Annotated in this window: 107 protein-coding genes, 1 tRNA gene, 11 pseudogenes and 2 other annotated features (1 of these 121 running past the window's edge); of the genes and pseudogenes, 64 read left to right on the top strand and 55 right to left on the bottom strand. The window is 62.2% G+C overall.

Annotation, left to right across the window (positions count from 1 at the left end; all coding sequences use genetic code 11):
• The 3 genes from ABIB06_RS22090 to ABIB06_RS22080 all read right to left on the bottom strand — a co-directional run.
• Positions 1-154: the 5' portion of a hypothetical protein gene (locus ABIB06_RS22090; RefSeq protein ID WP_354052067.1), read on the bottom strand. Its footprint begins 20 nt before the window's first position; only the first 154 of its 174 coding nucleotides appear in the window; the start codon lies at positions 152-154; its stop codon lies off the left edge, out of view.
• Positions 151-540 (bottom strand): response regulator, encoded by a 390-nt coding sequence (locus tag ABIB06_RS22085; protein WP_354052065.1) that lies wholly within the window; start codon positions 538-540, stop codon positions 151-153. The genes ABIB06_RS22090 and ABIB06_RS22085 overlap by 4 nt, the downstream gene beginning before the upstream one ends.
• Before the next feature lie 91 nt (positions 541-631).
• The gene (locus tag ABIB06_RS22080) at positions 632-1,315 is read right to left on the bottom strand and encodes a response regulator transcription factor (protein ID WP_354069880.1); all 684 of its coding nucleotides are present in this window, start codon (positions 1,313-1,315) and stop codon (positions 632-634) included.
• Positions 1,316-2,449: 1,134 nt separating this feature from the next.
• On the opposite strand from ABIB06_RS22080, the gene phbB reads away from it, so the two are divergent.
• From phbB to ABIB06_RS22065, 3 genes are all read left to right on the top strand, one after another.
• A complete protein-coding gene (phbB, locus tag ABIB06_RS22075; protein ID WP_354069892.1) occupies positions 2,450-3,175 on the top strand; it encodes an acetoacetyl-CoA reductase in 726 nt (241 codons plus the stop codon).
• Positions 3,176-3,272: 97 nt separating this feature from the next.
• Complete coding sequence (locus tag ABIB06_RS22070) at positions 3,273-3,623, top strand: hypothetical protein (protein WP_354052064.1); 351 nt, start codon at positions 3,273-3,275, stop codon at positions 3,621-3,623.
• Positions 3,624-4,147: 524 nt separating this feature from the next.
• The gene (locus ABIB06_RS22065; protein WP_354052062.1) at positions 4,148-4,270 is read left to right on the top strand and encodes a hypothetical protein; all 123 of its coding nucleotides are present in this window, start codon (positions 4,148-4,150) and stop codon (positions 4,268-4,270) included.
• Positions 4,271-4,812: 542 nt separating this feature from the next.
• On the opposite strand, the pseudogene hemN reads toward ABIB06_RS22065, so the two are convergent.
• Together hemN and ABIB06_RS22055 are read right to left on the bottom strand one after the other, a co-directional pair.
• A pseudogene (gene hemN, locus ABIB06_RS22060) lies at positions 4,813-6,153 on the bottom strand (oxygen-independent coproporphyrinogen III oxidase).
• A gap of 84 nt (positions 6,154-6,237) precedes the next feature.
• Positions 6,238-6,417, bottom strand: a pseudogene (locus ABIB06_RS22055) (formylglycine-generating enzyme family protein); the annotation flags it as partial.
• Positions 6,418-6,597: 180 nt separating this feature from the next.
• On the opposite strand from ABIB06_RS22055, the pseudogene ABIB06_RS22050 reads away from it, so the two are divergent.
• The 3 genes and pseudogenes from ABIB06_RS22050 (at position 6,598) to ABIB06_RS22040 (ending at position 9,621) form a co-directional block, all read left to right on the top strand.
• Positions 6,598-7,735 (top strand): annotated as a pseudogene (locus ABIB06_RS22050) (ABC transporter permease).
• A gap of 2 nt (positions 7,736-7,737) precedes the next feature.
• Complete coding sequence (locus ABIB06_RS22045) at positions 7,738-8,505, top strand: ABC transporter ATP-binding protein (protein ID WP_354052059.1); 768 nt, start codon at positions 7,738-7,740, stop codon at positions 8,503-8,505.
• Positions 8,506-8,508: 3 nt separating this feature from the next.
• On the top strand, positions 8,509-9,621 hold the full coding sequence (locus ABIB06_RS22040; RefSeq protein WP_354052058.1) for an ABC-type transport auxiliary lipoprotein family protein: 1,113 nt from the start codon (positions 8,509-8,511) through the stop codon (positions 9,619-9,621).
• A gap of 322 nt (positions 9,622-9,943) precedes the next feature.
• Here the strand turns inward: ABIB06_RS22040 and ABIB06_RS22035 are convergent.
• Both ABIB06_RS22035 and ABIB06_RS22030 read right to left on the bottom strand, forming a co-directional pair.
• A pseudogene (locus ABIB06_RS22035) lies at positions 9,944-10,051 on the bottom strand (carboxymuconolactone decarboxylase family protein); the annotation flags it as partial.
• An 81-nt stretch (positions 10,052-10,132) separates the two neighbouring features.
• Positions 10,133-10,345: a hypothetical protein gene (locus tag ABIB06_RS22030; protein ID WP_354052056.1), complete on the bottom strand. Its 213-nt coding sequence runs from the start codon at positions 10,343-10,345 to the stop codon at positions 10,133-10,135.
• A 157-nt stretch (positions 10,346-10,502) separates the two neighbouring features.
• Between ABIB06_RS22030 and ABIB06_RS22025 the strand changes: the two genes are divergently transcribed.
• Positions 10,503-10,757: a host attachment protein gene (locus tag ABIB06_RS22025; protein ID WP_354052055.1), complete on the top strand. Its 255-nt coding sequence runs from the start codon at positions 10,503-10,505 to the stop codon at positions 10,755-10,757.
• A gap of 309 nt (positions 10,758-11,066) precedes the next feature.
• Positions 11,067-11,573 carry a hypothetical protein gene (locus ABIB06_RS22020; RefSeq protein WP_354069882.1) on the top strand — a complete coding sequence of 169 codons (507 nt, stop codon included), beginning with the start codon at positions 11,067-11,069 and terminating at the stop codon, positions 11,571-11,573.
• Between the two features lie 69 nt (positions 11,574-11,642).
• Here the strand turns inward: ABIB06_RS22020 and ABIB06_RS22015 are convergent, their stop codons facing one another.
• The 4 genes from ABIB06_RS22015 to fixL all read right to left on the bottom strand — a co-directional run bounded on the left by ABIB06_RS22015 (position 11,643) and on the right by fixL (position 15,048).
• A complete protein-coding gene (locus ABIB06_RS22015; RefSeq protein WP_354052051.1) occupies positions 11,643-12,341 on the bottom strand; it encodes a helix-turn-helix domain-containing protein in 699 nt (232 codons plus the stop codon).
• Between the two features lie 103 nt (positions 12,342-12,444).
• Complete coding sequence (locus tag ABIB06_RS22010; protein ID WP_354052049.1) at positions 12,445-12,864, bottom strand: response regulator; 420 nt, start codon at positions 12,862-12,864, stop codon at positions 12,445-12,447.
• Between the two features lie 45 nt (positions 12,865-12,909).
• Positions 12,910-13,527 (bottom strand): response regulator FixJ, encoded by a 618-nt coding sequence (gene fixJ, locus ABIB06_RS22005; protein ID WP_354052047.1) that lies wholly within the window; start codon positions 13,525-13,527, stop codon positions 12,910-12,912.
• A gap of 3 nt (positions 13,528-13,530) precedes the next feature.
• A complete protein-coding gene (gene fixL, locus ABIB06_RS22000; RefSeq protein WP_354052045.1) occupies positions 13,531-15,048 on the bottom strand; it encodes a sensor protein FixL in 1,518 nt (505 codons plus the stop codon).
• Positions 15,049-15,255: 207 nt separating this feature from the next.
• Between fixL and ABIB06_RS21995 the strand changes: the two genes are divergently transcribed.
• The 11 genes from ABIB06_RS21995 to ABIB06_RS21945 all read left to right on the top strand — a co-directional run bounded on the left by ABIB06_RS21995 (position 15,256) and on the right by ABIB06_RS21945 (position 25,966).
• Positions 15,256-16,089 (top strand): universal stress protein, encoded by an 834-nt coding sequence (locus tag ABIB06_RS21995; protein WP_354052043.1) that lies wholly within the window; start codon positions 15,256-15,258, stop codon positions 16,087-16,089.
• Between the two features lie 36 nt (positions 16,090-16,125).
• Entirely contained in the window at positions 16,126-16,551 is a 426-nt protein-coding gene (locus tag ABIB06_RS21990; RefSeq protein ID WP_354052041.1) for a CBS domain-containing protein, read from the top strand.
• A 285-nt stretch (positions 16,552-16,836) separates the two neighbouring features.
• Positions 16,837-18,486 (top strand): cytochrome-c oxidase, cbb3-type subunit I, encoded by a 1,650-nt coding sequence (gene ccoN, locus ABIB06_RS21985; protein ID WP_354052039.1) that lies wholly within the window; start codon positions 16,837-16,839, stop codon positions 18,484-18,486.
• 10 nt (positions 18,487-18,496) lie between these two features.
• A complete protein-coding gene (gene ccoO / locus ABIB06_RS21980; RefSeq protein ID WP_354052038.1) occupies positions 18,497-19,231 on the top strand; it encodes a cytochrome-c oxidase, cbb3-type subunit II in 735 nt (244 codons plus the stop codon).
• Positions 19,232-19,244: 13 nt separating this feature from the next.
• Entirely contained in the window at positions 19,245-19,409 is a 165-nt protein-coding gene (locus ABIB06_RS21975; RefSeq protein ID WP_354052036.1) for a cbb3-type cytochrome oxidase subunit 3, read from the top strand.
• 6 nt (positions 19,410-19,415) lie between these two features.
• Positions 19,416-20,291: a cytochrome-c oxidase, cbb3-type subunit III gene (gene ccoP / locus ABIB06_RS21970; protein WP_354052034.1), complete on the top strand. Its 876-nt coding sequence runs from the start codon at positions 19,416-19,418 to the stop codon at positions 20,289-20,291.
• Between the two features lie 101 nt (positions 20,292-20,392).
• The gene (gene ccoG, locus ABIB06_RS21965; protein ID WP_354052032.1) at positions 20,393-21,859 is read left to right on the top strand and encodes a cytochrome c oxidase accessory protein CcoG; all 1,467 of its coding nucleotides are present in this window, start codon (positions 20,393-20,395) and stop codon (positions 21,857-21,859) included.
• Positions 21,860-21,874: 15 nt separating this feature from the next.
• A complete protein-coding gene (locus tag ABIB06_RS21960) occupies positions 21,875-22,360 on the top strand; it encodes a FixH family protein (RefSeq protein ID WP_354052030.1) in 486 nt (161 codons plus the stop codon).
• A 9-nt stretch (positions 22,361-22,369) separates the two neighbouring features.
• On the top strand, positions 22,370-24,559 hold the full coding sequence (locus tag ABIB06_RS21955; protein WP_354069884.1) for a cation-translocating P-type ATPase: 2,190 nt from the start codon (positions 22,370-22,372) through the stop codon (positions 24,557-24,559).
• Positions 24,559-24,720 carry a cbb3-type cytochrome oxidase assembly protein CcoS gene (gene ccoS / locus ABIB06_RS21950; RefSeq protein ID WP_148752182.1) on the top strand — a complete coding sequence of 54 codons (162 nt, stop codon included), beginning with the start codon at positions 24,559-24,561 and terminating at the stop codon, positions 24,718-24,720. The genes ABIB06_RS21955 and ccoS overlap by 1 nt, the downstream gene beginning before the upstream one ends.
• Entirely contained in the window at positions 24,689-25,966 is a 1,278-nt protein-coding gene (locus ABIB06_RS21945; RefSeq protein WP_354125634.1) for a cyclic nucleotide-gated ion channel, read from the top strand. Before ccoS ends, ABIB06_RS21945 begins: the two co-directional genes overlap by 32 nt.
• A 71-nt stretch (positions 25,967-26,037) precedes the next feature.
• On the opposite strand, the gene ABIB06_RS21940 is transcribed toward ABIB06_RS21945, so the two are convergent.
• Positions 26,038-26,226 carry a hypothetical protein gene (locus ABIB06_RS21940; RefSeq protein WP_354052025.1) on the bottom strand — a complete coding sequence of 63 codons (189 nt, stop codon included), beginning with the start codon at positions 26,224-26,226 and terminating at the stop codon, positions 26,038-26,040.
• A gap of 332 nt (positions 26,227-26,558) precedes the next feature.
• Positions 26,559-26,843 (bottom strand): helix-turn-helix domain-containing protein, encoded by a 285-nt coding sequence (locus tag ABIB06_RS21935; RefSeq protein WP_354052024.1) that lies wholly within the window; start codon positions 26,841-26,843, stop codon positions 26,559-26,561.
• An 82-nt stretch (positions 26,844-26,925) separates the two neighbouring features.
• Between ABIB06_RS21935 and ABIB06_RS21930 the strand changes: the two genes are divergently transcribed.
• Entirely contained in the window at positions 26,926-27,204 is a 279-nt protein-coding gene (locus tag ABIB06_RS21930; RefSeq protein WP_354052023.1) for a hypothetical protein, read from the top strand.
• Between the two features lie 15 nt (positions 27,205-27,219).
• Here the strand turns inward: ABIB06_RS21930 and ABIB06_RS21925 are convergent.
• Together ABIB06_RS21925 and ABIB06_RS21920 are read right to left on the bottom strand one after the other, a co-directional pair.
• Positions 27,220-27,627, bottom strand: a pseudogene (locus ABIB06_RS21925) (GNAT family N-acetyltransferase); the annotation flags it as partial.
• 553 nt (positions 27,628-28,180) lie between these two features.
• Positions 28,181-28,390 carry a GDCCVxC domain-containing (seleno)protein gene (locus ABIB06_RS21920; protein ID WP_354052021.1) on the bottom strand — a complete coding sequence of 70 codons (210 nt, stop codon included), beginning with the start codon at positions 28,388-28,390 and terminating at the stop codon, positions 28,181-28,183.
• A 547-nt stretch (positions 28,391-28,937) separates the two neighbouring features.
• On the opposite strand from ABIB06_RS21920, the gene ABIB06_RS21915 reads away from it, so the two are divergent.
• Together ABIB06_RS21915 and ABIB06_RS21910 are read left to right on the top strand one after the other, a co-directional pair.
• Positions 28,938-29,240 (top strand): hypothetical protein, encoded by a 303-nt coding sequence (locus tag ABIB06_RS21915; RefSeq protein ID WP_354052019.1) that lies wholly within the window; start codon positions 28,938-28,940, stop codon positions 29,238-29,240.
• Positions 29,230-29,463: a hypothetical protein gene (locus ABIB06_RS21910; protein ID WP_354052017.1), complete on the top strand. Its 234-nt coding sequence runs from the start codon at positions 29,230-29,232 to the stop codon at positions 29,461-29,463. The genes ABIB06_RS21915 and ABIB06_RS21910 overlap by 11 nt, the downstream gene beginning before the upstream one ends.
• A gap of 49 nt (positions 29,464-29,512) precedes the next feature.
• Here ABIB06_RS21910 and ABIB06_RS21905 read toward each other — a convergent pair whose 3' ends face one another.
• Complete coding sequence (locus tag ABIB06_RS21905; protein WP_354052015.1) at positions 29,513-29,698, bottom strand: hypothetical protein; 186 nt, start codon at positions 29,696-29,698, stop codon at positions 29,513-29,515.
• 86 nt (positions 29,699-29,784) lie between these two features.
• Here ABIB06_RS21905 and ABIB06_RS21900 point away from each other — a divergent pair, with 86 nt between their 5' ends.
• Positions 29,785-30,099, top strand: a complete 315-nt coding sequence (locus ABIB06_RS21900) for a hypothetical protein (RefSeq protein WP_354052013.1) — start codon at positions 29,785-29,787, stop codon at positions 30,097-30,099.
• Positions 30,100-30,337: 238 nt separating this feature from the next.
• Here the strand turns inward: ABIB06_RS21900 and ABIB06_RS21895 are convergent, their stop codons facing one another.
• Positions 30,338-30,553 carry a hypothetical protein gene (locus ABIB06_RS21895; RefSeq protein WP_354052011.1) on the bottom strand — a complete coding sequence of 72 codons (216 nt, stop codon included), beginning with the start codon at positions 30,551-30,553 and terminating at the stop codon, positions 30,338-30,340.
• 426 nt (positions 30,554-30,979) lie between these two features.
• Here ABIB06_RS21895 and ABIB06_RS21890 point away from each other — a divergent pair, with 426 nt between their 5' ends.
• The gene (locus ABIB06_RS21890) at positions 30,980-31,786 is read left to right on the top strand and encodes an AraC family transcriptional regulator (protein ID WP_354052010.1); all 807 of its coding nucleotides are present in this window, start codon (positions 30,980-30,982) and stop codon (positions 31,784-31,786) included.
• Positions 31,761-31,970: a helix-turn-helix domain-containing protein gene (locus tag ABIB06_RS21885; RefSeq protein WP_354052009.1), complete on the top strand. Its 210-nt coding sequence runs from the start codon at positions 31,761-31,763 to the stop codon at positions 31,968-31,970. Before ABIB06_RS21890 ends, ABIB06_RS21885 begins: the two co-directional genes overlap by 26 nt.
• Before the next feature lie 111 nt (positions 31,971-32,081).
• Here the strand turns inward: ABIB06_RS21885 and ABIB06_RS21880 are convergent, their stop codons facing one another.
• Together ABIB06_RS21880 and ABIB06_RS21875 are read right to left on the bottom strand one after the other, a co-directional pair.
• On the bottom strand, positions 32,082-32,807 hold the full coding sequence (locus tag ABIB06_RS21880) for a TetR-like C-terminal domain-containing protein (RefSeq protein ID WP_354052007.1): 726 nt from the start codon (positions 32,805-32,807) through the stop codon (positions 32,082-32,084).
• Positions 32,808-32,827: 20 nt separating this feature from the next.
• Entirely contained in the window at positions 32,828-32,983 is a 156-nt protein-coding gene (locus ABIB06_RS21875; protein ID WP_291619024.1) for a hypothetical protein, read from the bottom strand.
• Between the two features lie 140 nt (positions 32,984-33,123).
• Between ABIB06_RS21875 and ABIB06_RS21870 the strand changes: the two are divergent.
• Positions 33,124-33,621 (top strand): annotated as a pseudogene (locus tag ABIB06_RS21870) (cytochrome c oxidase subunit 3); the annotation flags it as partial.
• Positions 33,622-34,457: 836 nt separating this feature from the next.
• The gene (locus tag ABIB06_RS21865) at positions 34,458-40,028 is read left to right on the top strand and encodes a trifunctional serine/threonine-protein kinase/ATP-binding protein/sensor histidine kinase (protein ID WP_354069888.1); all 5,571 of its coding nucleotides are present in this window, start codon (positions 34,458-34,460) and stop codon (positions 40,026-40,028) included.
• Positions 40,029-40,537: 509 nt separating this feature from the next.
• On the opposite strand, the pseudogene ABIB06_RS21860 reads toward ABIB06_RS21865, so the two are convergent.
• Positions 40,538-41,929: pseudogene (locus ABIB06_RS21860) on the bottom strand (aspartate aminotransferase family protein); the annotation flags it as partial.
• A 76-nt stretch (positions 41,930-42,005) separates the two neighbouring features.
• On the opposite strand from ABIB06_RS21860, the gene tnpA reads away from it, so the two are divergent.
• The 3 genes and pseudogenes from tnpA to tnpC all read left to right on the top strand — a co-directional run.
• Positions 42,006-42,404, top strand: coding sequence for an IS66-like element accessory protein TnpA (tnpA, locus tag ABIB06_RS21855; RefSeq protein WP_354053413.1), 399 nt, complete (start codon positions 42,006-42,008; stop codon positions 42,402-42,404).
• Positions 42,401-42,748, top strand: a complete 348-nt coding sequence (gene tnpB / locus ABIB06_RS21850; RefSeq protein WP_354053412.1) for an IS66 family insertion sequence element accessory protein TnpB — start codon at positions 42,401-42,403, stop codon at positions 42,746-42,748. The genes tnpA and tnpB overlap by 4 nt, the downstream gene beginning before the upstream one ends.
• Positions 42,749-42,795: 47 nt before the next feature.
• A pseudogene (tnpC, locus tag ABIB06_RS21845) lies at positions 42,796-44,358 on the top strand (IS66 family transposase); the annotation flags it as partial.
• Positions 44,359-44,489: 131 nt separating this feature from the next.
• On the opposite strand, the gene istB reads toward tnpC, so the two are convergent.
• The 3 genes and pseudogenes from istB to ABIB06_RS21830 form a co-directional block, all read right to left on the bottom strand.
• Complete coding sequence (gene istB / locus ABIB06_RS21840; RefSeq protein WP_354053410.1) at positions 44,490-45,302, bottom strand: IS21-like element helper ATPase IstB; 813 nt, start codon at positions 45,300-45,302, stop codon at positions 44,490-44,492.
• Positions 45,299-46,813, bottom strand: coding sequence for an IS21 family transposase (gene istA / locus ABIB06_RS21835; protein ID WP_502916608.1), 1,515 nt, complete (start codon positions 46,811-46,813; stop codon positions 45,299-45,301). The genes istB and istA overlap by 4 nt, the downstream gene beginning before the upstream one ends.
• Before the next feature lie 1,178 nt (positions 46,814-47,991).
• A pseudogene (locus ABIB06_RS21830) lies at positions 47,992-49,056 on the bottom strand (IS3 family transposase); the annotation flags it as partial.
• Positions 48,816-48,932, bottom strand: a sequence feature (AL1L pseudoknot). It overlaps the preceding pseudogene by 117 nt.
• A gap of 15 nt (positions 49,057-49,071) precedes the next feature.
• Here ABIB06_RS21830 and ABIB06_RS21825 point away from each other — a divergent pair.
• Positions 49,072-49,425: a hypothetical protein gene (locus ABIB06_RS21825; RefSeq protein ID WP_354052559.1), complete on the top strand. Its 354-nt coding sequence runs from the start codon at positions 49,072-49,074 to the stop codon at positions 49,423-49,425.
• 629 nt (positions 49,426-50,054) lie between these two features.
• Positions 50,055-50,171, top strand: a sequence feature (AL1L pseudoknot).
• Positions 50,172-50,494: 323 nt separating this feature from the next.
• Here the strand turns inward: ABIB06_RS21825 and ABIB06_RS21815 are convergent.
• A pseudogene (locus ABIB06_RS21815) lies at positions 50,495-51,590 on the bottom strand (IS630 family transposase).
• Positions 51,591-52,856: 1,266 nt separating this feature from the next.
• Here ABIB06_RS21815 and ABIB06_RS21810 point away from each other — a divergent pair.
• Genes ABIB06_RS21810 through ABIB06_RS21790 form a run of 5 tightly spaced genes read left to right on the top strand, consistent with a single transcriptional unit; the run spans position 52,857 to position 57,314 of the window.
• The gene (locus tag ABIB06_RS21810; protein ID WP_354052468.1) at positions 52,857-53,690 is read left to right on the top strand and encodes an ABC transporter permease; all 834 of its coding nucleotides are present in this window, start codon (positions 52,857-52,859) and stop codon (positions 53,688-53,690) included.
• Positions 53,687-54,415, top strand: a complete 729-nt coding sequence (locus tag ABIB06_RS21805; RefSeq protein ID WP_354052469.1) for an ABC transporter ATP-binding protein — start codon at positions 53,687-53,689, stop codon at positions 54,413-54,415. Before ABIB06_RS21810 ends, ABIB06_RS21805 begins: the two co-directional genes overlap by 4 nt.
• 20 nt (positions 54,416-54,435) lie before the next feature.
• Complete coding sequence (locus ABIB06_RS21800; protein ID WP_354052471.1) at positions 54,436-55,518, top strand: ABC transporter substrate-binding protein; 1,083 nt, start codon at positions 54,436-54,438, stop codon at positions 55,516-55,518.
• 35 nt (positions 55,519-55,553) lie between these two features.
• Complete coding sequence (locus ABIB06_RS21795; protein ID WP_354052473.1) at positions 55,554-55,979, top strand: OsmC family protein; 426 nt, start codon at positions 55,554-55,556, stop codon at positions 55,977-55,979.
• 3 nt (positions 55,980-55,982) lie between these two features.
• Positions 55,983-57,314 carry an LLM class flavin-dependent oxidoreductase gene (locus tag ABIB06_RS21790; RefSeq protein WP_354052475.1) on the top strand — a complete coding sequence of 444 codons (1,332 nt, stop codon included), beginning with the start codon at positions 55,983-55,985 and terminating at the stop codon, positions 57,312-57,314.
• Positions 57,315-57,816: 502 nt separating this feature from the next.
• On the opposite strand, the gene ABIB06_RS21785 is transcribed toward ABIB06_RS21790, so the two are convergent.
• On the bottom strand, positions 57,817-59,055 hold the full coding sequence (locus tag ABIB06_RS21785) for a tyrosine-type recombinase/integrase (protein ID WP_354052476.1): 1,239 nt from the start codon (positions 59,053-59,055) through the stop codon (positions 57,817-57,819).
• 351 nt (positions 59,056-59,406) lie between these two features.
• On the opposite strand from ABIB06_RS21785, the gene ABIB06_RS21780 reads away from it, so the two are divergent.
• The 3 genes from ABIB06_RS21780 (at position 59,407) to tenA (ending at position 61,979) form a co-directional block, all read left to right on the top strand.
• A complete protein-coding gene (locus tag ABIB06_RS21780) occupies positions 59,407-60,357 on the top strand; it encodes an Abi-alpha family protein (protein ID WP_354052478.1) in 951 nt (316 codons plus the stop codon).
• 49 nt (positions 60,358-60,406) lie between these two features.
• The gene (locus tag ABIB06_RS21775; RefSeq protein WP_354052480.1) at positions 60,407-61,177 is read left to right on the top strand and encodes a hypothetical protein; all 771 of its coding nucleotides are present in this window, start codon (positions 60,407-60,409) and stop codon (positions 61,175-61,177) included.
• Between the two features lie 127 nt (positions 61,178-61,304).
• Positions 61,305-61,979 (top strand): thiaminase II, encoded by a 675-nt coding sequence (gene tenA / locus ABIB06_RS21770; RefSeq protein ID WP_354052482.1) that lies wholly within the window; start codon positions 61,305-61,307, stop codon positions 61,977-61,979.
• A gap of 499 nt (positions 61,980-62,478) precedes the next feature.
• On the opposite strand, the gene ABIB06_RS21765 is transcribed toward tenA, so the two are convergent.
• The 5 genes from ABIB06_RS21765 to ABIB06_RS21745 form a co-directional block, all read right to left on the bottom strand.
• Positions 62,479-63,078, bottom strand: coding sequence for a mobile mystery protein B (locus ABIB06_RS21765; RefSeq protein ID WP_247339282.1), 600 nt, complete (start codon positions 63,076-63,078; stop codon positions 62,479-62,481).
• The gene (locus ABIB06_RS21760; RefSeq protein ID WP_354052484.1) at positions 63,075-63,542 is read right to left on the bottom strand and encodes a mobile mystery protein A; all 468 of its coding nucleotides are present in this window, start codon (positions 63,540-63,542) and stop codon (positions 63,075-63,077) included. The genes ABIB06_RS21765 and ABIB06_RS21760 overlap by 4 nt, the downstream gene beginning before the upstream one ends.
• Positions 63,543-63,743: 201 nt before the next feature.
• On the bottom strand, positions 63,744-64,688 hold the full coding sequence (locus tag ABIB06_RS21755) for an AEC family transporter (protein WP_354069962.1): 945 nt from the start codon (positions 64,686-64,688) through the stop codon (positions 63,744-63,746).
• A 6-nt stretch (positions 64,689-64,694) separates the two neighbouring features.
• A complete protein-coding gene (locus tag ABIB06_RS21750) occupies positions 64,695-65,618 on the bottom strand; it encodes an HpcH/HpaI aldolase/citrate lyase family protein (RefSeq protein WP_354069960.1) in 924 nt (307 codons plus the stop codon).
• A gap of 2 nt (positions 65,619-65,620) precedes the next feature.
• Entirely contained in the window at positions 65,621-66,787 is a 1,167-nt protein-coding gene (locus ABIB06_RS21745) for a CaiB/BaiF CoA transferase family protein (protein WP_354052489.1), read from the bottom strand.
• A gap of 316 nt (positions 66,788-67,103) precedes the next feature.
• On the opposite strand from ABIB06_RS21745, the gene ABIB06_RS21740 reads away from it, so the two are divergent.
• A complete protein-coding gene (locus tag ABIB06_RS21740; RefSeq protein ID WP_354052491.1) occupies positions 67,104-67,478 on the top strand; it encodes a hypothetical protein in 375 nt (124 codons plus the stop codon).
• A 458-nt stretch (positions 67,479-67,936) separates the two neighbouring features.
• A complete protein-coding gene (locus tag ABIB06_RS21735; protein WP_007596685.1) occupies positions 67,937-68,614 on the top strand; it encodes an AAA family ATPase in 678 nt (225 codons plus the stop codon).
• Between the two features lie 76 nt (positions 68,615-68,690).
• Here the strand turns inward: ABIB06_RS21735 and ABIB06_RS21730 are convergent, their stop codons facing one another.
• From ABIB06_RS21730 to trxB, 5 genes are all read right to left on the bottom strand, one after another.
• Positions 68,691-68,870 carry a hypothetical protein gene (locus ABIB06_RS21730; protein WP_027565323.1) on the bottom strand — a complete coding sequence of 60 codons (180 nt, stop codon included), beginning with the start codon at positions 68,868-68,870 and terminating at the stop codon, positions 68,691-68,693.
• Between the two features lie 97 nt (positions 68,871-68,967).
• Entirely contained in the window at positions 68,968-69,114 is a 147-nt protein-coding gene (locus ABIB06_RS21725; protein WP_247339292.1) for a hypothetical protein, read from the bottom strand.
• A 176-nt stretch (positions 69,115-69,290) separates the two neighbouring features.
• The gene (locus ABIB06_RS21720; protein ID WP_354052493.1) at positions 69,291-70,199 is read right to left on the bottom strand and encodes a 4-hydroxy-tetrahydrodipicolinate synthase family protein; all 909 of its coding nucleotides are present in this window, start codon (positions 70,197-70,199) and stop codon (positions 69,291-69,293) included.
• 460 nt (positions 70,200-70,659) lie between these two features.
• Positions 70,660-71,583 (bottom strand): LysR family transcriptional regulator, encoded by a 924-nt coding sequence (locus ABIB06_RS21715; RefSeq protein ID WP_247320655.1) that lies wholly within the window; start codon positions 71,581-71,583, stop codon positions 70,660-70,662.
• 5 nt (positions 71,584-71,588) lie between these two features.
• Complete coding sequence (gene trxB, locus ABIB06_RS21710) at positions 71,589-72,554, bottom strand: thioredoxin-disulfide reductase (RefSeq protein WP_247339294.1); 966 nt, start codon at positions 72,552-72,554, stop codon at positions 71,589-71,591.
• A gap of 265 nt (positions 72,555-72,819) precedes the next feature.
• On the opposite strand from trxB, the gene ABIB06_RS21705 reads away from it, so the two are divergent.
• Positions 72,820-73,299, top strand: coding sequence for an Lrp/AsnC family transcriptional regulator (locus ABIB06_RS21705; protein WP_247339296.1), 480 nt, complete (start codon positions 72,820-72,822; stop codon positions 73,297-73,299).
• A 167-nt stretch (positions 73,300-73,466) separates the two neighbouring features.
• Here ABIB06_RS21705 and greA read toward each other — a convergent pair whose 3' ends face one another.
• The 3 genes from greA to ABIB06_RS21690 all read right to left on the bottom strand — a co-directional run bounded on the left by greA (position 73,467) and on the right by ABIB06_RS21690 (position 78,915).
• Complete coding sequence (gene greA / locus ABIB06_RS21700; RefSeq protein WP_247339301.1) at positions 73,467-73,940, bottom strand: transcription elongation factor GreA; 474 nt, start codon at positions 73,938-73,940, stop codon at positions 73,467-73,469.
• 198 nt (positions 73,941-74,138) lie between these two features.
• Positions 74,139-77,603: a carbamoyl-phosphate synthase large subunit gene (gene carB, locus ABIB06_RS21695; RefSeq protein ID WP_354052495.1), complete on the bottom strand. Its 3,465-nt coding sequence runs from the start codon at positions 77,601-77,603 to the stop codon at positions 74,139-74,141.
• A 142-nt stretch (positions 77,604-77,745) separates the two neighbouring features.
• Positions 77,746-78,915 carry an MFS transporter gene (locus ABIB06_RS21690; protein ID WP_354052497.1) on the bottom strand — a complete coding sequence of 390 codons (1,170 nt, stop codon included), beginning with the start codon at positions 78,913-78,915 and terminating at the stop codon, positions 77,746-77,748.
• A gap of 110 nt (positions 78,916-79,025) precedes the next feature.
• Here ABIB06_RS21690 and ABIB06_RS21685 point away from each other — a divergent pair, with 110 nt between their 5' ends.
• Complete coding sequence (locus tag ABIB06_RS21685) at positions 79,026-79,397, top strand: ArsR/SmtB family transcription factor (protein ID WP_354052499.1); 372 nt, start codon at positions 79,026-79,028, stop codon at positions 79,395-79,397.
• Positions 79,398-79,628: 231 nt separating this feature from the next.
• Here ABIB06_RS21685 and ABIB06_RS21680 read toward each other — a convergent pair whose 3' ends face one another.
• A complete protein-coding gene (locus tag ABIB06_RS21680) occupies positions 79,629-80,330 on the bottom strand; it encodes a class I SAM-dependent methyltransferase (protein ID WP_354052501.1) in 702 nt (233 codons plus the stop codon).
• A gap of 113 nt (positions 80,331-80,443) precedes the next feature.
• Here ABIB06_RS21680 and ABIB06_RS21675 point away from each other — a divergent pair, with 113 nt between their 5' ends.
• On the top strand, positions 80,444-80,968 hold the full coding sequence (locus ABIB06_RS21675) for a Dps family protein (RefSeq protein ID WP_354052502.1): 525 nt from the start codon (positions 80,444-80,446) through the stop codon (positions 80,966-80,968).
• A gap of 114 nt (positions 80,969-81,082) precedes the next feature.
• On the opposite strand, the gene ABIB06_RS21670 is transcribed toward ABIB06_RS21675, so the two are convergent.
• Complete coding sequence (locus tag ABIB06_RS21670; RefSeq protein WP_354052504.1) at positions 81,083-81,604, bottom strand: cupin domain-containing protein; 522 nt, start codon at positions 81,602-81,604, stop codon at positions 81,083-81,085.
• Between the two features lie 248 nt (positions 81,605-81,852).
• Positions 81,853-83,043: a glutamine-hydrolyzing carbamoyl-phosphate synthase small subunit gene (gene carA, locus ABIB06_RS21665; RefSeq protein WP_354052506.1), complete on the bottom strand. Its 1,191-nt coding sequence runs from the start codon at positions 83,041-83,043 to the stop codon at positions 81,853-81,855.
• Between the two features lie 146 nt (positions 83,044-83,189).
• On the opposite strand from carA, the gene ABIB06_RS21660 reads away from it, so the two are divergent.
• From ABIB06_RS21660 to ABIB06_RS21640, 5 genes and pseudogenes are all read left to right on the top strand, one after another.
• Positions 83,190-83,918, top strand: a complete 729-nt coding sequence (locus tag ABIB06_RS21660; RefSeq protein WP_354052508.1) for an alpha/beta fold hydrolase — start codon at positions 83,190-83,192, stop codon at positions 83,916-83,918.
• A gap of 33 nt (positions 83,919-83,951) precedes the next feature.
• On the top strand, positions 83,952-84,407 hold the full coding sequence (locus tag ABIB06_RS21655) for a GatB/YqeY domain-containing protein (protein WP_354052510.1): 456 nt from the start codon (positions 83,952-83,954) through the stop codon (positions 84,405-84,407).
• A 63-nt stretch (positions 84,408-84,470) separates the two neighbouring features.
• On the top strand, positions 84,471-85,610 hold the full coding sequence (locus tag ABIB06_RS21650) for an epoxide hydrolase family protein (protein WP_247447607.1): 1,140 nt from the start codon (positions 84,471-84,473) through the stop codon (positions 85,608-85,610).
• Between the two features lie 10 nt (positions 85,611-85,620).
• Positions 85,621-87,231, top strand: coding sequence for an acyl-CoA synthetase (locus ABIB06_RS21645; protein WP_354052512.1), 1,611 nt, complete (start codon positions 85,621-85,623; stop codon positions 87,229-87,231).
• Between the two features lie 129 nt (positions 87,232-87,360).
• Positions 87,361-87,570, top strand: a pseudogene (locus ABIB06_RS21640) (hypothetical protein); the annotation flags it as partial.
• Between the two features lie 54 nt (positions 87,571-87,624).
• On the opposite strand, the gene ABIB06_RS21635 reads toward ABIB06_RS21640, so the two are convergent.
• Positions 87,625-88,431 carry a transglutaminase-like domain-containing protein gene (locus ABIB06_RS21635; RefSeq protein WP_354052514.1) on the bottom strand — a complete coding sequence of 269 codons (807 nt, stop codon included), beginning with the start codon at positions 88,429-88,431 and terminating at the stop codon, positions 87,625-87,627.
• Between the two features lie 397 nt (positions 88,432-88,828).
• Between ABIB06_RS21635 and ABIB06_RS21630 the strand changes: the two genes are divergently transcribed.
• The gene (locus ABIB06_RS21630) at positions 88,829-89,008 is read left to right on the top strand and encodes a hypothetical protein (protein ID WP_247339425.1); all 180 of its coding nucleotides are present in this window, start codon (positions 88,829-88,831) and stop codon (positions 89,006-89,008) included.
• An 18-nt stretch (positions 89,009-89,026) separates the two neighbouring features.
• On the opposite strand, the gene ABIB06_RS21625 is transcribed toward ABIB06_RS21630, so the two are convergent.
• The 3 genes from ABIB06_RS21625 to ABIB06_RS21615 are packed head-to-tail and all read right to left on the bottom strand — an operon-like array spanning position 89,027 to position 90,313.
• A complete protein-coding gene (locus ABIB06_RS21625; RefSeq protein WP_354052516.1) occupies positions 89,027-89,539 on the bottom strand; it encodes an SRPBCC family protein in 513 nt (170 codons plus the stop codon).
• Positions 89,536-90,006 carry an SRPBCC family protein gene (locus ABIB06_RS21620; protein WP_354052518.1) on the bottom strand — a complete coding sequence of 157 codons (471 nt, stop codon included), beginning with the start codon at positions 90,004-90,006 and terminating at the stop codon, positions 89,536-89,538. Before ABIB06_RS21620 ends, ABIB06_RS21625 begins: the two co-directional genes overlap by 4 nt.
• Positions 89,999-90,313 (bottom strand): ArsR/SmtB family transcription factor, encoded by a 315-nt coding sequence (locus ABIB06_RS21615; RefSeq protein WP_354052555.1) that lies wholly within the window; start codon positions 90,311-90,313, stop codon positions 89,999-90,001. Before ABIB06_RS21615 ends, ABIB06_RS21620 begins: the two co-directional genes overlap by 8 nt.
• A gap of 116 nt (positions 90,314-90,429) precedes the next feature.
• On the opposite strand from ABIB06_RS21615, the gene ABIB06_RS21610 reads away from it, so the two are divergent.
• The 3 genes from ABIB06_RS21610 to ABIB06_RS21600 are packed head-to-tail and all read left to right on the top strand — an operon-like array spanning position 90,430 to position 93,086.
• Positions 90,430-91,875 (top strand): LVIVD repeat-containing protein, encoded by a 1,446-nt coding sequence (locus ABIB06_RS21610; protein WP_354052520.1) that lies wholly within the window; start codon positions 90,430-90,432, stop codon positions 91,873-91,875.
• Positions 91,876-91,877: 2 nt separating this feature from the next.
• Positions 91,878-92,420: a hypothetical protein gene (locus ABIB06_RS21605; protein ID WP_354052522.1), complete on the top strand. Its 543-nt coding sequence runs from the start codon at positions 91,878-91,880 to the stop codon at positions 92,418-92,420.
• A gap of 45 nt (positions 92,421-92,465) precedes the next feature.
• Positions 92,466-93,086 carry a LysE family translocator gene (locus ABIB06_RS21600; protein ID WP_354052524.1) on the top strand — a complete coding sequence of 207 codons (621 nt, stop codon included), beginning with the start codon at positions 92,466-92,468 and terminating at the stop codon, positions 93,084-93,086.
• Positions 93,087-93,167: 81 nt separating this feature from the next.
• On the opposite strand, the gene ABIB06_RS21595 is transcribed toward ABIB06_RS21600, so the two are convergent.
• Complete coding sequence (locus tag ABIB06_RS21595) at positions 93,168-93,974, bottom strand: N-formylglutamate amidohydrolase (protein ID WP_354052526.1); 807 nt, start codon at positions 93,972-93,974, stop codon at positions 93,168-93,170.
• 92 nt (positions 93,975-94,066) lie between these two features.
• Between ABIB06_RS21595 and ABIB06_RS21590 the strand changes: the two genes are divergently transcribed.
• The gene (locus ABIB06_RS21590; RefSeq protein ID WP_354069957.1) at positions 94,067-94,978 is read left to right on the top strand and encodes a transglutaminase family protein; all 912 of its coding nucleotides are present in this window, start codon (positions 94,067-94,069) and stop codon (positions 94,976-94,978) included.
• A gap of 45 nt (positions 94,979-95,023) precedes the next feature.
• On the top strand, positions 95,024-95,422 hold the full coding sequence (locus ABIB06_RS21585; RefSeq protein ID WP_354052530.1) for a gamma-glutamylcyclotransferase family protein: 399 nt from the start codon (positions 95,024-95,026) through the stop codon (positions 95,420-95,422).
• On the opposite strand, the gene ABIB06_RS21580 is transcribed toward ABIB06_RS21585, so the two are convergent.
• From ABIB06_RS21580 to ABIB06_RS21570, 3 genes are all read right to left on the bottom strand, one after another.
• Complete coding sequence (locus ABIB06_RS21580; RefSeq protein WP_354052532.1) at positions 95,419-95,982, bottom strand: chlorite dismutase family protein; 564 nt, start codon at positions 95,980-95,982, stop codon at positions 95,419-95,421. The two genes, ABIB06_RS21585 and ABIB06_RS21580, sit on opposite strands and share 4 nt — an antisense overlap.
• 84 nt (positions 95,983-96,066) lie before the next feature.
• Complete coding sequence (locus ABIB06_RS21575) at positions 96,067-96,288, bottom strand: BrnA antitoxin family protein (protein WP_456664613.1); 222 nt, start codon at positions 96,286-96,288, stop codon at positions 96,067-96,069.
• 34 nt (positions 96,289-96,322) lie between these two features.
• Positions 96,323-96,649 carry a BrnT family toxin gene (locus ABIB06_RS21570; protein WP_354052534.1) on the bottom strand — a complete coding sequence of 109 codons (327 nt, stop codon included), beginning with the start codon at positions 96,647-96,649 and terminating at the stop codon, positions 96,323-96,325.
• A gap of 332 nt (positions 96,650-96,981) precedes the next feature.
• Here ABIB06_RS21570 and dnaG point away from each other — a divergent pair, with 332 nt between their 5' ends.
• On the top strand, positions 96,982-99,024 hold the full coding sequence (dnaG, locus tag ABIB06_RS21565; protein WP_354052536.1) for a DNA primase: 2,043 nt from the start codon (positions 96,982-96,984) through the stop codon (positions 99,022-99,024).
• A 378-nt stretch (positions 99,025-99,402) separates the two neighbouring features.
• Positions 99,403-101,553, top strand: a complete 2,151-nt coding sequence (gene rpoD / locus ABIB06_RS21560; protein WP_247339343.1) for an RNA polymerase sigma factor RpoD — start codon at positions 99,403-99,405, stop codon at positions 101,551-101,553.
• A gap of 107 nt (positions 101,554-101,660) precedes the next feature.
• On the opposite strand, the gene ABIB06_RS21555 is transcribed toward rpoD, so the two are convergent.
• On the bottom strand, positions 101,661-101,897 hold the full coding sequence (locus ABIB06_RS21555; RefSeq protein WP_007596614.1) for a hypothetical protein: 237 nt from the start codon (positions 101,895-101,897) through the stop codon (positions 101,661-101,663).
• 582 nt (positions 101,898-102,479) lie between these two features.
• On the opposite strand from ABIB06_RS21555, the gene ABIB06_RS21550 reads away from it, so the two are divergent.
• Positions 102,480-103,286, top strand: coding sequence for a lytic murein transglycosylase (locus tag ABIB06_RS21550; protein WP_354052539.1), 807 nt, complete (start codon positions 102,480-102,482; stop codon positions 103,284-103,286).
• Between the two features lie 63 nt (positions 103,287-103,349).
• Here the strand turns inward: ABIB06_RS21550 and ABIB06_RS21545 are convergent, their stop codons facing one another.
• Positions 103,350-104,180, bottom strand: coding sequence for an SDR family NAD(P)-dependent oxidoreductase (locus ABIB06_RS21545; protein ID WP_354052541.1), 831 nt, complete (start codon positions 104,178-104,180; stop codon positions 103,350-103,352).
• Between the two features lie 132 nt (positions 104,181-104,312).
• On the opposite strand from ABIB06_RS21545, the gene ABIB06_RS21540 reads away from it, so the two are divergent.
• The 4 genes from ABIB06_RS21540 (at position 104,313) to ABIB06_RS21525 (ending at position 107,830) form a co-directional block, all read left to right on the top strand.
• Positions 104,313-104,687 carry a response regulator gene (locus tag ABIB06_RS21540; protein ID WP_247441517.1) on the top strand — a complete coding sequence of 125 codons (375 nt, stop codon included), beginning with the start codon at positions 104,313-104,315 and terminating at the stop codon, positions 104,685-104,687.
• A 55-nt stretch (positions 104,688-104,742) separates the two neighbouring features.
• On the top strand, positions 104,743-105,354 hold the full coding sequence (locus tag ABIB06_RS21535) for a LysE family translocator (protein WP_354052542.1): 612 nt from the start codon (positions 104,743-104,745) through the stop codon (positions 105,352-105,354).
• Positions 105,355-105,942: 588 nt separating this feature from the next.
• Positions 105,943-107,154, top strand: a complete 1,212-nt coding sequence (locus ABIB06_RS21530; protein WP_354052543.1) for a GGDEF domain-containing protein — start codon at positions 105,943-105,945, stop codon at positions 107,152-107,154.
• Positions 107,155-107,191: 37 nt separating this feature from the next.
• Positions 107,192-107,830, top strand: coding sequence for a peptidoglycan recognition protein family protein (locus tag ABIB06_RS21525; protein WP_354052545.1), 639 nt, complete (start codon positions 107,192-107,194; stop codon positions 107,828-107,830).
• A gap of 4 nt (positions 107,831-107,834) precedes the next feature.
• Here ABIB06_RS21525 and ABIB06_RS21520 read toward each other — a convergent pair whose 3' ends face one another.
• From ABIB06_RS21520 to ABIB06_RS21510, 3 genes are all read right to left on the bottom strand, one after another.
• Positions 107,835-108,176 (bottom strand): hypothetical protein, encoded by a 342-nt coding sequence (locus ABIB06_RS21520; RefSeq protein ID WP_354052547.1) that lies wholly within the window; start codon positions 108,174-108,176, stop codon positions 107,835-107,837.
• Between the two features lie 187 nt (positions 108,177-108,363).
• Positions 108,364-109,263 carry an RNA polymerase sigma factor RpoH gene (rpoH, locus tag ABIB06_RS21515; RefSeq protein ID WP_247339355.1) on the bottom strand — a complete coding sequence of 300 codons (900 nt, stop codon included), beginning with the start codon at positions 109,261-109,263 and terminating at the stop codon, positions 108,364-108,366.
• Positions 109,264-109,482: 219 nt separating this feature from the next.
• The gene (locus tag ABIB06_RS21510) at positions 109,483-110,490 is read right to left on the bottom strand and encodes an RluA family pseudouridine synthase (RefSeq protein WP_354052549.1); all 1,008 of its coding nucleotides are present in this window, start codon (positions 110,488-110,490) and stop codon (positions 109,483-109,485) included.
• Between ABIB06_RS21510 and ABIB06_RS21505 the strand changes: the two genes are divergently transcribed.
• Together ABIB06_RS21505 and ABIB06_RS21500 are read left to right on the top strand one after the other, a co-directional pair.
• Positions 110,489-110,833, top strand: coding sequence for a hypothetical protein (locus tag ABIB06_RS21505; protein WP_354052551.1), 345 nt, complete (start codon positions 110,489-110,491; stop codon positions 110,831-110,833). The two genes, ABIB06_RS21510 and ABIB06_RS21505, sit on opposite strands and share 2 nt — an antisense overlap.
• 57 nt (positions 110,834-110,890) lie before the next feature.
• Positions 110,891-110,965, top strand: a tRNA-Glu gene (locus tag ABIB06_RS21500).
• Between the two features lie 96 nt (positions 110,966-111,061).
• Here ABIB06_RS21500 and ABIB06_RS21495 read toward each other — a convergent pair.
• A complete protein-coding gene (locus ABIB06_RS21495; RefSeq protein WP_502916581.1) occupies positions 111,062-112,087 on the bottom strand; it encodes an alpha/beta hydrolase in 1,026 nt (341 codons plus the stop codon).
• Positions 112,088-112,349 lie beyond the last annotated feature (262 nt).

Raw genomic sequence — 112,349 nt, 5'->3', positions numbered from 1 at the left:
GTGCTTTAACCAGATGCAACAACAACGACAGGAATGCGGCAAGAAAGGCGATGGTCGCCACTGGCACGCGGTAAGCACGGGCAATCGCGCATTGATCGACATCGTAAGCGCCGCGCGGCTGCGGCTTGGTCCAGACTGCTTCCCCATCTTTCACGCGTTCGTTCCACCCCGATGCTCGCGAAGCGATGCATCGAGGCAGGAGCTCAGCTCCAGGTAGGGAAAGGGTTTGGCAAAAAAACCGGTTACGCCCGCGCTCAACGCGCGGGCTCGCGTGCGATCATCTGCGAAGGCAGTCATCAAGATGAATGGTGCAGCATGGCCCTGGGCTCGCATCTGTTCCAAAAGTTCAAAGCCGCTCATCATGGGCATCTGCACGTCTGCAATGACACAGGACGTGTCGTTCAATTGAGACGACCGCAAGAATTCCTCAGCCGATGCAAACGTATGAACGATGTGGCCCTGCGATTTCAAAAGGTTGTTCAGTGCGGCACGAATCGAAGGATCGTCGTCAACAACGGAAACAGCTGAATACCTAGACAAGACGACCTGTTCTTAGTTGGGCGAAGGCGCTGGCCGAAGCATGACGGCCAGCAGAAGGGTGCGCGTGTACGACGAAATTGTAAAATCATACTTAGGTTTGTACCCTGAAACGGTCGGTCCCAATTCCCAGCCTCTCAGCCATCCTGATCAAATCGGCTAGCGATCGAGCTCCCATCTTCTTCATCACGTGGCCGCGATAGATTTTGATTGTAATCTCGGCGAGCCCGAGTTCCGCGGCTACCTGTTTGTTCAATAGGCCGGCGGCGACCAGTTTCAGCACATCCTGCTCTCGTGGACTTAGTGCCTCAAACAAGGACTGCAGCCTGCTGACCACCTTGTCTACACCTCGTCTCTTCCGATCCTGTTCGATGGCTGCGACTACGCCATCGAGTAGTTCCTGATCGCGAAACGGCTTGCTGAGAAAATCGATTGCTCCACTCTTCATGGCTTTGACGGTCATCGGAATATCGCCATGAGCGGTGATGAAAATGATGGGAATGTGAATCTTCAGTTTGGCTAACTCATTCTGGAACTCAAGGCCGCTCAATCCCGGCAGCCTGATGTCAAGCACAAGGCAGCTAGGAACATCAGGGAGCTCGCTCTGGAGCATTTCCCGGGCGGATCCGTAAGCAACGACATCTAGACCGATCGAACGAAATAGGTTGACCAGCGATTCGCGCATTGAGAGGTCATCGTCGACAACGAAGACGCTCGGCCTCACCTCAGGCCCGACGACATTTGGGGCTTCCTTCCGGGGTTCAGAGCGCTTGGTCACGATAGAGCCTCACTTGTACGATTTACAGTAGACTTACTGCCTCACTACGACCTTTGATTGATCGCATAGGCTTTCGAGGACTTTTGCGCAGTGCAAATCTTTGAAATGTTCCAGGTATGTGACTGGTCAGCCATTCGCGCCAGCGTGACGCATTACAGGAAAGTCTAGCAAAAACCGCCCGACCGGTCGAGACTGCCTTTCGCATCTGTCCGCCGTCGCGTTGGATCGGCCACGCGGCATCGATCAAATCGATCAGCAGCCGATCGAGAAGCACCGAATCCAGAACTTGAGGCGCTCGCTTTAGCGGCGGCGCGTGTCGCCTGGCCTTCACGAGTGAGGCTGCAGCGGACGGCTGAAGGATCAGAATGCCCGTCGCTTTGGTAGTTGAATGCGGGGGGCGAGCTGAGCGAATTGGCGCGATTGTGCCTGTGCATGCGCCGATCTCGCCGGCGTTGAGATCGGCAAGCGGCGTAGACTATCGCACCCGTACTAAGGAAAATAGACATTAGAACGAGTAGCAGCGGCATCAGCCCACGAACTCTTCTTTTTGCGTCGTCAGAGCGCCTGTGAGTTGCTCTTTGCGAGGTTGGGGAAAGCACCTTGCACCGACTTCGCACAACCTGACGCAAGGGTGCGATTCAAGTCCTTTCCGTCATGTTTGTAGGAAAGATGCTCGAATTCGAGCTGCTGGGGGGGCGCTTACGTGCGTTCGTGTCGTTGCTTCCTTCACGACGCTCGCACCCCAACATGAGGCGGCGTAATCTGAAGGAGAGGCGGGAACCGGTTCGCCAAAAGGCAGTTGGTGTTGCATGGTGGCGTGACACGCCTCCGCCGGGGGGCTGCGGCGCATCACGCCACCAGCGGGATGCGAAGTGCAGCGCTAGCCGTCCCAGGCTTCCCGACCGTCTTTGCGCCCCCATTGCCCGCGCGCATCGTCCCAGCGGTGCACTGCGTTGATGTGCCTCAATTGGGCTATCGTGCGCCGCGATTAGCCACGTGAAGGCGGCAACCTCCTCCGACCAGATTTCAGTTGAACGATCGCGACGAGAGCAATTCGCCCGCCATTGCGCTGGATCAATGGCTCTATCGAACTCTCGTGCAGCCTGAGCGTGACGAATAACCGAGGTAGAGATGATGGCACGGATAGCGTTGGTAACGGGAGGAACGCGCGGCATTGGCGCAGCGATCAGCAAGGCCTTGAAGGTTGCTGGCTACAGGGTTGCCGCAAGCTACGCCGGCAACGACACGGCGGCGGAGAAATTCAAGGCCGAGACAGACATTCCCGTCTACAAATGGGACGTCAGCTCGTTCGATGCCTGTGTCGCTGGTGTCAAGAAGGTCGAAGCCGACCTCGGTCCGATCGACGTGCTGATCAATAATGCCGGCATCACCAAGGACGGTGCGTTTCACAAGATGACGATCGATCAGTGGAATGCGGTCATCAACACCAACCTCGGCTCGCTGTTCAACATGACCCGACAGGTGATCGAGGGCATGCGCGCCCGCAAATTCGGCCGGGTCGTCAACATCTCATCGATCAACGGCCAAAAGGGACAGTTCGGCCAGGTCAATTATTCGGCGGCAAAGGCCGGCGATATCGGCTTCACCAAGGCCCTGGCGTTGGAGAACGCCAAGGGCGGCATCACCGTGAATGCGATCTGTCCCGGTTATATCAATACCGAAATGGTGCAGGCGGTGCCCAAGGACGTGCTGGAGAGAAACATCCTGCCGTTGATCCCCGTCAGCCGCCTCGGCGAGCCCGAGGAAATCGCCCGCGCGGTGGTATTCCTCGTTGCCGAGGAAGCCGGCTTCATCACGGGATCCACGATTTCAATCAATGGAGGGCAATTTATGACGTGATTGCCCGCGGGATCATCGGAGCTCCACTTGATACAGCTCAATGTGTGGTTGGGCGCTAGAACGTAGAAATCAGGTGCATCCAAGACCAAAGGTCAACATGTCCAGGCCAGAATTTTCCGAAGCGGCTACTGCGAACCCGAAGCAGGCAACGACGGAGGCCGAAGCGCAAATGGCGAGGGCGAAAGAGCGTGCCGCGAGCTTCCTGTTTGGTGCCCAGAAATTGATGCTCGAGGAGTGTGTTATCCTCGGCAATGAATTCCTCGATCGAACGCAAACCGAAATGCACCTCTTTGCGGAATTTGCCTCGAAATTGGCCGGCGCGCATTCCGTCAGGGACTTGAGAACGATGGCCGCTATAGTGATGACCGTTCTTTTCCGTCCGTGCTTTGGGCCATGGCGGGCGCAGCAAGCGCGGCGGCGGCTACGATGGGAATCAGCGTTCTGGTGATCATGTCCATTCTCCCTGTGAATGTGGCACATCGGAGCAGAGAACCGCAGAGGTAGTATTGACACAGCGCAACGAGTGATCGCAGCCGGGCCGCGAGCGCATCGTTTGCCGGATCGACGTGCATCAAGCGGCCGGAGCGCTCATCCAAGAGTTGGATCCTCAGATCAGGAGCTTGCCAGCGCTTTCACCTTTGCCGCCGCGCTACTCGTCACGACGCTCCGGCACGCCGACTGGGCGCAATCGGCCGCGGAACACGAAGGGCACCACCCGACCAGAAGCAGGAGCAGGCCAAGCCAAAGGCAGACCAGCGGGCACCCTGGCGGCGCGGCTGATGGACCCGGCAAACGCCCGGCCGTCCGCGGAGCCGGCCAGCTGCGTCCGGGTGCTCGCGCCCGCCGCTGGTCTACATCGGCAGCCAGCTGACCTGGAGGTCGTGGCGGATCGGGTCTCGACCGATGCGGTGCAGATCAAGGTCGGAGCGCCCGTCCGGATCGACGGCTGGGGCGGTCAGCCATCAGGGACTGGTGCGAGTAGATCCCGCCGGATTCCTGAAGGTCTCGGCGCTGGGGATCGAGGAGCAGCGGGTGCGAGTGACCATCGACTTCGTGGACCCGTCCGAGACGCTGGACCTGCTTGGCCACGACTAGTGGGTGGTCGTCCACGTCACCATCTGGAGCGCCGCCGACGCGTTGTACGTCCGGATAAGCGCCTTATTCCGGGAAGGGCGACCAGTGGGCCGTTTATGCCCACGACAGCGGGCGCGCCAAAACCGTCCGGTTCAGATCGGCCACCGCAACAATCGGACGGCCGAGGTTCTCTCCGGGCTCGCTGCGGGCCGCAGGGCGGTACTGCACCGAACTGACGGGATCGGCGACGGGAGAACGATCCATCGTGGGCAACATCAAGCGCCTGCCGGCGGCTCCGCCTGCAATATACCGGCACGCAGTAGCATCATGAGAGCCCATGATGGCTTCGCTGGTACTTGGTCGTGACGATGAGCATTCGTGAAGATCTGCAAGCGCTGCGATTGCTGCGGGCGTTCTCGAAGATCCGAGATCCGCACGCGCGCCGGCGGATGGTGGACTGCGGAGGCGCAAGTCCCTCCGGAGAAGCCGTCCGAGACCGATCGAGATCCCGACACCCCTTGAGCTGGCGCAGATCGCGAGCACTCTGGATCCAGTGGACTTGTTCAAACCGCTCGGCTGTGCGTGGCAGTCGATCGCGCCAGGTGGGCATCGAACGCGGAATCGACGCTCCGTACCAGGAATTCGGCGCCGCCGCGGACCGTGATCCGGTCGGTCCTTCATCGTCACGGCGCCGTCCGCGATCAGGCTGAGCAGCCGAGCGCGGTCTATGACGGCCGTCTTGGGGTCCTGGTTGTGCGACCGCGCGATCCGTGAAAGGTCCACCGCCATGTCGCACATCACCCGCTCGATGAGATCCGCACGGAAGCGGTCGTCGCCGGTGAAAGCATAGCCCTTGACGCTGGCGAGTCGGTCTTCGGCGATGCGCGTGAGGTAATCGCGTGTCGGTACGGCATTCTGCACGAGTCCATCAGGCATCCGTCCGATGGCGCTCGCACCCAAGCCGATGAGCGTTTCGGCGGTGTCATCCGTGTAACCCTGGAAGTTCCGGCGCAGCCGACCGTCGCGCTTGGCCGCTGCGAGATTATCATGAGGCAAGGCGAAGTGGTCGAAGCCGATCCGGACGTAGCCCGCATCCATCAGCGCTTGTGCGATGGTCTCCGACTGCAGATGTCGCTCGACACTGTCCGGTAGGGCGTTCTCGTTGATCTTCCGTTGATGCTTCTTGAAGGAGGGGATGTGCGCATACCCGAACACGGAGAACCGGTCGGGGCGGAGTTCGATGCACTTGGCCACCGTATCGAGGCAGGAATCCACCGTCTGCAGCGGCAGACCGTAGAGAAGGTCGAAGTTGAGCTTGCTGACGCCGGCCCGCCGCAGAAGCTCGACGCACCTGGCCGTCTGCTCGAAGCTCTGCAGGCGGTTGATCGCGCGCTGGACCTCGGGATCGAAGCTCTGCACCCCAAGGCTTGCCCGGTTGACGCCGCTGAAGCCGAGCGCCTCCGCCATCGGCTCCGTCAGCGTGCGCGGGTCGATCTCCACGGCGACCTCGGCGTCGGGGAGTAACGCAGCGTCCCGACCAGGTCGGCGAACGTTTCCGGCGTCATGATGGTGGGGGTGCCACCGCCGAAGTGGATATGCGAGATCGGAAGGCGGTGCCCGATGGCCTCGGCGACGAGATGCGCTTCCGTACGTAGTCCGGAGGTGTAGACCGCGATAGGGTCATCCTTCTTCGTCACCGATGTATGGCAACCGCAGTACCAGCACATTGAGCGGCAGAACGGTACATGCAGGTAGATCGAGGCCGGTTGCCGTTGCGAAAGCGATCCGAGCCAGGTCCGGTAGTCGGCCTCGCCGATCGCCGGTGAGAAATGCGGCGCGGTGGGGTAGCTGGTGTAGCGGGGAAGCCTATCCTGTCCGTACGATTGCGCCAGATCCGATCGCATCTTCTGTCTCCTTCTGATCCCGATCGTCTACCGGAGCCGTGAGCGAAAGACGTTGCTCTGGCGCAAGCAGTCGATAGCGAGAGTTCAGCTCCTGCGGAGGAGCCTTGAGACGCTGGTGGCGGTGCCTGCGACGGCGGGCTGCGACGGCTCGATCACAAGTCGGAAGCCCAGATTGCTGGGCGGAACGCCTTGGGCGCAGCCGCCGGTCTTGGGATCGCGGATGAAGTCGGTCATGTAGGTCCGGTGGGCATCCTGACGCTGTCGAGCATCGATTTGATCTCTCCATTGAATGGAGTGAACCTAAGGTCCGCCCGCGCGTCCGCGCTTGATTTGCGTCAAGCAGGCAGCGTCGTCTCGGTCTTGAGGCAGGTCAAACCCGCCGCCACACGCTGGCCTAGAACTGACAGCTGAATGCGGACCCGGTTGTCCCGATGAGGTGGAAGCGTGAACTCCGAACCGCTGTTGCTGGCAACGCTCATCCGGCGATGTGCTGAAATTGCGCCCGGAAGGGCCCTGGACCGCAGCGAATGTGACTACGCTTGAAACGCTCTCGCGTTCGGTCGGCGCCGATGTCGATCGATCCAGGGCAGTGACGTTGGACATGTCGGGCGTCGGCGCGCTCGACACGCTCGGCGCCTGGGTCCTGGAGAAGCTATCGCGCAGGGCGGCATCGTCAGGCAGATCGGCCCGATTCGTCGGTGTCGCCGACAATTTCAGCGGCCTGATGGACGAGGTGCGTCAGGTCAACCGCCATAAGCCGCCGCCGACGCCTGCACCCAACCCGATTTTGCTCAGGCTGAGCGATCTCGGCAAGTCCACGGTCGGGGCGTGCGAAGACATCACGATCTTTCTTCAAATGCTGGGCGCGTTGTTCATCGCCGTGATCGGCGTGCTGCGCCGGCCGCGCTCGCTGCGACTGACATCGCTGATCTACCAGCTCTATCGCATCGGCTGGCAGGCCATCCCCATCGTCGTGCTGATCACCTTCCTGATCGGCGCCATCATCGCCCAGCAGGGATTGTTCCATTTCCGGAGGTTCGGCGCGGAGTCCTACACCGTCGACATGGTCGGCATCCTGGTGCTGCGCGAGTTCGGCGTGCTAATCGTCGCCATCATGGTCGCTGGCCGTTCGGGAAGCGCCTATACCGCCGAGCTTGGCTCCATGAAGATGCGGGAGGAGATTGATGCGCTCTCGACCATGGGGCTCGATCCGGTCGACGTCCTGATCCTGCCGCGCGTCGCGGCCCTGGTCATCGCACTGCCGATCCTTGCTTTCATCGGCTCGATTGCCGCGCTCTACGGTAGCGGCCTGGTCGCTCAGTTCTATGGTGACATGGGGCCGGCGATCTACATCGCGCGGCTGCACGAGGCCGTCTCCGTCACCCATTTCGAGGTGGGCATCCTGAAGGCGCCGTTTATGGCGCTGGTGATCGGGATCGTCGCCTGCAGCGAAGGATTGCGGGTCACGGGCAGCGCAGAGTCGCTGGGACGGCAGACCACGACGTCGGTGGTGAAATCGATCTTTCTGGTGATCGTGCTCGACGGCCTGTTCGCGATCTTCTTTGCCTCGATCGGAATGTGACAATGGGCGAATCGCAAGAAGAGTTGGCGATCCGCGTCCGCGACCTCGTGGTCGGTTTCGGCCGCCAGACCGTGCTCGACCATCTGTCGCTCGATGTTCGCAAGGGCGAGATCCTCGGGCTGGTGGGGGCCTCTGGTGGCGGCAAGTCGGTTCTGATGCGAACCATCATTGGCCTCATCCCGCGCCGAAGCGGCACCATCGAAGTCATGGGCCAGCCGATCGGCGGCCGCACGAAACGCGCGGCCACGACATGGGGCATCCTGTTCCAGCAGGGGGCATTGTTCTCGTCGCTCACGGTCCGACAGAACGTCCAGTTTCCGTTGCGCGAAAATCTCGTGCTGTCGAAAGAGCTGATGGACGAGATCGCGATCGCCAAGCTGGAGATGGTCGGACTGCGGGCGCAGGATGCGGACAAATATCCGGCCGAGCTGTCCGGCGGCATGACCAAGCGCGTGGCGCTGGCCCGCGCGCTCGCGCTCGATCCGCCGATCCTGTTCCTGGATGAGCCGACCTCCGGGCTCGATCCGATCGCCGCCGGCGATTTCGACGAGTTGATCGGGACGCTGCAAAAGACGCTGGGGTTGACCGTGTTCATGGTCACTCATGACCTTGCGAGTCTGACTACGGTCTGCGACCGCGTCGCCGCGCTCGCCGACGGCAAGATCGTGGCGATCGGCCCGATGCGCGAACTGCTGCAATCCGAGCATCCCTGGGTGCGTGCCTATTTCCACGGCAAGCGCTCGCAGATGCTTCAACACGAGATGAGATGAGACATGGAAACCCGCGCTCCCTACGTGCTGATCGGCAGTTTCGTGCTGGCCGCGATCCTCGCCGTGTTCGGCTTCGTCTATTGGCTGAACAACACTGGCGGCATCGGGCCCCGCGCGAGCTATCACGTGCAATTCCACGGTCCGGTGCCCGGGCTTCTGGTCGGCGCCGGGGTTCTGTTCAACGGCATCCGCGTTGGTGAGGTCACCCAGCTCGGGCTTGCATCGGACAATCCGCGCTTCGTTAATGCGACGATATCGGTCGCTTCGACCACACCAGTGCGCGCCGATACCGAGGTCGGCCTCGATTTCCAAGGGCTGACTGGTGTGCCTGTAGTGACGTTGGAGGGCGGCATGATCGTCGGCGAATCCAGTGAGACCTTGACCTTGACGGCCGAAGCCGGCGCAGGCCAGAGCATGACGCAGGCGGCGCGCGATGCGTTGCGGCGCGTCGATTCGGTGCTGCAGGACAATTCCGGTCCGCTGAAAGATACTATCGCCAATTTCAAGACCTTCTCCGACGGCCTCGCGCGCAATACCGGCAAGCTCGACGGTATTCTGGCGGGCCTCGAAAAGATGACCGGTGGCGGCGCGCCGGCACAAAAGATCACCTATGATTTGCATGCGCCACAAAACCTCGGACCGGCCGGCAAGACATTCTCGGCGTCACTGGCCATTCCTGAGCCGACCGCGGTCGCGATGCTCCAGACCCAGCGCATGCTGTTTGCATCAGGCGGCGATAATCCGGGCTTTGCGGACTTCCTGTGGGCCGACAGCATTCCCAAGCTGGTGCAGGCGCGGCTGATCGACAGTTTTGAAAACTACGACATGGCCCATGCCCCGCTGCGTACGGCTGATTTGGGGCAGGCGGATAACCAGCTACTCATTGATATCAGGCGCTTTCGCATTGCAACGGGAGGTGAACCGCGCGTAGAGATCGAATTCTCGGTGAGGATCGTCGATAAGGACAGCAAGGTAATCACTTCAAGGCTGCTGGAAACGAGCGAGAAACTCGACAGGATTGAACCGACAGCCGCGGTTGCGGCTTTCGATGCCGCGTTTGCCCGGATCGCAGAGGAAATGATCAATTGGACAGCCGAGGCGCCGATGCGAAGATAGCTCGGCTTCATTCATTTTGCGTCGATGTCCCGAAGGCAACGTCGTCCAGGCGTATGCATGTCATCAACCACCACAATAGCTGAAGAGCGCGGGGACGGCCGATGCCGCAACGGTCGTCCATGCTCTGCTGCGTACGACCTTGGGCCAAGCCATGCATCAACTGCTGATTGAGATGCAATCTTCTACGGAAGGTGATCCGCGCGTCGACCGTTGCTCCGTCAGGATACCGACGGGAATGCAACGCAATCGCCTTAAGGCCGAGGAGAAACGATCTAATCTTCGACAAAATTAGGTGCCGGCCCGCGTGGGATCTTCGACGCCTGCTTTCCGCGGCATACATCAGCGAGGGCCCGCCGCCCATGTAGATGGCCACGCCATGCGTCTCCTCGACTTCCTGACGCGTCGCGCCGGGCTTGACCAGCGCCTCGGATGCGACGGTCACGACCGCAAGCCGGTGACCGGGGGGTAAAGCCCGAGAGGCGTGCCGCTCTGTTTGCCCATCAGATCGGGTTCAGGACGGAAAGTCGGCCGACTTCACCTCAACGCGGTCCGCATGCAGCGTCCAGTCGCCCACCGCCCGCAACGCGCAGAACTGCTGCTTGGCCAATCGCAAAGCCTCGGCTTCGTCATGTGCGTCGACGTCTGTCGTGTGTTGGCATGCCTCAAAAAGTTGACCTCTGTCGCCAACGATGTTCTTGAGGAAACGAACGATAAATCGGGACATGTCTCCGTCTCGCTTACTTGCCCAGGCCGCTCAATATCCTGTCGCACTGTGGGTGCTCGGACCTTGATTGGGATCAAGCATCTTCCGGGGTGAACGCCAAAGCCGCAAACTATCAGCAACGAGGGCGTGCAATGATCAAAAGCCGCATCTTGTAGTTGTGTTCGGCGACCGCAGGAAAGGTCGCTGTTCCTTTGAAGAGCGGCCTTTCGTGAGCGACGTGGCGGCGGCCGCGGAGCGCGTAGTCCGCAGCGAACGATCGATCGCGCTGATCGTCGTCGCGCCGCCGCGGACGCTGGCTGCACTTTGCTCGGAGCTTCATCCCGGCGTCAAGCGGCGGATCGTGGCGGAGCTGACCGGGGATCTCACGAGGCATCCGGTCGGCGATATCGCAAAGCACCGCATGGAAGCGTAGAGCCGAGCGCGAGGGAAATCCGCTCTCGATCTCGCGCGATGTCTCGGCAGGGAAGAACTGGCTCGCTTGATATGTGTCAAGCCCGGCGCTGGCTGATGCAGGGGTACAGTGCCCTCCTGCCTCAATGCACGGAGGAAGGACATGCATGTTTTCGTCAGCGTCATGGTCTAGCTTGAACCGAAACAGCAGGAAGAAGGGCAGATTGCGATCGCGGAAGGCCTCACGAGCAGCTTTGGGACGTTCATCCTCGCCGCCTCGGCGATCGCCGTAGAGCCCACATTCGCGGTCGAGGGCGTTATCATCGAGCAGATGGCGTCGGAGGACCTCGAACGCTTTCGGGCAGCGCTGCAGCCAAAGAGGCGTGGTTCAGGCAGATTGTCCGTTCGCCGGCCGAGATGGTGGAGTGGCGCTCGGCAATCGAGTTTCCGACGGAGTCTGGTCGAGCAGGCCAGGGCTGCCGATCTCGTCGTCCTCAAGCGCCAGCAGCTCGACGACGCTCATCCCCACAACGTCGATCCTGTCGGCGCGATTCGAATGGAGCGTCCCGCGCTTCTGGTGCCGGACGGCGTGACACGCCGGACAGTCGATCGCATCCTCGTGGGCTGGAAGGACACAAGGGAAGCGCACCTGGCGGCTCGGGAGGCGCTGCCTTTCCTGACCCGAGCATCGCAGGTCCCGATCGTCGAGGTCTGCACGGCGAACGAACAGGATGGGGCGCGTGGCAGGGTCGGGGATGTCGCCGATTTTCTCAGGAAACGCGGTGCGCGCTGCGAGCACGAAGTTCGCGTGCATACGGCGGAAGCCGATGCCGGCTAGGCGTCGCGACAAAAGAAACGGCCGGCTGAACGAATTCAGCCGGCCAAACAGGTGGCGAGAAACAAGAAATCAGGCGTCGAGATTGTGCAGGCGCGCCCGGTTGCGCAGGACGATCTGGCGGGCGCCGGAGAAGCCCAAGATGCCCTGGGCGTGAAGCTGCGACAACGCGCGCGACACGGTCTCCAACGTGAGGCCGAGATAGTCGCCGATGTCGCGGCGGCACATCGGCAGTGCCATCATGCCGGCAACCGCGAGGCGGCGGTCCATTTCAAGCAGGAAGGTCGCAACACGCTCGATCGCGGTCTTGCGGCCCAGCAGCAGCATGTGGTCTTCGGCGTGGCGAAGTTCGCCTGCGGTGATCGCCCAAAGCTTGCGGGCGACCTGCACGTCGGTGCCGGCGGCCTTTTCGAGGCTCGCACGCTTCACGAGGCGGAGGGTGGTGTTGATGATGGCTTCGGCGGCGAGGCGGTGGGTGGGCACCGATTCGAGGCCGAACGCGTCGCCGGGAAGATGAAAGGCGCCGATCTGGCGGCGACCGTCCGAGAGGAGCTTATAGCTGCGGACAGCGCCAGTGACGACCTGATAGACGTATTCGGCCGGCTCGTCCTCCCCGTAGATCTCTTCGTCCTTGCAGTAGGAAAACTCGGTGGCGAGAAGGCCGACGTGGCCGGTGATCGCGCCAAACTGGTCGGTGAGGGAATGGGCAGGAGCAATCTGGCCGCCGATCCGGGTGTTCATCGTCTTGGTGTTGAGTATCTGGGTCAGCATCTGCGTCATCTCCGTTGTGATGACGCATTGCTACGCGGGGTTGCGCAGCCTGAAAATTTCGAGCGATATCTTAGGGAGGTGCCCTTACGTAGAATCCCGTAAGTCAGTTTTCGTGCCGTTCCTGGATAGCGCGGCGGATGCGCTTGACCAGGTTTTCATCTAGAAGCGGCTTCAAAATCACGTCTTTCACGCCCGCCGCTGCCGCCCGGGCCGAGATATTGCGGTCGGGATCGCCGGTCATCAGGATCATCGGGGCGGCGCCGTCGGTTTGGCGCAAGCGGTCGGCGAGCTCGATGCCGTTGATATCGGGCATCTTATAATCGATCACGTAGCAATCCGCGCCGGGCAGGCTCGTCGCGTTAAGCAGCGCGGTGGCGTTCCGGAAGGTCCGCACGGCAAAGCCATCGGCTTCCAGCAGGAAGCGCAGCGATCCCAGCACGGCCTCATCGTCGTCGACTACGTAGACGATAGGCTGTGCGGATGATGCCATTGGCCGCCGTTGGTGCGAGACGATCTCGATCATTCCGATCGCGTAGCACGGACGGGGGGGGAGCCGTTTTGACCTGCCTCAATCCTTTAGCATGCCGGCACGCATCGCCAGCCGGACCAGTTCCGACAGGCTGCCCGCCTGCATCTTGGTCATGACATTGGCGCGGTACACCTCGATGGTGCGCGGGCTGATGTCGTAGTCGCGGGCGATCAGCTTGTTGGAGAGGCCCGCGACCAGGCCTTCCATGACCTGCCGCTCCCTGGGGCTCAGGGAAGCGACGCGAGCAGCGATGTCCTGGGCGATGGCGTCGCTCTTGGCCGCCGGCACGGCCTGACGGATCGCGGTCTCGATCATGGCGGTGAGACGGTCGTCTTCGAACGGCTTTTCGAGGAAGTCGACGGCGCCGAGCTTCATTGCCTCGACCGCGAGCGGCACGTCCCCATGGCCGGTCATGATCAGGATCGGGAAGGGCGAGTACTGTGCCTTCATCCGTTTCAACAGCTCGATGCCGTCGAGGCCCGGCATCCTGATGTCGGAGACGACGCAGCCGAAGGCGAGGCGGGGCAGGGCGTCGACGAAGCTTTGCGCGTTGTCGAACAGCGTGACGCCAAAACCTGCGGAATCCAGCAGGAAGTTGAGCGAGTCCCGCATCGCCTCGTCGTCATCGATAACGTAGACATGTCCCTTGGTCGTCATTGCTCAGGTCTCATCGGCTGCCGGTAAAGTGAAGCGGAATGTCGCGCCGCCCGATGCGTTGCTCTCGGCCACCATGCGGCCGCCGTGAGCTTCGATGATCGAGCGGCTGATCGACAGTCCCACGCCCATGCCGCTCTCCTTGGTGGTGAAGAAGGTCTGAAACAGGTTTGGAATGACGTCTTCCCGGAAGCCGGAGCCGGTGTCCGACACCTCGACCTCGATCATGTCGTCGGTGACGCGCCTGTTGGTGACGATCAGCTCGCGCCGCGGCGACTGCGCCATCGCTTCCAGCGCGTTGCGGTACAGATTGACCAGAACCTGCTGGATCTGCACCCGGTCGGCGAGGACGAGGTCGGCGCCGGGATCGAGATTGAAGCGGAGCTGCACGTTCTGCTCGCGCGCGCCGGCAAGGCCGAGCGCGCCTGCCTCCTCGATCAGCTTCCACAGGCTCTCGACCCGCTTCTCGGATTCGCCGCGGGAGACGAAGTCGCGCAGGCGCCGGATGATCTGGCCGGCGCGCAGCGCCTGTTCCGAGGCGCGGTCCAACGCGGTTTCGATCTTCGCAGTGTTGGGATCGGTGCTGCCGGCGAGCAGCCGCCGCGATCCCTTCATGTAGTTGCTGATCGCCGCCAGCGGCTGGTTGATCTCGTGGGCGAGCGCGGAGGCCATCTCGCCCATCGCGGTCAGTCGCGAGACATGGACGAGCTCCGACTGCAACTCCTGCAGCCTCGCCTGCGTCTTCTGGTGCTCGGTGAGGTCGCGAACGAAGCCGGTGAAATAGGGCTCGCCGCCGGACTGCATCTCGCCGATCGACAGATGCATCGGGAACGTGGTGCCGTCACGGCGCTTGCCGGTCACGATGCGGCCGATGCCGATGATGTGCGGATCCTTCGTCGAGCGATAGCGCGCAATGTAGCCGTCGTGGCGGGTGCGATCCGGCTCCGGCATCAGCATGCTGACGTTCTGGCCGATCGCCTCCTGCTCGGACCAGCCGAACAGGCGTTCGGCCGCCGTGCTGAACAGCTGCATGATGCCGCCTCTGTCGATGACGATCATGGCGTCGGGGATGGTATGAAGGATGGAACGGAGGTGGGTCTCGCGCGTACGCAGGGTTTCCTCGACCTGCTTCTCCGCGTCGACGTCGAGAAAGATGCCGCTGAGATGGCGCGCGACACCGGCATCGTCCCTGATCAGGCCGGCACGGGCCCTGATCCATTTGCCCCGGTCGGACGTCCCGGCAATTCTGAAGGAGACGTCGAAACCGCCGCCGCGTTCGGAGACCTGTTTGATCGCGGTCTCGACGCGCGCGCGGTCGTCGGGTTCGAGACGCGACAGGAATAGATCGTAGGTCGCAGGTCTGCCGCGCTCGATACCGAGCAGCATCCGCGCGGTTTCCGACCATTCCAGCTCGCGCGTCGTGAGGTCGAGATCCCAGGTGCCGACGCCGAATCCTTCGATCCGGACCCGGAAATGCTCGCCGCGATGATCGTGTGGCGGATGCGTTACGCGGGTCGGCGACACGTGGTTGCTCCCTATTCTGCTGTCCGGGGGCGAACCGCCGCGACCTGCCGGCAATTTCGCCCAAGGAAGCCCCGGTGGCAAGTTCCGATGTCTGATTCCGTTGGCGGATTTCCCGCGGCACGGCGAGGGCGATTTGATCTAGCTCATCCTGCCGGATCGCCGCGGGGCTACAATTTTCGTCAAAGCACAGTCCAGCGGAGACGCCCGATGACATACGCGACCGTGATGGTGAGCCTCGCGCTGAATCAGCCCAACAATGCGCGCCTTCAGGTTGCGGGCGAGCTCGCCGAACGATACGAGGCCGCACTCGTCGGGGTCGCCGCAGTGAAGTTCGCGCCGCCGATTTATTTCACCGATGGCGCTGCGGCCCAACGCCTGATCGATCAGGAGGAGGTCTCGGTCAAGAGGTGTCTTGCCGATCTGGAGGCCGAATTCCACGCTGCCACCAGGACCCGCGCCGGGCGCGCGGAATGGCGCAGCTCCGCAGATTTTCCCGCGCGATTCGTCCTGGCGCAGGCGCGCTGCGCCGACATCGTGGTCAGTGGCGGACAGAGCCCGGCCTTCTCCGATGCGTTTTCGCTGGTAAGCCCGAAGGATCTGGTGATGCAGGCCGGCCGACCCCTTCTGGCCGTGGCTGACCGGATCACCTGGCTCGATCTGCGCAATGTTCTCGTAGCCTGGAAGGACACGCCCGAGGCGCGCCGCGCCGTGGCCGATGCGCTGCCGATGCTCCGAAAGGCGAGGGACGTCACCATCGTAGAAATTCCGGAGGACGATGACGACCGTTCGGCCGTGGTGGGGCGGGTCAGCGACGTTGCCGCCTGGCTCGCCCGCCACGGCGTCACCGCGACAGCGCGGGTCTCGGGAGCGGGTGGAGCAGAAACTGCCGCCCAACGATTGGAGAAGGTTGCCGACGACATCGCGGCCGGGCTGATCGTCGCCGGCGCCTACGGCCATTCGCGTTTCCGCGAGCTGATCCTCGGCGGCGTCACGCAATATCTAGTCACGCAAACCGCCCGATGTGTGCTGCTGTCGCACTGACGCTTCGAACTCAAGACGAATCGATGAGGACGCGCCGTGTACAAATTCCTTGAGCAGACCGTCGGCGGCTACATGACGCGTAACGTCAAAACGGTGAAGCGCGACCATGACCTGCTCGCGCTCAGCGAGATGTTCGAGCAGGACGATTTCAACTCCTATCCTGTCGAGGATGACGGTCAGGTGGTCGGCATCGTCACCAAGTTCGACATCCTGAAGTGCTTTGCCTTCACGCCGAGCCAGATGCTGCCGCGCTATCACGACCTGATGAGCCGCAAGGTCGGCGACGTCATGACACCCGAGTTCATTTATGTCAGTCCCGACACGCGCTTGACTCGCGTGCTCCAGATCATGGTCGAGCACCGCATCCGGAGCATCATCGTGCTCGACAGCACTCAAAAGCTGGTCGGAATCGTCGCGCGCGAGGACGTCATCACGGCGCTGAAGGCGACCGCGAGCGCGTGAGTGTCTCAAGCTAAGCGGTAGGGTTGCAGCCTCCGTCATTGCGAGCGAAGCGAAGCAATCCAGACTGCCGCCACGGCGAAATCCTGGTTTGCCTCGTCGCAAGAGCTCCTCGCAATGACGGCGCGGGGGCAGCAGGAGTACTTCATCTGGCTGCGCCCTAAATGGACGGGGCCGTTACCAAAATACCGCTCATACGAAGAACCAAAGACCAATCTTGATCTCAATCAATTCTCGGCGAGGGTGAATGTGGTTTCTGGCGGCGTGTTCTTTCAGAGAGAATCCGCGATGCCCCAGCCCTCCATCTCCAAGTCCATGACGTCAGGTGAAAGCGGCCTGGCGGCGTTGTTCGCGGTCACTGCCTTCCTGTGCCTGATCGCCTCGGCCAAGGCGCTCGACGCGCCGTTCGCCTTTCACGCCGGACTGAGTGCGGCGGCGAGTCTGGCCGCGGTGTTCTTCATCATCAACCGCTATTACGATCGTCCGGCGGCGCTGCCGCCTGCGGAGATCAATGGTCGTCCCAACTGCAACATGGGCCCGATCAAGTTCTCCGCCGTCATGGCGATGGTCTGGGGCATCGCGGGCTTCCTGGTCGGGCTCATCATCGCCTCGCAGCTGGCCTGGCCCGCGCTGAACTTCGACCTGCCGTGGATTCAATTCGGCCGATTGCGGCCGCTGCACACCTCCGCCGTGATCTTCGCCTTCGGCGGCAACGTCCTGATCGCGACATCGTTCTACGTCGTGCAGAAGTCCTGCCGCGCGCGGCTCGTCGGCGATCTCGCGCCCTGGTTCGTCGTGCTCGGCTACAATTATTTCATCCTCATCGCCGGCACGGGCTATCTGCTCGGCGTCACGCAGTCCAAGGAATATGCCGAGCCGGAATGGTATGCCGACCTCTGGCTCACCATCGTCTGGGTCACCTATCTGCTGGTCTTCCTCGGCACCATCCTGAAGCGCAAGGAACCGCACATCTTCGTGGCGAACTGGTTCTATCTTGCCTTCATCGTGACGATCGCGGTTCTGCATCTCGGCAACAACCCCGCGCTGCCGGTGTCGTTCTTCGGCTCCAAATCCTATATCGCCTGGGGCGGCATCCAGGATGCGATGTTCCAGTGGTGGTATGGCCACAACGCGGTCGGCTTCTTCCTGACCGCGGGCTTCCTCGCCATCATGTACTACTTCATTCCGAAGCGCGCGGAGCGGCCGATCTATTCCTATCGGCTCTCGATCATCCACTTTTGGGCGCTGATCTTCCTCTACATCTGGGCAGGTCCGCACCATCTGCACTACACGGCATTGCCGGATTGGACGCAGACGCTCGGCATGACCTTCTCGATCATGCTGTGGATGCCTTCGTGGGGCGGCATGATCAACGGCCTGATGACGCTGTCGGGCGCCTGGGACAAGCTGCGCACCGATCCCGTGCTGCGCATGCTCGTCGTCTCCGTCGCCTTCTACGGCATGTCGACCTTCGAGGGACCGATGATGTCGATCAAGGTGGTCAATTCACTCAGCCACTACACCGACTGGACCATCGGCCACGTGCATTCCGGTGCGCTCGGCTGGGTCGGTTTCGTCTCCTTCGGCGCGCTGTACTGCCTGGTGCCGTGGGTCTGGAATCGCAAGGGCCTCTACAGCCTGAAGCTCGTCAACTGGCATTTCTGGATCGCCACTCTCGGCATCGTTCTCTACATCTCGGCGATGTGGGTGTCCGGCATCCTCCAGGGCCTGATGTGGCGCGCCTACACCTCGCTCGGCTTTCTTGAATATTCCTTCATCGAGACCGTCGAGGCGATGCATCCCTTCTACGTCATCCGTGCCGCCGGCGGCGCGCTGTTCCTGATCGGCGCGCTGATCATGGCCTACAATCTCTGGATGACGGTTCGCACAGGCGAACAGGAAGTCCAGATGCCCGTCGCTCTTCAGGCGGCGGAATGAGGAGCTTCCCATGTCGTTCTGGACACGTCACCAAGTCTTCGAAAAGAACTCGATCATCCTGGTCGTCGGCATTTTGCTGGTGATCGCGATCGGCGGTCTCGTCGAGATCACGCCGCTGTTCTACCTCAAAAGCACGATCGAGGTGGTCGATGGCATCAGGCCGTATACGCCGCTGGAGCTCGCGGGCCGCAACGTCTACGTCCGCGAAGGCTGCTATCTCTGCCATTCCCAGATGATCCGTCCCTTGCGCGACGAGGTCGAACGCTACGGTCATTTCTCGCTCGCGGCCGAGAGCATGTTCGACCATCCGTTCCAATGGGGCTCGAAGCGCACCGGTCCTGACCTTGCTCGTGTCGGAGCAAAGTATTCCGACGACTGGCACGTCACTCATCTGAGCAATCCGCGCGCGATCGTTCCGCAATCGGTCATGCCGGGCTATCCTTTCCTCAGCTCGACAGAAGTCGATCCTGGGACGATAGGCGACCATATGCGCACCCTGCGGACGGTCGGCGTTCCCTATACAGACGACCAGATCGCCAGCGCGGCCGCCGATATGAAGGCCCAGGCCGATCCGGATAATGCCGGCACCGACGCCTTCACCAAACGCTACGCCAAGGCGGTCGTGCGCAATTTTGACGGCAAGGCCGGCACGCCGACCGAGATGGATGCCCTGATCGCATATCTCCAGATGCTCGGCACGCTGGTCGACTTCAAGATCTACAACGAGAAAGCCAATCTTCGCTGAGAAGGCACCACCGATGAAAGCCATTCTGACACTCGACAATCTCGCCTCGGGTCTCGTGACCACGATCTGGACGCCGGTCTTCGTCGCGATCTTTCTCGCGATCATCGCCTACGCACTTTGGCCCCGCAACAAGGCTGAGTTCGACAAAGCGGCACAGCTGCCGCTGCGGGAGGAGTAAGACATCATGACCGAACATCATGGCGAATTCGATTCCGTTTCCGGCAGATCCACGACAGGGCATGAATGGGACGGCATCAAGGAGCTCAACACGCCGCTGCCGCGCTGGTGGGTGATCACCTTCTATCTCACCATCGTCTGGGCGATCGGCTACTGGATCGTCTATCCGGCCTGGCCGCTGATCTCCAGCAATACCACAGGGCTGTTCGGCTACTCGACGCGCGCCGACGTCGCGGTCGAGCTCGCCAATCTCGAGAAGATCAGGGGCGACAAGATGGCGGCGTTGGGCGCGGCCTCGCTCGCCGACATCGAGAAGGATCCGGCCTTGCTGGCGCTCGCGCGCGCCAAGGGCAAGACCGTGTTCGGCGACAATTGCGCGCCGTGCCACGGCTCCGGCGGCGCCGGCGCCACGGGTTATCCGAACCTGAACGACGACGACTGGCTGTGGGGCGGCACGCTCGACCAGATCATGCAGACCATCCAGTTTGGTGCCCGCTCCGGTCATGCCAAGACCCATGAAGGCCAGATGCTCGCCTTCGGCAAGGACGGCGTGCTGAAGAGCGACGAGATCGTTTCGGTCGCCAATTACGTCAGGTCGCTGTCGGGCCTCTCAACCGGAAAGGGCTATGACGCCGCCAGGGGCGAGAAGATCTTTGCGGACAATTGCGTCGCCTGCCATGGCGATGGCGGCAAGGGCAACCCGGAGCTCGGTGCTCCCAATTTGACCGACAAGATCTGGCTCTACGGCTCTGACGAGGCGACCCTGATCGAGACCATTAGCCAGGGCCGCGCCAGCGTCATGCCGGCCTGGGAAGGACGGCTTGATCCTTCCACCATCAAGGCGATGGCGGTCTACGTCCACTCCCTGGGCGGCGGAAAATAGTTGAGGGGCGGGGGCGAACAGAAACGCCTCCGCTTGAGCTGGATCAACTGACGCGGCGTGGTCGGGGCTAGGTTGAATCGCACCTTGAGAAGTCCCAGGCGATGAACAAGACCGTGAACCCGAACGAGCTCACATCGGACGACGATAACGGACCGCTCTATGTGGCCCAGAAGAAGGTGTATCCCCAGAGCATCTCCGGGACCTTCCGCCGGATCAAATGGGGCCTCATGGCATTCTGCCTTGGGGTCTATTACTTCCTGCCCTTCGTGCGCTGGAACCGCGGCGTCGGCGCGCCCAGCCAGGCGGTGCTGGTCGATCTTCCCAACAGCCGCTTCTACTTCTTCTTCATCGAGCTGTGGCCGCAGGAGGTCTATTACTTCACGGGCCTGCTGATCGTCGCCGCGGTGGCGCTGTTTCTGATGAACTCGGTCGGTGGGCGCATCTGGTGCGGCTATCTTTGCCCGCAGACGGTCTGGACCGACCTATTCTACGCCGTCGAGCGCTTCGTCGAAGGCGACCGCCGCGAGCGGATGCGCAAGGACAAGGCGGGCGGTGCGCTGACGCTCAAGCGCGTCTCCGAGATCGCCCTCAAGCATGCGATCTGGCTGATGATCGCCTGGTGGACGGGCGGCGCCTGGGTGCTCTATTTCAACGATGCGCCGACGCTGGTGAAGCAGCTTCTCACGTTGCAGGCGCCAATGATCGCTTATATCTGGATCGGCATCCTGACGGCGACGACGTATGTGCTCGCCGGCTTCATGCGCGAGCAGGTCTGCACGTATATGTGCCCGTGGCCCCGCATCCAGGCCGCGCTCACCGATGAGTGGGCGCTCAACGTCACCTACCGCTACGATCGCGGCGAGAAGCGCACCTCGGTGAAGAAGGCCGCGGAGCTGCGCGCACTCGGCGCGCATGTCGGCGACTGCGTCGACTGCTATCAATGCGTCGCGGTCTGCCCGACCGGCATTGACATCCGCAACGGGCCGCAGCTCGAATGCATCCAGTGCGGGCTCTGCATCGACGCCTGCGACAACGTCATGACCAAGATCGGCCGGCCGAAGCGGCTGATCGGCTATGACAACGACATCAACATCCAGCGCCGCCTGGACGGAAAGGCGCCGATCTATCGCATCGTCCGCGCTCGCACCATCGCCTACAGTGCGATCATCGCGGCCGTCGGCGGCATCATGCTCTACGTGCTGGCGACCCGCACTCTGCTCGACCTCAACGTGCTGCACGACCGCAACCCGGTCGCGGTCAAGCTCAGCGACGGTTCGATTCGAAACGCCTATACGGTACGTCTTCTGAACAAGAGCGGATATGATCGCGTCGTCGCGATCGATGCGGACGGCCCGGCTAATCTGACCATACATGTCGTCGGTGCCGATTCCGTGACGCCGGACCGCCCGATGATCGTGATCCCGCGCGACTCCACCAGCGAGCTGCGGCTGCTCGTCACTGCGCCAGCTGACAGCAATCCGGAGAAATCGATCCCCGTGCGCTTCCACGTCACCGATATCGGGCTCGGCGAGGTTGCCACCACCACCGACAATTTCGTCTCGCCGTAACACCAGGAGACTGCCATGGCCACCAAGCCGCTGACCGGATCCAACGTGTTCCTGATGCTGGTCGCCTTTTTCGGCGTCGTAATCGGCGTCAACGTCACCATGATGAAGCTCGCGATCGCGACGCTGCCCGGCACCGACGTCGACAGCCCCTATGCCGCGGGCCTCACTTACGATCGCGAGATCTCGGCGGCACGGGACCAGGTCGCGCGCAACTGGAAAGTCAGTGCGCATATCGAGCGGCGCGCCGACGGCCACGCCGTGCTCCAGCTCGACGCGCGCGATGCGGCGGGCCAGCCGGTGACCGGATTGAAATTCGAGGGCCGCCTGGAGCGGCCGACCGATAAGCGCGCAGACCTCGCGGTCGAGCTATCCGAGGCGGGCAGCGGCATCTATCGCGGCGATGCCGCATCGGTCGCGCCGGGTCAGTGGGATCTCGTCATCGAGGGCGATGCCAAGGGCGACCGCGTGTTCCTGTCGCGTAACCGCGTGATCCTGAACTGAGATCCCACCATGCAGGTGACACGCGATTTCTCTCACTATGTCCGCGCCGTGGGCGCTGGCCTTCAGCACATCGACCTCGCGGTCGAGGGCGTTCACTGCGCGGGTTGCATGGCCAAGATCGAGCGCGGTCTGTCGGCCATTCCTGATGTCACGCTGGCGCGGGTCAACTTCACCGACCGGCGCGTCGCGCTGGAATGGAAAGAGGGCACGCTCGATCCTGTCCGCTTCATCGATCGGCTCGAGGAACTCGGCTACAAGGCCTATCCCTACGAGACCGAGATCGCGGAAGCGACCGAGATCGCGGAATCGCGCTTCCTGCTGCGCTGCCTCGGCGTTGCGGCGTTCGCCACCATGAACGTGATGATGCTGTCGATCCCGGTATGGTCGGGCAACGTCTCGGACATGCTGCCCGAGCAGCGCGACTTCTTCCACTGGCTCTCGGCGCTGATCGCACTGCCGGCGGTGGCCTATGCCGGCCAGCCGTTCTTCCGCTCGGCCTGGCGCGCGCTGTCCAACAAGACCACCAACATGGACGTGCCGATCTCGATCGGCGTGTGCCTCGCGCTCGGCATGTCCGTGGTCGAGACCGTCCGCCACGCCGAGCACGCCTATTTCGATGCGGCGATCATGCTGCTGACTTTCCTGCTGGTCGGCCGCTTCCTCGACCAGAACATGCGGCGGCGGACTCGCGCGGTCGCGGGCAATCTCGCGGCGCTGAAGGCGGAGACTGCGGCCAAGTTCGTCGGGTCTGATGAGATTTTACAGGTGCCTGTCGCTGCAATCCATCCCGGCGACATCGTGTTGCTGCGGCCAGGCGAGCGCTGCGCCATCGACGGCACCGTAATCGAGGGGCGTTCCGAGATCGATCAAAGCCTGATCACCGGCGAGACGCTCTATGTCACTGCGGAGCAGGGCACGCCGATCTATGCGGGCTCGATGAACATCTCCGGCACGCTGCGGGTGCGGGTCTCGGCGGCGTCGGAAGCGACGCTGCTCGCCGAGATCACGCGGCTGCTCGACAACGCGCTGCAGGCCCGTTCGCGCTACATGCGGCTCGCCGATCGTGCCTCGCGGCTCTACGCACCGGTGGTGCATGCGACCGCGCTCATCACTATTCTCGGCTGGGTCATCGCCGGCGCGAGCTGGCATGATGCGATCATCACCGGCGTTGCGGTCCTCATCATCACCTGTCCTTGTGCACTCGGGCTTGCGATTCCGACGGTGCAGGCGATCGCCTCGGGCGCGATGTTCAAGTCCGGCGTGCTGCTCAATTCCGGCGATGCCATCGAGCGCCTGGCCGAAGTCAACCATGTCATCTTCGACAAGACCGGCACGCTGACGCTGCCGGCTCTCGAAGTCACGAACGCGGCCGACATTCCCGCTGATATCTTCCAACTCGCCGGCCGGCTCGCGTTGTCGAGCCATCATCCTGTCGCGGCTGCCGTCGCGCAGGCCGCGGGTGCCAAATCGCCGATCCTCAATGCGGTCGAAGAGGCCGGGCAGGGCGTGCGTTCCACAGTTGACGACGTTGAGATCCGCCTCGGCCGTCCAACCTTCTGCAGCGCAGAAGCGTTGGTCAGCGGGAACAACCTCGATCCCGAGGCCTCCATCGTGGCCTTCAGCAGGGGAAGCGAAAAATTCATCTTCTCCGTGCGGCAGGGCCTTCGCCCGGACGCCCCAGCCGTGATCGCGGCATTGAAGGCGCACAATATCGGCATCGAGATCCTCTCCGGCGATCGCGAGCCCGCGGTGATTGCGGCAGCCCATGCGCTCGGCATCGCCGAGTGGCGGGCCGGCGTCACGCCGGCCGACAAGATCGCGCGGATCGAGGAATTGAAGCAGCGCGGCGCAAAGGTGCTGATGGTCGGTGACGGCATGAACGACGCGCCGTCGCTCGCGGCGGCCCATGTCTCGATGTCGCCGATCTCGGCCGCGCATCTCAGCCAGGCCACCGCCGATCTCGTCTTCCTCGGCCGGCCGCTGGCGCCGGTCGTCGCCGCCATCGATTCGGCACGCAAGGCGTTGCATCTGATGCGGCAAAATCTCTGGCTTGCGATCGGTTACAATGTGCTGGCGGTGCCGGTTGCGATCAGCGGCGTGGTAACGCCGCTGATCGCGGCTGCGGCGATGAGCGGATCCTCAATTCTGGTGATGCTGAACTCGCTGCGGGCGCGCAGCGGCTCGCGGGAGATCGTGTGATGGAAATCCTGGTCATCCTGGTCCCGCTGGCGCTGGCCCTCGGCGGAGCCGGCCTCGTCGCCTTCCTCTGGTCGCTCCGCAGCGGTCAGTACGACGATCTCGACGGCGCCGCCTGGCGCGCAATTGCTGATGATGATCCGCCGCAGGACCGCTCGGTCTGAAGCCGTCGTCGGCGGAGAGGTAACGGTGTCTCGCCTTCATCAGGGAACGCAATTTCGTCAACGTCTATACGGCATCCTCGATCAGGGCTCCGGCGTCGATAGATTCGGTGCGGTCGTGAACTGGACACTGATCGGGCTCATAGTTGTCACGCTCGCCGCGACCGTGCTGGAATCCGTGCCGAGGCTGGCAGGCCAGTATGCCAAGGCGTTTCAGGCGATCGAGTATGCTGCCCTGCTCACCTTCACGATCGAGTATGCAGCGCGGCTGTGGACGGCGATCGAACATCCGAGGTGGCGACGGTTCGGCGCAATCCGTTCACGCGTGCGTCTGGCGGCAAGTCCAGCCGGGCTGATCGATCTCGCTGCGGTGCTGCCATTCTGGCTGCCCCTGTTCATAGCGGCCGATTTTAAAGCACTTCTGGTCCTGCGCCTGATACGCTTCTTCAAGCTCACCCGCTGTTCTCCCGCGATGCGCTCGTTACTGGAGGCGCTCTATGCCGAGCGTCGGGCGCTGGTCGGCTGCTTTGTGATTCTATGTGGCGCGACGCTGATGGCGGCTGCACTGATGCATCTCGCCGAAGGTGCCGCCCAGCCGGACAGGTTCGGCACCATCCCCGACGCGATGTGGTGGGCGATCGTGACGCTCGGAACGGTAGGGTATGGCGACGCCGTACCGATAACCACGGGTGGCCGGCTGATAGCCGGATTGACGATCTTCGTCGGGCTGCTGATGGTGGCGCTGCCAGTAGGTATCGTGGCGACGGCATTTGCCAACGAAGTGCATCGCAGGGATTTTGTCGTCACCTGGGGGTTGGTGGCGAGGGTTCCCTTGTTCAGCGAATTAACTGCTGCACAGATCGCAGATGTGATGAAGATTCTCCGCGCGCAGAAGGTGGACAAGGGAACGACTATTGCCCGTCGCGGCGAGCCTGCGCATTCGATGTATTTGATATTGGATGGAGAGGTGGAGATCAGGCTGCGCCACAAGCATGTCCATCTCGGCGCTGGTGACTTCTTTGGCGAAATCGCCGCCTTGCGGCAATCGCGCCGTTCGGCAACCGTGATTGCGCTGCAAACGACCCGCCTGCTTGCGCTCGACGCTTCCGACCTGCACAGCCTGATGGACCGGGAGCCGCAGATTGCGGCCCGCATCCGAGACGCGGCGCAGGCGCGACTGGGCGAAGAATTGGAAACAACAGGCGGTGATCTGATACCGGCTGAACTGCCAAATACCAAGATTATCTAGAGCGGACGCCGCTGCATCTGATGCGGCGGTATTTGTGCCTCGCGGTGGCCTGCAAGCGCCGTGGGCCGCGGTCAGCGCGCCAGCAGCAGCAACGCGAACATGATCGCGGTGAATAATATCAGCAGCGTCCAGTTCGGGCGCTTACGCCGAGAACCGAATCGGGATCCCGCAAACCAGACTATGGCTATTCGTTTGATAAACAGCGGTTCTTTCATCAGCAGCAGCTCATCGGCAGCGTGGTTGGCATCCGGTAGCGCCAATGCGTCGCGGTCACGGTTACGGGTCTCAGTGTTTCGGCATCAAGCCAGCCGTTACCGTGGCGCAGGCACGCTCGCTTCAGCGGGGCGACGTGATCGCTGATGACGGCCAGCTCGATCTCGCGATCAAACGGCGCCGTCGCAATTTCCCGCCACCCTAGCGGACTTGGAAGTCGCGACCAAAAGTCTGCAATCCAGTTCATGGCCCGATTTTGCGACGAGGGGGGCATGGCGACGTTGAGCTGCGTCGAAAACGAAAGGTGGGACAACCGATGTTTTCTTGAGACCTGGGCGAATTTCGAACAGTCGGAACTGGTGCCGTCGACACGTCTCTCTTAAGCTCCATTCCGCCGCGCCTTCGGTTGGGTGTGGTGAATCGCCGAGGCAAGTCGGAGTAACAGGACGATGGAGACATTGCCTTTGCCGCCCTCGATCTGTGCAATATACCGCTCGGAGATGCCGGACTTGCGAGCAAGTTCCCGGCGCGACATTTCGCAATGCATACGCGCGCTGCGCACACGGTTTCCGAGTTCGGCCAGAAATTGGGCCTCGGAGTATGGCGGCATTACCTTTGTGCCGGGCAATGCCTCATCTGCAAAAGCGAAGACGTCTTCCAACATTGATCCAATCCCAATTTGTTTTCTAAACCGCAGAATATGGCGAAGTCTGCGCCGCTTCCTTGCGATGGATCAACCCGGAGACGTGACGCACGCCATCGAGCGTTTCGCGGCGGTCCTCTTCGTCATCGCCGGGTGCGCCCCGTCCGGCCGCGACATTGAGCTTGCCAATGAAAATCACGGCGCATCCATCGAAGCCCCTCAGCTTGAGGCGCGCGCGCTTCAGGCTCAAGTGTCAGGCGCGGTTCAGCATCCGCTCAGCATGCTCGTGCCGGTGCTCGTGCCGCTGGTCGCGATCGTCGCCAAGAACTTGCGAATGACGGCGGAGAAGTCCGCCGCAACGTCCGCCGAAGCGGGCTCCTAAAGCGCGCGAGCGCGCTCATAGCTTGAGCCGGACGTCGCAGATGTCAGGCTCGGTCGGATCCGGCCTGACCTCGAAGCCGAGTTGCCGGCACATCTCGACCATCACGGTGGTCTCCTTCAGCACGTCGCCCGATATGGCCTTCAGCCCTTCCGCTCTGGCGTAGTCGATGATCAATTCCATCAGAGCCCATCCAAGCCCTCTGCCCTTGAGGTCGGACCGCAGCAGGATCGCGTATTCGCCGCTCTCGTAGATCGAGTCCGAATGGAGGCGGACCACGCCCACCATCTCGCCGGTCGCCTCGTCGAACGCGATAAAGGCCATCGCACGCGCATAGTCGAGCTGGCTCAGGCGCGCGATAAATTCGTGAGTGAATTCCTTCATCGGTGCAAAGAAGCGCAGGCGGAGGTCGTGCGGTGTCACATGGGGGGCGGTCCATGTGGGCCGCCCTTTGTCGTATGCGATAGCGGCCCGCTTGGTCGGTTGGTCTGATTTCGGGACAAACCGACCTCGGAGGCGGCAGCGTCATAATTAATCGCAAGAACAATAAATTAGCTGGTCGGTTGGTCCGATTTTGCAGTCCGTCGCTTTACGTGTGGTCGGTCGGTCTGAAGAGCGACCGACCGGACTAACCGACTTCACAATTACTTAGCTGATCTCAGACCGACCGCCCTAACTAACCGACCCTCGCAGGTCGGTTGGTCGGTTAGTGCGTATATAGAGATACGCACTGACCGACCGACTGCTTGGCTATCAGCCGTTCAGGCCGTCAGGCGGAAGCGACAGAGGACGGGGAAAACAGGCCGCGCAACAAATCGCAATCTTACGGGGACGATTTCACCCATAGGTGAGGGCCGCGTGTGCGGGCGCGCGGCCCTTGTCCTTCCAGATGGGGCATGCGCCGCGCGGGTCTACCCGGTCCCGGGTCTGCGCGGCGTTCGCGCGACGCTCCACTAGGCCGCGCGGTCGCAACAAGGGCTCAGTTACAGCAGGCGCCTTTCCCGTTCTTCTGAACTGGCGGACAAGGAACTGAACCGAAAGAGCAGAACACGCAGCAATCGCCCTGCTTAGGCTTCAATCGGATGCCGCAGCCCTGGCAGTCATAGAAGAATTGGCAGGCGTCAGTTGGCATTGTCTCAGCCGAGCGGTGATCACACTGCGGACAGGTCAATATAGACTGCAACTGCATTTACCGATGCGTCCTCATGAATTTCAACAGGTGTACCAACAAACAAGGTTGCGATTGCGAGGGCGGCAGCGGTGAGCGCTGCGCTGCGAGCGTAGATGGCCCATGCCACGGCTAGGAGCGCTGCGCTGAACACCTGTCCTAATCAACTTCGCTGTCTTCAAATCCGATTGACCTCGCAAGCTCGTCATACTCGTCCGTCAAAATTTCGAGTCTATGCGGGAATCCGAGTCTCCGGCACCTTCTGCGAGTTGACGCAACCAAATGGCTCTCGAACGCGACCTTTCGGTGTCAGGGCAAGCGGGCGCTTTCGGATGCATTTGATTTTCCTCCTGTGCTGACAGAAAGGCCGCCCCGAGGAGCGGCCTTTCCATCCTTGGGAACTGATTGTGCGCGGCACTTGAAGCCGTCTCTTTGGCAGACGCTGAAGATTACTCACACCTGCGGGCAATTACTATCGTGCAGCGCACAAAACCCGCACTCGCGCGGGCCTATCCGGGCAGCGCCGCGTTCACACTCGCAAACCCGCCCCACTTAGAGAGAACCGCTGATGACCAAACAATCCGACCAAACAATGAGTTTGACCGACCTGCTGGCGCTTTCTGAAGACGCCCGCCTGGGGCGTGCCGCCGAAGCACTTGAAAAGATCGCTGCTGCCGCGCCCCGTATCGGGGATGCTGTGGAAGTGTTGGCGGGCTTACTCGCGAGCTGCGTCGGAGTAGGCTCCGCGCGGTGCTATGGCGAGAACGAGCGCGCCGGGCACGAAGTCCCCCTGAACTACTTGCGAAGCGGAGACGGGTCGAAGCCCTTTGCGTGCGACGCCGACAAATCGGGCGACGACGATGGACAATGAAGCGCTTACGGGCGAGCTAAACGCACTCGCCCATCTCATCAACCAAGCTTCCGAAAAGCTCGATGCCATCAGCCGCATTCCGGGCATCGCGGATACGCTGCGCCATGCCGTGCCGCAAGTCGTGCCGGGCTCTCCGTTCGCGATTCTTATCGAGCAAGCTGAACGGTGGCGCGAGATTATGCCGGAGCCGAGCGAGCCCACCAAGTGGAGCCCACCGAACTGATCGCGTGGGAAGAGTAGCCGCGCCGCATAGCTGCGCAGCTCTCGCCTGATCAGCGCTGGTGACCCAAGCCGATGCCCAATACAAGGGCCTTCTGACGTAGGGAACCGATGGTGCGCTTCATCTCCTTCGAGATTTTCAGAACTGGCGTTCGATCCTTCGAATGCTTCTTGAGACTCCGCAAATCAGCAGGTGTCCACTCGCGTCGCGTTGGCTTCTTCTTGGCAGGACGTTTCAACTGGTGCGTCTCCTTAGTCTTCGATGAGCGGCGCTGTTAGCACAGCGGGCAGAACTTTCAACTAACAAGCAGGTAATAACTGAACCATGTCTACAATCAACGTGAGCGTGGACACGAGCAAGCTTGAGAAGTGGGCGCTTGCGCTCTCTACGCGCGGTCTAGTGAACGCGATCCACCGCGCGGTGGATAGATCAGCAACAGCGGCACGTAAGGTCGCGTTGAAGAAAATCGCCGCTGACATCGGGGTCAGCGAAGTCTACATCAAAGACAGTGTCGGTAAGGTCAACCTGCTTCTCCGCGCGGCAGGACATTATTGCGTAGCGCGAGACCACTGGAGCGCTTTCCGTACCTTTTGCGTATCGCGTCGCTGCGGCATCGGCACAGGCCCGCCATTTTTTTAGCGCGGATTTCGAGTGTTCCTGTGCGATCGCGGCAGAGCAGCAGGAGACGCATACGACGGCAGCCAGGATTAGTCGGTACATTTCGCTGCTCCCGTTGAAGTCAAGGAATGCTGATAGGCGCTTTGTCGGAAAACGGGCGTCGTGATCCCATGCGGAAGATTCCGCCGGGAGCCGGGCCGTAGTGACCATTCGGGATCCGTCGGTTCGGTGTGCTCGTCATTGCGAGATCGGCCCGCGACTAGCGGCAGTAGTCCCAGAAACCCTGGGTGCGCGATGGATCAGTGTAGTACCAGCACATGCCCGGCGCGGGAGCGGCGCCCGCCCAGGCCGCAGCCGTCGCTGCGGTCACCATGGCGATCGCAGCACCGGCCGCGATGGCGCCGCCTCGAGGCCAGCGGTAGTGCGCGGGACGCGCCCAGCGGACTCCGCCGCCATGATACCCAGGTCGGGCCACCGGTCCGCGCACGACGGTGCGGCTGCGATAGTCGACTGCTCCCCCTCGCGGCCCTACCGCAACTCCGCCGCGACGTGCGACCGCTCAGGCTTCGATGATATCGGATTTCGGGATTTTTGCCTGATTTCCATAGCCCGAAGCGGCCCCCAAGTTCAGCGCGGAAGCCGGTGGCGCAGCGGCCAGTAAAAGTGCAATTCCTGCCGCGCAGGTGGCCAACCGGCTCTGCCTCCGTATCCAGATCCGAGATCGAGCATATCAAGCTCCCACATATGGCACCGAAGGGACGATGCCGCTCCTTTCCGGGCTAGATTCGCACCCGGGTGCTGCCGGTTTACGGTACCTTCCTTTCTCCGGGTTGTGATGTCCGGATTGTGCCACCGTCCAATATTAGAAATGATCTAAACTGGTAATCGCTGATCATCGGTGGTGAACTGGGGCGCACAGAGAGGTAACGATATGGGTCGATCCACGGCGCTGCGCCGGGTCCGCGTCGACAGCATCGACCAGCTCAGAGAGATCGTTCCCGGCGTCCGACGCGAGATCGTTCAGATCGGCCGCGGCCGCCTCAAAGGCAATGTGATTCAGACCAGGATCGGAGATCTCCCGCTCGACTTCGCGACGATCAATGTCGGAATCAGAACCCGGGGCTCGTCCGACGCCACCAGGCTGATGGTAGGTATGCTGACCCACGCCACCGACCGCGTGACTCGCTCTTCGTACCAATCACAGCAGAAAGACGTGATGCTGCTGCCCCCAGGTTCGGAGCAGGAGAACAGATTCTACGGCGGCGCCTCGATGTTGGTCATCGCTCCGTCGTTGGCCGACGTGGAGAAGGTCTTCAGCGCCGAGCCCGCCTTGTGCGAAACCGCGTTCGGACAGAGGCAGCAGTTCAAGGCAACGCCGGAGACGGCTCGGACCATCCCCAAGATGCGGTCGTTGATCGCCTGGCTGATCGAACATAATTCCGCGTTGACGGAAGAAGCTGCCGCGTTCTGGAAGCGCGCCATCATCGAAGCGATGATGGCGAACGTTCTCGATGGCCTTCCGCAGCGGCCGGACGGCCCCCTGCTCTCAGCCCTCAAGACCGTGAGACTGGCCGAAGAATATTTGGATGCTCAGGGCCGGCGGCCTGTGCACGTTTCCGAACTGACCGTCCATCTTGGAATCTCGCGCCGGACCTTGCATCGGGCCTTCCACGACGCACTTGGTGTCGGACCGATCGCGTTTTCTTAGTCATCGCCGGCTCTGTTCGATACATAGCGCACTGCGGTCCGGTCGTCCGGACCGCGAGACGATTGCGGACATGGCGGTGCATCATGGCTTCGCAAATGTGGGCCGGTTCGCTCAATATTATCGGCATCTCTTCGGCGAGCGACCGTCCGAGACCCGGGCCCGAGCGGACTCGGGAGAGGTCTAGGCTTTCCGACCCCGATAAGGCGACGAATACAACATTGAGATTGGCAACGACCGGGCAACCCTTGTCGCTGAAGAAGCCAAGCTCGTCTTGGCTCTTATCGCACGCCATACCTCAACGGTGACTGTCGCCGAGGCTTCCGAAGTCCTCGGGAGCGAGAGTCGTGCCCGCGGTTTCCCTCGTCATGGGCATCGAGACCGCATCTACCTCGAATTCTTCCGACCGCTGGCGCGTTCCGGCCGGTGACGGCGGCTCTTGCGTCTCTTTCGTCCGGGAACGACGAGCCCGATCGCCTTCGCGGACCATAGGTGATGCGAATGCCGGAAAACCGGCGACGAAGACCTGGAGAGCCTTGTCGAATGCGTCGTCGTAGGATTGGACGCCGACGACGGTGTGCATCACTTCGTGCAGCACGTAGCCGCGGACGAGACTGCGGAGCATCGTGAGCGCGCCTTCGGCGGCGTCGCCGAAGAGGCCGCACTCCCCGAGAATGCCGATCATGAGAGAGTGAAGCCTTTCGTGCGCGTCGCGCCACTCCGGGCAGTCGGCGGGGGCCGTCCGGAAAGCGGCGGCCGACAGGGCCGGCCGTTCGAGCGCATAGCGGCGGATCTCGTGGGCGACCGCGATCAGCGCGTTCTCGGCGACCGCGCCCTCGCGAGCGGCTTCGAGCCGGGGCCGCAGATCGCGATATCCCTTGACGGCGAGGAAGCGACGCATCTCGCTGAACGTCCCGCGGCGGTCCCCCGTGCCGGATTCGATCTCGATGGCGAGATCCTGCGCGAGCTTGCGGTCCCATGTGCTGGACAGGATGTCGTCGACGTCGAAGTTGAGAGCGTTCATGGCGGAGGACCTTCCCGGGTTTACTGAGTCGTGAACAGGACGACGGCGATCGCGACCGACAGCAGGATCGCCGAGACCGTCGCCACGGTCGACAGCACGCCCATAGCCCGCAGCGCGCCGGCGAAGACGATGATGATGGGCGTGGCCGTGAGAAGGCCTAGCTGCGCTTCGCTCATGAGGCTCCGATCCCGCGGACGATATGCGGCGACCACCGGAGCCTAATTCGGGCGGCCGGTGTCCGTCTTTGTCGCGGGACAAAGAGCGGTGACGAGATCTTGGATACCGGTTCGTAAACGGAATCCGCTTTGGGAAGTCGATGTTGCCTCAGGAGTTAGACGCACAAGAAGGCGGGTGGGGGATACTTGCCGAATTGCCCGGCGACCCGATGATGTGGGTCCTGATCTTCAGCGAGCTCGCCGTCTTCGGCCTCTTCCTCGGGGCCTTCTCGGTCGCTCGAGCCGTGAGCCCGTCGATCTTCGCGGACGGTCAGCGGCTGCTCGATCCCGGTCTGGCCGGCCTGAACACGCTGGTGCTGGTGACGAGCGGCTGGGCGGCCGCGCGGGGCGGCAAGGCGGCCCGCGAGGGGCGGCGCGCCCACTGCCGGCGCTGGCTGTCTCTCGCGATGGCGCTCGGAGCGGCGTTCGTCGCGATCAAGCTAACCGAGTACGCGGCCGAGGTCGCTTCCGGCGCGGGGCTGGAGACCAGCACCTTCTTCACGCTCTACTTCCTCTTGACCGGCTTTCACCTGCTGCACGTGGTCCTGGGGCTGATCATCTTGGCCGTAGTTCTACTGGGTGCGGATGCTCACTCTGTGCTTCCTTAGCTCGGTACGGCGATCTCAGTGTCGCCACGCTGCTCGCTTCGCGGGACAGCATAATCAACATTTCACAGATAATACCGGGACGGACCGGGCGCACGTTAACGCCGTGACAGCGCGCACCGGGACGGCTTCGAAGCTTGTGAAGACACGTTTCTCGGCCCAATGCCATGTTAGTTTGGTGCTGAAGACTGAGCGCGTCAATGGTATGGCCGCTTGCTCGAAAGACATACTCGGACGACGTTGTACGAAGCGAGTTGTGGCGCTCGGGGCTTCAGTTCGCGCCAGGAGATCTCGCAATTGGCTCATAGGATGGCATTGCGCATCGCGCCCCGGACGCTCAGGCCGATGCAGCCGTCAGAAGCCGGCGCCCAATGGCCTCACGCGTTGTGCCGATCATGGGCAAACCGATCAGCTTTCACATGTCATTGTCTGCTTGAGCGGTAGCAGCGATCTGGGCCCTGCTGCACGTTGGGCAGTGGGCCGCTGGTGGTCCCGCAACGGGCCACGAGCCGCTCTATCAAATACAACCCTTCGCCCACACACTGCGCTAGTCGGGAGCGCCCGCCGCCGATGCTGTGCAGGCGGCCGGCGCGCGGGATTGGGCTGGATCGACACGATCGGGCTGTCCCTTCCAACCAAGCCGCGCGACGCGCGCCACAAATAGCGCCGTAGCTAGCGCGGCTTGGTTGGAAGGCAAGTCGCACCTTGGCGTGCCGCGGTCCACTCTTTGGCGGCCTTGATCGGTACTCGCGCCGTTTTGCGAATTCCCTTCACAAGCTCGCCCCATATGTGTCAGGTTTTGGCTCAGTCCTTATTGACCGGGCGGGCAAATGCCGCGGGACCCCCTCAGCCGAACTTTGTTCGGCTCGAATCTCGACAGTGACATCCAGCCCCTGTGGGAGGACGGTGATCGCGCGTTCTGCCGTGCGTGGCGCCGGCAAATCCACGGCAGCAGGGCTGTCGTGCTTGTTGTGCGGCCCATCGCGGAACACCCAGCGACGCTCGACCGCCTCGCCCATGAGTATGAGCTGAGGGAGGAGTTAGACGAGGCATGGGCGGTGCGGCCGTTGGAACTCATCCGCGAAGCTGGTCGGACTATGCTGATCCTGGAGGATCCATGCGGCGAGCCACTGCTAAATTTACTTGGGCTCCGTATGGAGCCCAAGCGCTTCCTGCGCCTTGCTGTTGACATCGCGAGGGCCGTGGGCAAGCTTCACCGGCACGGCTTGGTCCACAAGGACCTAAAACCCGCTCACATTCTGGTCAATTGTCCTGACGAACAGGCGCGACTCACTGGGTTTGGTCTGGCTTCCCGTCTTTCCCGCGAGCGCGTGCCGCCTGAGCCTGCCGAGTTCATCGCCGGCTCGCTGCCCTACATGGCGCCCGAACAGACCGGACGAATGAATCGCTCGGTCGATTGTCGCAGTGATCTCTATTCACTTGGCGTGACATTCTATCAGATGCTGACCGGCGCGCTGCCGTTCACGGGCTCAGATCCCTTGGATTGGATCCATTGTCATATTGCAAGAAAAGCAATACCGCCCGTCGAGAAATCGCAAAACCTCCCCGAGTCGATATCTCAGATTGTGATGAAACTCCTCGCGAAAACCGCCGAGGAACGCTACCAGACTGCCGCTAGCCTTGAGCGCGATCTGCAACACTGTCTTGCAGCATGGGCCAACCACGGTCGCATCGACCCGTTTGAGCTCGGCGCAGACGACACACCTGATCGGTTGCTCATCCCCGAGAAGCTCTATGGCAGAGCCCTTCAGATCGAGACTTTGCTTGCCTCTTTCGATCGCGCTGTGAAGAGCGGCGCGCCGAGGTTGGTGCTCGTCGCCGGTTACTCCGGTGTCGGTAAGTCTTCGCTTGTCCAGGAGCTACACAAAGTACTGGTGCCCTCGCGCGGGCAGTTGGTGTCAGGCAAATTCGACCAACTGAAGCGCGACGTTCCCTATGCGACGCTAGTGCAGACGTTTCAGAGTCTTGTCCGTCCTCTTCTAAGCAAAAGCGAGGGCGAACTCGCCACCTGGCGGCAAGCGTTCCGGGAGGCACTCGGCGCGAATGGACGACTGATGGTCGAATTGATCCCCGATCTGACCCTGATCATTGGTGAGCAGCCCGCGGTTTCCGAGCTTCCAGCCCGGCAAGCGCAAATTCGTTTCCAGCTGGTGCTTCGCCGCTTTATTGGCGTGTTCGCCCGGCGAACCCATCCATTGGTGCTCTTCCTCGACGATTTGCAGTGGCATGATGCCGCAACGCTCGACTTGATCGAGGATCTCCTGACCCAGTCGGATCTGCACCTGCTGCTCATTGGAGCTTACCGCAGCAACGAACTTGATGCAGGCCATCCACTCAAACGCAAGCTCGACTCCATCAGGAGAGCCGACGTAAATTTCGAAGAGATCACGCTCTCGCCGCTCACTGCAGACGATGTCGCGCAGTTGGTCGCGGATACCCTTCGCTGCGGACCAAAACGCGCTGCCTCGCTTGCAAAGTTGGTGCATCAGAAGACGATGGGTAATCCGTTCTTCGCCATTCAATTCCTTTCTGAACTGGCCGAAGAGCAGCTGTTGACGTTCGATCACGAGTCGGCGCGCTGGCGATGGGATCTCGAGCGCATTCACGCCAAAGCGTACACCGAGAACGTCGTGGATCTGATGCTCGGCAAGCTCATCCGCCTGCCCGAGCAAACGCAGAACGCGCTGCAACAGCTGGCCTGTTTCGGCAACATCGCCGGAACGGCGGAGCTTGCGATCGTGCTCGAAATTTCGCAGGAGCAGGTGCATGCCACCCTGTGGCCGGCGATCCGGCAGGAAATGATCGCGCGCCACGGAACAGCCTACCGCTTCCTCCACGATCGCGTTCAAGAGGCGGCCTACTTCCTGGTGCCGGAATCCTCGCGCGCTGCTGCCCATCTGCGGATCGGTCGGATGCTCGCGGCACACATCCCTGCGCACAAACGCGAAGAGGCTATCTTCGACGTCGTCAGTCAACTCAATCGAGGTGTCGCGCTAATTACCTCCGGTCAGGAGCGTGAGCAGCTCGCAGAGCTGAATTTGGTCGCAGGGCAGCGGGCCAGGGCGTCGGCGGCCTACGCCTCGGCACTCACATATTTCACCCTCGGTGCTGCGCTGCTCGCGGAGCACTCTTGGCGAAGGCGCCACGAACTCGCGTTCGCACTGGAGACAAGCAGGGCCGAATGCGAATTCTTGGTAGGCCAACTGGAGGTTGCAGAGAGCCTCCTGTCCGCACTGTCGAAGCGCGCCTTGAACGCGCCCCAACGAGCAACGGTCGCATGTTTGCGGGTCGATCTTTACTTGACGCTCGGTCAGCACGGGCGGGCAGTTCTCACAGGCCTCGAATATCTTCACGATGTCGGGATCGAGTGGTCGCAGCATCCGACGGACCAGGAAACATTAGCCGAATATCAGCGGATGTGGTCACAGCTGCCCGACGCAATCGAGGAACTTGCTAGTTTGCCTGGAATGACAGATCAGACCTCGCTTGGCACGCTTGCCGTCTTGACGCGGATTCTTCCGCCCGCAGGTTTCACGGACGCCAATTTATCCGCTTCGGTCATCTGCAGAGCTGTCACCATCAGCCTCGAATACGGCAATACTGATGCTTCTTGCGCCCACTACGCGTGGCTAGGTCGAATTTTAGCCGGGCGCTTCGGTGACTACCAAACAGCAGAGAAATTAGGTCTTCTTGCTTGCGGCCTGGTTGATCGCGGTGAGTACTCCCGTTTTCGGGCGCCTGTCTATTTGGCCCTCGGAGGCAACGTGATCCCCTGGACGAAGCCGCTAAGAGATGGCCGAGCTTTGATTCGGCTAGCGCTCGCAGCTGCGGTCAGCAGCGGCGATGTCATCTATGAGGCGTACAGCTTGGTTCATCTAACCTCAAATATGATAATGGCCGGAGATCCCCTGAAAGAGGTGCAGAACGAGATAGAGAAAAGCGTTGCTACCGTACGGAATAGAAAGGCCCGGTTTGCGGCTGATGTGATAGCGGCTCAGCTCGCAATCGTTAGAAGCATGCGAGGCCTCACGCGCTCATTCGGTTGCTTAGATGACCAAGAATTTGACGAGCGAGACGTCGAGCAATCGTTGGCACGGAGCACGGAGCTGTCACCTAGCGAACCCGTCTACTGGATCCGCAAACTTCAGGCGCGATTTCTAGCCGGCGATTATGCTGCGGCTGTTGATGCTCGCTCCAAGGCGGAGCCCAAATTATGGACTATACCGACAGAGTCCTTGACCGCGGAGTTTCACTTCTATGGTGCGTTGTCTCACTCATGTTATTGCGACAACCTAGGCGAAAGCGAACAACAGCAACATTGGGATATCATTGATGCCCATTACAGACAGCTGGAGATATGGGCGACGAATTGCCCGGAAAACTTTGAGAATCGGGTTGCCTTGGTCGGCGCTGAAATTGCAAGGCGCCAATACCGCGATGCAGACGCAATGCGACTGTATGAACACTCAATCCAGACGGCAGCACGTAACGGTTTCGCCCACCACGAGGGAATCGCTTGCGAACTTGCAGCGCGCTTTTATGCTGCGCGCGGTTTTGGCAGAATCTCCAGGGTTTACCTGCAGGATGCGCGACGCGGCTACCTTCGTTGGGGAGCAGATGGCAAAGTGCGTCAGCTTGAGGAGCTGAATCCCCATCTCACCCATGAGGAGACCACTCCTGCCGTGAATGGAATGAGGATCGGAGCTCCCGTTGAGCATCTTGATCTCGCGACGGTGACAAAAGTGTCGCAGGCGATTTCCGGCGAGATTGTTCTTCAAAAACTAATCGACACGCTTATGCGGACTGCCATTGAGCAGGCCGGCGCCGAACGAGGTTTGTTAATTCTGCTGCATGGAGGCGAGCCACGGATCGAGGCGGAAGCCACAACGGTAGCGGATGCGCTGCTTGTAAAGGTGAATGAACTGCCCGTAACTCCGATGGCACTTCCCGAGTCCGTCCTGCATTTCGTCCTACGTGTCCGCGAAAACGTCATTCTCGAAGATGCTGCCGCCGAGCCTTCATTTGCGGAAGATCCGTATATCCGCGACCGCAAAGCGCGTTCTATACTTTGCCTGCCACTGATCACGCAGGGCAAGCTGATCGGCGTACTTTATCTGGAGAATAATCTCGCCGCACGCATATTCTCGGCTGCTCGCAACTCGGTGCTGAAAATGCTTGCCTCGCAAGCTGCAACAGCGCTGGAAAACAGCCGGTTGTACAGCGAAGTTCAGCAACGGGAGTCGAAAATCCGGCGCTTACTCGACGCTAACATCATCGGAATATTTATCATTCGCGAAGGAGGCGAGATCATCGAGGCAAATCAAACCTTCCTCACGATGGTTGGATACGACCGAGCGGATCTCGTCGCGGGGCGAGTGAACGGTCTCGACCTGACACCGCCAGAATGGCACGAGCGCACACTGAATGCGGGAACAGAAGCAAAAAGGACCGGAGCTGTTCAACAGTTCGAGAAAGAGTATGTCCGCAAGGATGGCAGCCGCGTGCCGGTGCTAATTGGCCTCGCCGTATTCGATGCGCGGCACGACCAAGGTGTTGGCTTCGTCCTGGACCTGACAGAGCGAAAGAGAGCGGAAACGGAAGCCCGTGAAAGCGAACGACGGTATCGCGAGACTCTGTTGTCGCTTGCACACGCCAATCGGATCACGACAATGGGACAGCTGGCCGCCTCAATCGCCCATGAGGTCAACCAGCCGATTGCCGCGATCAGCAGTAATGCGGGGGCAGGGCTAAATTGGCTCGGTGCCCAACCGCCAAATTTGGAAGAAGTTCGGCAGACCTTCGGTTTGATTATCCGTGACAGTATGCGCGCAGGGAACGTGATCCGCCGGATCCGCGCACTTATGAATAAGGCTCCTGTGCAAACGGAGCTTCTCGCTATTGACGAATTGATCTTAGAGGTGCTGGCTCTAGTTCGCGCGGAACTTGCAAAGAATGATGTATGGGTGCAAACGCGACGACCTGAGGCGTTGCCGCTTGTCCGGGCAGATCGTGTCCAGGTCCGGCAGGTGATTCTCAACCTGATCATGAACGCCATCGAGGCCATGAGCGAGATCAACGAAGGTGACCGCGAGTTACTGATCAGTGCGCGGACAGATGGCTCGAATAACGTATTGGTCACTTTTCGGGATACGGGTCCAGGCCTCGATCCGAACGGCGCTGATCGCGTGTTTGAGGCGTTTTACACCACCAAGTCCGAAGGCATGGGCATGGGGCTGGCCATTTGCCATTCTATCATTGAGGCGCATGGGGGGCGGATGTGGGCGGGCGCCAATGACCCTCGAGGGGCCGTCTTCCAGTTCAGCATGCCGGTTGCGCCGGAGCGCGTGGATCGGTCGGAACAGGTGTCTTCAACGTCTTAGGCTCGAGCTCGATATCGAGCAGCGCGCTCCAGGAGCCCCGATCATCGTGACCGATGCGAGCGGCGGACCTTGAGGGGTTGAGACAATCGAGTTTCTTACTGCCCTAGGAGAGTGTTGGAGCGACCGCTGATTGTCGCGAATTGGCAGAAGATATGCAATCTGGACCGCAGCGTCAGATTCAAGACGCTTTGAGGGCTTCCTGCAAGTCCCTGAGATTGCAGGGCGTCAAGCAGAATCAGACGAAAGCTGCACGCGCACTGTTCGAGAGAATGAGGGCAAAAGCTCTCCAAGGCATTCCGGAGCACGGAAACTGCGTCTCTCGGGTCCCGAGCGGTTTGATCCGTACGTCATCGACCGGGCGGCGCTCGACGGCGCCGCCAACGCATTCTACGAAAAGTGGATGCCGCCGCCATAAGCTGCGATCAAAATAGACGTCAAGCGCCGATGAAAACAGCGCGTAAAGCCATGCTTACGCTCATGCTCTGAAGGCTGCTCGCATCCTTAGGACCTTAGTCTCTATTCAACCGGACCACTGATCGTTTAGCAAATACGGCATTGACTGCCTTCGCGGCGTTCTCGATGATGATATCGGCTTCGTCCCTTGTTAAGCACAGCGGCGGGGCAAGGCCGAGAATATCGCCTTGCGGCAACGCCCGGCCGATGACGCCGCGCTCGAGCAGAGCTGCGGCTACCTGCTGACCAACTTTTTTGGTTGAATCGAAGAAGGCGCGGTCATCCTTGTCTTCAACAAATTCCACCGCAGCCATCAGCCCGTCCCCGCGTACGTCCCCGACGTTTTCGTGGCTGCCGAGCACTTCGGTTAGTGCCGCGCGGAGATAGGCGCCGGTATCGCGAGCATTGGCTACTAAGCCCATCTCTTCGATCACCTAGAGATTTGCAACGCCAGCCGCCGCGCAGATCGGATGGGCGGAATAGGTCCAGCCGTGACCAATCATACCGAGTTGATCGGAGCCTTTCACGAGCATCTGCCAAATCTTGTCAGAAACGATGACGCCCGATAGCGGCGCGTACGCGGAGGTGAGGCCTTTTGAGATGGTGATTAGATCCGGCCGAATGCCGTAGTGTTCGGACCCAAACATGGTCCCAAGACGGCCGAACCCGGTGACGACTTCGTCCGCGATGAGCAGAATGTCATATTTGTCTAGCACCGACTGGACCTTCTTCCAGTAGCCTGTGGGGGGCGGAACGATACCACCTGCGCCTAAGATCGGCTCCCCGATGAATGCAGCGACTGTATCGGGCCCTTCGGCCAGGATCAGGGCTTCGAGCTTGTCCGCGCATGCTTGGGCGAACTGCTCCTCGGTCAAGGTCCGGTCGGCGCGGCGGAAATAGCAAGGTGCCTCAGTGTGCAGAATCGGCGCACGCGGTAGGTCAAAAGCGTTGTGGTACAGTTCAAGCCCCGTCAGAGACCCCGTCATCACGCTTGATCCGTGATACCCGCGCCAGCGAGAGATTATCTTTTTTTTCTCCGGTCGGCCGAGCACGTTGTTATAATACCAGGTCAGTTTGATAGTGGTCTCGTTCGCATCAGAGCCCGAGAGACCAAAATAGACCCGGCTCATGCCAACCGGCGCACGGTCTATGATCATCTTCGATAACCTGATGGAGACTTCCGTGCCGTTGGCAATATAAGCGTGATAGTAGGCGAGTTCCTTCGCTTGTTTCGCAATCGCCTCGGCTATCTTCTGGCGGCCGTATCCGACATTCACGCAAAAAAGGCCTGCGAAGGCGTCGAGGCTAATTCGGCCGGACGTATCAGTGATGTAGACCCCATCCCCCCTAGCGATTATGCGCGTTGAATGTTCACCTCGCGCATGCGCTCCGGCATGCGTCGCTGGGTGAAAGAAGTGATCGCGGTCCCATGCGTTGAGTTCGTTCGTATGCCTCCATTGAAGGCCGCCTTGTTTGACGGACGCGAGCGCTGCAGGTCCTAGGGGTAATCCTAGGAGAAGCGCTATGACGATTTCGCGGACAGAGGTGATCGCATCGGTCGAGAGGCGGCGGCGGTGGTCGCAGGATGAGAAGGAACGGCTGGTTGCAGCATCGCTCGAGCCCGGAGCCAGTGTTTCCGAGGTGGCTCGCATGGCCGGCCTTCATGTGAGCCAGCTGTTCAGGTGGCGCAAAGACCTTTGCAAGCAAAGCCATACGAGTATCGCGCCGTTCATGCCGGTCGAGATTGGGCCGCCCGTACTGCCTCGGGAGGTGGCCGAAGTGCCATTGACGATGACGGCGCGTCGACGGAAGAGCCAGGGCATCATCGAGATTGATCTTGGTGGCGGGCACCGCATCCGGGTCGATGGCGACGTTGATGGAGACGCGCTGCGTCGAGTTCTCGATGCTCTGGTGCGACGATGATCCCGGTTCCGACCGGCGCACGCGTGTGGCTCGCGACCGGCCACACGGATATGCGCAGAGGCTTTCCGTCGTTGGCGCTCCAAGTGCAGGAGGTCCTGCGCAAAGACCCGCTCAGCGGTCATTTGTTCGTCTTTCGCGGTCGGCGCAGCGATCTTGTGAAGATGATCTGGCACGATGGCCAGGGCGCCTGCTTGTTCACCAAAAGACTCGAGAGAGGAAGGTTCATCTGGCCATCGGTAGCCGGTGAATCGGTGACGATCTCGCCGGCGCAGCTCTCCTATCTGCTGTCCGGCATCGACTGGCGCCATCCTCAAGAAACTCAGCGTCCGACGCGAGTGGGATAACCGTTTTTACGGTTTGAATCTGCGGCTCGATCTGATTCAATGGCTTCATGATATCGAAGCCGGACGATCTTCCATCGGACCTTGTCAGTGCTTTGGCGGCGCTGCAAGCCGAGCGTGAGGCGCGGCTGCGAGCCGAAGCGATGGCTGCCAGTGCGCGGGCGGAGTTGTCGGACAACGAGGCGCTGATCGCGCAGCTTGAGCTACGAATCGAGAAGCTCAAACGCGAACTGCACGGGCAGCGATCCGAGCGCTCGGCACGCCTGCTTGAGCAGTTGGAGTTGGAACTCGAAGAACTTGTTACCACAGCGAGCGAGGATGAGCTTGCCGCACAGGCCGTAGCTGCGAAGACGCAGGACGTCCGTCCCTTCGTGCGCAAGCGACCGGTGCGCAAGCCGTGGCCGGACGATATCGAACACGAGCGCCTCGTCATCGAGGCACCAACGACCTGTGCCTGCTGTGGTGGATCGCGGCTGGCGAAGGTCGGCGAAGATGTGACCAAGACGCTGGAGGAGATCCCGCGCCGCTTCAAGGTCATCGAGACGGTACGCGAGAAGTTCACCTGCCGCGATTGCGAGAAGATCAGCCAGCCACCGGCGCCGTTCCATGCCACGCCGCGCGGCTTCATCGGCCCGCAGTTGCTGGCGACCATCCTGTTCGACAACTTCGGCATGCATATCCCGCTCAATCGCCAGAGCGCGCGCTTCAAGTGCGAGGGGATCGAGCTGTCGTTATCGACGCTGGCCGACCAGGTCGGCCACGGGACCTTCGCCGTCATGCCGCTGTTCCACTTGATCGAACGCCATGTGCTCGCCGCCGAGCGCCTTCATGGCGATGACACCACCATCCGTATCCTGGCGAAGGGCAAGTGCAGGACTGGCCGGATCTGGACGTATGTGCGGGATGACCGGCCGTTCGCGGGGCCTGCGCCGCCTGCGGCGGTCTATTACGCCTCAAGCGACCGACGAGGCGAGCATCCGCAGAGACATCTGGCCGCCTTCGCCGGCATCCTGCAGGCCGATTGCTACAGCGGCTTCGAGCCGCTGTTTGACCCGCAGAAGAAGGCGCAGCCGATTACACCGGCATTTTGCCTGGCCCATGCGCGGCGGGGCTTCTTTGAGCTGGCTGATATCGAGAAAAATGCTCGCGAAGGCAAGAAGGGCAAACCGGTCTCTCCGATCGCGCTAGAGGCGGTCAGGCGCCTCGACGCGCTGTTCGAGATCGAGCGCGCCGTCAATGGCCTTAGCGCCGACGAGCGGCGCGCCGTGCGCCAGGAGAAGAGCAAGCCGCTTCTCGACGACATGCATTCCTGGTTGCTCCGCGAGCGCGAAACCCTCTCGCGTTCCTCCGAGGTCCTGAAGCCGATCAACTACATGCTTAGGCGCTGGGACGGATTCGCCGGCTTCCTCGACGATGGCAGGATCTGCTTGACCAATAATTGCGCTGAGCGTGCACTGAGAGGCATCGCTTTGGGAAGGCGGAACTGGACCTTCGCCGGCAGCGAGCGTGGTGCCGACCGTGCTGCCATCATGCTGACGATGATCACGACCTGTCGCCTCAACGACGTCGATCCCAAGGCCTGGCTCGCCGACGTCTTGGCCCGTATCGCCGATCATTATAGCGCGACAATCTGGGTGGGAAGCGCGCGACAATCAGGATGGCGGGTCGGTGTCGCAGCGAGGTGATGATTGCCGCGATGATTGTCGCGCGCAAGAGTTTTGTTGGCTCTGATTGTCGCGGAGCGTCAATCAGCGAGTGTTTTTGGTGTCGCGTGCGAAGGTGGCCGTCCTGGTCCGCGCTTTCGCTCGAGCGCGGTGCGCCTGCGATAGCTCTCGACGTTCATTTCGATGATGGTGGCGTGGTGAACGAGGCGATCGATGGCGGCGAGGGTCATAGCGGGGTCCGGGAAGACCCTGTTCCATTCGCCAAAGGGCTGATTGGCGGTGATCAGCATCGAGCGCCGCTCGTAGCGTGCGCTGATCAACTCGAACAGCACGCTGGTCTCGGCCTGGTCCTTGGTGACGTAGGCAAGATCATCGAGGATGAGAAGATCGAAGCGATCGAGGCGGTTGATGGCGGCCTCGAGGTTGAGCTCGCGGCGAGCCACCTGGAGCTTCTGCACGAGATCAGTCGTCCGGGTGAAAAGGACGCGCCATCCGTTCTCGATGAGGGCCAAGCCGATGGCTGCCGCCAAGTGACTCTTTCCGCCGCCGGGCGGACCAAACAGCAGCAAATTGGCGCCCTTGCCGAGCCAACCATCGCCGGCGGCCAGCGCGGTGACTTGCGCCTTGGAGATCATCGGCACGGCCTCGAAGTCGAAGGTGTCGAAGGTCTTCCCGGCGGGCAGCCGCGCCTCGACAAGGTGGCGCTCGACGCGACGGCGGCCGCGTTCGGCGATCTCATGCTCGGCAATGATGGCGAGGAAGCGGGCGGCCGGCCAACCTTCCTTGTCGGACTGCTCGGCAAATTGCTGCCACAGCACCTTGATGGCGGGTAGCCGCAGCTCGTTGAGCAACAGATTGAGGCGTGCGGTGTCGACGGTGGTGGCCGTGTTCATGTGGCGTCTCCGATCTGGCTGGCGCCGATGAGGCACTCGTAGCTGGCGAGCGGAGCAAGCTGCACCATAACCTGCGGCACGCTGGCAGGATCCGGCGCGAAGTGGGCGCGCAGCCGTCCGAGGTCGGGCAGTTGGCCGGCGTCCAGGTCGGCGGCGAGCTGACCGGCGAGTTCGGCCTCGCAGCCGCGCTCGTGCGCCAGCGCAAGCAGATCGACCATGAGCCGGCAGGCTTTCCTGTCCGGCAGCCGTTCGCGCAAGCGATCGAAGGTCCGGCGATAGGCATCGCGCGGGAACAGCCGATCCCGGTAGACGAGATTGAGCAGCGCCATTGGCTTGCGCCGCAAGGAATGGATCACGTGCCGATAATCGACGACCTGGTCGTGCTTGCCATTGGGATGCGGTCGCCCACGCGGCAGGGTGACGAGATGGGTGCCGCCGACGAACACGTCGAGACGATCGTCGTAAAGGCGCACCCGCAGCTGGTGACCGATCAGGCGTGACGGCACGGTGTAGAACACCTTGCGCAAGGTGAAGCCGCCGCTTGACGTCACGCGGACAATCACCTCCTCGTAGTCTGAAGTACGGCGATCTGGCAACGCCTGCAGGGTGGCGCGCTCGTGGTCGATCCGCTTGGCGTTGCGGGCATTGCGGCGGCTAACGATCTCGTCGATGAAGCCGCGATAGGCGGTGAGATCATCGAAGTCGGCAGTGCCGCGCAACAGCAGCGCATCGGCGATCGTCCGTTTGAGATGGCCATGGGAGCTCTCGATCGCCCCGTTCTCGTGGGCGATGCCGCGATTGTTACGGGAAGGCCGCATGCCGTAATGGGCGCAGAGGTCCTCGTACCGCCGGGTCAGATCGTCTCTCGCATCGCAATCGAGATTGCAGAAGGCGGCCGACAGACTGTCGGTCCGATGCTCCCGCGGTGCGCCACCGAGCGACCACAGGGCATTCTGCAGCCCTTCGGCCAAAGCGACGAAGCTCTCGCCACCGAGCACGACATGGGCGTGCTCAAATCCGCAATAGGCCAACCGGAAGTGATAGAGGCGATGATCGAGCGGCATGCCCGCGACGGTGACCCCAAGCTCGCCCATGTCGGTAAAGTCCGACAGGCCGACCTGGCCCACTTCGTGGGTCTGGCGGAAGATGACCTCCTGCTCCTCACCGTGGATCGCCCGCCAGGCGCGGATCCGGCGCTCCAGCGTGCGGCGGATTCCAGCTCCGAGCTCAGGATGGCGCCGTAACATCTCCTCAAAGATCGCAACAGCCCGCACGCCGGGGGCGGCCTTGAGCATTGCCACCACTTCTGTCTCAAACACACTGGTCAACGGGTCCGGTCGGCGCCGGCCGCGGGCTCCCTTCTTCTGCGATGGAGCGCGAGGATCCTTCTCGATCCGATAAGCGGTCGAGGTGCTGAACGAGGCCTTGGCGGCAGCCACGGGCGGGGTATCGATCTGACGGTACTTCATGTAGAGCCTCATCTGGTGATCTGTGACATGTTGGCCTGGCAAACGAGTGATTCCTCTTGGCGGAAGAACCACTTGCATAACCGGCCAGCCGCGATCACCCGACGGCGCGGTCCCCTATGGATCGCGCCGCCGTTGGGCTCGTAACTCCGGTCGGGCTACGCCCTCCCTGCGTCACGAGCCCAACGACGCTCTCTCATCCTGATTGACGCTCCGCTTCCATCCTGATTGCCGCGCGGCAGATCATCCCGCATCGCGTCTGCACGAGCTGCTGCCCTGGGAATGGAAGCTCCTGCGTCAGGTCGACAAGGCCGCCGATCAGCAGGCTGCCTGACCTCTCGCTGTGTTCGCGCGCACGCGCCAATCAGGCGGCCTTCGTCGTATGCGTACGTTCGTTCGAGCTGTCGAGCATTTGCGCTTACGTCCTATGCTACATGTTCGAGCGCACCGAGTAACGTAAGTTGCTTGGTGCCTGTCGTTCCATTTGTACAGAGAGGTCGGGTTGCTGCCTCGAATGGGACTGGAGCCCTCAAATTGAAGCGAACCGGCCATTCTGTCCCAACTTGCGTCGGCATGCGACCATAGCAAAGCCAGTTATCGCGTGAACCCACCAGGGTTAGTAGTTATGTCGATGAGTGGTCCGACCGTATTCTTGCTGTCCCCATCACATTGTTTGTTCAAGTTGAGCATAGAAAACCACCTCACATTCCCGCCATACGCGTCATTGGCGACTTCGCAGTTCTTGGAGAGGTGAATGATGGTGGCGACAGGTGCTCCCAAATGTAACTAAGCCCTTAAGAGCCGGCTCGGGAAATCTGAACAGGACCCTAAGTGGAGATTCTGCCTGACGGCGGGCAACATCGGCCCGCTAATCAGGAGAGACGATGAGCAGACGAGCACGCCGGAATAACTCACCGGCCTTCAAGGCGAAGGTGGCGCTCGCAGCCATCGAGGGGGACCGACGATAGTCCAAATGGGCGAGCATATACCGGATCGAATGGGTATCGCCAAGCTTGCACGAGATTGCGTGGAAAGCACGGAGCCGCTTGACGGCCCGCTACAGTAAGCTGGCTGCAAGCGATAAACCACGACGGTGGTCCGCAACTGTTTTCGCCCGTGAACTGGTCGGGTTCATGTGGGCGGTCGCTAGGCCGACAGCAGGGAGCCTGATGTTAGGCTCCCTTTTGAACCGCCCCGGGTTGCCGGAGGCCATTTGGTTTAGGTCATGCCGCCGTGGCGGGTTGTTCCAGCATGGCGTAGTAGCGTTGCTCGGCTTCGGCAGGCGGGATGTTGCCGATGGGCTCGAGGAGCCTTCGGTTGTTGAACCAATCCACCCATTCCAGCGTCGCAATCTCGACGGCCTCGAAGCTGCGCCATGGGCCGCGCAGATGGATCACTTCGGCCTTATGGAGACCGTTGATGGTTTCGGCGACAGCATTGTCATAGGAGTCTCCGACGCTACCGACAGAAGGCTCGACACCAGCTTCAGCCAAGCGCTCTGTGTACTTAATGGAAACGTATTGGGCTACCCCTGTCGCTATGATGCACGAGCCGGCCACGATGGACCGGCCGTCGATCATGCAATGCCTGCTCCAGCGCATCGAGCACGAAGCCTGCATGCGCCGTGCGCGAGGCTCGCCAGCCCACGATCCTGCGGGCATAGGCGTCGATCACAAAGGCGACGTAGACAAAGCCCGTGCAGGTCGCGACATAGGTGAAGTCGGAGAGCCAGAGAACGTGCTGTCTTGGCCCCTTGAACTGGCGATTGACGCGATCCAGCGGGCATGGCGCCGCTGATCGTGGTTTTGACGGGCTTGCCGCGGATGACCCCTTGTAGGTCCATGTCCCGCATCAGCCGCGACACTGTGCAACGGGCGGCATCGAAGCCTTCGCGTTTGAGTTGGCGCCAGACCTTGCGCACGCCGTAGACGGAGAAGTTCTCGTCAAAGACGCGTCGAATCGCGATCTTCACAGCAGCATCCTGCCTGGCGCGCGCCGACAACCTGGCGGGATCGCGCCGCTTGGCGACATGGGCATGGTAGGTCGAGGGGGCGATCGGCAAAACCTTGCAGATCGGCGCGACCCCATGCGCCCCACGATGATCGTCGATGAAGGCGATCATGGCTTGGACCGGCGGTCGAGCTCCGCCATCGCAAAATAGGCGCTTGCCTTGCGCAGGATCTCGTTGGCCTGCCGAAGCTCGCGGTTCTCCCGTTCGAGCGCCTTAGCTTCTCGGCCGTGTCGGTCGCAATGCCGGTCCGCTGCCCGCTATCGACCTCGGCCTTCTTGTTCACTCCTTTGACTTGAACATCGACCGTATCCATGAAAACGCAAAACATCCATTCCTCAAATTTCATCAGGTTGACCTTTCACAAGTCGAGACTTTGGACAAAAGGCTGTTGATGCAGTTACCTCATCCTTGGCTCGTGGTCGACGACGCCCACGTTCAAGTATTTTCGATATTTTCTTATCTCAAAGAGTTTTTAGCGTCGGGAGACTATTATGTAATCGAAGATGTTCCCATAGAAGCAAATAAAGAGGTGATCGATGGCTTGCAAATGATGGAGCAATCAGGATTCTTGGTGGATACTTACTACACCGACGCGTTTGGCGTTAATCTTACCTGCGCTCCAAATGCGTGGCTTCGAAAATCGTAAAGGGGAGGTAAAGGGTAGCGCATATCGCCAGTTTCGTTGACCGGCTGGTGGCGCCGACGTCATCTTGCAGCAAAACCGGGAGCCAATTGCCGATCACCGTCCGGCCTTCTTCGTTGTACATCAAGGCTTGAGAACATCGACGAGACCGTTTGATGTGATGTTCTGTACGGGCCTAAACCCTAGCGCGCTGGCCGCGAGGTTTTCGTCCATACTGTGATGGGTAAGGGGAGCGTCAATTTGCGATCGTGCAACGATAAGAAGGCCGGCGAACATCAGCCGTGTCGGTGCTTCGGGTCAATGCCGGCCCGATCGTCGTTCGCGCATCAGCAACCCGTGACCTTGAACCGCCCCAGGTTGCCGGGGCTCCAACTCCTAAGAGAGGGAGCCATGACGAGCAAGACGACGAACAAGTTTTCACCCGAGGTACGGGCCCGTGCGGTTCGGATTGTTCTGGATCGCGCGAGCGAGTCCCGTCGCGCTGGACGGCGGTTACCTCGATTGCGGCCAAGATGGCTGCATGCCGCAGACGCTGCATGACAGGGTCAAGAACGCCGAAGTCGACAGCGGGCAGCGGGCCGGCGTTCCGACTGAGATGGCCGAGAAGCTGAAGGCGCTGGACGGGAGAACCGCGCGGTTGGGCAGGCCAACGAGGTCGACCGCCGGTCCATAGAATAATCACCTTCATCGACGATCATCGTGGGGCGCATGGGGTCGAGCCGATCTGCAAGATCCTGCCGATCGCCCCCCTCGACGTACCGCGCCAATGTCGCCAAGCCGCGCGATCTGGGCAGGATGTCGGCCGCGTGCCCGGCAGGATACCGCGCTGAAGATCGAGGTTCGGCGCGTTTTCGACTTTTCGACCAGAACTTCCGCCTCGTATCGAACTGGATCGACAAGACAGAGAATCGCAAGCTTGGCGAGGTCATTTCGCGGAAGGCCAATGCGTCTTAAGTATCCGCGTCCCATCCCTCCTGCTACCGCCGAAAGTTGCGGGGTAGCAGCTCCTCGGTTAGCAGCAACTCGGTGATGCGGTTTTTTCTGAATGCGATTTGACACTAGTCACGTCAATCTAAAGTTCGCCACATAAGGTTTGCTGGGCTTTGTGGCAGAAGCGTTTGACGGAAGCCAGAATCTGGTCAGCAGGCTTGGTCCATTTGAAGGGCTTGGGATTTTGTTATGCAGGTCGATGAAGGTACGCATGTCGGCCTCGAGCTGCCTGACGGAAATGTGAACACTTCGCTGGATCTACTTTCGGGTGAGCCCAGCGAACCAGCGTTCGACCTGATTGATCCACGCGGAAGTCGGCGTGAAGTGGACATGATACGGCCGACGGGCGAGCCACGCTTTGATCCTGGGTGTCTTGTGGGTGGCGTAGTTGTCCATGACGATATGGACATCGAGGCCTTCAGGACTGAGCATCGATCCTTTTAAAAACTTCAAGAACTCGACTGCCCGCTGGCGCATGTAGCATTTGCCGATGACGAACCCCGAGGCGACATCGAGCGCGGCAAGAGCGTGGTCGTACTATGCCGCACATAGCTGTGCGTACGACGCTCGGTGTGCCCGGGCATCATCGGCAAGACCGGCTGCTCGCGATCGAGTGCCTGAATGTGGCTTTTCTCATCGATGCTGAGGACAAGGGCTCGGTTCGGCGGGGACAGGTAACCCCGACGATGTCCCGTACCTTGTCGACGAACAGCGGATCGCTCGATGGCTTGAATGTCTGGCTAGTGTGCGGCTGCAAACCGAACGCCGCCCACATTGGGCGGATGGTGGTGTGGGAAAAGCCGGTTTCCGCAGCATCGAGCGGATCGACCAGTGCGTCGCACCGGCTGGCGTCGTCCGCAACGTCCGCTCGGTCACCGCGGCAACCTGATCGTCGTTGATGGTTCGAGGGCGGCCAGGGCGTGCCTCGTCAAGCAGGCCATCACAGCGCTTCTCAAAAGTCGGCGACGCCACTTGCCAACGGTGTGTTCGTGGAGGCCGAGTTCGGCAGCCACAGACTTGCTTGGCAATCCTTCCGGGCACCGCAGGATGCGCGCGGCATCACTCAGATAGCGACCGCGCTACACGGTGACGACGGACTTGCCTCTCCAAGTACGCCCGCTCCTGCGCACTCGCACCCACGGCTCGATCGGTCGGCCTCTCATACCTGGATTCGCCACAAGCGCTTTCCCCTAAGGTTTCAAGCGCTAATTTATCATGGACCGAACTTGAGTTCCAGATGACCAGAAAGCCGAGCTGAAATTCGATCGGCATTCCAAGCATTCGGTTTCGGCAAGGATAACGCATTTTGTATCGTCTGAAAGGGCCTCGGGGCCATTCCAGACAGATGCGGTAACGTTGCCGTGATGCGCGACTTCTACCGGCTTCCATACCTGCGGATGACAACGAGAGGTTCGTCGAGTGCTTCATTGACAGCACGTGCGCTGCATCGCCCGTGTTTCGGAAGCTCAATCGGCTGGCTTGATGCGATACCGGGGTTTGGCGCCTTCGCAGGCAAATAGCCGGTGCCGCTAGGCTTGATGGAATGGCCGAAGGTCAGATGAATCCCGAGATCGAACGTGTCGAGATATAGGTGGAGGAAAGCTTGCATGCGCCGTTGAGGCCAGCTTCCTCCGGCTGATTGGCGCGCTTAAGCCACGTAAAGTCGAAAACTGGCGTCACGACTACGATGACCGCGACCTCGCCTATTTCCCGTCGTTGCAACATGTGCGAACCAAGAAGATGCAGGATAGCGTTGTCGCAAGCTTTCCTGAGGGAGAGCGAAGAGAAAGGGCGGCGCGCCTATGGCCGGTACTTCCGACATACTTTCGCGACGAATGTGGGATGGAGCCGTTTTTCGGAGGAACTGGTCGTCGGGAATGCGAGAGCGAAGAGAAGCGCGCGGTGATGGATAGCTCCTGATGATGGGTGGGTCGATCGGGTCACGATTTGCGGATCTAAGAAGATGCACAGGGGAAGCGAAATGAAGAGACGTGGCCATTCCAAATTTCGCGTGAGACGGACAACAAATGCCTCCGGATAGGGCCAGTGAGCGCGACAGTCGGTTTGTTTCTGGTGCAAACGCTCAATTGAGGTTGGTATAAGACTGAACACGCCAACAATTGCCGCCTCGGTCGCGCGTTAGTCTGAGCTCAGCTTCGAGAAATCCTCTCAGCCGCATTATGTCGCGCAGGGCATCGTTAAATTGAAAGGACATTCTGCAGAAGGTCGAGCGCCGTAGAACGGCATTGATGCCGGCGCGCGAAAAATGAATTTTGCTACCATCGAATTGCGCGCCGGAGTTTGCGAAGGTGGCGACGTCTCAGGTGAGACGGAGCAAGTTCGAATTCATGACGGATGCGTCGTTACTTTCCAGACCTGCCGGTGTGACAGCGTCGCCTGCGGCGGGTCGTACGGGATCACTCCCCCATGCCGGCCAATCCGTGATGACGGTGGTGGCCGACGTTGCGCGTCCGTCGGAGATGTCGGGATCGCGCACGCACGGCCTGACGTGGCGCTCTTTCTTTCTACCTTGGCTTCTGCCGTTCGGCCTGCTCCTGGTCTGGCAATTCTTGTCGGCGACGGGGATCGTGTCCACGGCGATCGTGCCGGCTCCATCCGACATCTGGGACGCTGCACGGCAGCTTGCGGAGCGCGGCGAATTGCAGCACGACATCCTTGTCAGCCTTCGTCGGGTCGCGATCGGCTTTAGCATCGGCGCCTTCGGTGGGCTGCTGTTCGGTCTGGCCGTCGGGCTGTTCGAGCCGCTGCACGATCTTTTCGATCGCTCGCTGCAGATGATCCGCACCATTCCGCACCTGGCCTTGGTGCCGCTGATGATCCTCTGGTTTGGAATCGGCGAGGAACCGCGGCTCATTCTCGTTGCGATGGGGTCGCTGTTCCCGGTCTACATCAACACGGTCGGGGGCATCCGCAATGTCGATCCCAAGCTGGTCGAACTCGGAAAATCCTACGGCCTTGGCCGCGCCGAACTGGTCTGGTCGATCATTCTGCCGGCGGCGCTGCAGCCGATCCTGGTCGGCATGCGCTATGCGCTCGGCGTGGCCTGGCTCACTCTGGTCGTGGGTGAAACGATCGCGTCGCGGGACGGCGTTGGATATCTCGTGCAGAACGCCCGTGAGCTGTTGCGCATCGACATCATCGTGCTGGCCATCGTCCTTTACGCCATCGCAGGTTGGCTGTCGGATCTCGTCACGCGCTTGATCGAACGGCGGCTGTTGCGCTGGCACCCGAACTATGCGGATCGGGTGAAGGCATGAACGGAGCCAGCGTCAGCCTGCGTTCGGTCGGTAAGTCATTCGTCGGCCGCACGGTCCTGAACGGCGTCGATCTTGACATCGCCGCCGGCCAGTTCGTCTCGATCATCGGGCCGAGCGGAGCCGGCAAGTCGACGCTGCTGCGCCTCGTCGCAGGGCTGGACGCGCCCTGGCGCGGCCGCATCGAGCTCCGCGCGACGGGCCGCAAGGCGGACGTGCGCCTGATGTTCCAGGAGGATCGTCTGCTGCCGTGGCGGACCGTGCTCGGCAATGTGCTGCTGGGCATCAAGGGCAGGAAGCAGGACGCCGGGCGCATCCTTGACGCGGTCGGGTTGCGGGGGCGCGAAAGCGAATTTCCGATCGGGCTGTCGGGCGGCCAGCGCCAGCGTGTTGCGCTAGCGAGGGCGTTGATCCACGAGCCGGACCTGCTGCTGCTCGACGAGCCGTTCGGTGCGCTCGACGCCATCACCCGGGCCGCGATGCAGTTGCTGCTGGAGCAATTGCTCGCCGCGCGTCCGCGCACCGTCGTGCTGGTGACGCACGACGTCGAGGAAGCGTTGCTGCTCTCCGATCGCGTGCTCTTGGTCAAGGACGGCGGCATCGCGCGCGACCTGATCTTCGATCAGCCGCGTCCCCGGCATCGCGGCGATCCGGCGCTGGCGACCCTCAAGGAAGAGCTGCTCGACGGTCTGCTGACGGCCGAGCGCGACCTGGCTGCCGTTGCGTGAACAGACGAAAGGATGATGATATGAGTTTGAGTGACTCGACAAGCGATCGCGCTGGCATCTCGCGGCGAACGGTGTTGTCGGTCGGCGCGGGACTTGCCGCGGCCTCTGCAGGTTTGGGTGGAATACCGTGCGCGAAGGCGGCCGACCTGGCACCGTCACAACTGACCGTCGCAGTCATCGGAGACAGCCGCACCGGCGTCTGGGCGTCGCTGCGGGCAGGCGTGGGTGGCCGTAATCTCTGGCAGGAGCTCGGAACCAAGATCGTCTGGCAACCCGGCTTCACGGCATCCCTTCCGGTGATGGAGGCGATCAAGGCCGGCTCGGTCGATTTCACGTTCGCAACCGCAACCGCGGTCGTAAACGCCGTTCCGGCGCGCGTTCCGATCGTGCCGCTCGCGGCCTATCCGCTGCCCGTCGACGAAGTCGATTTTCTTGTGCAGGCCAATTCCGCGATCAAGACCGCGGCCGATCTGAAGGGCAAGAAGATCGCCCATCAGAATGGAACAACGGGTACCTACAGCCTGATCAAATATCTGGAGACCGCCGGCCTCCGATTGTCTGACGTCTCGGCCGTCAGCCTGAGCGGGGCAGATGCGTTCACGGCATTCGCGCAGGGCAGCATCGACGGCTGGATTCACTGGCAGCCGGCCACGGCGCTCGCGTTGACAAAGCTCGGCGGCAAGGCGCGTCTGCTGCCCGACGTGAAGACCTATGACTATGCCTTCTACGTCGCACGCAGCGACGTCGCTATGAAGTATCCACAGCTCTTCGCCAAATTCGTGAAAATCATTCGGGAAACTCAGGCCTATATCTTCGCGCATCCCGCTGAATCCGTTGCGCTCTGGGCGTCGCAAGGCGGCTTTCCGCCAAATGGGACTGAACAGGCCGTCTACGAAAAGCTCGTCCGCGATGCCAGGCTGTCCGAGTCGACCGCGGTCGCGCTGAAACCGATCGATGAAGCAGCGGCCGCGTCGACCCAGGATCTCGCCGACAATTTCCGCGCGCTCGGTGTCCTGCCGAACAAGGTCGACGTTCGATCGTTTCTGCTTGGCACGCAGTTCGATGCCGCGAAGAAGGCCGTCGCGCTGGAGCTCGGCGCATAAGCAGCGACGGCCAACCAACAACACAGAGAAGCATGATGAACGCTCAAGTCGGCGAGACGGTGTCGATCACCTCTGCCACCATCGGCCAGTTCGGCCGCTATTTGCTCAGCGCAGGAACGACCCACTTCATCTCCGACCAGCGTGTCGCCGTCGGCGGCCCCGGCGAGGCGATCAACGCCGGTGAATTGCTGCTGTCGTCGGTCGGCTCCTGCTCGCTCGGGCTGATCCAGAAGACGGCGAAAGAACGAGGGATCGTGCTGCGCGAAGCAGGATCGGAAGTCTCGTTCCAGCGCCACGCCACTGATCCGACGCAGTACGAATGGATTCGCATCGCCGTGCGCCTGTCCGGTGTAACGGCAGGCGAAGCCGAGACGCTGGTTGCCGGTTTCACGGCCAACTGCCCGATCTACAACACACTTAAACGTGGCGGGCCCGTCGAGATCTCATGGACTGTGAGCTGACCCATGCCTGACAAGAAACTGCACCTTGCTGCGTTTGTCTCCGCGGGTCCCGTCTCCGGCAGCCACGCCGGATGGCGGCATCCCGAGGCGGACGGCGACTTGCTATCCGCCGCCTACTACCAGAATATCGGCCGGCTGCTGGAGCAGGGGCGGTTCGATCTTCTTTTCATCGCGGACATCCTTGCAATCCCGGACACACTGGGCGGCAGCCTGGACAGCCAGCTCCGCTACGGCGCGCTGGGCGCGCTACGGCTCGATCCGCTGGTGGTGCTCTCGATCATCGCGGGCGCGACCAAGCATCTCGGTCTTGGCGCGACCATTTCGACAACCTACGCCCAGCCCTATGTGCTGGCGCGGGCGCTCGCAACGCTCGATCATCTCAGCGGCGGTCGCGCCGCCTGGAACATCGTCACCTCGTTTCAGGAGGCGGAGGCCCGCAATTTCGGCCTGACCGAGCAGCTCTCGCGCGAGGGGCGCTACGAGCGCGCCGACGAATTTCTCGAGGTCGTGACCAAGCTGTGGAATTCGTGGGAGGATGGTGCGCTGGTCCGTGATCGCCAGACGCCGCTGTTCGCCGATCCTGCCCGGGTGCACCGGATCGACCATTCCGGCAAATGGTTCAACGTGCAAGGCCCGCTCAATGTCAGCCGGTCGCCGCAGGGGCGCCCGGTCTTCATCCAGGCCGGGGCTTCCCATCGCGGCCGTGACTTCGCCGCGCGATGGGCCGAGATCATCTTCGTGACCCCGGGCCTGATCGACGTCGCCGTCGAGTTCCGCAAAGACCTGCGCGCCCGCGCGGTCCGTTTCGGCCGTGACCCGGACACGATCAAGGTGCTACCCGGCATCGTCCCTGTCATTGCCGACACGGACAAGCAGGCGAAGGCGCTGCATGACGAGCTCCACGAATTATCTCATCCCGAGTCCGGTCTCTCGACATTGTCCTATCATCTTGGCGTCGACCTCTCGCGCTTCCCACAGGATCAGGTCCTGCCTGAGAACCTCGACGTTCCCGGCGTCGAAGGGCACTACCGCGAGGTCTCCGAATTGACGCGTCGCTCGGGCTTAAGCATCGCCGAGCTGGGGCAGCGTTACGGTGCGGGGAGAACCACCAGCGGATTTGCCGGCACGCCTGGTTCGGTGGCCGATCGCATGCAGGAGTGGTTCGAGGCGGACGCATGCGACGGCTTCATGTTGCAGGTCCCATATCTTCCAGGTGGTTTGGAGGAGTTGGTCCACGGCCTCGTGCCGGAGCTGCAGCGCCGCAGCCTGTTCCGAAGCGAGTACGACGGTTCGACCCTGCGTGACTTGTTGGGATTGCCGCGCCCGGCGAGCTGAGGTCGCTTTTGGCCACCATCACCGTGCGACGAATGCACATTTTCGGTGGGTCAAGCCCAGGCGCGTGACCGCCAAGTCGTACTCAACTTAATTAGCCGCTTTATCAAGGCGCTTGCATGCATGTTAGCGCGGGCCATGCCTAAGCGAATCTGAAGGGCAGCTGCGTTGCTCAATCGATCGCTAAGCTGCCCCATTCTCATTTCGGAAAGAGTAGCCATAATGCCCTTACTTGAAACTTCGAGATCACCGATTTTGGTACAGCATCCCAAGCGCATTGGCGTGAACGGTGAAGGTCCTCCGTCTCATCTGCCACGCGAATCGCCTGTATCCCTTTGATCCTCAGCAGAATGTTGCTACATGCGGATCGATCGGGCGGGCGCTTCGTCAGCAGTGCGATCATGAGCTGTCTTTGACGCCGTGCTTGTTCTATTTCGCGAGGAAGCCCAATCTGGCGTGGTGCGAGTACTGCTTGGAAAACGCTACCTGCAACAGAATGTCCTCTTTATGGCGGTGTTGCGATGGTGAGAGGCCGCAACGTCCGAGCTAGATGTTCAGCCCAGCTTTCCAGTGCATATCGCATTTCGGCTCGATAACGAGCCCGATTATAAATTCCCGCTACGCCCGCCCGGTGGCCGCTTACGTGGTTCAAGATCGCTTCTACGACATGCGGAAGGACGCCCAACCGATCCGCCATTACGGTTGCAGCCGTCCGACGAAGATCATGCAGGGTCCAATTGGGTAGGGGCTTAGCATGTTCGTCAACCATCTTCCGCGCGGCAAGAATGCGCGTATCAAGCGCGGCCTTCGATTTGGACCAGCCAGAGAACCCACGATGTTTATCGCCCTTTCGGCGAGGACCATCGCCAAAGACGCAGTCGCGATCATCCTGCCGGGGCGGTAACAGGGCCAAGGCGGCTGGGACGAGCGGCAGCTCGTGCTCACGATGATTTTTGGACCTAGCGCTAGGCAGGACCCAGCGCTCGGCCGAGGTATCTAGCTCCGGCCATTGCATTCCACCGACTTCATCGCGCCGCTGAGCCGTGAGGAGCAGCAAGCGCACTATACGCCCATAGTCGTCATCTCTGCAGGCCTGCCAAATCGCCGCTAGCTCTGCGTCGGATAGCACTCGGTTTCGGGATTTCGGCTGTTCGGGACGGTTGGTGCCGAGCACCGGATTTCCAGGAATATCGAGCCCCTCTCGAATAGCCCAATTGAACAGTGTGGACAGGGCCGTCCGAGCACGGGCGGCGGAGACCGCCCCTCGTTGCGCTGCAATCTCCGCGACTCGCGCTGCAACATGACGGCGAGTGATCTTGAATACCGATACTGAGTGCAAGGGCTTCCACGCGATCAACAAGTAGCGTTCGATCTCGGAATACGTCCGGGGCCGTTGCTTCTTCTTGGCAATGCCGAGGTATTCGCCAGTGATCTTGCGGAGTGTGTCCGCTGCTTGGAGGCTCGCTTCCGCTTTGGTGTCAGCCGGGTCTTTCCCCTCCGCGACCATTCCCAGCAATCGCTTGGCTTCCCGGCGCGCCTTCTCTGGCGTCCAGGGTGACCCGTGCGGGCCGATCGTGAAGAACCGTTGGCGGCCGAACAACCGGTACTTGAGGACGTAGGTTGCTCGATCGCGCTGACGCCGCACGCCAAAGCCTCGCACCGCCTCCTTGTGCCCTGCATCCCAGATGGCTTCGCCCTGGGCAAGGCCCTGTACAGCCCTGATCGTAATACTTGCCGATGCCATGCGCGCATTGTTCGTGTTTCTAGCTACCACATAGCTACCACGGTAGCACAAAACGGGGCGAACGACAGCGCAGCTTTAGCGAGCTCTGCAACTGAAATTACTAGATAACTAAAAATTCCGCGTGGAGGGGCGCAAATGCGGAGGCTACAGTTTTCTGTCTGTGGAACAGGAGGTCGGTGGTTCGAGCCCACCCAACTGTACCAGTGGTGCGGATAACTCCACGTTCTGCCGCTTTCCACCTCGACGTACTCAGCTAACACCTGAAGTGCATAGGTAACGACGTTCCCGCTACGCGAGGTATTCTAGTCGAGGGCGAATCGGTGTGCTCAAGCGCGCCCATGCGAGGCTCCGATGGACAATAGTGATCTCAATGGCACCGTTGCGTCAGTGGTGAAGTCGGGCGCGGAGGCCGTTACCGAAGTCGCCAAGGCTGAGCAGGAGACGCAGAAGACCTACCAGCGCGCTCTAGACTTGGTGGGGCGGGCAGGCACCTTTCTCAATGGTGTTTTCAGTCCCGCCGCGCGGGAGCTTGGGCATCTCTTCGGCGAGCAGATGCGTTTTTGGCGGTTCCAGAACGGTGTCCGAATCCTAGAGAAGGCACAGGCTATTGTCGAGGAACGAGGACTAAAGCCTGAGCAAATCAAAGCCCTCGGATTCGGGGAGGGCTTGTTGATGTTGGAGGCGGCTTCGCTGGAAGAGGATGACGTAGTTCAAGATATGTGGGCGCGCCTCATGGCGAACGCTGTTGACCCGGAGACAGCGACCAAACCCGAGAAAGTTTACGTTGAAATTCTAAAGGCCCTATCCAGCAGAGAGGTGCTGTTCTTAGAACTACTATGGAAACTCACTTTGCGCCCACGTGCGAAGACTACGGCAGAGCACAACGCGTATACCAAATCTGTTGAGGCCCTCGCGGATGAGAAATGGCGGCGGTTCTCGGAAGACGAGCGCGGGATAGCGATACAGAACCTCGTTCGTCTACGTTGCGTGACGTTCAAGGCGGAGCCACCAGACCTGAATAGCCTCTGCGGGATTCTTCCCACCGATGGAAGAAATACATTTGGTCCAAAATGGGCAGCTGTTGATCCTGCAAAGTTGGAGAAGGTCATAAAGGACTTGATTCAGCGCCAGCTAGTGGCGGCGGGTGTGACCGATTTCCCCAGGAGCGCCGTTAGCCGCGTATATCCCGGGACGTTCCCGGAAACAGATTTCGTTTTGACGCCTCTTGGTAGAGGATTGATGCGGGCTTGCGAGATCGAGAGAGATATGAGGGCTCCCGCCAACGGTGCTGCTACAGTGTAGCGATTATGCATGTTACGGTCGAATCTCGCCCAATCATCAAGGGCTTCGCGTGATCGAGAGCCATCAACCAACGCGTGCCGTTCTTGACCGAATGATCGGGACAAGCGTGGTGTTCAATGGAGTATTGATCCCAGCATCAATTCTGACTGCGGCTCTCGCGAGGTACGTGGATAACCTTTCCGTCTGGAATGACCATGAGACATACAAGGTCTCACTTGTAGGATCGGCCGTCCCCATCAAATTTGCCGAGCGCTATTTCTTGCTTTGCACCAATCATCAACTGCGAGGGTGCCAGCCGGAGAACGTATCGCTGTTGGGGAGAGATGGGAAAATGCTTATTACCTCCTCCGGCGTGCGTCACTTCAACGACGAGAGAAATCCGTACTATCTCGACCTGGCGGCCTTCGACTTCACCGAGCCTTGCGAAGCCCATCAGTACTTGAAAGAGAGGTTTTTTACACTGCGGGAGGTTCCTCCAGACGCGCCCGCTACAGATATCATGTTTGCGGTTGTCGCGGGCTTTCCATCTAGAGACCAACGATACGAACTTGAAGAAAAGAACCACATTGGCAAAGTGAAACGAATTGTAGTGTGTCAGCTTGACCCGTCTTCCTATGATCCCGCACTCCTCTGCCTACGTACAGATGAGCCGTTGGACTTTGATCCAGATGGCATGAGCGGCGGGTCGGCATTTGTCGTTCAAGTCGTGGCCGGGGAGTTTCGGGCTTACTTTGCGGGTCTGGTCGTAACCGGCGGGAAGGATCGATTTCACATCATCAAGGTCGGACACATTTACCGATTCTTGAAGACGCTGGTTTGACCAGTTCCTATTTCGATGGAGCACGGAATTACGGTTACAAGTGCACAAAACTCCGCCATCGATCCTTCGGGCCGCACTTCCGTTACAGCCAGCACCAAATTTGCACGCAAGCCAGGCGAAAAAGATCGTGAGTTTCTTCGAGCGTCTCAAGACAGCAGCATCGGTTGAGTGGCGGGCCTACACCGAGCATCCCTTCACGAACGGATTGGCGGACGGCTCGCTCCCCGAAGCGGCGTTTCGTCACTACCTCGTTCAGGACTACCTGTTCCTCATCGAGTTTGCGCGCGCCTACGCGCTCGCGGTCTACAAGTCGCCCAGACTTGCCGACATGCGTGAAGCAGCGGCCGGCCTTTCGGCCATCCTTGATGTCGAGATGAACCTGCATGTGAAGCTCTGTGCCGATTGGGGTCTGTCCCCGACCGACCTTGAACAGGCCCCTCCGGCGGCCGAGATGCTGGCCTATACACGCTACGTGCTCGACGCGGGAATGCGCGGCGACCTGCTGGCTCTCAAGGTGGCGCTTGCCCCCTGCGTGATCGGGTACGCGGAGATCGCAACGCGGCTCGCCTCGCGCCCCGATGCGGACGCTGCGACGAACGCCTACCGCGTTTGGATCGCCGAGTACGCCGGCGTGCCGTACCAGGAGGTCGCTACCAAAGCGCGGGCGCATATGGAGCATCTCGCCGATCTCTACGCCACGCCGGCCCGCGAGGCAGAGCTGATTGCGATCTTCAAGGAAGCCACCCGACTCGAGGCAGACTTCTGGGAGATGGCCTGGCGCGCGGGCCAGCGTGTTCAATAGCCCTTTCGGCAGTCATCAGGCTCATCACCTGAAGGTTATACAATGACGATGACAGTGCTGCTCGATTTGTCGGGCCGAGCTTCTGTTACGATTCCTGAAGCCTAGCCGAAACCACGTCTGTCGGCCGTCCCCGCTAGACCGCATTCATCATTTCGCGTAGTTTTTTCACACAGCAACATGTCGGCGGAGGTCCTCCGTGGAACATCGCGGCGTCAGCTTCTCGATCGTTGAAATGCGCTATTTGTCCGGTTGGCAATGGACTGTCGGAAAGGGCAGAACCGTGTCGGTTGGTGTCTGTGCGACGAGGGGGGACGCGATCCGCCAGACCCGGACTTTCATTGACGCGATTGTGGACTGGGCTGCCTAAGCGGATCACTCACCGCCCGACCGGTAACGTCACCGTCGCCAGCAGCGCCACCGCCCCGGACACCGGGTTCACCAGCCGCTGGCATTGAACTGCACAAAGCACGATGACGATTCATCCCAATCACATCGCGCTTTAGAGATCACCTCGCGGACCAACGAACTTCATCAAAGGACCAATGTCATCCTGGTCGGCAGCCTTGAGAGCTGCGATGTAAGCGGTACGCCGCTCATTCATCTTTTGAAGATCATGTCCGCCTGCCCAATCGATTGGTTTTGCCTTGTAGACGCGGTTCAGAACAGCATCCGCCATGATACGGGCGTGCCTGCCGTTACCATTCGGAAACGGATGAATCTTTGCGAGACGATGGTGCAATCGAATTGCAGCTTCGGAAGGCGAGTAGGTTTTGTTGTCAGCCCAAAACTGGGCGTCATCCATGAGGGTTCGAAGCGCTACAGGGATATGGATGGGATCGATGCCGATGTTTTTTCCCGTCTTTCGGAACGTTCCCGCCCAGTCCCAGACGTCGCCGAACAAGCGTTTGTGCAAAATGATGGCGAAGTCGTCGGTCAGAACGTGAGCTCTCTGGCGACCAAGCCAACGCAAGCCAGACTCGATGTTGGCCTGTTCCAATTGATCGAGTTCGCCTTGCGTTGTGATGTGTTTATGCTTCAGCCCGCCAAGCTCGTTTGGGTCGAGCGGCGTCGCTCCCTCGGGATACCAGAGATCGATCATTGATCGCTCCAGAAATTCGAAGGCATTTCCAGCGCGATCTCACGGGTGAGACGTTCGACTTCCTGAGCAATTTTGTCGTCCGGCAGTTTCTGGTTTTCGAGGGCCATGTGCTTGCTGGCCGTGCCGACGATTGCCATGGCCTTTTTTCGAGCCTGAGCCGTAATGAGATCCTCGACATGTCCTGAGGCCGGAATGATCGCGTAGACGAAGCGGCACCCCATCGCCTCTGCTGTGGCTTGCATTGATTTCAGGGTGATGCCGCCCGTGAGTTCGGCACGTTCTGCCGTGGTGACGCGTGCGCGGGTGACGCCCATTTTCTTTGCGACGTCGGCCCCCGACATACCCAGCGCACTGCGGACCGTGCGCAGCCAGCCTTCCGGCGGTGCTTTCAGACCGGCAGCGCTTGCGGCGGCCGTGTCGACGATGTTGCGGTACTGCTGCTGAACGATGGTTTTGACGCTCATTTGGCAAGTCATCCGTATACATAGAGGTTCATTTGGAATACTTATACGTATTCAAATAAGAGAACTACGTATAGTTATATATACTCAAAATGTAAATTTATGAATACATATAAGTATTCGATTGGTGATGATTTCCGACCCCAGAAGGAGGCCTATTTTTCGGGTATCCCGGCTGAAGTCGCCAGGAGGGCCTCGTAAGTGCTACCTCACCCCCGCCATCACCCACACCACCACCGGCAACGTCACCGCCGCCAGCAGCGTGCCCAGCGCCACCGCGCCCGACACCGGGTTCACCAGCCGCTGATACTGGACCGCGAAGATGTACGCGTTGGCGCCGGTCGGCATTGCCGCGAACAGCACGACCACACCGGCCGCGAGCGGCGGCAGGTCGAGCAGTTTTGCCAGAACGAAGGCAGCCGTCGGCATCGCCAGCAGTTTCAGCGCGGACATCACGAGGATGCCGAGCTTCTCGCCCTTGACCTCGAACCGGAACAGATTGATGCCGAGCGCGATCAGCGCGGCCGGCGATCCCGCCTGCGCCAGCAGCTCGATTGTCCTGTTGACGACGGGATGCAGGCCAAGGCCGGTGAGACGCCAGAGCAGGCCGAGGCCGATCGCCAGCATGATCGGGTTGCGGGAGAGATCCAGCAGCACCGGCACGATCAGCGACACCGCCGAGGCGGTCTGCTTGCGGTCGACCAATTCCATCTGCAGCGTGCCGCAGAGCCAGAGCAGCGGCGTGTTCACCGACAGGATCAGCGCCATCGGGCCCGCGGCCTCATTGCCCAGCGCCGACAGCGTCAGGGGAATGCCGAGCATCACGATGTTGCCGTAGACCGAGCCGATCGCGAACACGACCCCGTCCTCGCGATCCTCGCGCCGCTTCCGCAGCAGCGCCGAGAGCGCCAGCGCCGCGATCCAGGTGAGCGCGAGCGCGCCGTAATAGGCGCCCCACATCCGCCACGGGCTGACGCCGGAAAATTCCGACACCACGATGGTGCGGAACAGCAGCGCGGGAATGGCGATGCTGAAGGCGAATTCGGAGATGCCCTTATGCGCGGTCTCGGAGACGAACCGAAACAGCACCGCGGCATAGCCCGCCGCGATCAGCGCAAACACCGGCGCGACGATCAACATCGTGGCCATGCGATCCTACGACCCCAGCCCGATGATCCGGCGCGCCATGCGCACGTTGGCATAGTCGATCATCTTGCCGTCGAGTGTCACGGCTCCCTGGCCCTGCGCCTCGGCCTGCTCCATGGCTTCGACGACCCGCCGCGCGTGCGCCAGTTCGGTGCCGGACGGGACGAACGCCCGCAGCGTCGGTTCGATCTGGTCGGGATGGATCACCTGCTTGCCGTCAAAACCCATCGCCGCGGCCTTGAGCGCGCTGCTTTCAGTCAATCTGGCATCCCGGAACGCGCCGCACGGACCGTCGATGGCGCGCAGGCCGAACGCGCGCGCGGCCACCAGCAGGCGCATCATCGGATAGGCGAACAGGTCGAGCGGGGCGGAGGCATAGCCGCTCTGGGCGGAGCCCACGTGCCGGTAGCCGTCCGGCGACGCGCCGATTTCCGAGGAGCGGGCGCCGATCGAGGCGGCGAAATCGCCGACGCCGAGATGAAGGGCGGCGATGCTTTGGTGCGAGGCGGCGAGCGCGTCGACATTGACGAGACCCAGCGCGGTCTCGATCAGCAGTTCGAGCGCGACGGGAGAAGAGCGACCGGGCGCGGCCGCGCGCAGCTGATCGGCAATGGCGGCGATGTCGCTCGGGCGCTCCGCCTTCGGCACAATCACCGAATCCAGCCGGGACAGCGCAGCGAGGTTGCGGATTTCCTGCGCGATGAAGGGGCTGTCGACGGCGTTGATCCTGACCGCGACGACCTTGTTGCCCCAATCCAGGGAGGACAGCGCCCGCGCAGCTTCCTCCAGTGCAACGCTCTTCTCGGACGGCGGCACGGCGTCCTCGAGGTCCATGAACACCGCATCCGCGGCCGAGGCAGCTGCCTTGGCGACGAGACGGGAGCGATGCGCGGGAACGGCCAGATAGACCCGCGTCGGCCGCTGAGGGGCCATCGTCATGTCTCCTTTGCGAGACCGAGTTCGCTGAGGATGGATTGGTTGTGCTGCCCGACGTCAGGCACCGGATCCATCCGGGGCGACAGGCCCGGAATGGTGAGAGCCGGCAGGAAGCTCATCACCGGTCCGCACGGTGAGCCCACCGTTTGCACCCGGGACCGGGAGCGGAGCTGTTCGTGCTCCAGGAAAGCCTCGACCGAATTCAGATGCGCGTTGGCGATCGAGGCCTCGTCGAGCAGCCGCAGCACCTCGTCACTGGTCATCGCTGCAAAACGCTGCTCGATATGTGTTTGCAGATCGTCCCTGTTCTGCATGCGCAGCGGATTGGTGCGGAAGCGGGGGTGGTCGGCAAATGCCGCATCGCCAAGGACAATGGCGCACAGCGATCGCCATTCCCGGTCGTTTTGGATGCCGAAGAAGATCGTGTTGCCGTCTCCGACGCGGAAAGGGCCATACGGCGCTATCGTTGCATGCTTTGCCCCGGTTCGCGGCAGCGGCCGGCCCGCACTCTGGGTGTAGAAGGCGGGATAGCTCATCCAGTCCGTGATGGAATCGAACAGCGAGGCCTGGAAGGCGGTGCCCTTGCCGGTCCGCTCGCGGCGATACAGCGCCATCAGCACGCCGTTGAGGATGTACATGCCGGTGGCGATGTCGACCACCGAAAGTCCGACCTTCGCAGGCTCCGCCTCGGTGCCGTTGATGGCGAGGACGCCGGCCTCGCACTGGACCAGGAGATCGTAAGCCTTCTTGTTGCTGTAGGGTCCGCCCGCACCATAGCCCGAAACGTCGCAGGCGATGATCCGGGGAAATTTCCGCACGAGCGATGCGGCATCGAGGCCCAGCCGCTCCGCCGCGCCGGGCGCCAGGTTCTGAATGAAGACGTCGGCCTGCGGCAGCAAGGCCTCGAGCACCTTCTGGCCGTCCGGACTTTTGATGTCGATGGCGAGGCTCTCCTTCGACCTGTTGGTCCAGACGAACTGGCTCGACATCCCGTTCATCACGTGATCGTAGTCGCGGCAGAAATCGCCGTCGCCCGGCCGCTCGATCTTGATGACCCGCGCGCCCCAGTCCGCAAGATGCCGGCTGGCCAGAGGAGCCGCAATCGCCTGCTCGAGCGAGACGACCGTCACGCCCGACAGCGGCAGGTCCGCCTCATTTCGCTTCATGTAATCGCCTCCGCTCCTGCTCACGCTTTCGACCAGCGCAGGAGACAAGCCGACCACCCCACGCACATGCTGTGATGATGGCATGATGCCCCTGTTTTGCCCGACAAGTCAAACTGCATTTCGCTAAATCCTAAGATTTGAAATGCCAGCAATCGCCGTGACTTGGCTACTGTGCATGGGGTTGTTTTCGCGTTTTTGTTCGCGAGGCCACCCTGTTGCCGAGACCGCACACGTCCCGGCTTTCGCATCTCCGCTCGGTTGCCAACGAACGCCCATTCACCCACTATTCCGTCCGACTCGACATTTTGGGGGATCAATGCCGGCGTTCCGCTTTAAGACATCCATGATGAAATACATGGCTGCTGCGATCTCGGGGATCGCCCTGGCCGTCCTGATCCACCCGGGTGCAGGCTTTGCCTACTCCCAGGAGGAGCAGCAGGCCTGCACGCCGGATGCGATGCGGCTGTGCGGCGACTTCGTTCCGAACGTCGACGCCATCACCGCCTGCATGATCCAGAAGAAGTCGCAGCTCTCGCCGCAGTGCCGGGCGTTCTTCCGGCCTGGACCGGAGCCCGGCATGGCGGCCGCGCCCCGCGCCGGCAAGCCGACCAGCATCGCGCCCAAAGCCGCGAAGAAGACCACCAAGCCGGCGCCGAAGGTGGCCAAGAAGAAGAAATCCAGCGAAAGCTGAGGGCGCGGCACCGCGTTCCCTTTTTGAAACGGGATCATGCCCGGGCAAAGCGCGCACTGCGTTTGAAGTCCCGGGCATTTGCGTTTCCGGCCCCTCGTTCGACGGCCTTGAGTCAAAATGGCCAGGTCATCAGCCCCACACCAGCCACCGGACTCCTTTTGTTCGCCTCCGCTTGCGGACGCTTGCGATCACGCGGGATGTAAACGAGTCGCGAAACGGTTTGCGCGGCGAGGTTGCATTCCGCATTTTCCCGCCCGCCTGCTCAAAAAACGCACGATTGCTGGGGTGAAGGGCGGTCCGCTGCAGTTGGTCGCTGTCCGTCGCACGCAGCAGTGTGACTCAAAAGCCAACGTGCTTTGTTATTTCATGGCTCCAGCATGACTTACGATAAATTTTTCTTTCCCGAATCACCGCGGTGATTCATTTTCGCTGCCTGGGGTCAATCTGGAGGCAGAGGTATGAACGTTATTGTTTTTGCATCGCGTAAAGGTGGCTCGGGCAAGAGTACCCTGGCCGCGCATCTCGCCGCGCAGATCAAGGCGACCAAGCCGATCCTGCTCGTCGATGCGGATCCGCAAGGCTCGCTCACGCTGTGGCACAAGCTGCGTGGCACCAACGAGCCGCCGATCAAGTCCGCGGTGAACTCGGTCAGCGGCATCGTCTCCGCTGCCAAGCGCGACGGTTATGAATGGGTATTGATCGACACGCCGCCGAACCTGTCGGCCGTCGTCGACGACGCCATCCGCAATGCCACCATGGTCGTGATTCCCGCCCGTCCCGGCGTGTTCGACGTCAACGCGGTGCAGGAAACGATCCAGATGTGCCGTGCGGCCCGCAAGCCCTACGCGGTCGTGCTCAACGGTGCGCCGGCGCGCCGCGACGAGTCCGAAAGCCCGATCGTCACCATCGCCCGCGAGGCGCTGGCAAAATTCCGGGCTCCGGTGTGGGGCGGCCAGATCACCAACCGTTCGGATTTGCTGATGGCGCTGAGCCACGGCGAAGGCGCGCGGGAATATCAGGCCGAGAGCCGTGCGGCGCAGGAAATCGCAAGGCTGTGGGCGGCGATCGAACGTTCGGTGAAGGCTATTCGCGGCACGGCGTCGGCTTCCGGCGCAATGCACAAGCAGGCGGCGTAATTTCCATAAATCATTCCCCGGACGAAAAACGCGCGGATGTCCGCGCGTTTTGCGTTTCTGGAGATCACTATGAAAGCTAGGCCACCATCAGCATGTAGAACACGATCACCGGCGACAGGGTGAGGATCACCGACCAGATGCCGGCGGCCCAGAGAATGTCCTCGGTGGTAAAACCCTGCTGTCCCGCGTCGTAATGCGACGCCACTTCGTTATGACTATTCACAAACGCCCCCGCGATTTCTTCGCTTATGGGCATGAACGATAGGCGGGATGCTTTAAGATTCCGGGTCGCAATCTCGCGCGCATTCGAACACAAGTCTAACCACGGATTAACCATCCGGACGTGCGCTGTGTCAGGCCAGCCAGACCCGAAACACCAGCACCGGCATCAGGCCGAGCATCACCGCCCAGAAGCCGAACGACGACACCACCAGAATTCCGCGCAACAGATCGGCGGACGCGAATATATCTGCCGCCGGCGGGCGGATGCGTTGCCCCATGGTCATTCCCCCATTTGAAAGACTTTGAATGAAGACGATAGGCGCGATTGCGTAAACGAGCCGTGGATGCGTCATGCGGCAGCAGTGAAGGCCGTTGGCGCGTGGTTAACCACGGTGCGTCTTCCCTTCTCCCGCAAGGGAGAAGGGCAGCGGCGTGCGTAGAGAGAGTAAAGCGTCTAAGCCGCGACTTGCATCCGTCGCTCGATCTCGCGGTCGAGCTGGGCAGCGAGTTCGCTGCCGACTTCGACCATCGGCAGGCGCACTTCGGGGCTGTCGATGAGGCCCGTGCGCCACAGCCAGTACTTTGCCGGCGCGGGACTGGGTTCAGTGAACAACAGGCGCGTCAGTTCCGCGACCTCCTGCCAGCGCGCCAGCGCCGCATCGTGGTTGCCGCGCTTCAGCTCGGCATACACAGCCGCAAACGTCGCGGTCTCGAGATGGGCTGACAGCACGATGCCGCCGTCGGCGCCGTCGCTGAGTGCCTCGAAATAGTTCGCGTCCTCGCCGGTCAGCACGCGAAAGTTCTTGGGACGGTCGCGCAGCAGCGCGATGGATTGCTCGCGGCTCGCGCCGCAATCCTTCAGGCCGATGATGTTCGGATGCTCGGCAAGCCGCAGCAGCGTCTGGTTGGTGATGTTGACCGAGGTGCGATAGGGGATGTTGTAGAGCGCGAGCGGCCAGGCGGCGTGATCGGCGAGCGCCTCGAAATGCGCCAGCACGCCGCGCTGCGACGGTCGCACATAATAGGGACTCGCGATCAGATAGCCGTCGATCGGCCAGTCCGCGGTTTCATCGAGGCGGTCCTTCAGCCGCGCCGTATCCGCGCCTGATAGTCCGAGGCAGATCGGAAGCTTGCTGGGGCCGGTGGTCATCTCGTCGCGCACGATGGCGACGAGGCGTTCGAGCTCGGCATCGCGCAGCGTCATGCCTTCGCCGGAGGTCGCCCCCAGGATGAAGCCGTCAACGGCCTGTCCGCTGTAATGCCGTGTCAGCCGCCGCAGCGACCGTTCGTCGAGAGCGCCGTCGCGAAACGGCGTCACCAGCGGCAGCCAGAGCCCGTGCAAATGTTCCTGTAGTCCGGTCATGTTCCATCTCCTTCTCGGGAAAACCTGAGACGAGGGCACATGAAAAAACCCCGTCCAGGCGGCGGGGTTTTCGGGGTTTGGCTCGCGATGACGAAGCTTGTTTAGCGCGCGCAAAAATCCGAGGTCCCCGGATGGGGGCCTTTTTTCGAGACGGCTGCCTCGAACGAAATTGCGCACGACTTCGTGATCATTTGAAAATGATGCGGGGTGCGCGTGGAACTGTCAACACTCGCGGAACGCGAAAGCCGTAGAGGTCAAAAAAAGCCGGGCTCGAACGAGCCCGGCTTAAGGTATTGGCCACGTGAGGCCGACACAATCACCTTCCAAGAGGGATTACTGAACTCCCGCGCCACTGGAGGAGGGGGACAAATGCGCAACGCGAAGGCTCAGCGTGCAAACAGTATGAGCTTGACGAGCGGCCTGCAGCAACAGCCGAGGCCGCATGTCAGTCATGCGGAAATTAGGACGGCCAGCGCTGCGCCTTGCTCACCACGAAGTCGCGGAACACCTGCACACGCGCGACCGTCTTCAGTTCTTCCGGATAGACAAAATACGTATCGAGCTGGATCGAATCCGATTCGCCGAACAGCTGCACGAGGCGGCTCTGTTCTTCGATCAGATAGTCCGGCAACGCCGCGATGCCGAGGCCTTGCTGACATGCGCGGACGAGGCCGAGGATGTTGTTGACCCTGAAATAGGCTTCGCGCGGACCCGAGCCGTTGCGTCCCGCTTCGACCAGCCAGTTGCGGTTCTGAAGATGCGGCGCGAAGGTGCCGTCGGAGAGCGTGATGATGCGGTGGGAATCGAGCTCCTCCAGCGTGCGCGGCGTGCCGAAGCGCTTGATGTAATCAGGCGAGCAATAGGCGTGGAAGCCCATCGCGAAAAGTTTGCGCTGAATGAGATCCGGCTGCGTCGGCTTGCGGGTGCGGATCGCGACGTCGGCCTCGCGCATCGAGAGGTCGAGCTCTTCGTCGGTGACGATCAGCGAGATCCGGATTTCCGGATAGAGCGCGGTGAATTCGCCGAGCCGCGGGATCAGCCAGTTGATGCCGACGCCGGGCGTGGTGGTGATCTTGAGATCACCGCTCGGCCGCTCGCGGCTGTCGGTCAGTTTGGCGCGCGCCGCCTGCAGCTGCATGAACACGTCATGCGCGGTGCGGAACAGGAGGTCGCCCTGTTCGGTGAGGATCAGGCCGCGGGCGTGGCGGTGGAACAGCGAGACCGAGAGCTCCTGCTCCAGCGCCGAGACCTGGCGTGACACCGCCGATTGCGACAGGCCGAGCTGCTCGCCGGCATGGGTGAAGCTTCCCGCTTCCGCCGCCGCGTGAAACACCTTCAGCTTGTCCCAGTCCATATCCGTGAATCCGTCGCGTGTTCGTGCCATGATCTTTATTCCGCTGCCGCGCGCTCGCTGGCGCGCAGGGCCAAGAAACGTTCGGCTTCGAGAGCCGCCATGCAGCCGAGGCCGGCCGCTGTGACCGCTTGACGATAAGTCTCGTCGGCGACGTCGCCGGCGGCGAACAGGCCGGGCACCGAGGTGGCGGTCGAGTTCGGGGCGACCTCGACATAGCCCGATGGCTTGAGCTTGACTTGGTCTTTCACCAGCTCGGTCGCCGGCGCATGCCCGATAGCGATGAAGACACCGTCGGCCTTGTGCTCGGTGAGCGCGCCGGACTTGACGTTCTTGAGACGGACATGAGTGACCTTGCCCGGATTGCCTTCGCCGCAGATCTCGTCGATGGCGTTGTCCCAGACCACCTTGATCTTGGGATGCTTGAATAGGCGGTCCTGCAGGATGCGCTCGGCGCGGAAATGGTCGCGGCGGTGAACCACAGTCACCTGCGAGGCGAAATTGGTCAGGAACAGCGCTTCCTCGACGGCGGTGTTGCCGCCGCCGACCACGACCACTTCCTTGCCGCGGTAGAAGAAGCCGTCGCAGGTGGCGCAGGCCGAGACGCCAAAGCCCTTGAAGTTTTCTTCGGAGGAGATGCCGAGCCAGCGCGCCTGGGCGCCGGTGGCCAGGATCACGGTCTCGGCCAGATAGACGTCGCCGCTATCGCAGGTGAGGCGGAACGGCCGCTGCGTGGTGTCGAGCTTGATCACCAGATCGGTCTTGATCTGGGTGCCCACATGCAGCGCCTGCTTCTCCATCTGCTCCATCAGCCAGGGGCCCTGGATCACGTCGGCGAAGCCCGGATAGTTCTCGACATCGGTCGTGATGGTGAGCTGGCCGCCCGGCTGAATGCCCTGGATCAGAATCGGCTCGAGCATTGCGCGCGCGGCGTAGATCGCCGCCGTGTAGCCGGCGGGGCCGGAGCCGATGATGACGACCTTTGCATGGACAGCGGCGGACATTTCGACAGATGCCTTTCACGGGGGATTGCAGCGCGGGCGCGGAACGTGCCGGGAGGCCTCGCGGAGGCGCTGAAATATCAGAGCTAATCTAAGCCTTCTGGTGAGCTATGCAAGAATTGCATTCCCTGTCGGCGGATTTTTCCAACAAGGAACAAAAGTCGATTGCGCTGCACGCGCAATAAAATTGCGCTGGTCGGGCCGTCTGCGCTATGAGGATTGCGATAAACGCACCAATAGCGCCGCAAAGGCCAGGAGTTCCAATCACGTGTCGCGGAACCTAGACGAGATCGACCTGAAAATTCTCACCGAGATTCAGGCCGACGGTCGAATCACGAATGTCGAGCTGGCCAGGCGCGTCGGCATCTCGCCACCGCCCTGCCTGCGCCGCGTCCGGGCCTTGGAGGAGGAGGGGTATATCCACGGCTATCGCGGGCTCCTGGACGCGCGAAAGCTCGGCTTCGACGTCACGGTGTTTGCCGCAGTGCACCTCTCCAGCCAGGCCGAGGCTGATTTGCGCGCCTTCGAGGAGTTCGTCCGTGCCGAGCCGCTGGTGCGCGAGTGCTGGATGCTGTCGGGCGAAGTCGATTTCATCCTGAAATGCGTCGCACCCGACATGGCCACCTTCCAGGATTTCGTCACCCATTTGACCGCCGCCCCGCACGTCCGCAACGTGCGGACCTCGCTCGTGCTGCATAACTCGAAATACGAGGCGGCCGTGCCGCTCGACGTGAGGGGAAGAAGGTAGCTCGCACGATCTCGTGCCCCGGACGCAGCGCAGCAGCGCAAGAACGCTGCAGCGCGTCCGGGACACGAGAGTGGGGGCGCGAGCCCATCACATTCCCAGCAACATGCAGAAACAAAAAAGGCCGCGCAGTGCGCGGCCTTTTTTAAATCACGCGCAACGGCAAATCGCTACCGCCACTCCACCTTGGTGATCTCATACGCCTTGGAGCCGCCGGGCGCGTTGACCTCGACGGTGGCGCCCTTCTTCTTGCCGATCAGCGCGCGTGCGAGCGGCGAGGTGATGGAGATGCGGCCCTTCTTGGCGTCGGCCTCGACTTCGCCGACGAGCTGCCACACGTTCTTTTTCTCGGTGTCCTCATCGACCAGCGTTACGGTGGCGCCGAATTTGATGGTGTCGCCGGACAGCTTGGAAATGTCGATGATGTCGGCGCGCGCGAGCTTGTCCTCGAGCTCGGCGATGCGGCCTTCATTGTGGGACTGCTCTTCCTTCGCAGCGTGATATTCCGCGTTCTCCGAAAGGTCGCCGTGCGAGCGCGCCTCCGCGATATGCTCGATGATGCGCGGACGGTCCTCCGACTGGCGCTTCTTCAATTCTTCCCCGAGCGCGGCAAAGCCGCTCGCTGTCATCGGTACCTTTTCCATCTCTTCTCTCGTCCTTCGGTCGCGCGCGCCCCGAAATGTCAGCGCGCACGCAACTTGATTCGTCAGTCTATCCGGGCTCGACGCCGGACGTTCATATGGGCTTGGCCGGAACTGAACAACCAAATGGCCGGACAGTTCCTCCGGTCATTGTGGCTTCATCGCCAGTCACTTAGCGGAAAGTGGGCCTTCCGCTCGCGATCAGGTTTCCGAAAAGTAGCTCTGCAGGGTCCGAACCTCAAGGTCCCCGCCCAGATAGGCGTGGATGCCCTGCGCGGCCGCCACGGCCCCGGAAAGAGTGGTGTAATATGGCACTTTATGCAAGAGGGCCGCGCGCCGCAGAGAACGGCTGTCGGCGAGCGCCTGCGGGCCTTCGGTGGTGTTGAAGACGAGCTGGACGTCGCCATTGGTGATGGCGTCGACGATGTGCGGCCGGCCCTCCAGCACTTTGTTCACCCTCTCGGTCGGGATGCCCTGGTCGGTCAGGAAGCGCGCCGTGCCCGATGTCGCCAGCACCTTGAAGCCGAGCGAATGCAGCTCGCGAACGGCCTCGGCGATGCGCGTCTTGTCGCTCTCGCGAACCGAGACGAACACCGTGCCCTTGCGCGGCACCCGCGTGCCGCCGCCGAGCTGACTCTTGGCGAACGCCACCGCGAAGGAGCGGTCGATACCCATGACCTCGCCGGTCGAGCGCATCTCCGGACCCAACACGGTGTCGACGCCGGGGAAGCGGGCGAACGGAAATACCGATTCCTTGACGCCGACATGCTTGAAGTCCGCCTTCTTCAACTTGAAGTCAGCGAGCTTTTCACCGGCCATGACGCGCGCCGCGATCTTCGCAACCGGCGTGCCGACCACCTTGGCGACGAAAGGCACCGTGCGCGAGGCGCGCGGGTTGACTTCGAGCACGTAGATATCGCCGTCCTTGATGGCGTATTGCACGTTCATCAGGCCGACGACGTCGAGGCCCAGCGCGAGCTCGCGGGTCTGCCGCTCCAGTTCCTCGATCATCTTGGCATCGAGCGAATGCGGCGGCAGCGAGCAGGCGCTGTCGCCGGAATGGATGCCGGCTTCCTCGATGTGCTCCATGATGCCGACGATGAAGGTGTCCTTGCCGTCGCAGAGGCAATCGACATCGATCTCGGTTGCGTCGGAGAGATAGCGGTCAAACAGCAGCGGGTTCTTGCCGAGCACAGTGTTGATCTGCCCCGTCTTGTCGTTCGGGTAGCGCGCCTTGACGTCAGACGGCACCAGCTCTGGCAGCGTGCCGAGCAGGTAATCGTTGAGCTGGTTCTCCTCGCGGATGATCTGCATCGCGCGGCCGCCGAGCACGTAGGACGGGCGCACCACCAGCGGCAGTCCGAGATCGGTGCAGACGAGCCTCGCCTGCTCGACCGAATAGGCGATGCCGTTCTTCGGCTGCTTCAGCCGCAGCTTGTCGAGCACCCGCTTGAAGCGGTCGCGGTCCTCAGCCAGGTCGATAGCGTCGGGCGAGGTGCCGAGGATCGGCACTTCGGCGGCTTCCAGCGCGCGCGCTAGCTTGAGCGGGGTCTGGCCGCCGAACTGCACGATCACGCCATGCAGCGTGCCGTTGGTGCGCTCCTTCGCGATGATCTCCAGCACGTCCTCGGCGGTGAGCGACTCGAAATAGAGCCGGTCGGCGGTGTCGTAGTCGGTCGACACCGTCTCCGGGTTGCAATTGACCATGATGGATTCGTAGCCGGCGTCATGCAGCGCGAAGCAGGCATGGCAGCAGCAATAGTCGAACTCGATGCCCTGGCCGATGCGGTTCGGCCCGCCGCCGAGGATGATGACCTTCTTCTTGTCGGACGGCGCGCTCTCGTCCGCAGGCGCACCCGCGAACGGCGCCTCATAGGTCGAGTACATGTAGGCGGTGGGCGAAGCGAACTCGGCCGCGCAGGTGTCGATGCGCTTGTAGACCGGGCGGACGCCGAGCGCGTGACGCTTCGCCGTCACCTCCGCCTCCGTCGTCTCCGCGATCATCGCAAGCCGGGCATCGGAGAAGCCCATGGCCTTGAGCGTGCGCATGCCGAACGCGTTGCCCGGCAGGCCGCTCTTGCGGACCTTCGCTTCCATGTCGACGATGCCGCGCATCTCGCTGAGGAACCACGGATCGATCTTGCAGGAATTGAAGATCTCCTCGTCCGACCAGCCGAGCCGCATCGCCTGGGCGACCTGGAGCAGCCGGTTCGGTGTCGGCGTGCCGAGCGCGGCGCGGATCGCGTTCTTGTCGTCGTCGCGGCCAAGACCTTCGATCTCGATCTCGTCGAGGCCGGTGAGACCGGTCTCGAGCCCGCGCAATGCCTTCTGAAGGCTTTCCTGGAAGGTGCGGCCGATCGCCATGACTTCGCCGACCGACTTCATCGACGTCGTCAGTGTGGTGGAGGCGCCGGGGAATTTCTCGAAGGCGAAACGCGGCACCTTGGTGACGACATAGTCGATCGTCGGCTCGAACGAGGCCGGCGTGGCGCCGCCGGTGATGTCGTTGGAGATTTCGTCGAGCGTGTAGCCGACCGCAAGCTTGGCGGCGACCTTTGCGATCGGAAAGCCGGTGGCTTTCGAAGCCAGAGCGGAGGAACGCGACACGCGCGGGTTCATCTCGATGACGACCATGCGGCCGTCTTCGGGATTGACGCCGAACTGCACGTTGGAGCCGCCGGTCTCGACGCCGATCTCGCGCAGCACCGCCAGCGAGGCGTCGCGCATGATCTGGTATTCCTTGTCGGTCAGCGTCAGCGCCGGCGCCACCGTGATGGAATCGCCGGTGTGCACGCCCATCGGATCGAGGTTCTCGATCGAGCAGACGATGATGCAATTGTCTTTCTTGTCGCGCACCACCTCCATCTCGTACTCTTTCCAGCCGAGCACGGATTCTTCGATCAGCACTTCGTTGGTGGGAGACGCATCCAGGCCGCGCTCGATGATGTCGAGGAACTCTTCCTTGTTGTAGGCAATGCCGCCGCCGGTGCCGCCCATGGTGAAGGAGGGGCGGATGATCGCGGGCAGGCCGATCTCGGACAGCGCCATCAGCGCCTGGCCGAGCGCATGTTCCTGATAGCGCTTGCGGCGGTCGCTTTCGCCGAGGGTCCACTGCTGCTCGAGCTCTGCGAGCGCCGCGCCCGAGGCCTTTGCGCGTTCGGCTTGGTACTTGTCGCGGAAGGACTTCTTCAGGGCGGAGGCGTTGGCGAGCCGCGACTTCGGCGTCTCAAGCCCGATCTTGGTCATGGCCTCCCGGAACAGCTGGCGGTCCTCGGCCTTGTCGATCGCGTCAGCAGTGGCGCCGATCATCTCGACGTCGAACTTTTCGAGCGTGCCCTGCCGGCGCAGCGACAGCGCGCAGTTCAGCGCGGTCTGTCCGCCCATGGTCGGCAGCAGCGCGAAGCCGCCGGGGATGGCGTGACGTTCCTTCTCGATGATCTTTGCGACGATCTCGGGCGTGATCGGCTCGATATAGGTCGCATCCGCCAATTCCGGATCGGTCATGATGGTGGCCGGGTTGGAATTGACGAGGACGATGCGGTAGCCCTCTTCCTTCAGCGTCTTCACCGCCTGCGTGCCCGAATAGTCGAACTCGCAGGCCTGTCCGATCACGATGGGACCGGCGCCGATGATCAGGATGGTGGTGATGTCTGTACGTTTGGGCATCAACTCTCGCCGAAGTGGAATTTGGGCACAAAAAAAGGGCGCGCTTGCTGCGCGTCCCTTTGGCCGAGAGCGCGGTGGTCTCCCTGCGCGCGGGTGGGTCTTAGACCAGTTTTCGGGGCGGCGAAACCCCGAAAAACGCCCATCAACCGGCAATTTTGACCGGTTTTGGTCGGGCCTGCCAGCCACGGGCAAGGTGCACCAGAAGGGCAGCCGAAACGCTCAATCCGCCGACCCAGCCGAGATCAGCCGGGCTCCACGCCGCAAGCACGGCGCCTCCGAAGGCTCCGCCGATCGCGAAGCCGAGATACATGGCCGAGGCGTTGAGGGAGAGCGCAATCATCGAGGCCTTGGGGTCGATCCTGATGATGCTGGCGACCTGGGCCGGATAGAACGCCCAGCCCGAAAGGCCCTGGAGGAAGATCGGGCCCAGGATCGCGTAATGCGCCTGGCCGGGGAGGAATTTCAGCACCAGCGAATGCAGGAAAAGCGCGCTGGCCATGCCGGTCAGGCCGAGCGCCGCGGTGACGATGGTGCCCAGCCGGTCGGCCAACAGGCCGCCGAGCATGTTCCCGATCGCCGCGGCCGCGCCGAACACCAGGAGCGCGAGACTGATGCGCGAGGCATCGAAGCCCAGCGCGCGCAGCGGGACCGCGAAATAGGTGAACATTGTGAAGCCGCCGAGCGCCCATAAAATCGTGATCACGAGCGCGATCAGGACATTGCTGTGACGCGCCACCGCCAGCCGCTCGCTGAGCGAGGCCGTGTTGCGCGGCAGGCCGCGGGGCAGGCCGAGCAGGAGGCCGGCGAGCGCGACGGCGCCGATCAGGGCGACCATGGCAAAGGTCGCACGCCATCCGAAGAGGCTGCCGACGAGATTGCCGAGGGGAACGCCGATGACGGTCGCAACCGTGAGTCCCGACGTGACCAGCGCCACCGCGCGGCCGCGCCGCTCCGGCGAGGCGACGGCCACGGATACGGCCAGTGCGGTCGGCATGCACAGCCCGGAGCCCAGCGCCATCAGCATGCGCAAGGCCAGCAGCAGGCCGTAATTGGACGCCACCATCGCCGCGAGGTTTCCGGCGATGAAGGTCGATAGCGCCAGGGCCAGCACGGTGCGGCGGTCAATATTGTTCAGCGTCACCGCCAGGATTGGCGAGCCCACGGCATAGGTGAGGGCGTAGGCGGTGACCAATTGGCCGGCGGCGGAGACGGAAATTGACAGGTCGGTTGCGATCGCCGGCAAAAGTCCTGCAATGACAAAGCCTTCCGTGCCGATCGCAAAGGCCGCCAGGGCCAACCAGAATACGCTCATCGGAAAATCCCCATGTTCAATGTTTATTGAACTATCAATTGGACCGGTGCATGAGTCAATTGGTTCAAGAACTATTGAACATCGAGACCATTTCGCTATGATCGTGAGCCATGAGCCGCACGCCACCCCACCCCACCCGCGAGCAGATCGAGCTGCCGATGGTTCTGGATTGCCTGAGCGATCCGATCCGATTGGCGATCGTCTACCAGCTCGCCCAGCAGGAAGGTGTCAGTAGCGAATTGTGCTGCGGCGACTTCAATGCGCTCAGCGGCAAGTCGAATCTCGCCTATCATTTCGCGAAGCTGCGGGAATCCGGTCTGATGCAGACGCGCGTGGCGGGCACCAACCGCTTCATGCGGCTGCGCCGCGAGGATCTGGATGCCCGTTTCCCCGGACTGCTCGATGCGGTGGTGAAATCGGCAGCGAAGGATGCCGACCGGCTTCAGCTGCTGTCGGAGTGCGAAGTGCCTGCTGCGGGATGAAGCTGAGACGATTGCGCGCCAACGCCGATTTCGCCCTTCGTCGAGGCAGTCTTCGCTACGAAAGGGCACGCCTGGCCTAAGCTGGCGAAGCCAGCGAAGGCTGGAGACCCGGCCTGGATTTGAACCAGGATGAAGAGCGATGCACTGCTCTCGCGTAGACGCTTCCGCCACCGGGCCGTGGCGATCATTGCCGATCGGGGTGCGACAAGCCACCCCAGGCAATCGTTATGCTTAACGCACCAAAGGCGGCCGCGCGATGAAGGTCATCCGCCAGCGATTGTGGCCGATATTGCCGTCAGCGCGCTGGACCGCGAAGCCGGCGGCCTTGAGCCTGGCGGTGATCTCGTCCTCGCTATAGCGCTGCAGCCCAATGCGCGTACGCAGATGACGGTAATCTGACAGCGCGGTGCTGATCAGCCCGATCAGCGCATCTTTCAAAAAGCCGTGACGCAGGCCGAAGCTGAGCAGCGCTGTGACGTCCCTGAACATGCCGACGTCGGGCTGGAGGATGTCGCCGAGCACCAGCTTGCCGGAGGGCTTCAAAATACGTCGGAAGTTGAGGAGCGCGGCATCGAGCTCGTCCGGCGTCATGTATTGCGCGACCGAGTTCATCACGGCGAGATCGATCGACTGCTCCTGCATGTTGTGGACATCGTCGAGCGAGCGGACGCGGATCTTCGTGTTCGGGGCAAACCGCGCGATCAACCGGCCGCGAACGCCGGGCGCAGGCTCGGCGAGGATCAACTTGCCGCAGGCCGCCGCCACTTGGCTCGCGGACAGCGCCTCGCCGCAGGCATAGTCGAGCACGTTCGCCTCGGGCGAGGAGATATAGCCGATGATGTCCCGTGCGATGATCTGGAAGTGCAAGTCGCGATGCAACTTGCTGACATAGATCGTATGCGTCGAGTCGTAATAATCGATCCAATCGTCCATGGTATCTGAGGGCCCCGGCCAAACGGTTCCGCCAAAGGAACCGGCGCTGCCCGCCTGCGTTAGGGGTGCGACGGCGCGCCGTCAATGTCCGCGTCCTAACAGGAAGGTTTCCCGTGAGCAAAGCCCCTACCAAGGTCTCGCCCGACCTCGATACCCCCACCGATCTGTCGCCTCAGGCGGTCAAGAAGGTTTCGGAGGCGCTCAACGTGCTTCTGGCCGATGCGTTCGCGCTGTATCTGAAGACCAAGAACTTCCACTGGCACATCAGCGGCCGGCATTTCCGCGACTATCATTTGCTGCTCGACGAACAGTCCGACCAGATCTTCGCCACCACCGACCAGCTCGCTGAACGGGTCCGCAAGATCGGCGGCACCACGCTGAAGTCGATCGGCCAGGTCGCGAAACTCCAGACCATCAAGGACAACAACGAGGACTACGTCCCGCCGCGCGAGATGTTGCGTGAATTGATGCAGGACAATAAGCACGTCGCGAGCGCGATGCGAAAGGCGCACGAGGTGTGCGACGAGGTCGGCGACGTCGCCAGCGCCAGCATCCTCGAGAACTTCATCGACGAGACCGAGCGCCGCACCTGGTTCCTGTTCGAAGCCACACGTCAGGAAGGCGCCAACGAGGCGTAGGGCAGGGTGGGCAAAGGCGCACTCTTCGCGCGCCGTGCCCACCATCTATCTGCAGTTCAAGTCGTTTGGTGGGCACGCTTGGCTTTGCCCACCCCTGCGGCACCGTCGTTGCGACTACCGCCACAACCGCATCAACGCGCCATTCTTGCCCGTCACCGGATCGGCCGGCGGCAGCGCGACGTTTGGAATCGTCTTCAGCGCTTTCGCGTGATTCTCCGGCGTCGCCCGGGTGATCTCCATCTTCGCACCCGGCGGATAGGCGCCGATCACGCAGAAACCCTCGCTCGCCTTGATGCATTGATGCCCGGTGCCGGCAGGGAGAATCGCGACGTCCCCGGCCTTGATCTCCAGCTCCTGACCGTGGTCGCCACCGAAGCGGACCCGCGCGCTCCCGCGCGCAACGCCGAGCACCTCATGCACCGTCGCGTGATAGTGCAGATAGTCGAAGACCCCATTGCGCCACGTCCCGCCCCAGCCGTTCGCTTCGAACATATTTTCGATCGTCTCTTCCGGCTGTCTGGAATCGAGCTTCACCGCGCCCTGGTAGACCAGGAACGGGAGGATGTTGTTCGGCACGAGCCCGTCGTCCTCGAACACGATGGCGAGCGGCTCGGCATTATCGCGGACGGCGGGCATGGCGGGGCTCCTGCTGCACGAAGGTGTCGAGACAACATTAAAGCAGGAGGAGGCGTTCCTCTGGAGGTCTCGTGTCCCGGACGCGCTGCAGCGCTCTTGCGTTGCTGCGCAGAGCCGGGACCCAGAGTGCCGCGGGCAGGGGCCCCGGTTCAGCAGCGCATCACGCCGCTAAGAGCGGCGCCTAAGGCGCGTTCACGCGCGTCTCGACGCGCTATGGCACTGCGCCCGGGGCACGGGAGCGGTGGTCCTTACGCGCTCTTGTTCTGCCGCATCAGGTCCGCAAAACGCTGGAACAGATAGTGCGAATCGCGCGGACCCGGTGAGGCCTCGGGGTGGTATTGCACCGAGAACACCGGTTTGCCGTCGAGCTGGATACCGCAATTGGAGCCGTCGAACAGCGAGATGTGAGTCTGGGTCGCGCCCGTCGGCAGGGTGCTCTCGTCCACGGCAAAGCCGTGGTTCATCGAGGTGATCTCGACCTTGCCGGTGGTCTCGTCCTTCACGGGGTGATTGGCGCCGTGATGGCCCTGATGCATCTTCCTCGTCTTGGCGCCGACCGCGAGGCCGAGCATCTGGTGACCGAGACAAATTCCGAACGTCGGCGTGCCCGACTTGATCACGTCCTGGATCACAGGCACGGCATATTTGCCGGTCGCGGCCGGATCGCCCGGACCGTTCGACAGGAACACGCCGTCCGGCTTCATCGCAAGAATATCTTCGGACGAGGTCGTTGCCGGCACCACCGTCACCTTGCAGCCGACGCCGGCGAGCAGGCGCAAAATGTTGCGCTTGATGCCGTAGTCGATGGCGACGACGTTGAACTCAGGCTGGTCCTGGCGGCCAAAGCCCTTCTCCCACAGCCACGGCGTCTCGTCCCAGGTGAAGCGCTGGCCGGAGGTGACCATCGGCACGAGGTCCATGCCTTCGAGGCCCGGCCATTCGCGCGCTTCTTCCTTCAGGCCGTGCAGATCGAACTCGCCGTCCCTGGCGTGCGCGATCACGGCGTTGGGCATGCCCTTGCTGCGGATCAGCGCGGTCAGTGCACGGGTGTCGATGCCGGAGAGGCCGATGATGCCGCGTGCCTTCAGCCACTGATCGAGATGCTTGGTGGCACGATAGTTCGAGGGATCGGTGATCGCGGTGCGCAGGATCACGCCGCGCGCGCCGGGCGTCGCGGCCATGTTCACCGTCTCGATGTCGTCGTCGTTGGTGCCGACGTTGCCGATATGCGGGAAGGTGAAGGTGATGAGCTGGCCGGCATAGGAGGGATCGGTGAGAATCTCCTCGTAGCCGGTCATCGCGGTGTTGAAGCAGACCTCGCCGACGGCTTGGCCTTCGGCCCCGAGACCAAAGCCTTCGAGCACCGTGCCGTCGGCAAGCACCAACAGCGCGGTCGGTTTGTGGTCCGGCCAGGCGGTATCGTTTTCGGATTGTGTCATAAGCCCGGTTCATAGTCCCCGCGGGCGCTGCCGTCAAAGCGGAGAAGCGCGGATTCACATGCGTTTTTGCATATTTGACAGCTCTCCTCGGGCCCTTAAGCTCGGTGGCATAATTTCCGGCAAATTCCGGGGCTTGAGAGGCAATAATGGACCAGACGACCCCGATTGTGCTGGTTCCGGGATTGGCGTCCTCGGCCCGGATCTATGCCCCGGTGATCCCCTCGCTCTGGCGGTTCGGCCCGGTGATGGTCGCCAACCATATCCGTGACGACAGCATGGCCGCGATCGCCCGTCGGGTGCTGAGCGAGGCGCCGCCGCGCTTCGCGCTCGCCGGCCATTCGATGGGCGGCTACGTCGCGCTCGATATCATGCGCCAGGCGCCCGAGCGGGTGGCCAGGCTCGCGCTGATCAACACGCAGGCCCGGCCCGACACGGAGGAGGCGACCACGCGCCGCCGCGGCCTTATGCAGCGTGCCAAGCGCGGCGAGCTGTGTGCGGCTCGCGAGGAGATGTTTCCCGAACTGGTGCATCCCTCGCGCCGCGACGATGCCGCCATTCGCCAGCTCGTGCATGAGCAGGGCGAGGACGTCGGCGTCGAAGGTTATCTGCGGCAGCAGACCGCGATCATCGCGCGGGTGGATTCACGGCCGACGCTTGCCACGATCAAATGCCCGACGCTGGTGCTAACGGGCGATCAGGACAACACCATCCCCAACGCGTTCTCGAAAGAGATGGCGGAGGGCATTGCCGGCGCGAAGCTCGTCGTTTTGGAGAATTGCGGACATCTGCCGCAGCCGGAGCAGCCTGGGGCAACGGTGCGAGCGCTGGTCGAATGGCTGGGAACCCCGGTTGTCTCAGGGCTGCGAACGGCCTAGATCAGGCGTCGGATATTCTAGGGGAGCACGATCATGCTGCGCGACGACATCAACAATGCGGTCAAGGAGGCCATGAAGGCCAAGGAAGAGCGCAAGCTGTCCACGCTGCGCATGGTCAACTCGACCATCAAGAACGCCGACATCGAGGCGCGCGGCAACGGCAAGCCGCCGCTGTCGGATGCCGACCTGCTCGGGGTTTTTCAGAAGATGATCAAGCAGCGCCAGGAATCGGTCGAGCTCTACGAGAAGGGCGGCCGTGCCGAGCTCGCCGCGCAGGAGCGCGAGGAGATCGCGGTGATCTCGGCCTATCTGCCGAAGCAGATGTCGGACGACGACGTGAAGAAAGCGATCTCGGACGCGATCGCCGATACCGGCGCGGCCGGCATGAAGGACATGGGCAAGGTGATCGCCGTGTTGAAGACGAAGTACGCCGGCCAGATGGATTTCGGCAAGGCCAGCGGCATGGTGAAGGCGGCGCTGACGGGCTGAGCCGTCATTCCGGGATCGCGCTTCGCGCGCCCGGAATGACGAAAGAAACTCGGGAGGCAACCGATGACCGGCGCCATAAAACCCTTTCGCATCGCCATCGGCGACGACATCCTCACCGACCTCAAGTCGCGCCTCGCGCGCACGCGCTGGCCGGAGGCGGAGCTGGTCGACGACTGGAGCCAGGGCGCGCCGCTGAAATGGATCCGGGAGATCTGCACCTATTGGGCCAACGACTACGACTGGCGGGCGCGCGAAGCGAAACTTAATCGCTTCGAGCAGTTCACCACCGAGATCGACGGGCTCGACATCCATTTCCTGCATGTGCGCTCGAAGGAGCCGGCGGCGCTGCCGCTGATCATCACCCATGGCTGGCCCGGCTCGATCGTCGAATTCCAGAAGGTGATCGCGCCGCTGGTCGATCCCGCCGCGCATGGCGGCAATCCCGCCGATGCCTTCCATGTTATCTGTCCGTCGCTCCCGGGTTTTGGCTTCTCCGCGAAGCCGAAGGCCACCGGCTGGGGCGTTGATCGCATCGCCGCGACCTGGGCCAAGCTGATGGACCGGCTCGGTTACGCGCGCTATGGCGCGCAAGGCGGCGACTGGGGCTCGGCGGTGACGACCTCGCTTGGCATGCAGGACGGCGACCATTGCGCCGGCATTCACATCACGCTCGCCTTCAACGCAGCGCCGAAGGTCGATGGCGAGCCGACACCGGAGGAGAAGCGGGCGCTCGCCGGCCTCAAGCATTACGTCGATCTCGACTCCGGCTATTCGAAGCAGCAATCGACGCGGCCGCAGACCCTCGGCTACGGCTTGACGGATTCGCCGAGCGGGCAGGCGGGCTGGATTCTGGAAAAATTCTGGGCCTGGACCGATTGCAACGGCCATCCCGAAAACATCTTCACCCGCGACGAGCTGCTCGACAACGTCATGCTCTATTGGGCGACGGAGACGGCGACCTCATCGGCGCGGCTCTATTGGGAAAGTTTTGGCAAGCGCCGCACCACGCCGGTCGTCAAGGTGCCGACCGGTGTCGCTGTCTTCCCCAGGGAGATCATCACGCCGGTGCGGCGCTGGATGGAGCCGAACTTCCACAACATCACGCACTGGAGCGAGATGGAGAAGGGCGGCCATTTCGCCGCGTTCGAGCAGCCGGAGCTGTACGTCGGCGAGGTCCGCAAGTTCTTCGCGACCGTGAGGTAGGATCAAGTTCATGCTCACTGAAGCCGCAACCTACGACGAGCTCTATCGCAACTTCCGCTGGGACGTCCCGGCGCGCTTCAACATGGCGGAGGCCTGCTGCGATCGCCACGCCGACGGCACCGGCCGCCTCGCGCTGGTCTATGTCGACGAGAACGGCGTCACCACGCGCACGTCCTTCGACGAGGTCGCGGAGATGTCGCGTCGCTTCGCCAACGTTCTCAAGGCGGATGGTCTTGCCCGCGGCGACCGCGTCGCGGTGTTCCTGTCGCAATCGCTGGAGCTGCCGATCGCGCACATGGCGGCATTCCGTTCGGCGATGATCTCGATCCCGCTGTTCGCACTGTTCGGCGAGGACGCGCTGGAGTTCCGGCTTTCGAATTCACAGGCCAAGGCGATCGTCACGGACGAGGGCGGCTGGGAGAAGCTTTCGAAGATTCGCGACCGGCTGCCGGACCTGAAGAACGTCTATGTCGTCGGCGAGCGCGCAGCCGCGGGCACGAAATCGTTCTGGGATTCGATCAAGGCCGCATCGCCTGACTTCGCACTGGTGGACACGTCTGCGGATGATCCCGCGCTGATCATCTATACCTCGGGCACGACAGGCAATCCGAAGGGCGCGCTGCATGCGCATCGCGTGGTGCTCGGCCATCTCCCCAATGTCGAGATGTGCCACAACTTCCTGCCGCGCGCCGGCGATCTCATGTGGACGCCGGCGGACTGGGCCTGGATCGGTGGACTCGTGAACGGCCTGTTCGCGTTCTGGTATCACGGCATTCCCCTGGTCGGTCACCGCGCGCGAAAATTCGAGCCGCAGGCGGCGATGCAGATGATGGCCGATCTCGGTGTCCGCAACGTCTTCCTGCCGCCGACTGCGCTAAAACTGATGCGGCAGGCCGGCGTGACGCATTCCGGTGTCAAGCTGCGCAGCATCTTCACCGGCGGTGAATCCCTCGGCGGCGAGCTGCTCGGCTGGGTGCGCGAGACTTTTGGCATCGACGCGCATGAGGTGTTTGGCCAGACAGAATGCAATCTCGTGATCGGCAGCAACGCGAATCTGTTTCCGATCCGCCCCGGTTCGATGGGCAAGGCGACGCCGGGTTTCGATGTTCGCATCGTCAACGACACAGGCGAGGAGCAGCCGAGGGGACAGCGCGGCATCATCGGCGTGCGCCAGCCGTGCCCGTGCACGATGATCGAGTACTGGCGCAATCCGGACGCGACGGCGAAGAAATATGCCGGCGAGTTCCTGCTCACCGGCGATCTCGGCATCCAGGACGAGGACGGTTACTTCTGGTACGTCAGCCGCGAGGACGACGTCATCACGACCGCCGGCTATCGTGTCGGCCCGTCCGAGATCGAGCACACGCTGATGAAGCACCGGGCGGTGGCGATGGCAGCGGTGGTCGGCATTCCCGATCCGATCCGCACCGAATCGATCAAGGCCTGGATCGTGCTGCGCCCGGGCTTTGCCGCCGGCGATGCGCTCGCGCGCGAGATCCAGGAGTTCGTCAAGGTGCAGCTCGCCGCCCACGAATACCCGCGCTTCGTGGAGTTCGCGGAGACACTGCCGATGACGGCGACCGGAAAGGTGCTGCGGCGCGAACTGCGGGCGCTCGGGTAGAGCACGTCGTCATCTCATCGCGACGGCGCCGACAGCGCTGACCGCAGCATCGCTGCGAGGTCTCGTCCCCGGAACGGCTTGGTCAGGATGAGGGCGTTGCCGACTCCGTCGGGCGCCTTGACCGGATTTTGGGCCGCCGTCATCGTGATGCTGCTGATCGTCTCGGCGCTGCCGTATTTCTTGGGCCCGGTGGCGACGCTGCCCGTGCTCGGGCACGCGAACTGGCATCTTTATCGGCGGATCGTGGTGCCAGTGGCGGAACAGGAGCCGGACGCAATGGCAGCGAGCTATTCGCCCGTTGCTAGGCGACGAGCGCCGGATGAGGTCGGTTCGAGTTAATCTCGGCCAATGATGCAAATTCATCGGCGCTGAGGGCGGCGCTGCTGCCGGTCATCAGGCAACCTCGTCGGTCCATACCTTGAAATTGAGCAGGGTATTCGGACCGAACGTCTGGGTGATCGGGACGTCCGCGGCGTCGCGTCCTTGTGCGATCAGCACGCGGCCGATCCGCGGCGTATTGTTGCGCGGATCGAACATGTGCCAGCTTCCACCGAGATAAGCCTCGAACCAGCCGGCGAAATCTCCCACGGCCCAGGGCTTCGGCGTGCCGATGTCGCTGAGATAGCCGGTGCAGTAGCGCGCCGGGATGTTCATGCAGCGGCAGAACGTGATGGCAAGATGCGCATAGTCGCGGCACACACCCTTGCCTTCGTCGTAGGCTTCCCGCGCCGACTTGGTTGCGCGCGCGTGTTCATAGCCGAAAGCGATGTGACGGTGAACGAAATCGCAGATGGCCTGGACCCGCGCCCAGCCAGGCGGCGTGTGCTCGAACAATTTCCATGCGATATCCGACAGGCGATCGGTCTCGCAGTAGCGGCTGCCGAGCAGATAGACCAGCGTGTCGGCCGGCAGCGCTTCGACGGCGTGCTGAGACGCGTTCGGAAACACCGGGTCGGGCAGACCGCTGTCGCTCACGACGCCGTCGCCGGCAAGGCGAAAGGCGCCGGCCGGCGCCACGATGCGGCTGCACCAATTGCCGAAGAGGTCACGATAGGGACTGATCGCCACCGAGGGTCTGGTGGTCAGCAGGTCGGGCACGATGACATCGGAGGCGCGCGTGAAGTGCGTGCCCAACACCATGAGCATAGGCGTGGGCTGCGGGAATTCGTACAGCATCTCAAACCCGACGCGGAGCTTCATACGTTTTCCCTTGGCTAAGCTCCCAACATGGCTACGGAGCGGTCGCACACAAGGCTTTCGACGGCTTATTGGATCGAAAGCGGCATTGGCGCTTCAAAAGCGCGGCGCGGACGAGAAAGCGATAGCTAATTGCAGCGATTGCGCGCACGGTGCGGGAATGTCGGAAAGGCCTGTCTTCTCTGCGCATACGCAGCGCCACGACTATTCGCGCGCGACGTGAAGCGCCTCACTCCCTCGCACCGGTAAAGTCAACTCGTCGCCGACGTCATAACAGCGGTCGTTGCGCATACTGCCCATTCCAGCGGGTGAGCTGGACGCGGCAGGCTCATGCCGCGGACGCCCGAAGGTTCCACCGCGATTCGATCATGAGATCGAACGCCAACCGAAAGCACCCCTGATGCAAACGTTCTCCCCACGGCACGTCAAGACAGAAGAAGCGCTTCGGCTCGGCGTAGAGTCGGGCTGGTACGCGATCAAGGTCAGCGGGACCTTTGTCTCGGGACCGCACGACTCGGAAGCGGATTGCAATCGCAAGATCGACGAGATCAATCCGCCGGCGGTGAAGAAGAAGCGATGAGGGCCCAGAGCCCGCCCGCTACGGTGTCTTGATCCCCATCGCCTTCAACGCTTCCAGCATCTGCACCGGCGGCGCCGTCTTGATCTGCGGCGCCTTGCCCGTTTCCAGCAGGCTCTTCAGCCCCGACAGGATTGCGGGCCAGCCGGTGCGGCCGCCGGAGAGGATGTCGTCGCTGAGCGGACGGTCGTGGCCTTCGCTCATCGTGAGGCGAACGGCTTCGCCGACCGGTTCGATCTCGTAGGTGACCAGGGTCGGTCCGAGCTTTTCGATCAGCTCGGGCCAATTGACGTTGAAGCTGACCGAGAGCTTTCGCGGCGGATCGTATGCGAGCACCTCGCCGCTGATGTGCAGGGCGCCATCGGGCGTGCGAACGATGAACGCGCCGCCAAGTCGCGACTCGACCTCCACGGCATTACCGAAGAAGTACTGCTTGCTGAACTCGGCCGAAGTCAGTGCTTCCCACACCTTTTCCGGCGTCGAGGCAATGTAGATGGTGTAGACGGTGAGCGGCTTGAATTGGTCAAGGTTCATTTTGCATCGAGTCCCTTGTTGAGGGCTGCGCGCGGAATGGCGAGCACTTTGCCTCTTTCCAGCAGGCTCTTGAGCCCGGACAGGATCGCCGGCCAGCCATTGGAGACGGCCCCGAGATACTTCCCGCCTTCGATGAATCCGTCATGCAGCACGGTCAAACGGACGAGCGAGCCGAACGGCTCGAGCGTGAACACGACGCGGGATATCGGCTCACCGCGCAGCTCCTCGTATTTCTGGTGCTTGAAGCTGTAGGACAGTCGCCGCGGCGGATCAGCCTCGAGGATCTCGCCGGAATCGGTGGTCTCGCCCTCCAGCAGGAGCGCGAAGGGGGAACCGACCTTCCAGTCCGACTGCACCTCGGCGCCGAACCAGTACTGCCTCGTGAATTCGCTCGACGTCAGCGCCTTCCACAGTGTCTCCGGAGTGGTCTCGATGTAGGTGACATAGACGAATTGCGGCTTACTCATCGCGCTTCTCCAACTGGCGTTTCAACTCGCTCAGCGCGGCGAGCTTGCCGCGCTCGAATTTTTTGATCCAGCGTTCGCCGATCTGTTGGATCGGCACCGGATTGAGATAGTGCAGCTTCTCGCGGCCATGCCTGATGGTCGTGACCAGATTGGCCTCTTCCAGAATCACAAGGTGCTTGGTCACGGCCTGGCGCGTCATCGCGAGGTCTTCGCAGAGCTCGTTCAGCGTCTGGCCGTTCCTGGCGTGAAGCCTGTCGAGCAGCGACCGTCGTGACGCATCGGCGAGCGCTTTGAAGACGTCATCCATGGCGAGGATAATAGGCAACCAAATAGTTGCATGTCAAGATGATGTCTTTGGCGCGCGCAAATGGCTGTGCTAGAATTAAATCTCAGCCAACGTAGATTGGTTCCGGGAGGACTTCGATGTTCCGTTGCGTCTTGACTGCCGCAGGCCTCGTCTTTTTCGCCTGCAGCACCGCGGCACATGCGCAGAAGCAGACCATCGGCGCGCCGCCCGAAGCTTCCAACATGAAGCTGGTCGGTGCGAGCGACCTCCAGGCGCGTAGCGCCTATCAGCCGACCATCCATCACCAGGGCGACCGCTGGATCGCCTATATCGGCCATCACGGCGGCACCGACGATGTGCCCGCTCCCGTCAATCCGATGACCGGGCAGGCCGAACCGAACGGTACCTCGATCGTCGACGTCACCGATCCCGCGCGCCCGAAATATTTGCGGCACCTGCCGGGGCAGGAGGGCAAGTATGAATCCGGCGGCGCGCAAATGGTGCGCATCTGCGACGGCAAGTCGTTGCCGAAGGGCGATCCCAACGCCGTCTACATGCTGCGCACCTTCGGCAGCCAGGCGCATGAGATCTGGAACGTCGCCGATCCCGCAAGCCCGGTGCTCGTCACGCGCATCGACGGCCTGAAGGACACGCACAAGAGCTGGTGGGAGTGCGACACCGGCATTGCCTTCCTCGTTTCGGGCGCGCCGGACTGGCGCACGCGGCGCATGACGCAGGTCTATGATCTCAGCGATCCCGCGCATCCGCAGAAGATCAGGGATTTTGGCTTGCCCGGTCAGGAGCCCGGTTCGACCGGCGCGGTGCCCACCGAATTGCACGGGCCGATTTCGACGGGGCCGCAGGGCAATCGCGTCTATTTCGGCTACGGCACCAACAAGGGCGGCATCCTGCAGATCGTCGATCGCGACAAGCTTTTGAACGGGCCGAAGGAGCCGACGCCGGACAATCTGCGCTTTCCCGAGATTTCGCGCATGCCGATGTCGGCCTTCAACGGCGCGCATACCACGTTTCCGATGCTCGACATGCCGGTCGCGGAATTTGCCGAGGACAAGGACGGCAAGACCCGCGACATCGTCATGATCGTGGACGAGGCGATTTTGAATGAATGCGGCGAGGCGCGGCAGATGGTGTGGTTCGCCGACGTCACCACCGAGACGCGGCCGATGATGATCTCGAGCTACACCGTGCCGGAGGCGAGCGGACAGTTCTGCCGGCGCGGCGGGCGCTTCGGCTCGCATTCGGCGAACGAAAGCATGGCGCCGGTCTATTACAAGAAGATGGCCTTCATCGCCTTCTTCAACGCCGGCGTGCGCGCGCTCGACATCCGCGATCCCTATCATCCAAAGGAAGTCGGTTACTTCATTCCGTCGATCACGAGCGCGACCGACAAACGCTGCATTCCGATCGAGGGCGGCGAACGCTGCAAGGTCGCGATCCAGACCAACAATGTCGAGACCGACGATCGTGGCTACGTCTACATCGTCGATCGTGCCAATACCGGCCTGCACATTCTCGAACTGACCGGACCCGCGCGCGCGGCGGCCGGTCTGCCGAAGACCTGACGATGCGGCGCGGGGCGGCGATCGCAGCTGTGGTGTTTGCGCTGGGCGCGTCCGGTGTCGGGGCCTATCAGCTCGCGCCGGCACCGGCGGAAGAGACAGCGCGCTGGCGCGAGATCGCCTGGCCGTTCCCCCGCGACGGCTGGTCCGCCGGCCGCGCGTTTCGTTGCGATGGCGCCTGCGCCGGCGCTGAGCTGTACCTGCGCGCGAAACGCGGCTTCTGCAATTGCGACCGCGGTGTCGCTGACGACGACGAGGTGGATCGTGTCGCCGATATCGATCTGATCAGTCCGCGCTTTGCGGCCGTAGCGCCGGGTGAGGAAGTGGGCGTCGGAGCGATGCACGGCCGCGCCAGGCGCTATGATCTGGATATGCCCGACGGCGCTCGTCATGCCGCAATCGGCATCGCCGTCTCGCGGCGCTGCGATCTTTTCGTTGCAGCGACGCAGGGACGTGGGGAAGCAGGCGTGATGCAGCGCGCGGCACTCGCGTTCCTCGAAACCCAGGAGATCAAGACGTGGGTGATGGCGGCGCTGGACGGAAAGTGAGTGCCATGCATTAATGCCGCAAACTGCCCTCAGCGAGTCCTCCCCATGATGTCCATGCAAGCCTATTTCGCCTTCGTCGCCGCCTGCATTGCGCTGGCGCTGCTGCCGGGTCCCATCGTCACCCTCGTCATCGCCAATGGCCTGCGCCACGGCACGCGTGCGGCGCTGACCAATGTCGCCGGCGCGCAAGTAGGCCTCGCCATCGTCATCGGCATCGTCGCGGTCGGCCTGACCTCGCTGATGGCGACCATGGGCTACTGGTTCGACTGGGTTCGCTTTGCCGGTGCCGCCTATCTGATCTGGCTCGGCGTCAAGCTGATCTGGGCGCCGGTCGAGGGCGTCGATGTCGACCAGCCGCCGGCGCCGCCGCGCGGCGGGTTCTTCCTGCAAGGTTTCCTGGTGCTGTTGTCGAACCCAAAGGTGCTGATCTTCTTCGGCGCCTTCATTCCTCAGTTCATGGATATGAACCGCGACCGCTTCCCGCAGGTCGCGCTATTGGGGGCGACTTTCATGGTCACCGCTGCGATGACGGATGCGCTCTACGCCATCGCGGCCGGGCGCGCCCGGAAATTTTTCTCGGCCCGCCGCACGCGGCTGATGTCGCGCGTCTCCGGCGGCTTCATGATCGGCGGCGGCATCTGGCTGGCGCTGACCAGGGCGAAATAGCTCCATCGGGCCGGTTGGCCCTGAACCCTTTGCGGCGGCGATACGCATCTCGATCGGCGAGGATATCGTTGCGACGCGGGGCTAATCGACCAGCCGCTCCGCCCTCAGCTCCACCTCGATCTCCGCAAAAATCCTTGCCAGCCGCTCGGCCCATTGTTGCTGGCCGGATTGGTCGGCAATGAGGTCCTGGCGGATCTCGATGCCGGTGTTGACGAGGCCGCGGGCCTCGCCGTGAACAGGGATGGTGTAGTCGGTGAGGTCGCTCACTGCATAGGGCTCGTTGTCGCCGACGACGAGATCGCCCTGGCTGCGCAGGTGCCTGAGCAGCAGATGCGGCAGCACGGTGTCGCGATTATACAGCGCGCCGATGTGCCAGGGACGGGCGACGCCCGCATAGACCGGCGTGAAGCTGTGCAGCGACACCAGCACCGTCGGCCGCTTGTCGTGCAGGCGGCGGTCGATCGCGGCATCGATACGGTGATGATAGGGCTCAAAAATCTCGCGGTGCCTCGCGGCGCGCTCGCCCTCGGAGATGCCTTCGTTGCGCGGAATCGCGGTCGCTTCGGAAATGACGGGGATCGAGCTGACGGCGGCTGGCGGGCGGTTGCAATCGATCACCAGCCGCGAATAGGGCTGCGCGATCAGATGTGCGTCGAGCATTTTTGCCAGCCGATCGGCGACGCCGGCGATGCCGATGTCCCAGGCGATGTGCCGCGTCAGCTCGGCCTCAGTGACGCCGAGGTCGCCGAGCGCGCGCGGCAAAATCCGTCCGTAGTGATCCGAAGTGAGCAAAAAGGGCGATGTTGCTTGCGCATTCACCTCATGCACTGGCGGAATGTCACCCCCGCCGAGGAGTTGATCGGTCGCGTTGATTGTGTCTAAAGCCATCCAGATTGCCTATGGAAAAAGCAGTCACCCCGAAAAATCGGACGGGAATCGCTATAGATTGGTCCGCCTGACATCACCATGATTGCCTGACGATGCCGCTGCTGACGATTCATCACAAGACCGAATATCGCTACAAGCGCTCGGTGGCGTTCGGCGAGCACAGGATCATGCTGCGTCCGCGCGACGGGCACGATCTGCGCGTGCTCGATTCTCAGCTCGAGATTTCGCCGGAGCCGATGTCGCTGCGCTGGATCCACGACGTGTTCGGCAATTCGGTCGCGATCGCCGATTTCGACGAGCGCACGGATTGCCTGACCTTCGATTGGTCCGTCACCGTCGAACACAATCCGGTGGAGGAGTTCGCGCTGACGGCGGACGATGCGGCCTACTTCTACCCGTTCGTCTATGACGACGAGGAATATCCCGATCTGGTCCAGTACACGACGCCGCACTATGCCGATCCCGATGGTGAGCTCTCGGAATGGGCGCGCGGTTTTCTCGACGAGGACGCGCCGACGCCGACCTTCAAGATCCTGAGCGGCATGACGCACGCCATCCGCAAGCAGTTCAAGTACCGCAAGCGCCACGAGCCCGGCACCCAGCATCCGCTCGACACCTTGCAGTCCGGCACCGGCACCTGTCGCGATTATGCGCTGTTCATGATCGAGGCGCTGCGCCGGCTCGGCATCGCCGCGCGCTTCGTTTCCGGCTACATCTTCGTGCCTGAAAACATCGCGCAACGTCATGTCGGCGGCGGCTCGACGCATGCTTGGGTGCAGGTCTATCTGCCGACCGCGGGCTGGATCGAGTTCGATCCGACCAACGGCATCGTCGGCACCCGCGACCTCATCCGCGTTGCGGTCGCCCGCGACCCGCGCCAGGCGATCCCGCTGCACGGTACCTATATTGGCTCGCAGGATGCCTTCGACGTCATGGAAGTGAACATCAGGGTGGTGTCGGACGAGCAGCGCAGCGGCCGGGAGCTGAAGGCGGAAGTTTCGTAGATCTGCTGCGATTTGCATGCCGCTGATTGACGGTTATAGAAGGCCATGACCTCCGATCGTCTTTTCGTTTACGGCACGCTGATGCGCGGCTTCGACCATCCGATGGCGCGGCTGCTTGCGGGCCACGCGGATTTCCTGAGTGAAGCGACCTGCCGCGGCCGGCTCATCCTGGTGAAGCATTATCCTGGGCTGTTGCTGTCGGATGCGGCCTCGGACATCGTGCACGGCGAGCTCTTTCGCCTTCACGTGCCGGACGAGCTGTTGAGCGAGCTCGACATGTACGAGGCCTGCGGCGAGGGCTTTCCTGAGCCTACCGAATATCTGCGCAAGCTGGTCGAGGTGACAGGCGCGGACGGCGCGACTGCACCGGCCTGGACCTACATCTACAACTGGCCGGTCACCGATCTGCTGCGCATCGAGACCGGTCGTTTTCTTCAACACTAAGCCGACAGCACTTCCTTCACCGCGCGCACGTCCACCTCGCGCTCGACATAAGTCCACTCCTCGGTTCGCCTGAGCATCGCCACCAGCTCCTCGAACAGCGAGGCGTGCGCGGGCGCGAATTCGAACCAGGTCAGGAAATCGAAGGGCTCGCCGAGGTCGCGGCTATGATAGAGCTGCCGCGCGATCGCAGGCAGGAAGCGCAGGCTGCTCGCGATGTGGTGCGATTTGTCTTCGAAGATCCTGCGGCGCTCTTCCTGGGTCAACTCCCACCAGGCCTGCGACTTGCGGATCGGGATCAGCGCCGCGCTGGTTGCTTCCGGCCGGCCAAGGCCCGCCTGCACGGACATGAGCTGCTGCTTTTCGGCGCGCTCGGTGTAGCGCAGCGTGCTCGCGACGCCGACCAGCCGCCAGGCATTGCGCGAGGGCACCAGCGGCAACGAGATGGCCTCGCTATCCGTGACCGACAGCGCCGGCATGAAGGCGAGGGGCTCGCCCGTCACGGGCGAAATCGAGGTGATGCGCCAACCCCCGCTCTGGCCGCCTCGAAAGGTCCTGAACATGTCCCATGGAAGCGTGGAACCGGATCGGGTTCAAGTGGCTCGTCATTATCTCTACGGGATTTATCTCTACGGGATTTGCCCGGATCAGGCCCGCTTCTTCGGCTTCGACTTCTGCTCCATGTAGGAGCGCAGCACCGCATTCATGCGCCGCTGATAGCCCTCGCCATCGCGCTTGAAGAAGTCGAGCACATCCTCGTCGACGCGGATGGAGATGGCCTTTTTTTTCGGCGGTATCACCAGCACGGCATCCGACCAATCGATGTCAATCGGCGCCGCGTCGGGATCATTGGCGACGGCCTTGGCGATGTCCTCGTCGGTCAGTGCGTCGACGCGAGCCCAGTCAGTCTTGCCCTTCCTTGGGAAGTCCCTTGAAACGGTTATAATATTTCTTTCGTTCGTCTTCGCGCGCGCGCCGGACCGAGATGAACCGGCAGACCGCCCCGCGGATCGCGCAGACTGCCGCGACTTCCCGCCCGGCGACGTAACCGAAGATTTGGTACCTGACTTCGTCATTGCGATCCGACCGGCGGATGAAGGTGTAGCCGTCGAGAATTCCGCGCGCGTCCTCGAAGTCGATTCCGTGAAACCGCAGGTTGGACGCGCGCTTCTTCGGATCCCATCCAAAGTCGCGAACGCCTGCGAACAGCAGCTGCAAGTCTTCCGTCATGGCAAATCATCCAAATGACACCGCATCTTGCCGCGCATGAGGTTTGCCATGACGTCTGAAGCCGTAGCCGCGACTTCATCGTTTTCTGTATATACAAACGTAATCGTCGGATGTCAACGATTTCGGATTCCACTGGAAAAAGTCAAAAGCTGTTTGCTCGTCGAGAACAGTCTAGGGGTTCCGGGGGCATTCCTTTGCGTGAGAGATTTTCTGCCCTGTGCATAGGTCGAATAACCTGCATAACCCGGAGAAACCTGACTTCTAGCCCTGTCGCACCTATATCCCTGATCCTTCACCCTGACTCATGCTGATTCGCGCTAGACCCAGAGCCCATGCGCTTCACGCCCCAATTCCTCGACGAGCTGCGTGCCCGGCTTTCGGTCTCCGAAGTCGTGGGCAAGCGCGTCAAGCTGAAGAAGGCGGGGCGGGAGTGGAAGGGGCTGTCGCCGTTCCAGCAAGAGAAGTCGCCGTCGTTTTTCGTCAACGACCAGAAGGGTTTTTACCACGACTTCTCCTCCGGCAAGCACGGCGACATCATCAGCTTCGTGATGGAGACCGACGGCCTGCCGTTTGCCGAGGCCGTGGAGCGGCTCGCCAACATGGCGGGCCTGCCGCTGCCGGCGGTGACGCCCGATGCTGCGAGGCACGAGCAGCGGCGGAAGTCGCTGCATGACGTGATGGATCTCGCGGCAAAGTTCTATGCCGAGACGCTGGCCTCACGTGTCGGCGCCAAGGGGCGCGGCTATCTCGCCGACCGTGCGATCTCGCCCGCGACGCAATTGCAGTTTCGGCTGGGCTATGCGTCACCCGATCGCTTTGCGCTGAAGGAGCATCTCGGCAAGCTCGGCGTCTCCGTCGACGACATGGTCGAGGCCGGCATGCTGGTGGCCGGCGACGACATCCCGGTGCCCTATGACCGCTTCCGCGATCGCGTGATGTTTCCGATCACGGATCTGCGCGGCCGCGTCATCGCCTTCGGCGGGCGCGCGCTGGAGAAGGACGTTCCGGCCAAATACCTGAACTCGCCGGAGACGCCGCTCTTCCACAAGGGCGACAATCTCTACAACCACCAGACGGCGCGCAAAGCCACCCATGACGGCAGCGCCCTGGTCGTGGTCGAAGGCTATGTCGACGTCATCGCCATGGTCACTGCGGGCTTTGCCGGCAGCGTGGCGCCGCTCGGCACCGCGCTCACGGAAAACCAGCTCGCGCTGCTCTGGAAGATGGCGGACGAGCCGATCCTCTGCTTCGACGGCGACCGCGCCGGCCAGAAGGCGGCTTATCGTGCGGCGGATCTTGCCTTGCCATTCCTCGCACCGGGCAAGAGCCTGCGGTTCGCGCTGCTGCCGGAAGGGCAGGACCCCGACGATCTCGTGCGCTCAGGCGGCCGCGGCGCCATCGAGGAGGTGATCGCGGCGGCGCGTCCGCTCGCCGAGATGATCTGGTCGCGCGAGCTCGAAGGCGGCAATTTCGCAACGCCCGAGCGCCGCGCCGCGCTGGAGGCGCGCATCAAGGATCTCTCCAACGGCATCCGCGACGAGGTGGTGCGGCGCTATTATCGGCAGGATCTTGCCGAGCGGCTCCAGCGCGCCTTTGCCCCCGACGGCGGACGCGGCGGCTTTGGCGGCCGTGGCAATTTCCGCCCCGGCCCCGGCGGTCGCCAGTTCCAGCCCCGCGGTGGCGGAAGCGCGAATCGATTCGGCGGCCAGGGATTTGGTGGCCAAGGACTTGGCGGCCAAGGATTTGGTGGAGGCCGCCGAGGCCCGCCCGGTCCCATCCAGCTGCCCTCCGGGCCCTACCAGGCGGCGAGCGCCCAGCTGGCGGCAAGCCCGATCATGCGCAGCCAGCGCAGCGCCATCTCGCGCCGGGAAGCCCTGATCCTGCAGAGCCTGATCAACCACCCCTGGCTGCTGCACGACCATCTCGAAGAGGTCGCGGCCCTGGAATTCGCCCATCCCGAGGCCCATAAGCTCAGGGCCGGCATCATCGCCGCCTTTGCCAACGACCATCACCACTCGCCGGACCCCGGCGAGCAGGCCGAAAAGATGCGCGGCGACCTCGAGAAGGGCGGATTTTCGCAGGTTATTCAAAGGGTTGATGACAGCATCACGACCGCGGCGGTGTGGGGCGCCCGCGAGGGCGCCGCACGGGACGACGTTCTCTCCACCTGGCATCAGCTGGTTGCCTTGCATCGGCAGTGGCATTCACTACTTAGAGAGCTGAAAGACGCCGAGCTGGCCTTGGGGGAGGATTCCAGCGAGGCCAGTATGGCGTGGCTGCGTGACGTCAAGGCTCGGATAGGCGAAGTCGACGGCACCGAAGCCCTGATCGAGGGTTTTGGCGAGCTGTCGGGCCGGTTCCAGAAGAGCGTGTGATGAAAGAATCATGCGGACGGCCGCGGCCGGGACCGCTAAAAGACTCGCCAAATCCGAGGTTTGGCGGCAAAAACAGGGTTAATCGAGGCTTAACGGTCTTGTAGCACTTTGGCCACCAGGCGGCCGCAGGCAGAACAGACGCGTCAGGAATGAATCCGCGCAATTGCTGTTGGCACTACACCTGCATCCGCTGCGACAAAGAGGCTCTACGAAGCGTTAGGCAAATCCGGCGAGAGATAAGGTCGGGGGTGGCGAAAAGAGGTTCGCGCCGCCCTTTCCGTGTCGAGATCTGACGAAGCGAGAGCAGCGAGCAACAGGTTCAAGTGATTTCACGCGGGCGCGGCGAACGTCTGTGTGAAACGCGTTTAGGAGCAATGGATGGCCACCAAGGCAAAGACGCTGCAGGCGAAGGACAAGGAAAAAGACGACAAGGCAGCGGACGCGCCGGAGAAGGACTCCCAGGACGCGCCCTCGCCGTTGCTCGATCTGTCCGACGCGGCCGTGAAGAAGATGATCAAGCAGGCCAAGAAGCGCGGCTTCGTGACTTTCGATCAGCTCAACGAAGTTTTGCCGTCCGACCAGACCTCGCCCGAGCAGATCGAGGACATCATGTCGATGCTCTCGGACATGGGCATCAATGTCACCGAAGCCGACGATAGCGAAGGCGAGGAGGACAAGGACGAGGGCGGCGAGGACGAGACCGACAACGAGCTCGTCGAAGTCACCCAGAAGGCCGTCACCGAGGTCAAGAAGAGCGAGCCGGGCGAGCGCACCGACGATCCCGTGCGCATGTATCTGCGCGAGATGGGCACCGTCGAACTGCTCTCGCGCGAAGGCGAAATCGCGATTGCGAAGCGCATCGAGGCTGGCCGCGAGGCGATGATCGCAGGCCTCTGTGAAAGCCCGCTGACCTTCCAGGCCATCATCATCTGGCGCGACGAGCTCAACGAAGGAAAGATTTTCCTTCGTGACATCATCGATCTCGAAGCGACCTATGCCGGGCCCGAAGCCAAGGCCGGCATGAACACTGCGATGATCGCCGGTCCCAGCGGTGAGACCGGTGAAGCTTCGGCCGAAGGCGGCCAGGTCACTGGCGCCGCGCCCGCGCATGTCGCCCCGCCCGCCGCACCGCCGTCGCCGACCCCGTTCCGCGCCGCGCCTGCGCCCGGCAATGCCGGCGAAGCCGCGAAGGATCCCGCGGAGTCCGCCGCCGAAGCCGATATGGACGAGGATGACGAGTTCGAGAACCAGATGTCGCTTGCGGCGATCGAGGCCGAGCTCAAGCCGAAGGTCGTCGAGATCTTCGACAAGATCGCCGATAGCTACAAGAAGCTGCGCAAGCTTCAGGAACAGGACATCCAGAACCAGCTCGAGAGCACCTCGCATGGTCCCTCGCTGTCGCCGCACCAGGAGCGCAAATACCGCAAGCTCAAGGACGAGATCATCGTCGAGGTGAAGTCGCTGCGCCTGAACCAGGCGCGTATCGACAGTCTGGTCGAGCAGCTCTACGATATCAACAAACGCCTCGTTTCGCATGAGGGTCGCCTGATGCGCCTTGCCGACAGCCACGGCGTCGGGCGCGAAGACTTCCTGCGCAACTACACCGGATCGGAGCTCGATCCGCGCTGGCTCAATCGTGTCTCGAAGCTGTCGGCCAAGGGCTGGAAGAATTTCGTCCATCACGAGAAGGACCGGATCAAGGACCTCCGCCACGAGGTGCATCAGCTCGCGGCGCTGACCGGCCTCGAGATCATCGAGTTCCGCAAGATCGTGCACTCGGTGCAGAAGGGTGAGCGCGAAGCACGCCAGGCCAAGAAGGAGATGGTGGAAGCCAACCTCCGTCTCGTGATCTCGATCGCCAAGAAGTACACCAACCGCGGCCTGCAGTTCCTCGACCTGATCCAGGAAGGCAACATCGGCCTGATGAAGGCCGTCGACAAGTTCGAGTACCGCCGCGGCTACAAGTTCTCGACCTACGCGACGTGGTGGATCCGGCAGGCGATCACCCGCTCGATCGCCGACCAGGCGCGCACCATCCGCATCCCCGTGCACATGATCGAGACGATCAACAAGATCGTGCGCACCTCGCGCCAGATGCTCAACGAGATCGGCCGCGAGCCGACCCCGGAAGAGCTGGCCGAGAAGCTCGGCATGCCGCTCGAGAAGGTCCGCAAGGTCCTCAAGATCGCCAAGGAGCCGCTCTCGCTCGAAACCCCCGTCGGTGACGAAGAGGATTCACACCTCGGCGATTTCATCGAGGACAAGAACGCGATCCTCCCGATCGATGCCGCGATCCAGTCGAACCTGCGCGAGACCACCACGCGCGTGCTCGCCTCGCTCACCCCGCGCGAAGAACGCGTGCTGCGCATGCGCTTCGGCATCGGCATGAACACCGACCACACGCTGGAAGAAGTCGGCCAGCAGTTCTCGGTGACCCGCGAACGTATTCGTCAGATCGAAGCGAAGGCGCTGCGCAAACTGAAGCATCCGTCGCGGTCGCGGAAGCTGCGGAGCTTTTTGGATAACTAGTTCAGGCGTGCCTGGACTCGATCCGGGCATCCATCCAAACGAAAACGGCGGGCTGAGGCCCGCCGTTTTTGTTCGTGCCGATGCTCTACGTGTCGCGCGAGCGGAGTCTATTTCTTCTTCGCGCCGACCCGCTCGAGGTTCTTGATCTCAAGCGCCGGGCGGCCGGATTTTTCGGCGATCTCGCGGTCCTGCTCCATAATGAAGGCGCGTGCAGGCTCGTCGCCGTCGAGGCCGCCCAGCAATTCGGCGGGCACGCGCCGGTTGGACCGTTGAGAGCCGTCTTCATAGAAGACGTTGAAAAAGGCGAATTCGCCTTTGGGATTGGTTCCAGGTTTTTTGGCCATGGCGGCTTGTCGTCGATCAGGGCGCCGCAGTCAAATGGTGAATTGCCCGTATTCACGCGGAGCGGGGTGCCGCGCGCGAATGAAATCGTTTTGCCGGCGGGGCGCCGGGCGCCCTCTTGCCGTCTGCCGAGACCCTTCCTCAATAAACGGCGGGCCGCGAAGCCCGCCGTTTATTTTTGGTCTTCAGTGTCGCCCGGGGCTGGCGGGGCGACAACCTATAATAGAATGTTATAGGCTGCGCCACGCCATGGCAAGGCAAATCAGGGCGGTGTCGATGTCGCAGCCGGCGGATCAGACATGCGTCGGATTTCGACGCTCATGAGTTCCCAAACGAACTGCTTCGATGAGCAAATGTTTGTTCATCTATCGCGCTGCCGCAACGCAGCTAGCGTTGTGTGCACTATGTAGAAAGCGCGTTGGCCTGCGCGTCTTCCCGTCGATGCGCAGAAGTGGCGAGCGCATTTCATTTGTCGCAGCCAAGATGCGACCGGTTCTGGCGAGGTTTGCCGCTTTGACGCGAATCCGGTTCCCGGGCATGATCGCGTGCCGCTTTCGCGCTCATTCTTCAAAGGATTTTCCCGTATGTCGAGACCCGCTTTGGCCATCGCCTTCATTGCCTGTCTGGCCAGCGGATCGGCCCAGGCCGCGCGCTGCGGCGGCGACTTCAACAGCTTCGTCGCCAGCATGACCGCGGAAGCGCAAGGAGCCGGCGTCTCGGCGGGCGTGACCAGCGCGGCGCTCAGCGGGGTGGCCCAGGATGGCGCGGTGCTCGCCTTCGACCGGCGCCAGCGCTACACCTTCAACAAGAGTTTCGAGCAGTATGTCTCGACCCGGGTCGGCCCCGGCCGCATCAATGGCGGCAAGGCGCTGTTGCAGCGCCATGCCGCGCTGCTCTCGCGCATCGAGCAGCAATTCGGCGTGCCCCGCTATATCCTGGTCGCGATCTGGGGCTTGGAAAGCGATTTCGGCAAGGGCGACATCGGCAAGCTGCCCGTGATCCGCACGCTGGCGACGCTCGCGCATGACTGCCGCCGCACGGATCTGTTTCAGGGCGAGCTGCTTGCGGCGCTGAAGATCGTGCAGCGCGGCGACCTGCCGCTGCGCGACCTGATCGGCGCCTATGCCGGCGAGATCGGCCAGACCCAATTCCTGCCGTCCTCCTACATCAAATACGGCGTCGATTTCGACGGCGACGGCCACGTCGATCTCCGCCACAGCGTCCCCGACGTGCTCGCGTCGACCGCGAACCTGCTCCACACCAGCGGCTTCAAGATGGGCCAGCCCTACGGCGAAGGCACCGCAAATTTCGAGGCGATGCGCGAATGGAACAGGGCGGTGATCTATCGCAAGACGATCGGGTATTTTGCCGATCGGCTGGCGGGGCAGTGAGGGGCGTGATGTCTCTCCGCCTTCGCCGGGACGACGTTGAAAGTGAGGCGGCGGACCACGCGGCTAGCTCCCCTTCGCCATCTTCTCCAGCTTGCGCTGCAACGGCGCCCAGTACGTCCCCGGACGGAAGCGCTGCAACAGATCCATGAAGCGGGCGTCGTTGCCGATCAGGATGCGCGGCTCGTTTCTCTCGATGCCCTTGATGATGCGCAGCGCGGCGTCCTTCGGCGTGGTCTTTGCCGCGTTCTCGAACCGCTCGATCGATTGCGACCGACGCGCGTTGTCGGTGACGCCGACCCCGGTGCGCGAATTGCGCGCGATGGCGGTGGCGACGCCGCCGGGGTGCACGACCGACAGCTTGACAGGGCTTCCCGCCATCGCAAGCTCGTGCCGCACGCTCTCGGAAAAGCCGCGCACCGCGAATTTCGCCGCGGCATAAGCCGACTGTCCCGGCGGCACGATGATGCCGAAGATCGAGGACAAGTTGACGATGTGGGCCTCGCCCATCGTCTTCAGATGCGGCAGGAAGGCGCGCGTGCCATGCACCACGCCCCAGAAATTGATGTCGAACAGCCAGTCCATCTGCGCCTGGTCGATCTCCTCGAACGAGCCCATCAGCGCCACGCCGGCATTGTTGACGACGATGCCGAGCGCGGGATGCGTTGTTGTCGCCTCGCTCGCGAACCGCGCGATGCCGTCGGGCTCGCCGACGTCGACGCGGTGCAGGCTGACCTTGCGTCCTTGCCCAACGTCGGCAGCGAGCGTCTTCAGCCCGGCCTCGTCGCGATCGGCGAGCGCGAGATCGCAGCCGCGCCGCGCAAGCTCGATCGCCAGCGCGCGGCCGATGCCGCAGGCCGCTCCCGTGATGGCGGCGGCGCCGCGAATCGCAGTCATGAATCCCCCAATCAAGCCCCTCGTGCGGAACTATGATTTACATTTTTTCATAATGGAACTGAACCGCATGGCTGTTCCCACCTTAACCTACGTTACTTGATAGAGACAGACAGGCAGCATTGGGAGCCGCCAATGGGACAAGCAAAGCCATTTCGAGCAACCGCACTGATTGTGGAAGACGACCTCATGCAGAGGGAGATGCTCAGTCTTCTTCTCGAAGAAAGCGGCTACGACGTCATTCAATGCGAGAGCGCCGAAGCAGCCGAGCTTGTGCTCGACGAGAGCGCCGGCGCGCTCTGCTTGATGATGACCGACGTCCAGCTTGCCGGCCGCATGAACGGGGTCGAGCTCGCGCACGTCGCCAAGGACCGAAATCCGAAGCTCGACATCGTCGTCACCTCCGGCCGCCCCTTGATGCAGCCCTTGCCGAACGGCGCAAAGTTCTGGGCCAAGCCATGGGCGCCGCTGGACGTGCTCCGCGAGGCCGAGCTCGCGCAGCTGTCCTGACGGCGATCCCGCGGGCCGGCTTTCTTGCCCCGAGATGCGGTGATAGGGTCCGTGCATGACCTTGTCTTTCCTGCTGACCTCGCTGATCGTGGTCGCCTCGCCCGGTACCGGCGTGCTCTACACGCTGGCCGCCGCGCTGACACGCGGCTCGCGCGCGAGCATCGCGGCCGCCTTCGGCTGCACGCTCGGAATCGTGCCGCACATGATTGCCGCGATGCTGGGGCTCGCCGCCGTGCTCCACACCAGCGCGCTCGCCTTCACCGCGCTGAAATGGTGCGGCGTCGCCTATCTGCTCTACATGTCCTGGCAGGCGCTACGCGAGACCGGTGCGCTGGCGGTCGACGGCGAGATCCGCGAGCGTTCGGTTGGCCGTGTGATCGTGACCGGCTTCCTGATCAACATCCTCAATCCAAAGCTGTCGATCTTTTTCCTCGCCTTCCTGCCGCAGTTCATCGCCGCGGACGAGGGTCATGTGCTGGCGCAGATGCTGGAATTGAGCGGCGCCTTCATGGCGATGACGTTTGCCGTGTTCGTGGTCTACGGCCTCTGCGCAGCCTCGGTGCGCGAGCACGTCATCTCCCGTCCGCGCGTCATGGCCTGGCTGCGGCGGAGTTTTGCCGCCGGCTTCGCCGCACTTGGCGCCAAGCTCGCGTTCGCCGAGCGGTAGTTTTCTTCACCCCATAAAAAAGCGGGCCTCGCGCCCGCCGCCTTCAATCTCTCGCCTCTGCCGAAGCCCGGGCGGAGCGAACTCCACCCGGGCAAAAAATAAGAAGCCTCGTTACTTCTTCTTCGCTGCCTTCTTGGCCTTCTTCTTTGTCGCCTTCTTCGCCTTCTTCGCTTTCTTAGCCATAGGATCCTCTTCAGGGTTAATGGTGAAACGCGACACGAGGGATGCTCGGCGGAGGGCCAGCCTCGCAACATCCTCGATCACAAGCTCAGCAGATTCGCGCCCATATGCCCCGCGCTGTCACATCCGTGTCATCGCGTTATCCACAGCTCAGATGCATTTCCGGGCGCTTTTGGTTATTGAATCCGCATTGCGGCGTCGGAGCATCATCGCGGCCGACATGCCTAACGATCCGACAACCGCGCCGGCCGTTCATGAATCCAAAACCAAAGGCATGCTTTTAAAGTTTGCAGTGAGACTCCGTTAAGCGCGACGGCCGCATTGTTGCCCGCAAGAAAACGGGGACGGGGTCATGGACGGACGGCTGCCAGGGACGGAGGGCACGACACTGCGCGTGCGGCACGCGCCATGCTGAACGTGCCGACACTCTGGACGGTGTTCGTCGTCAACTTTCTGGCGCTCGGCCTGATCTGGGCCTATGTGACGCGCTCTTATCCGAAATTCGCCGCCGCGCGGTTCTGGATGGCATCGTCCTTCATCGGTGCGACCGGCGCGATGACGGCCCTGATCCGCCTGTTCATCGCATCTCCGCTGCCACTTCTGCTTGGCGCGGCCGGCGTCATCGCGGCGAGCTGCCTTGCCGCCATGGGTATCCAACGCTTCTATCACCGGCCGGTCTCGTGGCGCATGATGACCTCGGCGGGAGCGCTGAGCCTCGCCGGCGTCGTGTTCTTCATGGTCGGCTTCGAGCACATGCCGCTGCGCATGCTCTGCTACACGCTCGGTCAGGGCCTGCCGCTGGTGCTGTCGCTGCGTCTGTTGCTGGCGCCGCCGGAAGGCCGCGTCAGCCCGGGCGCCCGGTTGTCCGGCATCGTCATCCTCGTCATTATCGCGATCCTCGCGGTCCGCACGGTGGGCAATCTGCTCGGCGGCGATTTCTCGGCGAGCGCCGGCGGCCAGGCTCATGCGGTCATGGTGCTGGGGCTGCTGTTCCTGTCGATGACGCTCAATTTCGGCTTCCTGCTGATGGCGATGGACCGCCTGCGCAACGAGGTGGCCGACCTCGCGCTGCTCGACGATCTCACCGGTGTCGCCAACCGGCGGCATCTGTTGCAGCGGCTGGGTGAAGAATGCGCCCGCTCGGAGCGCAGCAGCGAGCCGTTCTCGCTGCTGGTGATCGATCTCGACGGCTTCAAGACCATCAACGACACCCATGGCCATGCCGCGGGCGATGCCTGCCTGCAGCACTTCACCCTGATGGCGCAAACGCGGCTGCGGCCGGGCGACATGCTCGCCCGCACCGGCGGCGACGAATTCTGCGTCGTGCTGCCGTCGTCGTCCTTGCGCGAGGCGGCCGCGATCGCCCGCCGCGTGCTCGAGGTCTGTCGTCAGGATGCCGTCAGCTGCACCGGGGGCGACATTCCGATCGCGATCTCGATCGGGCTGGCGCAGTGGGATCGCGGCATCGGCCAATTTCCGGACCGCCTGATCGCGCATGCCGACCACGCGCTCTATGCGGCCAAGAAGAACGGCAAAAACGACTTTGCCGTCTACGAGCCGGCGCCGCCGCTCCTGCCTGAGCCGATCGGTCCAGGCGAGGCCTTGCGCAAATTCGCGTAAGGGCGTGCTAATGTCTGGTCCGCATTGGACCCGCACGATGATCTCCCGCCTGCTCGCGGCCATACTCGCCGCTCTCATTCTGATCGCGCCCGCAGACGCAACCGACGCCGATCTGGCCAAACTCGCGCGCGCCTCCGGCACGCCCGACATTCCCGGTCTGAAAATCGTGTGGCTGGCGCCATGGGGCGATGTCGGTAACGCAAGACCATGGCGCAACATCATCGTGCACCAGACCGAGGGGCCGGCGGGCTCGGCCCGCGGCGGCGCCGAGGCGCAATCGAAGAATCCCACGCGTCGCGGCGTCACATTGTGGGTCGAAACCGACGGCACGGTCTATTGGGCGGTGGCGGAGAATCTGGTGCCGACCCATGGCGACGGCGCCAACCGCAACGACAACAAATACATCGACAACAAGCCGACCTATCGCCAGGTGGTGCGCGACAATTCGATCGGCGTCGAGTTCGCCGGCAACTATCCCGACGTCACGACCGGCCCGACCGCGACGCAGGTCGCGGCGTGGAAGATCCTCGTCCAAATCCTGCGCGCGCGCTACGGCATCCCGCTCGACCACGTCTATGCGCACAACTGGATCGACTACAAGGACGCGCGCTATTGCGAAGGCTGCTGGCTCGCGACGCTGGCGAGGACTTGGGGGAAAGAATTTAGGGGCGAGTGACGAGCTACACCGGCTCCGACATCCATCCAAAGAGCCGCCGCATCAATCCCGGCCGCCGCGGCAATTGCGGCGGTTCATCCGCCGCCAGCACACGCTTGATGAAGTAATCCAGGAACACCATGTCGTTCGGCTCGGTGACGGTGAATTCTTCCTCGCCGAAGAAGACGCTGTAATTGAAGAAGAACGGGCCCATGATCGGGATCGTCGCGGTCGAGGCGTAGTCCTTCGAGATCACGAACTCCGACGGCTCGAGGCCGTGGTCGCGCATCGCCTGCTCGACCAGCGGCAACTTGCGCATGAACTGGGCGGAAAACCCGCCCACGGTAGATTGCAAAATGATCGACACGGTGCGTGTCCGTTCTCTTGATGCTGTCGGTCCGATGTTTTTGGTCGGCCGACCGGCAGTGCGGGTTCAAGGTGCCTGGCCCGCGTCTCCAAGAACATGCTGCACCTCACACACAAAAAAGCCGGCGTTGCCGCCGGCTTTTTGTCTCTTGTCGATCCGCCAATCTCTGGCGCCGGAGCAACCTCGCTTAGAGCGCCGCTTCCAGCGCAGCCTGTTCGGCCTTCGCGATCGTGCCCTTGACCGCGGCCTGCACCTTTTCAAAAGCGCGGACCTCGATCTGGCGGACGCGCTCGCGCGACACGCCGAACTCGGCGGCAAGGTCTTCCAGCGTCATCGGTTCATCGGCGAGGCGGCGGGCCTCGAAGATGCGGCGTTCGCGCGGGTTGAGCACGCCCATGGCGCCATTGAGGGCGTCACGGCGGTGATCATATTCCTCGTGCTCGGCCAGCATGGCTTCCTGGTTGGGCGAATTGTCGACCAGCCAGTCCTGCCATTCTCCGGCTTCGCCGTCGTCGCGGATCGGAGCGTTGAGCGACGCGTCGCCACCGAGGCGGCGGTTCATGTCGACCACGTCCTGAGCCGTGACGCCGAGACGCTTGGCAATGATTGCCACCTGGTCGGGGCGCAGATCGCCTTCGTCCAGCGCGGAAATCTTGCTCTTCGCCTTCCGTAGGTTGAAGAACAGCTTCTTCTGGTTCGCGGTGGTGCCCATCTTCACGAGCGACCAGGAACGCAGAATGTACTCTTGTATCGACGCCTTGATCCACCACATGGCGTAGGTGGCGAGACGGAAGCCCTTCTCGGGTTCGAACCGCTTCACCGCCTGCATCAGGCCGACATTGCCTTCCGAGACGACCTCGGAGATCGGCAAGCCGTAGCCACGATAGCCCATGGCGATCTTGGCCACGAGCCGGAGATGGCTGGTGACGAGTTGATGTGCGGCGTCGCGATCGTCGTGCTCGCGCCAGCGTTTGGCGAGCATGTATTCCTGCTGGGGTTCCAGCATCGGGAACTTGCGGATTTCGCCGAGGTAACGGGAAAGGCCGGATTCTCCATTAAGGACCGGAAGTGCAGCGGTACGGGCCATAGTTAAGCCCTCCAAAGGTTCAGGCCCCCGATAGCGGCGGGCCAGGCAGACGACCGCTTTGTTAAAGCCGGTCGTAGCTGCGATGTTCCGCGTTGGTCATTTCCAACGCAAACGCAATATACCCCATCGGGGGGCAAAAAGGGAAGGATTACTGACGTCACGTCCCCGTGTGGCAGCTATAACTTTTTGTAAGGTAAGGGTTTTCTGAAATTGCCTGCGTCATAGCGCCGCTTTCAAGGCCCCCTGGAGAAGAAGCAAATCCTCCGGCAGCGGCGTCTCCCAGTGGAGTAATTCTCCAGTCCTGGGGTGCTCCAATACCAGCAAATAAGCGTGCAGGGCTTGCCGTCCGAGGGCGGCCAGCGCTGCTTGCGACTCGGGGCCGAGCTGGTTCGCCTTGGTCTTGAAGTGCGGGCCGTAGACGCCGTCGCCCAGCAGGGGATGGCCGATATGGGCGAGGTGGACGCGGATCTGGTGGGTGCGCCCGGTCTCGAGCTCGCAGGCGAGCAGGCCCGCGATCGGCTTGCCGTCCCGCCCGGCAAAGCTCTCCAGAAGCTCCCAATGCGTCACGGCCTCGCGGCCGCCCTGGCGCACCGCCATCTTCTCGCGCGCATGCGGGTGGCGGTCGATCGGCGCATCAACGGTGCCGCGATGGCGGCCGGGCAGCCCCCACGCGAACGCCATGTAGCCGCGCCGCATCGGCCCGGTGCGGCCGTGATCGGCGAATTGCGCGGTGAGCGAGGCATGCGCGAGGTCGTTCTTGGCGACCACCATCAGCCCCGTGGTGTCCTTGTCCAGCCGGTGCACGATGCCGGGCCGGCGCACGCCACCGATGCCCGACAGCGAGCCTCCGCAATGGGCGATCAGCGCGTTCACCAGCGTGCCGGTCTCGTGGCCCGCCGCGGGGTGCACCACCAACCCCCTGGGCTTGTTGAGGACGACGATGTCGTCGTCCTCGAACACGATGTCGAGGGCGATATCCTCGCCTTTCGGCTCCGGCGGGACTGCTTCCGGCACGTCGATTGTGATCGTATCGCCGGATGCGACGTGATAAGCGGGATCGCGGATCGCGGCGTCCTTGAGGCTCACCGCGCCCGCCAGGATCAGGGCTTTCAGCCTCGATCGCGACAGGTCGGCGAGGTGCGCCGCCAGCACGCGGTCGAGCCGGGTCGAGTCCTCGTCGCCGGTGACGACAACCTCCAACCTTTGCGCAGAGCCTGAATTTTCCATGACGACGTCTGATACCGCTGTTCCCGAACCGAGTCCCGAGCAGGCCGCGATTTTCGCGCGGGTGCGGCGGATGATGCTGATCGCGGGGTTGACCACGGCGCTGGCAATCTGCGCCGTGCTGATCGCGGTGGGCTACCGCCTTTTCAAGTCGGAGGGAAGGGCACCCGAGCCGGCAGGTGACGTCATTGCCACCCTGCCGAAGGGATCCAAAATCGTCTCGACCGGGATCGCCGGCGACCGGCTCGTGGTCACGCTCGATATCGGCGGGGTCACCGAGATCCGCACCTTCGACGCCCACACCTTGAAGCCGGCCGGAAAGCTGAAATTTGCCAATGAGCCGTAAAAGGCCCGTTCGGGTCCTTGCGGCGGACAAATTTCGAGGTTATTGGCTAACCCTCACGCTCCCTTCGTCTAGCGGTTAGGACGCGGCCCTCTCAAGGCTGAAACAGGGGTTCGATTCCCCTAGGGAGCGCCATTCGCGTACGAGACTGGGCAGTCCAAACCCGGCCGTTTTGCCGCCTGAAGCCGCAACGAGCGTACGCAGGAACAAGCTCGGCGCGGGCGCGCCCTCTCACGCGGTCGTGCCGTCGATCGAGCGGCGGATCACCCGCTGCACTTCCGCATTCGACAGAAACAGATCATGGTTGATGAGGCCCCAGCCTTCCTGCGAGGCATCGACCACGCGCACACCGAGCTGCGCGATGACGGCCTTCTCGGCGGCGCCGACCCTGGTCATTCCACCTGCGATTTGTCCCGACAGCGCAAGTGCGCGATCGTTCGTCGCGGCGATCACTGTGATCTTGCCGGCAAGCGGACCGATGCGGTGGATCGCCGACGAGAACACGTCCATGTCGATATCGGGCGCGGCAAACACCACCGCGCCGATCTTGCCCGTCACCGTGTCGCCGTAGCGCGCATAGAGCTGACGCAGGCTTTCGAGCGCCAGCATGGTTCCCATGCTGTGCGCAACGATGTGCACGCGGCCGGTGCCTGGAGCCGACACCAGCGCAGAGAGCACGCGCTCGAAATCGTCGCGGGACCACATCGCGCTGTCGCGGTCATAGGCATAATCGAACAGCCCTGCCTTGGACGGCCAGGCAAACACCATGGTCCGGCCGCGGAACTTGATCCCGTCGGAGAGATGGGCGGCGTCGAGCACCGCCGTCTCGAATGTCTGCTTGAAGCCGTGCACATAGATCAGCACGTCGCCGCCGCCGGCCTGCGCAACGAGATCGCCAACGTCGACCGACACCGGTTCGACCCGGTCAAGGCGCCAATCGCCAAGTCCGACCGAGGCGAGAGAAAGTCGGCTCTCGTCCGGCGCCCCCAGCTTCGCCCGCGCGACCGTCATGTTGGTCGCGCGCTCCGGGCCGAACCAGGGTTTCGTGCGAGCGCCGTTCACGGGCTTGCGCGTGGTGGCGACGAGCAAGGTTGGATCAATGGAGAGCGACGATGCATCGAAGCGCGCGCCGGTCGCACCCAGGCCGGCGCATCCGCCGAGCGCGAGGGCACTTCCCGCCGACACAAATCCGCCGAGCAGAGCGCGGCGCGAAACAGAATGACCGGAGTCGCGTTGCAGGAGACGTTGGATGATCACACGGAACCTTTGGGAACTTCGCCCACCGTAACGCCCCACTAAGCTCCTTGAATGACAATGGGGGCGAGAAGACGGCGGAGCAGCTCGTAGGATGGGTTGAGCTCTCGCGAAACCCATCACCTGCCTCAGACCGATATGCGCGATGATGAGTCACGGGTGACAGTGTCCTAGGGTCTGTTGGGATTCAGGATTCTCATCGGGGCTTGGTTGTGATTCAAGCTTGGGATGGACCGATTCGTTTTGACTGACGCCCAATGGGCGA

It is taken from the genome of Bradyrhizobium sp. LB8.2, from assembly GCF_040548035.1.
Taxonomy (GTDB): Bacteria; Pseudomonadota; Alphaproteobacteria; order Rhizobiales; family Xanthobacteraceae; genus Bradyrhizobium.
This window is presented reverse-complemented; position numbering and strand designations above follow the sequence as displayed.

Coding starts and splice junctions, on each gene's coding strand:
- phbB (WP_354069892.1), top strand. CDS start 2,450: ATGGCACGGATAGCGTTGGTAACGGGAGGAACGCGCGGCATTGGCGCA.
- ABIB06_RS22070 (WP_354052064.1), top strand. CDS start 3,273: ATGTCCAGGCCAGAATTTTCCGAAGCGGCTACTGCGAACCCGAAGCAG.
- ABIB06_RS22045 (WP_354052059.1), top strand. CDS start 7,738: ATGGGCGAATCGCAAGAAGAGTTGGCGATCCGCGTCCGCGACCTCGTG.
- ABIB06_RS22040 (WP_354052058.1), top strand. CDS start 8,509: ATGGAAACCCGCGCTCCCTACGTGCTGATCGGCAGTTTCGTGCTGGCC.
- ABIB06_RS22030 (WP_354052056.1), bottom strand. CDS start 10,345: ATGTCCCGATTTATCGTTCGTTTCCTCAAGAACATCGTTGGCGACAGA.
- ABIB06_RS22020 (WP_354069882.1), top strand. CDS start 11,067: ATGGCGTCGGAGGACCTCGAACGCTTTCGGGCAGCGCTGCAGCCAAAG.
- ABIB06_RS22015 (WP_354052051.1), bottom strand. CDS start 12,341: ATGCTGACCCAGATACTCAACACCAAGACGATGAACACCCGGATCGGC.
- ABIB06_RS22010 (WP_354052049.1), bottom strand. CDS start 12,864: ATGATCGAGATCGTCTCGCACCAACGGCGGCCAATGGCATCATCCGCA.
- fixJ (WP_354052047.1), bottom strand. CDS start 13,527: ATGACGACCAAGGGACATGTCTACGTTATCGATGACGACGAGGCGATG.
- ABIB06_RS21995 (WP_354052043.1), top strand. CDS start 15,256: ATGACATACGCGACCGTGATGGTGAGCCTCGCGCTGAATCAGCCCAAC.
- ccoN (WP_354052039.1), top strand. CDS start 16,837: ATGCCCCAGCCCTCCATCTCCAAGTCCATGACGTCAGGTGAAAGCGGC.
- ccoO (WP_354052038.1), top strand. CDS start 18,497: ATGTCGTTCTGGACACGTCACCAAGTCTTCGAAAAGAACTCGATCATC.
- ABIB06_RS21975 (WP_354052036.1), top strand. CDS start 19,245: ATGAAAGCCATTCTGACACTCGACAATCTCGCCTCGGGTCTCGTGACC.
- ccoP (WP_354052034.1), top strand. CDS start 19,416: ATGACCGAACATCATGGCGAATTCGATTCCGTTTCCGGCAGATCCACG.
- ccoG (WP_354052032.1), top strand. CDS start 20,393: ATGAACAAGACCGTGAACCCGAACGAGCTCACATCGGACGACGATAAC.
- ABIB06_RS21960 (WP_354052030.1), top strand. CDS start 21,875: ATGGCCACCAAGCCGCTGACCGGATCCAACGTGTTCCTGATGCTGGTC.
- ABIB06_RS21955 (WP_354069884.1), top strand. CDS start 22,370: ATGCAGGTGACACGCGATTTCTCTCACTATGTCCGCGCCGTGGGCGCT.
- ccoS (WP_148752182.1), top strand. CDS start 24,559: ATGGAAATCCTGGTCATCCTGGTCCCGCTGGCGCTGGCCCTCGGCGGA.
- ABIB06_RS21945 (WP_354125634.1), top strand. CDS start 24,689: ATGATGATCCGCCGCAGGACCGCTCGGTCTGAAGCCGTCGTCGGCGGA.
- ABIB06_RS21935 (WP_354052024.1), bottom strand. CDS start 26,843: ATGTTGGAAGACGTCTTCGCTTTTGCAGATGAGGCATTGCCCGGCACA.
- ABIB06_RS21920 (WP_354052021.1), bottom strand. CDS start 28,390: ATGCAGTTGCAGTCTATATTGACCTGTCCGCAGTGTGATCACCGCTCG.
- ABIB06_RS21915 (WP_354052019.1), top strand. CDS start 28,938: ATGACCAAACAATCCGACCAAACAATGAGTTTGACCGACCTGCTGGCG.
- ABIB06_RS21910 (WP_354052017.1), top strand. CDS start 29,230: ATGGACAATGAAGCGCTTACGGGCGAGCTAAACGCACTCGCCCATCTC.
- ABIB06_RS21900 (WP_354052013.1), top strand. CDS start 29,785: ATGTCTACAATCAACGTGAGCGTGGACACGAGCAAGCTTGAGAAGTGG.
- ABIB06_RS21880 (WP_354052007.1), bottom strand. CDS start 32,807: ATGAACGCTCTCAACTTCGACGTCGACGACATCCTGTCCAGCACATGG.
- ABIB06_RS21875 (WP_291619024.1), bottom strand. CDS start 32,983: ATGAGCGAAGCGCAGCTAGGCCTTCTCACGGCCACGCCCATCATCATC.
- ABIB06_RS21865 (WP_354069888.1), top strand. CDS start 34,458: ATGCCGCGGGACCCCCTCAGCCGAACTTTGTTCGGCTCGAATCTCGAC.
- tnpA (WP_354053413.1), top strand. CDS start 42,006: ATGACGATTTCGCGGACAGAGGTGATCGCATCGGTCGAGAGGCGGCGG.
- tnpB (WP_354053412.1), top strand. CDS start 42,401: ATGATCCCGGTTCCGACCGGCGCACGCGTGTGGCTCGCGACCGGCCAC.
- istB (WP_354053410.1), bottom strand. CDS start 45,302: ATGAACACGGCCACCACCGTCGACACCGCACGCCTCAATCTGTTGCTC.
- ABIB06_RS21810 (WP_354052468.1), top strand. CDS start 52,857: ATGACGGTGGTGGCCGACGTTGCGCGTCCGTCGGAGATGTCGGGATCG.
- ABIB06_RS21805 (WP_354052469.1), top strand. CDS start 53,687: ATGAACGGAGCCAGCGTCAGCCTGCGTTCGGTCGGTAAGTCATTCGTC.
- ABIB06_RS21800 (WP_354052471.1), top strand. CDS start 54,436: ATGAGTTTGAGTGACTCGACAAGCGATCGCGCTGGCATCTCGCGGCGA.
- ABIB06_RS21795 (WP_354052473.1), top strand. CDS start 55,554: ATGAACGCTCAAGTCGGCGAGACGGTGTCGATCACCTCTGCCACCATC.
- ABIB06_RS21790 (WP_354052475.1), top strand. CDS start 55,983: ATGCCTGACAAGAAACTGCACCTTGCTGCGTTTGTCTCCGCGGGTCCC.
- ABIB06_RS21785 (WP_354052476.1), bottom strand. CDS start 59,055: ATGGCATCGGCAAGTATTACGATCAGGGCTGTACAGGGCCTTGCCCAG.
- ABIB06_RS21780 (WP_354052478.1), top strand. CDS start 59,407: ATGGACAATAGTGATCTCAATGGCACCGTTGCGTCAGTGGTGAAGTCG.
- ABIB06_RS21765 (WP_247339282.1), bottom strand. CDS start 63,078: ATGATCGATCTCTGGTATCCCGAGGGAGCGACGCCGCTCGACCCAAAC.
- ABIB06_RS21760 (WP_354052484.1), bottom strand. CDS start 63,542: ATGAGCGTCAAAACCATCGTTCAGCAGCAGTACCGCAACATCGTCGAC.
- ABIB06_RS21755 (WP_354069962.1), bottom strand. CDS start 64,688: ATGGCCACGATGTTGATCGTCGCGCCGGTGTTTGCGCTGATCGCGGCG.
- ABIB06_RS21750 (WP_354069960.1), bottom strand. CDS start 65,618: ATGGCCCCTCAGCGGCCGACGCGGGTCTATCTGGCCGTTCCCGCGCAT.
- ABIB06_RS21745 (WP_354052489.1), bottom strand. CDS start 66,787: ATGAAGCGAAATGAGGCGGACCTGCCGCTGTCGGGCGTGACGGTCGTC.
- ABIB06_RS21740 (WP_354052491.1), top strand. CDS start 67,104: ATGCCGGCGTTCCGCTTTAAGACATCCATGATGAAATACATGGCTGCT.
- ABIB06_RS21735 (WP_007596685.1), top strand. CDS start 67,937: ATGAACGTTATTGTTTTTGCATCGCGTAAAGGTGGCTCGGGCAAGAGT.
- ABIB06_RS21730 (WP_027565323.1), bottom strand. CDS start 68,870: ATGCCCATAAGCGAAGAAATCGCGGGGGCGTTTGTGAATAGTCATAAC.
- ABIB06_RS21725 (WP_247339292.1), bottom strand. CDS start 69,114: ATGGGGCAACGCATCCGCCCGCCGGCGGCAGATATATTCGCGTCCGCC.
- ABIB06_RS21720 (WP_354052493.1), bottom strand. CDS start 70,199: ATGACCGGACTACAGGAACATTTGCACGGGCTCTGGCTGCCGCTGGTG.
- ABIB06_RS21715 (WP_247320655.1), bottom strand. CDS start 71,583: ATGGCACGAACACGCGACGGATTCACGGATATGGACTGGGACAAGCTG.
- trxB (WP_247339294.1), bottom strand. CDS start 72,554: ATGTCCGCCGCTGTCCATGCAAAGGTCGTCATCATCGGCTCCGGCCCC.
- greA (WP_247339301.1), bottom strand. CDS start 73,940: ATGGAAAAGGTACCGATGACAGCGAGCGGCTTTGCCGCGCTCGGGGAA.
- carB (WP_354052495.1), bottom strand. CDS start 77,603: ATGCCCAAACGTACAGACATCACCACCATCCTGATCATCGGCGCCGGT.
- ABIB06_RS21690 (WP_354052497.1), bottom strand. CDS start 78,915: ATGAGCGTATTCTGGTTGGCCCTGGCGGCCTTTGCGATCGGCACGGAA.
- ABIB06_RS21685 (WP_354052499.1), top strand. CDS start 79,026: ATGAGCCGCACGCCACCCCACCCCACCCGCGAGCAGATCGAGCTGCCG.
- ABIB06_RS21680 (WP_354052501.1), bottom strand. CDS start 80,330: ATGGACGATTGGATCGATTATTACGACTCGACGCATACGATCTATGTC.
- ABIB06_RS21670 (WP_354052504.1), bottom strand. CDS start 81,604: ATGCCCGCCGTCCGCGATAATGCCGAGCCGCTCGCCATCGTGTTCGAG.
- carA (WP_354052506.1), bottom strand. CDS start 83,043: ATGACACAATCCGAAAACGATACCGCCTGGCCGGACCACAAACCGACC.
- ABIB06_RS21660 (WP_354052508.1), top strand. CDS start 83,190: ATGGACCAGACGACCCCGATTGTGCTGGTTCCGGGATTGGCGTCCTCG.
- ABIB06_RS21655 (WP_354052510.1), top strand. CDS start 83,952: ATGCTGCGCGACGACATCAACAATGCGGTCAAGGAGGCCATGAAGGCC.
- ABIB06_RS21650 (WP_247447607.1), top strand. CDS start 84,471: ATGACCGGCGCCATAAAACCCTTTCGCATCGCCATCGGCGACGACATC.
- ABIB06_RS21645 (WP_354052512.1), top strand. CDS start 85,621: ATGCTCACTGAAGCCGCAACCTACGACGAGCTCTATCGCAACTTCCGC.
- ABIB06_RS21635 (WP_354052514.1), bottom strand. CDS start 88,431: ATGAAGCTCCGCGTCGGGTTTGAGATGCTGTACGAATTCCCGCAGCCC.
- ABIB06_RS21630 (WP_247339425.1), top strand. CDS start 88,829: ATGCAAACGTTCTCCCCACGGCACGTCAAGACAGAAGAAGCGCTTCGG.
- ABIB06_RS21625 (WP_354052516.1), bottom strand. CDS start 89,539: ATGAACCTTGACCAATTCAAGCCGCTCACCGTCTACACCATCTACATT.
- ABIB06_RS21620 (WP_354052518.1), bottom strand. CDS start 90,006: ATGAGTAAGCCGCAATTCGTCTATGTCACCTACATCGAGACCACTCCG.
- ABIB06_RS21615 (WP_354052555.1), bottom strand. CDS start 90,313: ATGGATGACGTCTTCAAAGCGCTCGCCGATGCGTCACGACGGTCGCTG.
- ABIB06_RS21610 (WP_354052520.1), top strand. CDS start 90,430: ATGTTCCGTTGCGTCTTGACTGCCGCAGGCCTCGTCTTTTTCGCCTGC.
- ABIB06_RS21605 (WP_354052522.1), top strand. CDS start 91,878: ATGCGGCGCGGGGCGGCGATCGCAGCTGTGGTGTTTGCGCTGGGCGCG.
- ABIB06_RS21600 (WP_354052524.1), top strand. CDS start 92,466: ATGATGTCCATGCAAGCCTATTTCGCCTTCGTCGCCGCCTGCATTGCG.
- ABIB06_RS21595 (WP_354052526.1), bottom strand. CDS start 93,974: ATGGCTTTAGACACAATCAACGCGACCGATCAACTCCTCGGCGGGGGT.
- ABIB06_RS21590 (WP_354069957.1), top strand. CDS start 94,067: ATGCCGCTGCTGACGATTCATCACAAGACCGAATATCGCTACAAGCGC.
- ABIB06_RS21585 (WP_354052530.1), top strand. CDS start 95,024: ATGACCTCCGATCGTCTTTTCGTTTACGGCACGCTGATGCGCGGCTTC.
- ABIB06_RS21580 (WP_354052532.1), bottom strand. CDS start 95,982: ATGTTCAGGACCTTTCGAGGCGGCCAGAGCGGGGGTTGGCGCATCACC.
- ABIB06_RS21570 (WP_354052534.1), bottom strand. CDS start 96,649: ATGACGGAAGACTTGCAGCTGCTGTTCGCAGGCGTTCGCGACTTTGGA.
- dnaG (WP_354052536.1), top strand. CDS start 96,982: ATGCGCTTCACGCCCCAATTCCTCGACGAGCTGCGTGCCCGGCTTTCG.
- rpoD (WP_247339343.1), top strand. CDS start 99,403: ATGGCCACCAAGGCAAAGACGCTGCAGGCGAAGGACAAGGAAAAAGAC.
- ABIB06_RS21555 (WP_007596614.1), bottom strand. CDS start 101,897: ATGGCCAAAAAACCTGGAACCAATCCCAAAGGCGAATTCGCCTTTTTC.
- ABIB06_RS21550 (WP_354052539.1), top strand. CDS start 102,480: ATGTCGAGACCCGCTTTGGCCATCGCCTTCATTGCCTGTCTGGCCAGC.
- ABIB06_RS21545 (WP_354052541.1), bottom strand. CDS start 104,180: ATGACTGCGATTCGCGGCGCCGCCGCCATCACGGGAGCGGCCTGCGGC.
- ABIB06_RS21540 (WP_247441517.1), top strand. CDS start 104,313: ATGGGACAAGCAAAGCCATTTCGAGCAACCGCACTGATTGTGGAAGAC.
- ABIB06_RS21535 (WP_354052542.1), top strand. CDS start 104,743: ATGACCTTGTCTTTCCTGCTGACCTCGCTGATCGTGGTCGCCTCGCCC.
- ABIB06_RS21530 (WP_354052543.1), top strand. CDS start 105,943: ATGCTGAACGTGCCGACACTCTGGACGGTGTTCGTCGTCAACTTTCTG.
- ABIB06_RS21525 (WP_354052545.1), top strand. CDS start 107,192: ATGATCTCCCGCCTGCTCGCGGCCATACTCGCCGCTCTCATTCTGATC.
- rpoH (WP_247339355.1), bottom strand. CDS start 109,263: ATGGCCCGTACCGCTGCACTTCCGGTCCTTAATGGAGAATCCGGCCTT.
- ABIB06_RS21505 (WP_354052551.1), top strand. CDS start 110,489: ATGACGACGTCTGATACCGCTGTTCCCGAACCGAGTCCCGAGCAGGCC.
- ABIB06_RS21510 (WP_354052549.1), bottom strand. CDS start 110,490: ATGGAAAATTCAGGCTCTGCGCAAAGGTTGGAGGTTGTCGTCACCGGC.